Annotated in this window: 120 protein-coding genes, 2 rRNA genes, 1 other RNA gene and 1 riboswitch (1 of these 124 running past the window's edge); of the genes, 38 read left to right on the top strand and 85 right to left on the bottom strand. The window is 61.6% G+C overall.

Annotated elements, in window-relative coordinates:
* From lpdA to ampD, 5 genes are all read right to left on the bottom strand, one after another.
* Positions 1-124, bottom strand: partial view of a dihydrolipoyl dehydrogenase gene (lpdA, locus tag HB860_RS00615; protein ID WP_025328438.1) — the 5' portion only. Its footprint begins 1304 nt before the window's first position; the window shows 124 of its 1428 coding nt (coding positions 1-124); it begins with the start codon at positions 122-124; its stop codon lies off the left edge, out of view.
* A 153-nt stretch (positions 125-277) separates the two neighbouring features.
* Positions 278-2176 (bottom strand): pyruvate dehydrogenase complex dihydrolipoyllysine-residue acetyltransferase, encoded by a 1899-nt coding sequence (aceF, locus tag HB860_RS00610; protein ID WP_247625420.1) that lies wholly within the window; start codon positions 2174-2176, stop codon positions 278-280.
* Between the two features lie 165 nt (positions 2177-2341).
* The gene (aceE, locus tag HB860_RS00605) at positions 2342-5002 is read right to left on the bottom strand and encodes a pyruvate dehydrogenase (acetyl-transferring), homodimeric type (RefSeq protein ID WP_139439018.1); all 2661 of its coding nucleotides are present in this window, start codon (positions 5000-5002) and stop codon (positions 2342-2344) included.
* A gap of 68 nt (positions 5003-5070) precedes the next feature.
* Positions 5071-5835 (bottom strand): pyruvate dehydrogenase complex transcriptional repressor PdhR, encoded by a 765-nt coding sequence (gene pdhR, locus HB860_RS00600; RefSeq protein WP_005329211.1) that lies wholly within the window; start codon positions 5833-5835, stop codon positions 5071-5073.
* 275 nt (positions 5836-6110) lie between these two features.
* Positions 6111-6683 carry a 1,6-anhydro-N-acetylmuramyl-L-alanine amidase AmpD gene (ampD, locus tag HB860_RS00595; RefSeq protein ID WP_247625419.1) on the bottom strand — a complete coding sequence of 191 codons (573 nt, stop codon included), beginning with the start codon at positions 6681-6683 and terminating at the stop codon, positions 6111-6113.
* Between the two features lie 137 nt (positions 6684-6820).
* On the opposite strand from ampD, the gene HB860_RS00590 reads away from it, so the two are divergent.
* The 9 genes from HB860_RS00590 (at position 6821) to yacG (ending at position 14540) form a co-directional block, all read left to right on the top strand.
* Positions 6821-7291: a retropepsin-like aspartic protease family protein gene (locus HB860_RS00590; RefSeq protein WP_139439015.1), complete on the top strand. Its 471-nt coding sequence runs from the start codon at positions 6821-6823 to the stop codon at positions 7289-7291.
* A gap of 3 nt (positions 7292-7294) precedes the next feature.
* Positions 7295-8158, top strand: a complete 864-nt coding sequence (gene nadC, locus HB860_RS00585) for a carboxylating nicotinate-nucleotide diphosphorylase (protein WP_247625418.1) — start codon at positions 7295-7297, stop codon at positions 8156-8158.
* Positions 8159-8470: 312 nt separating this feature from the next.
* The gene (locus HB860_RS00580) at positions 8471-8908 is read left to right on the top strand and encodes a pilin (protein WP_247625417.1); all 438 of its coding nucleotides are present in this window, start codon (positions 8471-8473) and stop codon (positions 8906-8908) included.
* Complete coding sequence (tapB, locus tag HB860_RS00575; RefSeq protein WP_247625416.1) at positions 8908-10614, top strand: type IV-A pilus assembly ATPase PilB; 1707 nt, start codon at positions 8908-8910, stop codon at positions 10612-10614. The genes HB860_RS00580 and tapB overlap by 1 nt, the downstream gene beginning before the upstream one ends.
* A gap of 131 nt (positions 10615-10745) precedes the next feature.
* Positions 10746-11987 (top strand): type II secretion system F family protein, encoded by a 1242-nt coding sequence (locus HB860_RS00570; RefSeq protein ID WP_247625415.1) that lies wholly within the window; start codon positions 10746-10748, stop codon positions 11985-11987.
* A gap of 80 nt (positions 11988-12067) precedes the next feature.
* Positions 12068-12940 carry a prepilin peptidase gene (locus HB860_RS00565; RefSeq protein ID WP_247625414.1) on the top strand — a complete coding sequence of 291 codons (873 nt, stop codon included), beginning with the start codon at positions 12068-12070 and terminating at the stop codon, positions 12938-12940.
* An 18-nt stretch (positions 12941-12958) separates the two neighbouring features.
* Positions 12959-13573 (top strand): dephospho-CoA kinase, encoded by a 615-nt coding sequence (gene coaE / locus HB860_RS00560; RefSeq protein WP_247625413.1) that lies wholly within the window; start codon positions 12959-12961, stop codon positions 13571-13573.
* A 37-nt stretch (positions 13574-13610) separates the two neighbouring features.
* Positions 13611-14333 carry a cell division protein ZapD gene (zapD, locus tag HB860_RS00555; RefSeq protein ID WP_247625412.1) on the top strand — a complete coding sequence of 241 codons (723 nt, stop codon included), beginning with the start codon at positions 13611-13613 and terminating at the stop codon, positions 14331-14333.
* A gap of 12 nt (positions 14334-14345) precedes the next feature.
* Complete coding sequence (gene yacG, locus HB860_RS00550; protein ID WP_042053535.1) at positions 14346-14540, top strand: DNA gyrase inhibitor YacG; 195 nt, start codon at positions 14346-14348, stop codon at positions 14538-14540.
* A gap of 72 nt (positions 14541-14612) precedes the next feature.
* On the opposite strand, the gene mutT is transcribed toward yacG, so the two are convergent.
* From mutT to HB860_RS00455, 19 genes are all read right to left on the bottom strand, one after another.
* A complete protein-coding gene (gene mutT, locus HB860_RS00545; RefSeq protein ID WP_247625411.1) occupies positions 14613-15017 on the bottom strand; it encodes an 8-oxo-dGTP diphosphatase MutT in 405 nt (134 codons plus the stop codon).
* A gap of 155 nt (positions 15018-15172) precedes the next feature.
* Positions 15173-17893: a preprotein translocase subunit SecA gene (gene secA, locus HB860_RS00540; protein ID WP_247625410.1), complete on the bottom strand. Its 2721-nt coding sequence runs from the start codon at positions 17891-17893 to the stop codon at positions 15173-15175.
* 57 nt (positions 17894-17950) lie between these two features.
* Complete coding sequence (locus tag HB860_RS00535; RefSeq protein WP_042649032.1) at positions 17951-18856, bottom strand: M23 family metallopeptidase; 906 nt, start codon at positions 18854-18856, stop codon at positions 17951-17953.
* 140 nt (positions 18857-18996) lie between these two features.
* The gene (gene lpxC / locus HB860_RS00530; protein ID WP_042649033.1) at positions 18997-19920 is read right to left on the bottom strand and encodes a UDP-3-O-acyl-N-acetylglucosamine deacetylase; all 924 of its coding nucleotides are present in this window, start codon (positions 19918-19920) and stop codon (positions 18997-18999) included.
* A gap of 101 nt (positions 19921-20021) precedes the next feature.
* Positions 20022-21173 carry a cell division protein FtsZ gene (gene ftsZ, locus HB860_RS00525; RefSeq protein WP_005305686.1) on the bottom strand — a complete coding sequence of 384 codons (1152 nt, stop codon included), beginning with the start codon at positions 21171-21173 and terminating at the stop codon, positions 20022-20024.
* A 39-nt stretch (positions 21174-21212) separates the two neighbouring features.
* Positions 21213-22472 carry a cell division protein FtsA gene (gene ftsA / locus HB860_RS00520; protein ID WP_025328454.1) on the bottom strand — a complete coding sequence of 420 codons (1260 nt, stop codon included), beginning with the start codon at positions 22470-22472 and terminating at the stop codon, positions 21213-21215.
* On the bottom strand, positions 22453-23205 hold the full coding sequence (locus HB860_RS00515; protein WP_025328455.1) for a cell division protein FtsQ/DivIB: 753 nt from the start codon (positions 23203-23205) through the stop codon (positions 22453-22455). Before HB860_RS00515 ends, ftsA begins: the two co-directional genes overlap by 20 nt.
* 97 nt (positions 23206-23302) lie before the next feature.
* Positions 23303-24757, bottom strand: a complete 1455-nt coding sequence (gene murC, locus HB860_RS00510) for a UDP-N-acetylmuramate--L-alanine ligase (RefSeq protein WP_041204901.1) — start codon at positions 24755-24757, stop codon at positions 23303-23305.
* Positions 24758-24851: 94 nt separating this feature from the next.
* Positions 24852-25937, bottom strand: a complete 1086-nt coding sequence (gene murG, locus HB860_RS00505) for an undecaprenyldiphospho-muramoylpentapeptide beta-N-acetylglucosaminyltransferase (RefSeq protein ID WP_247625409.1) — start codon at positions 25935-25937, stop codon at positions 24852-24854.
* Positions 25934-27118, bottom strand: coding sequence for a cell division protein FtsW (ftsW, locus tag HB860_RS00500; RefSeq protein WP_205642582.1), 1185 nt, complete (start codon positions 27116-27118; stop codon positions 25934-25936). Before ftsW ends, murG begins: the two co-directional genes overlap by 4 nt.
* Complete coding sequence (murD, locus tag HB860_RS00495) at positions 27115-28398, bottom strand: UDP-N-acetylmuramoyl-L-alanine--D-glutamate ligase (protein WP_247625408.1); 1284 nt, start codon at positions 28396-28398, stop codon at positions 27115-27117. The genes ftsW and murD overlap by 4 nt, the downstream gene beginning before the upstream one ends.
* A 3-nt stretch (positions 28399-28401) precedes the next feature.
* Positions 28402-29484: a phospho-N-acetylmuramoyl-pentapeptide-transferase gene (gene mraY, locus HB860_RS00490; RefSeq protein WP_005332102.1), complete on the bottom strand. Its 1083-nt coding sequence runs from the start codon at positions 29482-29484 to the stop codon at positions 28402-28404.
* The gene (murF, locus tag HB860_RS00485) at positions 29478-30833 is read right to left on the bottom strand and encodes a UDP-N-acetylmuramoyl-tripeptide--D-alanyl-D-alanine ligase (RefSeq protein WP_247625407.1); all 1356 of its coding nucleotides are present in this window, start codon (positions 30831-30833) and stop codon (positions 29478-29480) included. The genes mraY and murF overlap by 7 nt, the downstream gene beginning before the upstream one ends.
* Positions 30830-32317: a UDP-N-acetylmuramoyl-L-alanyl-D-glutamate--2,6-diaminopimelate ligase gene (gene murE, locus HB860_RS00480; protein WP_432612662.1), complete on the bottom strand. Its 1488-nt coding sequence runs from the start codon at positions 32315-32317 to the stop codon at positions 30830-30832. The genes murF and murE overlap by 4 nt, the downstream gene beginning before the upstream one ends.
* A gap of 98 nt (positions 32318-32415) precedes the next feature.
* Complete coding sequence (locus HB860_RS00475; protein ID WP_139438990.1) at positions 32416-34182, bottom strand: penicillin-binding transpeptidase domain-containing protein; 1767 nt, start codon at positions 34180-34182, stop codon at positions 32416-32418.
* Positions 34179-34493 (bottom strand): cell division protein FtsL, encoded by a 315-nt coding sequence (gene ftsL, locus HB860_RS00470; protein WP_171273125.1) that lies wholly within the window; start codon positions 34491-34493, stop codon positions 34179-34181. The genes HB860_RS00475 and ftsL overlap by 4 nt, the downstream gene beginning before the upstream one ends.
* A gap of 3 nt (positions 34494-34496) precedes the next feature.
* Positions 34497-35435: a 16S rRNA (cytosine(1402)-N(4))-methyltransferase RsmH gene (rsmH, locus tag HB860_RS00465; RefSeq protein WP_139438986.1), complete on the bottom strand. Its 939-nt coding sequence runs from the start codon at positions 35433-35435 to the stop codon at positions 34497-34499.
* Entirely contained in the window at positions 35436-35894 is a 459-nt protein-coding gene (mraZ, locus tag HB860_RS00460) for a division/cell wall cluster transcriptional repressor MraZ (protein WP_005332092.1), read from the bottom strand. It lies immediately after the preceding gene.
* 238 nt (positions 35895-36132) lie between these two features.
* Positions 36133-36429: a hypothetical protein gene (locus HB860_RS00455; RefSeq protein ID WP_025328465.1), complete on the bottom strand. Its 297-nt coding sequence runs from the start codon at positions 36427-36429 to the stop codon at positions 36133-36135.
* Between the two features lie 255 nt (positions 36430-36684).
* Between HB860_RS00455 and HB860_RS00450 the strand changes: the two genes are divergently transcribed.
* Entirely contained in the window at positions 36685-37539 is an 855-nt protein-coding gene (locus HB860_RS00450; RefSeq protein WP_247625591.1) for a lytic transglycosylase domain-containing protein, read from the top strand.
* On the opposite strand, the gene HB860_RS00445 is transcribed toward HB860_RS00450, so the two are convergent.
* From HB860_RS00445 to lafA, 10 genes are all read right to left on the bottom strand, one after another.
* Positions 37475-37933 carry a hypothetical protein gene (locus tag HB860_RS00445; RefSeq protein ID WP_247625406.1) on the bottom strand — a complete coding sequence of 153 codons (459 nt, stop codon included), beginning with the start codon at positions 37931-37933 and terminating at the stop codon, positions 37475-37477. The two genes, HB860_RS00450 and HB860_RS00445, sit on opposite strands and share 65 nt — an antisense overlap.
* Positions 37920-38867 carry a lateral flagellar motor protein LafU gene (lafU, locus tag HB860_RS00440; protein WP_139438982.1) on the bottom strand — a complete coding sequence of 316 codons (948 nt, stop codon included), beginning with the start codon at positions 38865-38867 and terminating at the stop codon, positions 37920-37922. The genes HB860_RS00445 and lafU overlap by 14 nt, the downstream gene beginning before the upstream one ends.
* Positions 38867-39724: a lateral flagellar motor stator protein LafT gene (lafT, locus tag HB860_RS00435; protein ID WP_042653233.1), complete on the bottom strand. Its 858-nt coding sequence runs from the start codon at positions 39722-39724 to the stop codon at positions 38867-38869. The genes lafU and lafT overlap by 1 nt, the downstream gene beginning before the upstream one ends.
* A 46-nt stretch (positions 39725-39770) precedes the next feature.
* Entirely contained in the window at positions 39771-40484 is a 714-nt protein-coding gene (lafS, locus tag HB860_RS00430; protein WP_139438978.1) for a lateral flagellar system RNA polymerase sigma factor LafS, read from the bottom strand.
* A gap of 5 nt (positions 40485-40489) precedes the next feature.
* Positions 40490-40948, bottom strand: coding sequence for a lateral flagellar basal body-associated protein LafF (lafF, locus tag HB860_RS00425; protein ID WP_025328471.1), 459 nt, complete (start codon positions 40946-40948; stop codon positions 40490-40492).
* Between the two features lie 40 nt (positions 40949-40988).
* Positions 40989-42062 (bottom strand): flagellar hook-length control protein FliK, encoded by a 1074-nt coding sequence (locus HB860_RS00420; protein ID WP_247625405.1) that lies wholly within the window; start codon positions 42060-42062, stop codon positions 40989-40991.
* Positions 42053-42391 (bottom strand): LafX, encoded by a 339-nt coding sequence (locus HB860_RS00415; RefSeq protein WP_247625404.1) that lies wholly within the window; start codon positions 42389-42391, stop codon positions 42053-42055. The genes HB860_RS00420 and HB860_RS00415 overlap by 10 nt, the downstream gene beginning before the upstream one ends.
* A gap of 120 nt (positions 42392-42511) precedes the next feature.
* Entirely contained in the window at positions 42512-42904 is a 393-nt protein-coding gene (gene lafC, locus HB860_RS00410; protein WP_139438972.1) for a lateral flagellar export chaperone LafC, read from the bottom strand.
* 37 nt (positions 42905-42941) lie between these two features.
* A complete protein-coding gene (gene lafB, locus HB860_RS00405; protein ID WP_247625403.1) occupies positions 42942-44225 on the bottom strand; it encodes a flagellar filament capping protein FliD in 1284 nt (427 codons plus the stop codon).
* Between the two features lie 113 nt (positions 44226-44338).
* Entirely contained in the window at positions 44339-45145 is an 807-nt protein-coding gene (gene lafA, locus HB860_RS00400) for a lateral flagellin LafA (protein ID WP_247625402.1), read from the bottom strand.
* A 209-nt stretch (positions 45146-45354) separates the two neighbouring features.
* Here lafA and fliB point away from each other — a divergent pair, with 209 nt between their 5' ends.
* The gene (fliB, locus tag HB860_RS00395) at positions 45355-46518 is read left to right on the top strand and encodes a flagellin lysine-N-methylase (protein ID WP_247625401.1); all 1164 of its coding nucleotides are present in this window, start codon (positions 45355-45357) and stop codon (positions 46516-46518) included.
* 61 nt (positions 46519-46579) lie between these two features.
* On the opposite strand, the gene HB860_RS00390 is transcribed toward fliB, so the two are convergent.
* The 12 genes from HB860_RS00390 to lfgB form a co-directional block, all read right to left on the bottom strand.
* A complete protein-coding gene (locus HB860_RS00390) occupies positions 46580-47581 on the bottom strand; it encodes a hypothetical protein (RefSeq protein WP_247625400.1) in 1002 nt (333 codons plus the stop codon).
* Between the two features lie 19 nt (positions 47582-47600).
* Positions 47601-48500, bottom strand: coding sequence for a flagellar hook-associated protein FlgL (gene lfgL / locus HB860_RS00385; RefSeq protein WP_247625399.1), 900 nt, complete (start codon positions 48498-48500; stop codon positions 47601-47603).
* A gap of 77 nt (positions 48501-48577) precedes the next feature.
* Entirely contained in the window at positions 48578-49897 is a 1320-nt protein-coding gene (lfgK, locus tag HB860_RS00380; protein WP_247625398.1) for a flagellar hook-associated protein FlgK, read from the bottom strand.
* Positions 49897-50295, bottom strand: a complete 399-nt coding sequence (locus HB860_RS00375) for a rod-binding protein (protein WP_139438952.1) — start codon at positions 50293-50295, stop codon at positions 49897-49899. Before HB860_RS00375 ends, lfgK begins: the two co-directional genes overlap by 1 nt.
* Positions 50296-50303: 8 nt before the next feature.
* Positions 50304-51410 (bottom strand): lateral flagellar basal body P-ring FlgIL, encoded by a 1107-nt coding sequence (gene fgIL / locus HB860_RS00370; protein ID WP_139438950.1) that lies wholly within the window; start codon positions 51408-51410, stop codon positions 50304-50306.
* 8 nt (positions 51411-51418) lie between these two features.
* On the bottom strand, positions 51419-52090 hold the full coding sequence (gene flgH / locus HB860_RS00365) for a flagellar basal body L-ring protein FlgH (protein ID WP_025328484.1): 672 nt from the start codon (positions 52088-52090) through the stop codon (positions 51419-51421).
* On the bottom strand, positions 52090-52875 hold the full coding sequence (lfgG, locus tag HB860_RS00360; RefSeq protein ID WP_025328485.1) for a lateral flagellar basal-body rod protein LfgG: 786 nt from the start codon (positions 52873-52875) through the stop codon (positions 52090-52092). Before lfgG ends, flgH begins: the two co-directional genes overlap by 1 nt.
* An 89-nt stretch (positions 52876-52964) precedes the next feature.
* Positions 52965-53699: a lateral flagellar basal-body rod protein LfgF gene (gene lfgF / locus HB860_RS00355; RefSeq protein ID WP_025328486.1), complete on the bottom strand. Its 735-nt coding sequence runs from the start codon at positions 53697-53699 to the stop codon at positions 52965-52967.
* Between the two features lie 10 nt (positions 53700-53709).
* Complete coding sequence (gene flgEL / locus HB860_RS00350; protein WP_247625397.1) at positions 53710-54903, bottom strand: flagellar hook protein FlgE; 1194 nt, start codon at positions 54901-54903, stop codon at positions 53710-53712.
* An 18-nt stretch (positions 54904-54921) separates the two neighbouring features.
* Positions 54922-55605, bottom strand: coding sequence for a flagellar hook assembly protein FlgD (locus tag HB860_RS00345; protein WP_139438943.1), 684 nt, complete (start codon positions 55603-55605; stop codon positions 54922-54924).
* On the bottom strand, positions 55606-56031 hold the full coding sequence (flgCL, locus tag HB860_RS00340) for a lateral flagellar basal body rod protein FlgCL (protein ID WP_025328489.1): 426 nt from the start codon (positions 56029-56031) through the stop codon (positions 55606-55608).
* A gap of 2 nt (positions 56032-56033) precedes the next feature.
* On the bottom strand, positions 56034-56417 hold the full coding sequence (gene lfgB / locus HB860_RS00335; protein WP_247625396.1) for a flagellar basal body rod protein FlgB: 384 nt from the start codon (positions 56415-56417) through the stop codon (positions 56034-56036).
* 130 nt (positions 56418-56547) lie between these two features.
* On the opposite strand from lfgB, the gene lfgA reads away from it, so the two are divergent.
* The 3 genes from lfgA to lfgN all read left to right on the top strand — a co-directional run bounded on the left by lfgA (position 56548) and on the right by lfgN (position 58059).
* Entirely contained in the window at positions 56548-57270 is a 723-nt protein-coding gene (gene lfgA / locus HB860_RS00330; RefSeq protein ID WP_282101135.1) for a lateral flagellar basal body P-ring formation protein LfgA, read from the top strand.
* Between the two features lie 76 nt (positions 57271-57346).
* Positions 57347-57619 carry a flagellar biosynthesis anti-sigma factor FlgM gene (gene flgM, locus HB860_RS00325; RefSeq protein WP_247625394.1) on the top strand — a complete coding sequence of 91 codons (273 nt, stop codon included), beginning with the start codon at positions 57347-57349 and terminating at the stop codon, positions 57617-57619.
* The gene (lfgN, locus tag HB860_RS00320) at positions 57616-58059 is read left to right on the top strand and encodes a flagellar protein FlgN (RefSeq protein WP_247625393.1); all 444 of its coding nucleotides are present in this window, start codon (positions 57616-57618) and stop codon (positions 58057-58059) included. The genes flgM and lfgN overlap by 4 nt, the downstream gene beginning before the upstream one ends.
* Positions 58060-58063: 4 nt before the next feature.
* On the opposite strand, the gene lfiJ is transcribed toward lfgN, so the two are convergent.
* The 16 genes from lfiJ to rsmI all read right to left on the bottom strand — a co-directional run bounded on the left by lfiJ (position 58064) and on the right by rsmI (position 73193).
* Complete coding sequence (lfiJ, locus tag HB860_RS00315; protein WP_247625392.1) at positions 58064-58480, bottom strand: flagellar export protein FliJ; 417 nt, start codon at positions 58478-58480, stop codon at positions 58064-58066.
* 9 nt (positions 58481-58489) lie between these two features.
* A complete protein-coding gene (gene lfiI / locus HB860_RS00310) occupies positions 58490-59821 on the bottom strand; it encodes a flagellar protein export ATPase FliI (RefSeq protein WP_247625391.1) in 1332 nt (443 codons plus the stop codon).
* Positions 59814-60506: a FliH/SctL family protein gene (gene lfiH, locus HB860_RS00305; protein ID WP_247625390.1), complete on the bottom strand. Its 693-nt coding sequence runs from the start codon at positions 60504-60506 to the stop codon at positions 59814-59816. The genes lfiI and lfiH overlap by 8 nt, the downstream gene beginning before the upstream one ends.
* Positions 60507-60518: 12 nt before the next feature.
* Complete coding sequence (gene fliGL / locus HB860_RS00300; RefSeq protein WP_139438861.1) at positions 60519-61547, bottom strand: lateral flagellar motor switch protein FliGL; 1029 nt, start codon at positions 61545-61547, stop codon at positions 60519-60521.
* Positions 61534-63273, bottom strand: a complete 1740-nt coding sequence (fliFL, locus tag HB860_RS00295) for a lateral flagellar M-ring protein FliFL (RefSeq protein WP_432612664.1) — start codon at positions 63271-63273, stop codon at positions 61534-61536. The genes fliGL and fliFL overlap by 14 nt, the downstream gene beginning before the upstream one ends.
* 18 nt (positions 63274-63291) lie before the next feature.
* Complete coding sequence (gene lfiE, locus HB860_RS00290; protein ID WP_025328499.1) at positions 63292-63618, bottom strand: lateral flagellar hook-basal body complex protein LfiE; 327 nt, start codon at positions 63616-63618, stop codon at positions 63292-63294.
* Positions 63619-63629: 11 nt separating this feature from the next.
* The gene (lafK, locus tag HB860_RS00285; RefSeq protein WP_282101134.1) at positions 63630-64892 is read right to left on the bottom strand and encodes a lateral flagellar response regulator transcription factor LafK; all 1263 of its coding nucleotides are present in this window, start codon (positions 64890-64892) and stop codon (positions 63630-63632) included.
* Between the two features lie 252 nt (positions 64893-65144).
* Positions 65145-65232, bottom strand: a riboswitch (cyclic di-GMP riboswitch).
* A gap of 194 nt (positions 65233-65426) precedes the next feature.
* Positions 65427-67502: a lateral flagellar biosynthesis protein LfhA gene (lfhA, locus tag HB860_RS00280; protein WP_025328501.1), complete on the bottom strand. Its 2076-nt coding sequence runs from the start codon at positions 67500-67502 to the stop codon at positions 65427-65429.
* A gap of 3 nt (positions 67503-67505) precedes the next feature.
* On the bottom strand, positions 67506-68642 hold the full coding sequence (gene flhB, locus HB860_RS00275) for a flagellar biosynthesis protein FlhB (protein ID WP_247625387.1): 1137 nt from the start codon (positions 68640-68642) through the stop codon (positions 67506-67508).
* Positions 68639-69421 carry a flagellar biosynthetic protein FliR gene (gene lfiR, locus HB860_RS00270; protein WP_247625386.1) on the bottom strand — a complete coding sequence of 261 codons (783 nt, stop codon included), beginning with the start codon at positions 69419-69421 and terminating at the stop codon, positions 68639-68641. Before lfiR ends, flhB begins: the two co-directional genes overlap by 4 nt.
* The gene (gene fliQ, locus HB860_RS00265) at positions 69418-69687 is read right to left on the bottom strand and encodes a flagellar biosynthesis protein FliQ (RefSeq protein WP_025328504.1); all 270 of its coding nucleotides are present in this window, start codon (positions 69685-69687) and stop codon (positions 69418-69420) included. Before fliQ ends, lfiR begins: the two co-directional genes overlap by 4 nt.
* 1 nt (position 69688) lies before the next feature.
* Positions 69689-70423, bottom strand: coding sequence for a flagellar type III secretion system pore protein FliP (gene fliP / locus HB860_RS00260; RefSeq protein ID WP_247625385.1), 735 nt, complete (start codon positions 70421-70423; stop codon positions 69689-69691).
* Positions 70423-70800 carry a lateral flagellar motor switch protein LfiN gene (gene lfiN, locus HB860_RS00255; RefSeq protein WP_025328506.1) on the bottom strand — a complete coding sequence of 126 codons (378 nt, stop codon included), beginning with the start codon at positions 70798-70800 and terminating at the stop codon, positions 70423-70425. The genes fliP and lfiN overlap by 1 nt, the downstream gene beginning before the upstream one ends.
* A 7-nt stretch (positions 70801-70807) precedes the next feature.
* A complete protein-coding gene (lfiM, locus tag HB860_RS00250; protein WP_282101133.1) occupies positions 70808-71665 on the bottom strand; it encodes a lateral flagellar motor switch protein LfiM in 858 nt (285 codons plus the stop codon).
* Positions 71666-71911: 246 nt separating this feature from the next.
* An RNA gene (gene rnpB, locus HB860_RS00245) (RNase P RNA component class A) lies at positions 71912-72298 on the bottom strand.
* A 61-nt stretch (positions 72299-72359) separates the two neighbouring features.
* Complete coding sequence (gene rsmI / locus HB860_RS00240) at positions 72360-73193, bottom strand: 16S rRNA (cytidine(1402)-2'-O)-methyltransferase (RefSeq protein WP_139438874.1); 834 nt, start codon at positions 73191-73193, stop codon at positions 72360-72362.
* 199 nt (positions 73194-73392) lie between these two features.
* On the opposite strand from rsmI, the gene HB860_RS00235 reads away from it, so the two are divergent.
* Genes HB860_RS00235 through dolP form a run of 4 tightly spaced genes read left to right on the top strand, consistent with a single transcriptional unit; the run spans position 73393 to position 76679 of the window.
* Positions 73393-75183: a penicillin-binding protein activator gene (locus tag HB860_RS00235; protein ID WP_247625383.1), complete on the top strand. Its 1791-nt coding sequence runs from the start codon at positions 73393-73395 to the stop codon at positions 75181-75183.
* Entirely contained in the window at positions 75101-75496 is a 396-nt protein-coding gene (locus HB860_RS00230) for a YraN family protein (protein ID WP_247625382.1), read from the top strand. The genes HB860_RS00235 and HB860_RS00230 overlap by 83 nt, the downstream gene beginning before the upstream one ends.
* 9 nt (positions 75497-75505) lie before the next feature.
* Positions 75506-76096, top strand: coding sequence for a D-sedoheptulose-7-phosphate isomerase (locus HB860_RS00225; protein ID WP_005331389.1), 591 nt, complete (start codon positions 75506-75508; stop codon positions 76094-76096).
* Positions 76097-76100: 4 nt separating this feature from the next.
* The gene (gene dolP, locus HB860_RS00220) at positions 76101-76679 is read left to right on the top strand and encodes a division/outer membrane stress-associated lipid-binding lipoprotein (protein WP_106885641.1); all 579 of its coding nucleotides are present in this window, start codon (positions 76101-76103) and stop codon (positions 76677-76679) included.
* Positions 76680-76725: 46 nt separating this feature from the next.
* On the opposite strand, the gene HB860_RS00215 is transcribed toward dolP, so the two are convergent.
* The 8 genes from HB860_RS00215 to zapE all read right to left on the bottom strand — a co-directional run bounded on the left by HB860_RS00215 (position 76726) and on the right by zapE (position 82906).
* A complete protein-coding gene (locus HB860_RS00215; RefSeq protein WP_025328512.1) occupies positions 76726-77133 on the bottom strand; it encodes a ClpXP protease specificity-enhancing factor in 408 nt (135 codons plus the stop codon).
* A gap of 17 nt (positions 77134-77150) precedes the next feature.
* Entirely contained in the window at positions 77151-77780 is a 630-nt protein-coding gene (gene sspA / locus HB860_RS00210) for a stringent starvation protein SspA (RefSeq protein ID WP_025328513.1), read from the bottom strand.
* A gap of 87 nt (positions 77781-77867) precedes the next feature.
* The gene (locus tag HB860_RS00205) at positions 77868-78602 is read right to left on the bottom strand and encodes a cytochrome c1 (RefSeq protein ID WP_247625381.1); all 735 of its coding nucleotides are present in this window, start codon (positions 78600-78602) and stop codon (positions 77868-77870) included.
* Positions 78599-79816, bottom strand: a complete 1218-nt coding sequence (locus tag HB860_RS00200) for a cytochrome b (RefSeq protein ID WP_139438882.1) — start codon at positions 79814-79816, stop codon at positions 78599-78601. The genes HB860_RS00205 and HB860_RS00200 overlap by 4 nt, the downstream gene beginning before the upstream one ends.
* 2 nt (positions 79817-79818) lie before the next feature.
* Positions 79819-80409: a ubiquinol-cytochrome c reductase iron-sulfur subunit gene (petA, locus tag HB860_RS00195; protein WP_247625380.1), complete on the bottom strand. Its 591-nt coding sequence runs from the start codon at positions 80407-80409 to the stop codon at positions 79819-79821.
* A gap of 300 nt (positions 80410-80709) precedes the next feature.
* Complete coding sequence (gene rpsI / locus HB860_RS00190; RefSeq protein WP_005336286.1) at positions 80710-81102, bottom strand: 30S ribosomal protein S9; 393 nt, start codon at positions 81100-81102, stop codon at positions 80710-80712.
* Between the two features lie 14 nt (positions 81103-81116).
* Positions 81117-81545 carry a 50S ribosomal protein L13 gene (gene rplM / locus HB860_RS00185; RefSeq protein ID WP_005336289.1) on the bottom strand — a complete coding sequence of 143 codons (429 nt, stop codon included), beginning with the start codon at positions 81543-81545 and terminating at the stop codon, positions 81117-81119.
* A 266-nt stretch (positions 81546-81811) separates the two neighbouring features.
* On the bottom strand, positions 81812-82906 hold the full coding sequence (gene zapE, locus HB860_RS00180) for a cell division protein ZapE (RefSeq protein ID WP_247625379.1): 1095 nt from the start codon (positions 82904-82906) through the stop codon (positions 81812-81814).
* Positions 82907-83045: 139 nt separating this feature from the next.
* Here zapE and HB860_RS00175 point away from each other — a divergent pair, with 139 nt between their 5' ends.
* The 12 genes from HB860_RS00175 (at position 83046) to HB860_RS00120 (ending at position 93911) form a co-directional block, all read left to right on the top strand.
* Positions 83046-83426 carry a YhcB family protein gene (locus tag HB860_RS00175; RefSeq protein WP_139438885.1) on the top strand — a complete coding sequence of 127 codons (381 nt, stop codon included), beginning with the start codon at positions 83046-83048 and terminating at the stop codon, positions 83424-83426.
* Positions 83427-83507: 81 nt separating this feature from the next.
* The gene (locus tag HB860_RS00170) at positions 83508-84866 is read left to right on the top strand and encodes a Do family serine endopeptidase (RefSeq protein WP_139438887.1); all 1359 of its coding nucleotides are present in this window, start codon (positions 83508-83510) and stop codon (positions 84864-84866) included.
* Between the two features lie 89 nt (positions 84867-84955).
* Positions 84956-86077 (top strand): outer membrane-stress sensor serine endopeptidase DegS, encoded by a 1122-nt coding sequence (degS, locus tag HB860_RS00165; RefSeq protein ID WP_139438890.1) that lies wholly within the window; start codon positions 84956-84958, stop codon positions 86075-86077.
* Between the two features lie 313 nt (positions 86078-86390).
* Positions 86391-86753, top strand: coding sequence for a transcriptional regulator (locus tag HB860_RS00160; protein WP_139438892.1), 363 nt, complete (start codon positions 86391-86393; stop codon positions 86751-86753).
* The gene (locus HB860_RS00155; protein ID WP_202047355.1) at positions 86754-87119 is read left to right on the top strand and encodes an SFCGS family glycine-rich protein; all 366 of its coding nucleotides are present in this window, start codon (positions 86754-86756) and stop codon (positions 87117-87119) included.
* Entirely contained in the window at positions 87119-87415 is a 297-nt protein-coding gene (locus HB860_RS00150; RefSeq protein ID WP_139438896.1) for a DUF4312 family protein, read from the top strand. The genes HB860_RS00155 and HB860_RS00150 overlap by 1 nt, the downstream gene beginning before the upstream one ends.
* A 25-nt stretch (positions 87416-87440) precedes the next feature.
* A complete protein-coding gene (locus HB860_RS00145) occupies positions 87441-88217 on the top strand; it encodes a DUF4311 domain-containing protein (RefSeq protein ID WP_139438898.1) in 777 nt (258 codons plus the stop codon).
* 11 nt (positions 88218-88228) lie between these two features.
* A complete protein-coding gene (locus HB860_RS00140) occupies positions 88229-88879 on the top strand; it encodes a DUF4310 family protein (protein WP_025328524.1) in 651 nt (216 codons plus the stop codon).
* Positions 88880-88921: 42 nt separating this feature from the next.
* The gene (locus HB860_RS00135) at positions 88922-90061 is read left to right on the top strand and encodes an amidohydrolase/deacetylase family metallohydrolase (protein ID WP_247625378.1); all 1140 of its coding nucleotides are present in this window, start codon (positions 88922-88924) and stop codon (positions 90059-90061) included.
* Positions 90045-91160 (top strand): DgaE family pyridoxal phosphate-dependent ammonia lyase, encoded by a 1116-nt coding sequence (locus HB860_RS00130; protein WP_247625377.1) that lies wholly within the window; start codon positions 90045-90047, stop codon positions 91158-91160. The genes HB860_RS00135 and HB860_RS00130 overlap by 17 nt, the downstream gene beginning before the upstream one ends.
* Positions 91160-91900 (top strand): 2-dehydro-3-deoxy-phosphogluconate aldolase, encoded by a 741-nt coding sequence (gene dagF, locus HB860_RS00125; protein WP_247625376.1) that lies wholly within the window; start codon positions 91160-91162, stop codon positions 91898-91900. The genes HB860_RS00130 and dagF overlap by 1 nt, the downstream gene beginning before the upstream one ends.
* 106 nt (positions 91901-92006) lie before the next feature.
* The gene (locus tag HB860_RS00120) at positions 92007-93911 is read left to right on the top strand and encodes a BglG family transcription antiterminator (RefSeq protein ID WP_247625375.1); all 1905 of its coding nucleotides are present in this window, start codon (positions 92007-92009) and stop codon (positions 93909-93911) included.
* A gap of 18 nt (positions 93912-93929) precedes the next feature.
* On the opposite strand, the gene npr is transcribed toward HB860_RS00120, so the two are convergent.
* The 10 genes from npr to HB860_RS00070 form a co-directional block, all read right to left on the bottom strand.
* Entirely contained in the window at positions 93930-94202 is a 273-nt protein-coding gene (gene npr / locus HB860_RS00115) for a PTS phosphocarrier protein NPr (RefSeq protein WP_005331359.1), read from the bottom strand.
* A 20-nt stretch (positions 94203-94222) separates the two neighbouring features.
* Entirely contained in the window at positions 94223-95089 is an 867-nt protein-coding gene (rapZ, locus tag HB860_RS00110; protein ID WP_139438909.1) for an RNase adapter RapZ, read from the bottom strand.
* Between the two features lie 40 nt (positions 95090-95129).
* Positions 95130-95576 carry a PTS IIA-like nitrogen regulatory protein PtsN gene (ptsN, locus tag HB860_RS00105; protein ID WP_010675870.1) on the bottom strand — a complete coding sequence of 149 codons (447 nt, stop codon included), beginning with the start codon at positions 95574-95576 and terminating at the stop codon, positions 95130-95132.
* Between the two features lie 2 nt (positions 95577-95578).
* On the bottom strand, positions 95579-95866 hold the full coding sequence (gene hpf / locus HB860_RS00100; RefSeq protein WP_005305957.1) for a ribosome hibernation promoting factor: 288 nt from the start codon (positions 95864-95866) through the stop codon (positions 95579-95581).
* A 20-nt stretch (positions 95867-95886) separates the two neighbouring features.
* A complete protein-coding gene (locus HB860_RS00095) occupies positions 95887-97326 on the bottom strand; it encodes an RNA polymerase factor sigma-54 (protein ID WP_139438911.1) in 1440 nt (479 codons plus the stop codon).
* A gap of 65 nt (positions 97327-97391) precedes the next feature.
* Positions 97392-98117, bottom strand: a complete 726-nt coding sequence (lptB, locus tag HB860_RS00090) for an LPS export ABC transporter ATP-binding protein (protein ID WP_010675872.1) — start codon at positions 98115-98117, stop codon at positions 97392-97394.
* 12 nt (positions 98118-98129) lie between these two features.
* On the bottom strand, positions 98130-98648 hold the full coding sequence (lptA, locus tag HB860_RS00085) for a lipopolysaccharide transport periplasmic protein LptA (protein WP_025328531.1): 519 nt from the start codon (positions 98646-98648) through the stop codon (positions 98130-98132).
* Positions 98635-99195: an LPS export ABC transporter periplasmic protein LptC gene (lptC, locus tag HB860_RS00080; protein WP_139438913.1), complete on the bottom strand. Its 561-nt coding sequence runs from the start codon at positions 99193-99195 to the stop codon at positions 98635-98637. Before lptC ends, lptA begins: the two co-directional genes overlap by 14 nt.
* On the bottom strand, positions 99192-99746 hold the full coding sequence (kdsC, locus tag HB860_RS00075; protein WP_247625374.1) for a 3-deoxy-manno-octulosonate-8-phosphatase KdsC: 555 nt from the start codon (positions 99744-99746) through the stop codon (positions 99192-99194). The genes lptC and kdsC overlap by 4 nt, the downstream gene beginning before the upstream one ends.
* Entirely contained in the window at positions 99746-100741 is a 996-nt protein-coding gene (locus HB860_RS00070) for a KpsF/GutQ family sugar-phosphate isomerase (protein ID WP_139438917.1), read from the bottom strand. Before HB860_RS00070 ends, kdsC begins: the two co-directional genes overlap by 1 nt.
* 206 nt (positions 100742-100947) lie before the next feature.
* Here HB860_RS00070 and mlaF point away from each other — a divergent pair, with 206 nt between their 5' ends.
* Genes mlaF through murA form a run of 7 tightly spaced genes read left to right on the top strand, consistent with a single transcriptional unit; the run spans position 100948 to position 105472 of the window.
* Positions 100948-101748 carry a phospholipid ABC transporter ATP-binding protein MlaF gene (mlaF, locus tag HB860_RS00065; RefSeq protein ID WP_139438919.1) on the top strand — a complete coding sequence of 267 codons (801 nt, stop codon included), beginning with the start codon at positions 100948-100950 and terminating at the stop codon, positions 101746-101748.
* A complete protein-coding gene (gene mlaE / locus HB860_RS00060; RefSeq protein WP_139438920.1) occupies positions 101748-102527 on the top strand; it encodes a lipid asymmetry maintenance ABC transporter permease subunit MlaE in 780 nt (259 codons plus the stop codon). The genes mlaF and mlaE overlap by 1 nt, the downstream gene beginning before the upstream one ends.
* A 7-nt stretch (positions 102528-102534) precedes the next feature.
* On the top strand, positions 102535-103035 hold the full coding sequence (gene mlaD, locus HB860_RS00055; protein ID WP_106885624.1) for an outer membrane lipid asymmetry maintenance protein MlaD: 501 nt from the start codon (positions 102535-102537) through the stop codon (positions 103033-103035).
* A 2-nt stretch (positions 103036-103037) separates the two neighbouring features.
* On the top strand, positions 103038-103673 hold the full coding sequence (mlaC, locus tag HB860_RS00050; protein ID WP_139438925.1) for a phospholipid-binding protein MlaC: 636 nt from the start codon (positions 103038-103040) through the stop codon (positions 103671-103673).
* Positions 103670-103942: an STAS domain-containing protein gene (locus HB860_RS00045; protein ID WP_139438927.1), complete on the top strand. Its 273-nt coding sequence runs from the start codon at positions 103670-103672 to the stop codon at positions 103940-103942. Before mlaC ends, HB860_RS00045 begins: the two co-directional genes overlap by 4 nt.
* Positions 103942-104199, top strand: a complete 258-nt coding sequence (gene ibaG / locus HB860_RS00040) for a BolA family iron metabolism protein IbaG (protein ID WP_005306001.1) — start codon at positions 103942-103944, stop codon at positions 104197-104199. Before HB860_RS00045 ends, ibaG begins: the two co-directional genes overlap by 1 nt.
* A gap of 16 nt (positions 104200-104215) precedes the next feature.
* Entirely contained in the window at positions 104216-105472 is a 1257-nt protein-coding gene (gene murA, locus HB860_RS00035; protein WP_247625373.1) for a UDP-N-acetylglucosamine 1-carboxyvinyltransferase, read from the top strand.
* A gap of 80 nt (positions 105473-105552) precedes the next feature.
* Here the strand turns inward: murA and pmbA are convergent, their stop codons facing one another.
* A complete protein-coding gene (pmbA, locus tag HB860_RS00030) occupies positions 105553-106896 on the bottom strand; it encodes a metalloprotease PmbA (RefSeq protein WP_247625372.1) in 1344 nt (447 codons plus the stop codon).
* Between the two features lie 111 nt (positions 106897-107007).
* On the opposite strand from pmbA, the gene yjgA reads away from it, so the two are divergent.
* Positions 107008-107532: a ribosome biogenesis factor YjgA gene (yjgA, locus tag HB860_RS00025; protein ID WP_025328542.1), complete on the top strand. Its 525-nt coding sequence runs from the start codon at positions 107008-107010 to the stop codon at positions 107530-107532.
* A 79-nt stretch (positions 107533-107611) separates the two neighbouring features.
* Here yjgA and HB860_RS00020 read toward each other — a convergent pair whose 3' ends face one another.
* From HB860_RS00020 to HB860_RS00005, 4 genes are all read right to left on the bottom strand, one after another.
* Positions 107612-110695 carry a transglycosylase domain-containing protein gene (locus HB860_RS00020; RefSeq protein ID WP_247625371.1) on the bottom strand — a complete coding sequence of 1028 codons (3084 nt, stop codon included), beginning with the start codon at positions 110693-110695 and terminating at the stop codon, positions 107612-107614.
* A 214-nt stretch (positions 110696-110909) separates the two neighbouring features.
* Positions 110910-111227 carry a PTS system regulator TmaR gene (tmaR, locus tag HB860_RS00015; RefSeq protein ID WP_025328544.1) on the bottom strand — a complete coding sequence of 106 codons (318 nt, stop codon included), beginning with the start codon at positions 111225-111227 and terminating at the stop codon, positions 110910-110912.
* Positions 111228-111611: 384 nt separating this feature from the next.
* Positions 111612-111726 (bottom strand): 5S ribosomal RNA (rrf, locus tag HB860_RS00010).
* A 121-nt stretch (positions 111727-111847) separates the two neighbouring features.
* A 23S ribosomal RNA gene (locus HB860_RS00005) occupies positions 111848-111989 on the bottom strand; the annotation flags it as partial.

Genomic DNA, 111989 nt, shown 5'->3' with positions numbered 1-111989 from the left:
CCAGGGTGGAGTAACGCTCGACGATAACGGTATCCAGACCCAGATCGGCAGCGCGGAAAGCAGCGGAATAACCGGCAGGGCCAGCACCCAGTACTACGACCTGGGTTTTGATCTCTTTACTCATCATGACCTCTTTGTCGTTCTATATCCCCGGACAGCACAGTCTTATGCCAAAGAAGGCGGCTGCAGCCGTGAAAAAAACGGGGCAAGTTTATAATTTTGTTAATGAAATGAGAAGTGAAAAGGGCGAGCTCTGTGCTCGCCCTCTCATTTACATTTACAGAACCAGTCGACGAATGTCGGACAGCACGCCACTCAGGGTGGTGATGAAGCGAGCCCCGTCGGCGCCGTCGATGACGCGGTGGTCATAGCTCAGGGCCAGCGGCAGCATCAGGCGAGGCACGAACTCCTTGCCGTTCCACTTCGGCTTCATCTCGGACTTGGAGACGCCCAGGATGGCCACTTCCGGCGCGTTGACGATCGGGGTAAAGCTGGTACCGCCGATGCCACCCAGGCTGGAGATGGTGAAGCAACCGCCCTGCATGTCGGCAGCGGTCAGCTTGCCGGCACGAGCCTTCTTGGAGATCTCGGCCAGGTCGCGGGACAGCTCATGGATGCCCTTCTTGTTGACGTCGCGAACGACCGGCACAACCAGGCCACCCGGGGTGTCTACCGCCACACCGATGTGGATGTACTTCTTCATGATCAGCTTGCTGCCGTCTTCGGACAGGGCGCTGCAGAAGCGCGGGTGCGCTTCCAGGGCCTTGGCGGCCGCCTTCAGGATGAACACCAGCGGGGTGATCTTCACGTCCAGCTTCTGCTTCTCGGCCAGGATGTTCTGCTCTTTGCGGAACGCTTCCAGATCCGTGGTATCCGCTTCGTCGAACTGGGTGACGTGGGGGATCATGGCCCAGTTGCGGTGCAGGGCAGGACCGGAAATCTTCTGGATCCGGGTCAGTTCCAGCTCTTCGACCGGGCCGAACTTGCTGAAATCAACCTTGGGCCAGGCCACGACGCTCATGCCGTTACCAGTGCCGGTACCGGCAGCCGGGGCGGACTCTGCGCGCTTGACCGCATCCTTCACGTAGGCCTGCACGTCTTCTTTGACGATGCGGCCCTTGCGACCTGAGGCTTTCACCTTGGCCAGGTTGACGCCGAATTCACGGGCCAGACGGCGAACCGCCGGGGAGGCGTGAACATAGGCATCGTTGGCCACGAAATCGGAGGCAGCGGCAGCCGGGGCAGCAGCCTGAGCAACCGGGGCAGCAGCCTGAGCAACCGGGGCGGCGGCAACGGGGGCAGCAGCTTGCGCAACCGGGGCGGCGGCAGGGGCAGCACCAGCGACTTCGAACACCATGATCAGGGAACCGGTGGAGACTTTGTCACCCGCCTTCACCTTGATCTCCTTGACCACACCGGCGAACGGTGCGGGGACTTCCATGGAAGCCTTGTCACCTTCCACGGCGATCAGGGACTGGTCGGCTTCGACCTTGTCACCCACGGCCACCATGATCTCGGTGACTTCCACTTCGTCGCCGCCGATATCAGGTACGTTGACCTCTTTGGCTGCGGCAGCAGCCGGGGCAGCGGCCACGGGAGCGGCAGCCTGAACCGGCGCGGCAACGGCAGCAGGCGCGGCGCCAGCCACTTCGAATACCATCACCAGGGAACCGGTGGAAACCTTGGCGCCGGCGGCAACCTTGATCTCGACCACGCGGCCCGCGAACGGCGCCGGCACTTCCATGGAGGCCTTGTCACCTTCCACGGCGATGATGGACTGGTCGGCTTCAACCATGTCGCCCACGGCGACCATGATCTCGGTCACTTCGACTTCGTCGTCACCTATGTCAGGGACGTGCACGTCTTTGGCAGCGGCAGCAACAGGGGCAGCCGGTGCGGCGGCAACCGGAGCGGCTGCCTGAGCCGGAGCGGCGGCAGCAGCGCCCTCCGCTTCGAAGATCATGATCTGGGAACCGGTGGCAACCTTGTCGCCCACCTTGATCAGGATCTCTTTGACGATACCCGCGGCCGGAGCCGGGACTTCCATGGAGGCCTTGTCACCTTCCACGGCGATCAGGGACTGGTCGAGCTCGACCTTGTCACCCACGGCGACCATGATCTCGGTCACTTCCACTTCATCGGCACCGATATCCGGCACCATAATCTGTTTGGACATTGTGCTTTATCCTCTTACGCGTACGTTTATCGCGTTAACCTTGGCAAGAGCAGGTTCCGGCTCGTTGTAGCCGTCCGGACCCTGTGTGTCCTCTTACCCTTATGTCGCATTAACCTGGGCAAGGCCCTGTCCGGCACGCAAGTCCGGACAGGGCGCTCAATCCTCTTACGCGTACAGCGGGTTAACCTTGTCGGCATCGATGCCGTACTTGGCGATGGCGTCGGCCACAACCTGCTTGTCTACTTCACCACGCTTGGCCAGTTCGGTCAGGGCGGCGACAACGACGTAGAACTCGTTCACTTCGAAGTGACGACGCAGGTTGGCACGGCTGTCGGAACGGCCATAACCATCGGTACCCAGTACACGGTAGTTCTCGGTCGGCACGAAGGCACGCACCTGCTCGGCGAAGGACTTCATGTAGTCGGTCGCGGCGATGGTGGCTTCGGAACCCAGTACGGAGGTGATGTAGGGCACACGGGCGGCCGCAGTCGGGTGCAGCATGTTCCAGCGATCGGCGTCCTGACCGTCACGAGCCAGCTCGTTGAAGGAGGTCACGCTGAACACGTCGGAACCCACGCCGTACTCGCTCGCCAGGATCTGGGCGGCGGTGCGGACGTGACCCAGGATGGAGCCACAACCCAGCAGCTGTACCTTGGCCTTGGTGCCGGCCACGGATTCCAGCTTGTAGATACCCTTGCGGATGCCTTCCTCGGCGCCTTCCGGCATGGCCGGCATGGCATAGTTTTCGTTGAGGGTGGTGATGTAGTAGAAGACGTTCTCCGGCTTCTCGCCGTACATGCGACGCAGGCCGTCCTGTACGATCACCGCCACTTCATAGGCGTAGGACGGGTCATAGGAGATGCAGTTCGGGATGGTGCCGGCCAGGATGTGGCTGTGACCATCTTCGTGCTGCAGACCTTCACCGTTGAGGGTGGTACGACCGGAGGTCGCGCCCAGCAGGAAGCCACGGGCTTGCTGGTCACCGGCTGCCCACGCCATGTCGCCGATCCGCTGGAAGCCGAACATGGAGTAGTAGATGTAGAACGGGATCATCGGGCAGTCGTTGGTGCTGTAAGAGGTCGCAGCAGCCAGCCAGGAGGACATGGCGCCCAGCTCGTTGATGCCGTCTTGCAGAACCTGACCCTGCTTGTCTTCCTTGTAGTAGGAGACGATGTCACGGTCTTGCGGGGTGTACTGCTGACCGTGCGGGCTGTAGATGCCGATCTGGCGGAACAGGCCTTCCATACCGAAGGTACGGGCTTCGTCGGCCAGGATCGGCACGATGCGCTTGCCGATGGACTTGTCTTTCAGCAGCACGTTCAGGGAACGCACGAACGCCATGGTGGTGGAGATCTCGCGCGCCTGCTCGCCCAGCAGCGGGCCGAAGGCATCCAGCGCCGGGATTTCCAGCTTGGTGGTGCTCTCGCGCAGACGGGTCGGTACATAGCCCTTCAGCGCGGCACGGCGGGCGTGCAGGTACTTGTGCTCTTCGGTACCCTCTTCGATCTTCAGGTACGGCAGGTTTTCCAGCTGCTCGTCGGTGACCGGCAGGCTGAAACGATCGCGCAGGTGACGCACTGAGCCCAGATCCATCTTCTTGACCTGGTGAGCGATGTTCTTGCCTTCGGCCGCTTCGCCCATGCCATAACCCTTGATGGTCTTGGCCAGGATGACGGTCGGCTTGCCCTTGGTCGCTGCAGCCTTGGAGAAGGCGGCGAACAGTTTGCGAGGATCGTGACCACCGCGGTTCAGGGCGAAGATCTCCTCGTCGGTCATGTCTTTGACCAGGGCGGCGGTTTCCGGGTAACGGTTGAAGAACTGCTCACGGACGTAGGCGCCGTCGCGGGACTTCATGGTCTGGTAGTCGCCATCCACGGTTTCGTTCATCAGCTGGATCAGCTTGCCGGAAGTGTCTTTCTTCAGCAGCTCATCCCACTTGCGACCCCAGATGACCTTGGTGACATCCCAGCCGGCGCCTGCAAACAGGCCTTCCAGCTCGTTGATGACCTTGCCGTTGCCGACAACAGGACCGTCCAGACGCTGCAGGTTGCAGTTGACCACGAACACCAGGTTGTCGAGCTTTTCACGCACGGCAACGGTCAGGGCGCCCTTGGCTTCCGGCTCGTCCATCTCGCCGTCACCCAGGAAGGCGTAAACGGTCTGCTCGGAGCAATCCTTGATGCCACGGTCGGTCAGGTACTTCAGGAAGCGAGCCTGATAGATGGCGGCGATGGGGCCCAGACCCATGGAAACGGTCGGGAACTGCCAGAAGTCCGGCATCAGTTTCGGGTGCGGGTAGGAAGGAATGCCCTTGCCATCCACTTCCTGACGGAAGTTGTCCAGCTGCTCTTCGGTCAGACGACCTTCGGCGAAGGCACGGGCGTAGATGCCCGGGGAGATGTGACCCTGGAAGTAGACCAGATCGCCACCGTCCTTCTCGCTGCGAGCGCGGAAGAAGTGGTTGTAGCAGACTTCATAGATGGTCGCGGAAGAGGCGAAGGAAGACATGTGACCGCCGAGGTCCAGGTCTTTCTTGGAGGCACGCAGCACTATCATCATGGCATTCCAGCGGATGATGGCGCGGATGCGACGTTCCATCTCCAGGTCGCCCGGGTAAGCCGGTTCGTCGCTGGCAGGAATGGTGTTGATGTAGTCGCGATTCGCCTTTTCAGCCACGTCCACACCGCTGATGCGGGCTTTCTCGGCCAGTTGTTCAAGGATGAACTGAGCGCGTTGCGGACCCTCTTCACGCAGCAGGGATTCCAGAGAGGCAAGCCACTCCAGCGTTTCTATCGGGTCCACATCGTTCTTCAGGATATCAGACATGGCTGGTTCCTATTGTTATTGCACGGCGGTTAAGATGCGCAAGAATTCGACAATAAAGCCTTGTGGGATTAGTTTTCCTGCTGACGGATCCGACGCATGGATCGCTGGATCCGGCTGTCTTCCCTCTGCATATCCAACAAGGTGTCCTCGATAAAGGCCAGGTGCTCATGACAAGCAGCCCTGGCCCGCTCCGGAGCCCCCGACAGGATAGCCTCGATCAGGCTCGCACGATGGCGACGGATCTTGGCTACCACTCCCGGACGGCGATTCAAAATCTCGTTATTTCGTAAAATGTTCTGTTCGAGCATGGGGCCCATGGCCCGCAGCAGGTGCAGCAGCACCACGTTGTGGGACGCCTCCGCCACCGCCAGATAGAACTGGGTGACGGCGGTCGACTCGACCACCAGCGACCCCTGCTGACCCGCCTCTTCGATGGCGGACTGCGCCAGGCGGATCCGCTCGAAGTCGGCCTCAGTCCCCCGCAGCGCGGCATAGTAGGCACAGATGCCTTCCAGCGCGTGACGAAACTCCAGCAGGTCATACTGGGCTTCCGGGTGGGTACTGAGCAGCTCGAACAGGGGATCGGCGATCCCCTTGCTCAAGGCATTCTGCACATAGGTGCCGCCGCCCTGACGGCGATACAAGAGTCCCCTCGCTTCCAAGCGCTGGATGGCTTCGCGCAGGGAAGGCCGCGACACCTGAAACTGGATGGCAAGTTCCCGCTCGGGGGGCAGCTTCTGCCCCGGCTGCAAGCTGCCTTCCAGAATCATGCTTTCCAGCTCGGCGACGATGGCGTCGGCCAGCTTGGGCTGAGTTATCTTGATATAGGGCATGAGGCTACTTTGTTAAATTGGTATTACCAATTCTATGATTGGGGCGAAAATTAGCAGAGGGCTTGGAAAAAGTCCACCCAAAATATGATCTGCATCAAGAACGAAGCTTGCCACTTTAGGGGTAAAAAAGCGGAATCATGATATGGCTCATAGAAAATGGTCTGACCAATATTTATGAGCCTGCTCACAGATAACATTTGGCCAACAGCATGAAAAATGGCTCACCCAAAAGGCAAGCCATTGATTTTAAAAATACAAACTAATGTTTGGATCTTTTACTCAAAGTTGAGCATTCCACGATAGCGAAGCCATTCGAAACTGGCACCAGGATCCGTCTTGCGACCCGGCGCTATGTCGCAATGGCCGACGATGCGTGATGCCGTCACCTCGGGGTACTGACCGGATATGGCCCGACTGAGGCCTGCCAGCACCTCATACTGTGCATCGCTGTACGGCAGCTCGTCGGTTCCTTCCAGCTCGATGCCGATGGCGAAGTCGTTGCACGCCTCCCGCCCCTCCCAGCTCGATACTCCCGCATGCCAGGCTCGCGCAGTGAACGGCACATACTGCACCAGTTCGCCATCGCGGCGGATCAGGCAGTGGGCGGAGACCCGCAGCTGATGAATACCGGCAAAGTAAGGGTGAGCGTCGGGATCCAGGCGACCGAGAAACAGATCGTCGATCCAGGGGCCACCAAATTCTCCCGGCGGCAGGCTGATGCCGTGTATCACCAGCAGGGAGATGTCGTCCGGGCCGTTCCGTTCATTGTGATGGGGCGAAGGCACCCTGCGGGCCTGTTCACACCAGCCTGCGCGATCGATGGAAAAAATGGTTGTCGGTTGTGTCATCGTCTACTCGACTCAACAATGGGGAGAGGGACACCATGGACCTTGCCTGCCACCGCAAGAAACCGGAAACAAGCCTCTGAATCCATAGGTAAAGCTGTGTTAGGCTGAGCCATCACTTGCAAGGCACTGGACCCCATATGCACCCGATGGCACGCCGTCTCTGGCTGCTGGCCTGGCTCTCACTGCTGGGTCTGCTCACCCTTTACTTCTACTCCAGCGCCAAACCCAGCGTGACCGCCAGCGGCGAGCTGCTGCTCAAGGCCGATGCCAGTGGTCACTATCGTCTGGAGGGTGCCATCAACGACCAGCCGGTGCAACTGCTGCTGGACACGGGAGCCACCCGGGTGACCATACCGAGCCAGGTGGCATCACGCCTCGGCCTCGTCGCCACCGGTCGCAGCCGGGTCAATACGGCGGCAGGCCAGATCCAGGTCGAGACAGGCCGGATCGAAAGCCTGGCGATGGGCCCACTGACCCTGTACGATTTGTCCGTCTTTATCAATCCGGCTGCCGACGGGGAGGAGATCCTGGTGGGCATGAATGCCCTGGGCCGGCTGGAATTACGTCAGAAAGACAGGCAGTTGCTTCTCAGACCCTTGCAGGAATAAGGCATGTTACAACAGGACATCAGCCGCGCCGTGCGCGCCGCACTACTCGAAGACTTGGGCGATGCCCTCACCGCACTGGATCAACCGGATGCCAGCGCCGATATCACAGCCCAGTTGATCCCGGCGGATCGCATCTCGACGGCGCGCGTCATCACCCGCGAGGCCGGCGTATTCTGCGGTCAGCCCTGGGTCGACGAGGTGTTTGCCCAGCTCGGCGGCGAGGTCAAGGTGGAGTGGAAGGTACAGGATGGCGAGCGCCTCTCTCCCAATCAGGAGCTGTTCCGCCTCCATGGCCCGGCCCGGGAGCTGCTGACCGGCGAGCGCAATGCCCTGAACTTCGTCCAGACCCTCTCCGGGGTCGCCACCCTGACCGCCCGTTACGTGGCCGAACTGGAAGGGACCGAGTGTCGCCTGCTCGATACCCGCAAGACCCTGCCCGGCCTGCGCAGTGCACAGAAGTATGCCGTCACCTGCGGCGGCGGCAAAAACCACCGTATCGGTCTGTTTGATGCCTACCTCATCAAGGAGAACCACATCCTCGCCTGCGGTGGCATCGCTGAAGCAATCACCGAGGCGCGCCGCCTCAACCCGGGCAAACCGGTGGAAGTGGAGGTGGAGTCCCTGGCCGAGCTGGAGCAGGCGCTGAGCGCCCGGGCCGACATAGTGATGCTGGACAACTTCGACGTGCCCATGATGAAAGAAGCCGTTGCGGTGAACCAGGGCCGCGCCAGGCTGGAGGTCTCCGGCAACGTCACTCTGGAGACGCTGGCCGACTATGCAGCCACCGGCGTCGACTTTATCTCGGTGGGCGCCCTGACCAAGCACGTACGGGCGCTGGACCTCTCGATGCGCTTCATCGAAAGCTGAGCGAGTAGAACGAGTCCACCTGGCCCCAAAATATTACGGGGCTCGAAACTTGCAAAAGGCGCCATCGGCGCCTTTTCTATATGCAGGATCCCACGACATAAGGAGTGTGAAGATGGGCCCTCCCCAACCTTGACAAGCGTCATTGGAGACCAATTAATCCTTGATTTTGCTATCATTTTCACTAAATGACAGAAAAGTGGTTAACAAGGGCCCTGCCTCTGTTGCCAACCCGAAGCGCTCGGATAAGATGCTGGAGTGTGGATAGATTTCCACCGGCACTTTTCAGGAACCATGGAAAAAAGGAAATTTGACATGAAAAAACAGTCAGGGTTTACGCTAATCGAATTGATGATAGTCGTTGCGATCGTCGCCATTCTGGCCGCCATCGCACTGCCGGCTTACCAGAATTACACCAAAAAAGCCAAGATGACGGAGGTTGCCGCTGCGACAGGTAATTACAAATCGGCCATTGAGGTGTGCGTACAAACTAAAGGGACAAGCTGCGTTCTTGCCAACATACAAAGTGGTGCTGTAACTCAAGGGAACATCACTACTACTGTGGCTGGTGGCGGGGCGAATGCATGGACAGTCACTTCTGCACCAACAGCAAGTGCAGCTGCTGGCACGTTAGCACCACTGGTTACTACCGACACGTTTATTTTAACAAGTTCCGTTCCTTCTAATGCAGCGCCAGTAACTTGGACCGGCTCCTGCGCAGCAGCTGCTGCAGACTATTGCCCTGCACAATAATGACTTCTAGCCTCAATAGCGGCCTGGCGACCAGCCTGGCCGCCTCTTCCCTCCTCAGTGAGCCGGACTCACAGCGCTATCTGAGCCAGGCCAGGGCGCAGCGCAAGCCCTTTGTCACCTTCCTGATTGAAAACGACATCCTCGACAGCAAGGCGTTGGCGGACTTCTGCGAGCTGGAATATGGGGTACCTCTGCTGGATCTTGCCGCCTTCGACCTGGCCGAGATCCCGCAGAAGTACCTCAATCAGAAGCTTATCGAGAAACACCATGTGCTGCCCATCTACACCCAGGGCCACACCCTCTATATCGCCATGTCGGACCCGACCAATGTGTCGGCCCTGGAGGATTTCGGCTTCAGCTTCGGCCTGCACACGGAAGCCTTGCTGGTTGAGGAGAGCAAGCTCACCGCCGCCCTCGGCAAGCTGATGGACACCGAGCAGGACACCCTGGGCATGGATCACATCGACGAGGCCGAGATCTCGGAGCTCGAGGTTTCCGATGAAGGTTCGCGCCTCGACGAGAGCGTCAATACCGCCGACGACGATGCCCCCATCGTCAAATACATCCATAAAATCATGATGGATGCCATCAAGCGTGGCGCATCCGATCTGCATTTCGAACCCTATGAGACCAAGTACAGGATCCGCTTCCGGATCGACGGCATACTGCACGAAATCGCCACCCCGCCGGTCAATCTGGCGAACCGTTTTGCGGCCCGTCTCAAGGTGATGGCGAGGCTCGATATAGCCGAGCGACGCCTGCCCCAGGATGGACGGATCAAGCTGAAGGTCTCCCGCAGCAGATCCATGGACATGCGGGTCAATACCCTGCCCACCATGTGGGGTGAGAAGATTGTCATCCGCTTGCTGGACTCGTCGGCCGCCCGCCTCAACCTCGATCAGCTCGGCTTCGACGACCGCCAGAAGGCGCAATACCTGCATGCCCTCTCCAAGCCACAGGGCATGATACTGGTAACCGGACCCACGGGGTCAGGCAAGACGGTGTCGCTCTACACCGGTCTCAACATCCTCAATACCAGCGAGGTCAACATCTCCACCGCCGAGGATCCGGTGGAGATCAACCTGCCCGGCGTCAACCAGGTGCAGATCAATCCCAAGGCGGGGCTCACCTTCGCCAGCGCCCTGCGCTCCTTCCTGCGCCAGGATCCCGACATCGTCATGGTGGGAGAGATACGGGATCTGGAAACCGCCGAGATTGCCATCAAGGCCGCCCAGACCGGTCACCTGGTGCTGTCGACCCTGCACACCAACTCGGCAGCCGAGACCCTGACCCGGATGATGAACATGGGAGTGCCCGCCTTCAACATCGCCTCCTCGGTGACCCTGATCATGGCCCAGCGTCTCGCCCGCAAGCTGTGCGATCACTGCAAGGCCCCTGAGGTGGTGCCCGACGCCGAATTGCAGGAGCTGGGCTTTACCCAGCAGCAGCTGGCTGCCGGACTGCGCCTGTTCAAGCCGGTCGGCTGCAAGGAGTGCTCGGGAGGATATAGGGGCCGGGTCGGCATCTATGAAATCATGCTGATGTCGGACAACATCGCCAAGCTGATCATGCAGGGAGCAAACTCGCTGCAAATCGCCGCCATCGCCCAGAAGGAGGGCATGCGCACGCTGCGCACCTCCGGCCTGGAGAAGGCCCGCCTGGGGGTCACCAGCCTGGCCGAGATCAACAGGATCACGACCAACTGATTATAGAAAGTGTTTCAGTCATCAAGCCGGGTGAAGCCATGCAGTCACCCTGATGATGTTCTTCAAGCCAAGATGAGCCGGACAGGCAACACCCTCATCCGGCCACCGTCGCCCAATTGCAGGATGCAGTGATGGCAACATTAGCTCAAAAACGAAACGCGCCAAAAAAGGTCTTCTCCTTCCGCTGGCACGGCGTCAATCGCAAGGGACAAAAGGTTTCCGGCGAGTTGCAGGCCGACAGCATCACGACCGTCAAGGCGGAGCTGCGCAAGCAGGGCGTCAATGTCACCAGGGTCAGCAAACAGGGCCAGGGGATGTTTTCCAAGGGCGGCGCCCGGATCAAGCCGATGGACATCGCCGTCATCTCCCGTCAGATCACCACCATGCTCTCCGCCGGCGTACCGCTGGTGCAGAGCCTGCAGATCATTGCCCGCGGCCATGAGAAGGCGGCGGTGCGCGAACTGATCGGCCAGATCGCCGCCGATGTGGAGACAGGCACCCCACTGTCAGATGCGCTGCGCCGCCACCCCCGCCACTTCGATGCCCTCTACTGTGACCTGGTGGAAGCGGGGGAGCAGTCAGGCGCGCTGGAAACCATCTACGACCGGATTGCCATCTATCGCGAGAAGAGCGAGGCGCTCAAATCCAAGATCAAGAAGGCCATGTTCTATCCCGCCATGGTCATCCTGGTCGCCATCATAGTGACCTCCATACTGCTGCTGTTCGTCATTCCCCAGTTCGAGGAGATCTTCAAGAGCTTCGGGGCCGAGCTGCCCGCCTTCACCCGATTCATCATTGCCATCTCCCGCTTCATGCAGGATTGGTGGTACGCCATCTTTGGCGGCATAGCCCTGACAGTGTTTCTCTATGTGCGCGCCTGGCGCAGCTCCCAGAAGGTACGTGACAACACCGACAAGTTCATCCTCTCCATTCCGGTCGTTGGCAACATACTGCACAAGGCGGCCATGGCCCGTTTCGCCCGCACCCTCTCCACCACCTTCTCCGCCGGTATCCCCCTGGTGGATGCCCTGGTCTCCGCTGCAGGGGCCTCGGGCAACTATGTCTATCGCACGGCTACCCTGGCCATTCGCAACGAGGTCGTGGCTGGCATGCAGATCAACGTCGCCATGCGCACCGTGGATCTCTTCCCCGACATGGTGATCCAGATGGTGATGATAGGTGAAGAGTCCGGCGCCATCGATGACATGCTCTCCAAGGTCGCCGCCATCTTCGAGCAGGAGGTGGACGACATGGTCGATGGCCTCACCAGCCTGCTCGAGCCCATCATCATGGTGGTGCTGGGGGTGCTGGTCGGTGGCATGGTCGTCGCCATGTACCTCCCCATCTTCAAGCTGGGCTCTGTGATACACTGAGCCCCTTCGGCAGAGTGACCAGCGGGCATGGCTCGTTCTGGTCCTCTGCCATCCTGATTCTCAACGCAAGCGGTTGATTTATGGTGCCTCTGATCGAACTGGCCCAGGGCCTGCCCTGGCTCTATCTCTCCCTGGTTTTTCTCTTTTCCCTGATGGTTGGCAGCTTTCTGAACGTGGTGATCCATCGCCTGCCCATCATGCTGGAGCGGGAGTGGCAGGCCGAATACAGTGACTACTTCGGCAGCGAAGTGGCCGCCTCCCCCGCCGAACCCTACAACCTGATGGTGCCACGCTCCCGCTGCCCGCACTGCGATCACCCCATAGGCGCGCTGGAGAACATCCCTCTGCTGAGCTGGCTCTGGCTCAAGGGTCGCTGCCGACAATGCAAGGCGTCCATCTCGGCTCGCTATCCCCTGGTCGAGCTGCTGACCGCCCTGTTGTCGGTCGCCGTCGCGGCGACCCTGACTCCCGGTTGGGGCACCCTGGCCGCGCTCTTGCTGACCTGGGTACTGGTGGCTCTCACCTTCATCGATCTGGACAAGATGCTGCTGCCGGACCAGCTCACCCTGCCGCTGCTGTGGGGCGGTCTGCTGTTCAATCTGGCGGGCGGCTTTGTGCCGCTGGCCGATGCGGTGATCGGTGCCATGGCGGGCTATCTGGTGCTCTGGAGCCTCTACTGGGCGTTCAAGCTGCTGACCGGCAAGGAGGGGATGGGCCATGGCGACTTCAAGCTGCTGGCTGCGCTCGGTGCCTGGCTGGGCTGGCAGGCACTGCCCATAGTGTTGCTGCTCTCGTCCCTGGTCGGCGCCATCATCGGCATAGGGCTCATACTGCTGCGCAACCATCATCAGGGCAAACCCATCCCCTTTGGCCCCTACCTCGCCATCGCGGGCTGGATAGCGCTGCTGTGGGGGGATAACATCACCCGCTGGTATCTGGACATCGTTCTCTAGCAAGGGGATCACAAATCTATGTATGTGGTAGCCATCACCGGCGGTATAGGCAGCGGCAAGACGACCGTCGCCAACCAGTTTGCGGCCCTGGGGATAGAGGTGGTCGATGCCGACCTGATTGCCCGCGACGTGGTGGCGCCCGGCACCCCGGCCCTGGCCGCCATCACCAACCACTTCGGCCCCGAGATGCTGACCGGGCAGGGCCTGCTGGACAGGCGAGCCCTGCGCGAGCGGATCTTCAGCGATCCGGCGGCCAAGTCCTGGCTCAACGCCCTGCTCCATCCGATCATCCGCAGCGAGATGCTGCGCCAGTGCGCGGCAGCCAGCTCTCCCTACTGCCTGCTGGTGGTGCCCTTGCTGGTGGAAAACCGGCTCACCGAGCTGGCAGATAGGGTGCTGGTCATCGACGTGGATGAGGCGACCCAGATCGAGCGAACCTGTCGCCGGGACGGGGTCAGCCGGGAGCAGGCTCAGGCCATACTGGCATCCCAGGCGAGCCGCAGCGAGCGTCTGGCAATGGCCGATGACGTACTGGACAACCAGAGTGGCACGACTGAGACCATACGGGAGCGAATTTTAGCGCTGCACGAGACATATCTGGCATTTGCCTCTCAACAAGCCCCCCAAGTGTGAGTACACTAGGCCGGTTTATGGCTGGCCAGGATTAGGCATGATTTACGATTTTCCCCTCAACGAAAAAAGCCGGACCTATCTTCGTCTGGAGTCCCTGTTTTCCCAGATCCGCGACAATCTGGAGAGTGACCAGTCCTGGGCACACATCGCCTTCTTCAAGGGGTTGTTCGATTTGCAGGAGTTGCTGGAGCGCGGTGATCTGCGCGCCGATCTGATCAAGGATCTGGAGCGTCTCGGCCAGCGTCTGAGCCATTGGGCCAGCCTGCCGGACGTTGACCTCGAGCAGATCCAGCGGATGCAGCAGGAGAGCGCCCAGCTTTCCCGCAACCTGCTCAACTCCCCTCGCCCCGGCGCCCGTCTGAAAGAGGATCGTCTTCTCGGCTCCATCCGCCAGCGCTTCTCCATTCCCGGTGGCCTGTGCGCCTTCGATGTGCCACAACTGCATCACTGGCTGGTGACGCCGGCGGTGGCTCGCCATCAACAGATGCAGCAATGGCTCAGCGACATCAATCTGCTGATGAACGCCATCTCCCTGCTGCTGCGGCTGTGGCGTGAGTCTGGCCACTTCAGCGATCAGGTTGCCACCAACGGCTTCTTCCAGGATACCGCCGAGGGGGCCGAGCTGATCCGTATCCGTCTGACCGGATCCCAGCCCTGCTACCCGACCCTGAGCGGCCACAAGAACCGCTTCGCCCTGCGTTTTCTGCCCACCGCAGAACAGCCGATTGGCGATGTGCCTTTCCAGCTCGCCTGCTGCTAAGGAGGCATACAGATGGTCACCAAGGTCAAGTGCCCGACTTGTCAGAGCGAAGTGGAATGGGGGCCCCAGAGCCCGTTTCGTCCCTTCTGCAGCAAGCGCTGCCAGCTGATCGATCTCGGCGAATGGGCCGATGAAGAGAAGCGGATCCCGGGGGAGATCAATCCGGATCTGCTGCCGGATCCGGAAGAGGGCGACCAGTGGCTATAGGCCCTGGCGGTTTCGCCTCTGCAAAATGAAAAAGGGCCGATTGGCCCTTTTTCATTGTCTCTTGCCATCGGCTCACGCCAACGCGGCCTGCAGCCGCGTCACTATGGGACCATTGGCATCGGGGAAGTGGTAGTTGTGCAGCTCGGCCAGCGGCACCCAGCGGCACTCCTGCCCTTCCTTGCCAAAGGGTTCGCCCAGGAAGCGGGTCACCTTCCAGATATCCAGCAGCACCTGCTTGTCCGGGTAGTCGTGGTGTAGCTCCATAAAGGGGGCGCAATCCTGCACCCGGATGCCTATCTCCTCCCACAGCTCCCTGTCGAGCGCGGTGAGCAGGTCTTCCCCCGACTCCACCTTGCCCCCGGGAAACTCCCAGCGATCCCCCTGATGGCGATCGGAGGAGCGCTTGGCGATGAAGATATCGCCCCGTTCATTCTCGATGACGCCAACCGCCACCCAGATCCGCTTTTTCTGTTCCATCTTGCTACCTTTGCACTCTCTGCCTGATCGGGTCGCTCTATGACCCCAACCCCCGGTTGGGTGAGCTGCCGATGATGCCTGACATCCGATTTTGCGTCGCCATGCGACAAAAACAAGGCGGGCACCGGGCCCGCCTTGTCATGGCATTAGGTCACTCAGGTCAACTGACCGTGACAATGCTTGTACTTCTTGCCGGATCCGCAGGGGCAGGGATCGTTGCGACCGACCTTCTGCTCGTCGCGCACGAAGGTCACCGGCGCCTCGTCGGCCTGGGTCTCTTCGTCGGCCAGCTGGTTCTCGGCGGCGGCATGGGTATAGGTGCGGGGAGCCGCTTCCGCCTGCTGGCGCTGCTGTTCTTCCATCGCCTCCACGTCGCGCTCCTGGACCTGTACCCGGCTCAGGATGCTGACCACGTCGCGCTTGAGGGTTTCCAGCATCTGGGTGAAGAGATCGAAGGACTCGCGCTTGTACTCCTGCTTGGGGTTCTTCTGGGCGTAGCCGCGCAGATGGATGCCCTGGCGCAGGTGATCCATGGCCGCCAGATGCTCCTTCCACAGGCCATCCAGGGTCTGCAGCATCACCGCCTTCTCGAAGTTGCGCAATACGTCCTTGCCGACCAGCTCCTCCTTGTGGGCGTAGAGCTTGGTGGCTTCTTCCAGGATGCGCTCGCGCAGCTTCTCTTCATACAGCTTGTCGTCTTCCGCCAGCCACTGCTGCAGCGGCAGGTCCAGCGCGAAATCGGACTTCAGGCGTGCTTCCAGACCCGGCACGTCCCACATCTCTTCCAGGGACTGGGGCGGAATGTACTCGTCGATCACGCTGCCATAGACGTCGTCACGGATGACGTGGATGGTGTCGGAGATGTCGTTGGTGTCCAGCAGCTCGTTGCGCTGCTCGTAGACCACCTTGCGCTGGTCGTTCGCCACGTCATCGAATTCGAGCAGGTTTTTACGGATGTCGAAGTTGCGACCCTCCACCTTGCGCTGGGCGTTCTCGATGGCCTTGGTCACCCAGGGATGCTCGATGGCCTCGCCCTCTTCCATCCCCAGCTTCTTCATCATGCCGGTCACGCGATCGGAGGCGAAGATCCGCATCAGGGTATCTTCCATGGAGAGGTAGAAGCGGGAGGAGCCCGGGTCACCCTGACGACCGGAACGGCCGCGCAACTGGTTGTCGATACGGCGGGATTCGTGACGCTCGGTGCCGATAATGTGCAGGCCACCCGCGGCCAGCACGGCGTCGTGACGCACCTGCCAGGCCGCTTTCAGCTCGGCAATCTGCTCGCTGGTCGGGTTCTCCAGCGCGGCGATCTCGGCCTGCCAGTTGCCCCCCAGCACTATGTCGGTACCACGACCGGCCATGTTGGTGGCTATGGTGACGGCGCCGGTCTGACCGGCCTGGGCGACGATTTCCGCTTCCATGGCGTGGAACTTGGCGTTCAGCACCTTGTGCGGGATGTTCTCCTTGGTCAGGATGCCGGACAGCAGTTCGGAGTTCTCGATAGAGACGGTACCGACCAGCACCGGCTGACCACGCTCGACGCAGCCGCGGATGTCTTCGACGATGGCGGCATACTTTTCCTGGGCGGTCAGATAGACCAGATCGCCCATGTCCTTGCGCACCATCGGCTTGTTGGTCGGGATGACGACTGTATCCAGGCCATAGATCTGCTGGAATTCAAAGGCTTCGGTATCCGCAGTCCCGGTCATCCCCGCCAGCTTGTCATACAGACGGAAGTAGTTCTGGAAGGTGATGGAGGCCAGGGTCTGGTTCTCGTTCTGGATCTTGACCCCTTCCTTCGCCTCGACCGCCTGATGCAGGCCGTCGGACCAGCGACGACCCGGCATGGTACGGCCGGTGTGCTCGTCGACGATGACGATCTCGTCCTTCTGGACTATGTAGTCGACGTTGCGTTCAAACAGGGTATGGGCACGCAGACCGGCGTTGACGTGGTGCAGCAGGCTGATGTTGGTGGCGGAGAACAGGGAGTCCTCTTCCGCCAGCAGCCCCTCTTTCTTGAGCAGCTCTTCCACGAAGATCTGGCCGTTTTCGGTCAGCAGCGCCTGGCGGTTCTTCTCGTCCACGGTGTAGTGGCCGTCGCCGGTATACTCTTCCGAGTCTTCCTTGTCCTGTTTGACCAGCAGCGGGATCAGCTTGTTGATCTGGGTATACATGGCGGAGCTGTCTTCCGCCGGACCCGAAATGATAAGCGGGGTACGGGCTTCATCGATGAGCACCGAATCCACCTCATCCACCAGCGCGTAGTTGAGCGGACGCTGCACGCGCTGCTCCGGCGAGAACGCCATGTTGTCGCGCAGGTAGTCGAAACCGAATTCGTTGTTGGTACCGTAAGTGATGTCGGCGGCGTAGGCGTCGCGCTTCTGGGACGCGTCCATGCCGGGCACGTTGCAGTCGACCGTCATGCCTAGGAAGGTGAACAGCGGACGGTTCGCCTCCGCATCACGCTTGGCCAGATAGTCGTTCACCGTCACCACGTGCACACCGCGACCGGTCAGCGCGTTCAGATAGGCAGGCAGAGTCGCGGTGAGGGTCTTGCCTTCACCCGTCTTCATCTCGGCGATGCGGTTGGAGTTCAGCACCATGCCGCCGATCAGCTGCACGTCGAAGTGACGCATGCCGAACACCCGGCGGGACGCCTCGCGCACCGTGGCGAACGCTTCCGGCAGCAGCTGCTCCAGGGTCTCACCCTGCTCCAGGCGCTGACGGTACTCGGCGGTCTTCGCCTGCAGCTCGCCATCGGACAAGGCCTCGAACTGAGGTTCCATCGCATTGATCTGTTTAACAATTTTGCGCAAAGCCTTGAGCGTTCTGTCGTTCCGGCTGCCGATAATCTTGGTGAGCAGTGTGCTAATCATGTGTACCAACTGTTTTGGTTATATAAGCGTTCCGTCACTGGAACCTGAAGAAAAAACCTAACCCCGTCTGGCATTCAGAAAGCGCGCGGGGTTGACCTGACGACCATCTTTCAACACTTCGTAATGCAGATGGACCCCGGTCGCACGACCGGTACGCCCCATCAAGGCAATCTTCTGGCCCTCATCGACCAGGGTGCCCACATCCACCAACAACTTGGAGTTGTGGGCATAACGGGTCACCAGACCATTGCCATGGTCTATCTCCACCATGTTGCCAAATTCCGGGTGGCGGCCTGCCCAGCTGATGATCCCCTTGCCTGTCGCCAGGATGGGAGTGCCGGGCTTGCCACGAAAATCCACACCCTTGTGCATCTTGGCGCGACCGTTGAACGGGTCTACCCGTCCACCAAACCCGGAGGAGATCCAGACTCGCTCCTGCTTCACCGGTGAACCCGAGATGAAACCGGCATCGGTGATATGGTGATTCATGATGAAAGATTCAAGTACCGACAGCTGTTCTTCACGGCTGCTGAGCTGCTGGCTGAGGTGTTTCATGGAGGCTTGCAGCTCGCCCAGGCTCACTTCCAGCTCTTCGTCATAGGAAGGGCCACCCATGGGGGGCAGCTCCTTGAAATTGAATTCGTCGGGATCGAGGTCTGCCTTCTCGGTCAGACGCTCGCCGAGCGCATTGAGGCGGCCGAGCTGCCCCTGCATGGTGCCCACCTGGGCGGCCAGCATGGCAAGCTGTTCACGGGCTTCATCGGCCCCTTGCGTGGATTTTTGCTGTTCGGCCATGGCCAGCGCGACTTCCAGCGCCTCCATTTTCTGGTGCCAGCTCTGCCAGAGCCAACCACCACTCAGTGCCAATACAGTGAAGAGGATACCGCCGACCCATGCCAGACGTTGTTTGGGTAAGTGCAACTTGCGGCGCTGCTTACCGTTGAGGATCAGGGTAATGCTCATAGAAATCTGTCTTCTCGGTCAGGTGAGGCCAGGAGCCAGCACGGGCAATAAAACCGGGAGATAATCGGTATTAAAGGATGGAATAAACAAATGACAGGACGTCGGTGCGGAGAGATGACCGACGTCCTGTTGCACAGCTATCAGGCCAGAACCAGACCGTTATCGTAGTAAGCGATGGGCGCTTTGTCGCCCTCCGCCTCGAAGGTCACCAGTTCCCAGGCCTCCTGCTTGGCCAGCAAGGCACGCAGCAGTTTGTTGTTCAGGGCATGGCCCGTCTTGTAGGCACGGAATTCACCTATGATGCTGCGGTTGCACATATAGAGGTCACCAATGGCATCCAGCATCTTGTGCTTGACGAACTCGTCCTCGTAACGCAGACCATCTTCGTTCAGCACCCGATAGTCATCCAGTACCACGGCGTTTTCCAGGCTTCCGCCCAGGGCCAGGTTCTGGGAACGCAGGTACTCGATGTCGCGCATGAAGCCGAAGGTACGGGCACGGCTGATCTCTTTCACGAAAGAGGCACCGGAGAAGTCCAGCACGCAACGCTGGTTGCGGCCTTCAAATACCGGATGCTGGAAATCGATCTCGAGATCCATCTTGAAGCCGTTGCGATAGGGGTGGAATTCCGCCCACTTGTCGCCGTCTTCAACCCGCACGCTCTGCTTGATCCGCACGAACTGCTTGGGCGCATTCTGCTCACGTATACCCACTTCTTGCAGCAGGTAGATGAACGGGTGCGCACTGCCATCCATCACCGGGATCTCGGGGGCGTCGACCTCGACATAGAGGTTGTCGATCCCCATCCCGGCCAGGGCGGCAGAGAGGTGTTCGATGGTTGACACGCGGACACCGGCTTCGTTTACCAGAGCGGTACAAAGCACGGTATCACGCACCTGATCGGCGTTGGCTGGCAGCGCGACCACAGGATTCAGATCGGTACGCAAGTAAACGATCCCTGTGTTAACAGGCGCCGGACGGAACGTCATTGTGACTTTCCGGCCCGAATGCAGGCCCACACCGGTGGCCTGGACACTCGTTTTCAAGGTTCTTTGTCTAATCATGGGCGTATCCGCTTAACAGCTCAAATTCCTGACCAGATGGTCGTTGCCGGGCCATCTTAGCACAATCCTTAAGCAACAAACAAACCAGGGCCATACGAGGCTTAGTCAGCTTGCTTGCGCAGGAACGCAGGAATATCGAGATAATCCGGTTCGCGACGAGCCTGCGGCTCGGCGTTCACCACCTTGGCCGGGGCCTCTTCCATCACGCGAGACTGCAGGGCTTCGCTGATCAGGGGCTGACGGGCCGGGCGCTCTTGTACCATATTATTTTTTACGAGCGTGATGTCGGGCTTGCGCTCGGCACCGATACCGGTGGCCACCACGGTCACACGCAGTTCGTCGTGCATTTCCGGGTCGATTACGGTACCCACCACCACGGTGGCGTTCTCGGAGGCGAAGGCCTTGACCGCGTTACCCACGGTTTCGAACTCTTCGATGGTCATGTCCATGCCGGCGGTGATGTTGACCAGGATGCCACGGGCTCCGGCCAGATCCACGTCTTCCAGCAGCGGGCTGGAGATGGCCTTCTCGGCCGCTTCTTCGGCACGGTCATCACCGGAGGCGGAACCGGTACCCATCATGGCGGTACCCATTTCGCGCATAACGGTACGCACGTCCGCGAAGTCGACGTTGATCAGGCCCGGACGGGTGATCAGCTCGGCAATGCCCTGTACCGCACCCAGCAGTACATCGTTGGCCGCCTTGAAGGCGTCCAGCAGGGAGATGCCACGACCCAGCACCTTCAGCAACTTGTCGTTGGGGATGGTGATCAGGGAGTCGACGTTCTTGGACAGCTCCTCGATACCGTGGGCGGCGAAGCCCATCCGCTTCTTCCCTTCGAAGGAGAACGGCTTGGTCACGACGGCGACGGTCAGGATACCCATCTCGCGGGCCACTTCGGCCACGATAGGTGCGGCCCCCGTACCTGTACCACCACCCATGCCGGCGGCGATGAACACCATGTCTGAACCGGTCAGCAGCTCGCGCAGCGCTTCCCTGTCTTCCATGGCGGCATCACGGCCCACTTCCGGATTGGCTCCGGCCCCCAGACCCTTGGTGATGCCACCGCCGATCTGCAGAGTCGTGTTGGCACTGGAGTTGCGCAGTGCCTGGGCGTCGGTGTTGACGGTAATGAACTCAACACCCTCGATGTTTTGACGAACCATGTGTTCGACTGCGTTGCCGCCGCCGCCACCCACACCTATCACCTTGATGACGGCTTCGTCAGTGTGGCTATCCATAAATTCAAACATGTTGTCTCTCCGCTTTATTTGCCTGACTCAGCAAAATCTTTAGAACTCGCCACGCAACCAGTTGCTGACCCGTTTGACCAGCCCACCTACGCTTGCCTTGGCGGCATATTCCTTGCTACTGCCGGTGGATTGATTGGTACGGCCGTACTGCAGCAGCCCGACCGCGGTCGAGTACACAGGTGCCTGCACGTAATCGCTCAATCCCCGAATGTTCATGGGTTCGCCCACCCGGACCTGGCTCTGGAAGATCTGCTCTGCGCACTCCACAATGCCTTCGATCTGGGCCGCGCCACCGGTCAATACCACACCGGCCGCCAGCTGATGCTTGACCCCCTGTGCCTTCAATTCGCTCTGCACCCGTACCAGCTCGTCATTCACCATGGAGAGCAATTCCGTGTAACGGGGTTCAATCACTTCAGCCAGTGTCTGCCGTTGCAGGCTGCGCGCCGGGCGACCGCCGACACTGGGGACTTCAATATTGTCTTCCTTGCTGACCAGGCGGCCGAGGGCGCAACCGTAGCGCACCTTGATCGCTTCGGCGTCCAGCGGCGGGGTGCCGAAGGCGTAGGCGATGTCGCTGGTCACTGTGCTGCCGGCGTAGGGGATCACCTTGGTGTGGCGCAGGGCACCGCCGGTAAACAGCGACATGTCCATGGTACCGCCACCTATGTCCACCACGCAGACACCCAGCTCCTTCTCGTCTTCGGTCAGCACGGCATAGCTGGAAGCCAGGGCCGAAAAGATCAGCTGATCCACCCGCAGACCGACCTTCTCCACACATTTCTCGATGTTGCGAGCCATGTCGTTGTGGCAGGTGATCAGGTGCACCTTGGCCGCCATCCGCACACCGGAGAGACCGACCGGATTCTTGATTCCTTCCTGATAGTCGATGGCAAACTCCTGGGGCAGCACGTGCAGCACCCGCAGTTCGTCCGACAGTCGCACCGACTTGGCGGTGTGGATGACGTTGTCCACGTCCTCCTGGGTCACCTCTTCATCGGAGATGGGCACCATGCCGGTCTCGTTGCGGCAATCGATGTGCTTGCCGGACAGCCCCAGATAGACGGAGCTTATCTGGCAGTCAGCCATCATCTCGGCCTCTTCCACCGCGCGGCGCAGGGACTTGACCACGGAGTCGAGGTCATTGACCCCGCCCTTCTCCATCCCGCGAGAAGCGTGGCTGCCCATGCCGATGACATTGAGTTCGCCATCGGGCAATACTTCGCCAACCAGTACCGCCACCTTGGTCGTGCCGATATCCAGTCCGACAATCAAATTTCTATCTGCGGTGTTGGTCATTCACTTTCTCTTCGCTTTTCTTCCAGCCAACTGCCATCCCGGTGTCGTATCGAAGATCCACGTAAGCGACCCGCTCACGGGGTTCGATGACCGGAAAGGCATCGATAAACCGCTGCAGGCGAAGCGCGATATCCGAGCGCCCCACGAACAGCTGAATGTTGCCATCCAGGGTCAGTTCCCAGGCATGGCGGGGGGTCAGATTCACCCCCAACAACTTGTATCCCTTGGCCGCCAGCAGCGTCTCGTACTGATGGCTGGCTTCCAGCACCTTGGCGGCCTGATCATCGGGCCCGGACAACTGCATCAGGGGTTTCTTCACCCTGTCCGGCGCACTGAACACCTCACCCTTGGTGTTGACGAAGCGGTTGCCGTTCCAGCGTGCCGCCACCGCCTGCTCGGTGAGGTAGACCTTGATCTTGTTCGGCCACTTCTTGCGTACCGAGACCTGGGCCACCCAGGGCAGGGCGTTCAACCGCCCCTGCAATTCGTTCACGTCCAGCTCGAAGAAGTTGCGCAACTCGGCGCCATCCAGCACGGCGGCGCGCAACTCATCGGCTTTCAAATATTCGTGTTGCCCCTGCAGCAACAGCTCGCTCATGGGCAACCGACTGGCATCTGTCAGCCAGTCTTTAACATCCAGCGCAGTCTGGTAGAGCCCCCACATGACCAGGATGAAAAATGCCACCCCGGCGATGAAGCCCCCCTTGGTGCGCCCTTGTGCCCTTGCCTCCACCCGATCTATCCCCGTATAACGCGCCATGCCGGCCACTTGCAGACCGGTTCGCCATTATATAGGCCTCGGCTTGGCGGTCAAAATACTCATTGGGCCCTCAGGCACCGGATTTCATGCTATCCACGCTCAATTTCATCTCACCGAGACGGCGGGCAAGTGCCCCGACGTTACCGGCGCCCTGAGTCAGCACCAGATCCCCCTCGCCGATCAGGTCGGCCAGCACGGCCGGCACATCGTCAGGGGTTGCGACAAAGATGGGTTCCAGGGTGCCACGAGAGCGGATGGAGCGGCACAGGGCACGGCCATCGGCACCGGGAATGGGCTCTTCACCGGCGGCATACACCTCCAGCATCACCAGCACATCAACCTTGGAGAGCACGTCAGCGAAATCTTCGTAGAGATCCCGGGTCCGGCTGTAACGGTGCGGCTGGAACACCATGACCAAGCGTTTCTCGGGCCAGCCGGCGCGGGCGGCATTGATGGTGACCTTGACCTCGCTCGGGTGGTGACCGTAGTCATCCACCAGCATGGCCTTGCCACGGCCGGTCTCGAACTCGCCATATTGCTGGAAGCGGCGACCCACCCCTTCAAACTTGGCGAGCGCCTGGATGATGGCCTCGTCGCCAATGCCGTCTTCGGTCGCGACCGCGATGGCGGCGGCGGCGTTGAGCGCATTGTGGATGCCCGGCAGATTCAGGGTGACGGTCAGCTCGCCGGCATCCTTGCGACGGACCCGGAAGCGGCTGCGGTTGCTGGTCTGCACGAAGTCCAGCACCTGTACGTCGGCATCCTCGGAAAGGCCGTAGGTCAGGGTCGGACGGGCGATCTCAGGCAGCATGCCGCGGATCACGGGGTCATCCACGCACACCACCGCCAGGCCGTAGAACGGCAGGTTGTGCAAAAAGTCGATGAAGGTGGCCTTGAGCCTGGAGAAGTCGCCGCCATAGGTGTCCATGTGATCCGCTTCGATGTTGGTCACGATGGAGACCATGGGTTGCAGATGCAGGAAGGAGGCGTCGCTCTCGTCCGCCTCGGCGATCAGGTAGCGGCTGCTGCCCAGGCGGGCATTGGTGCCGGCGCTGTTGAGCAGACCGCCGATGACGAAGGTCGGATCCCGGTCGGCTTCGGCATAGATGCTCGCCACCAGGCTGGTGGTGGTGGTCTTGCCGTGGGTGCCGGCGACAGCGACCCCGTGGCGGAAGCGCATCAGCTCGGCCAGCATCTCGGCACGGCGCACCACGGGAATGCGCAGCTCGCGGGCGGCCAGCAACTCGGGGTTGTCCTGCTTGATGGCGGTGGAGACCACCACCACGCTCGCCTCGTTCACGTGCTCGGCACTGTGTCCCACGAAAATATGGGCGCCGAGGGACGCCAGCCGCTCGGTCACCGCATTGCGGGACAGATCGGAGCCGGAAATCTGGTAACCCTCGTTGGCAAGCACCTCGGCGATCCCGCCCATACCGGCGCCACCTATGCCGATGAAATGGATGCGACGCACGCGGCGCATTTCGGGGATCACAGTACGCAGTTTTGCCAGTTCAACCTTGGTCATAGCTCTCTCTTCAAGTCTGCCGTCAGCGGTGTGCGCTCGGCGGCATCAATAAATACGGGGACAAGACTGCACGGCCTGGTCTGTGCAATCTTGCTCAACATGCTTTCTCGCTCCGCCCGCTGGCGAGCCGCTTGCACTCATCGGCAACCCGCTCGGCGGCATCTATGATGGCCACGCGACGGGCGGCCTGGGCCATGTACAGCAGGGTCTCCCTGCGCCCGGCGAGCCAGGAGAGACGCGCGGCCAAGGAGGCCGGGGTCAGCTCGGACTGGGGCAGGAACTCGGCCGCCCCGCCGTCGACCAGGGTCAGGGCGTTGCGGGTCTGGTGATCGTCCACCGCATGGGGCAGCGGCACGAAGATGGCGGCCACACCGGCGGCAGCCACTTCGGAGACTGTCAGGGCCCCGGCGCGGCACACCACCAGATCGGCCCAGGCGTAGGCATCTGCCATGTCCTTGATAAACTCGCTCACCTCGGCCTCGACGCCCTGCTTGGCGTAGGCTTCAGCCACGGCATCCCGATTGCCCTTGCCGCACTGATGGCGCACCGCGATGGGCACGCCGGCGGCGGCCACCGCTGGCGGCACCTGCTCGTTGAGCACCCGGGCCCCCAAGCTGCCGCCGACGATCAGCAGCCGCAGCGGCTCGGCTCCGCTGCGCAACTGGGGATCCGGCAGGGCCACCACTTCGGGACGCACCGGGTTGCCCACCACTGCGGTGCGGGCACTGGGCGCAAAGGCGCCGGGGAAGGCCATCAGCACCCGCTTGGCAAGGCGCGCCAGCAGCTTGTTGGTCATGCCGGCCGCCGCGTTCTGCTCGTGCAGCAGCAAGGGAATACCGGACAGCCAGGCCGCCACGCCGCCCGGGCCTGAGGCGAAGCCCCCCATGCCGAGCACCACATCAGGGCGAATGTTTTTCAGCACGCGACGCGCCTGCAACACGGATTTGACGATGCGATAGGGGGCGACCAGCAGCCGCTTGATGCCGTTGCCACGCACCCCCTGGATGTCGATGAAGGAGATGGGGTAACCGTGGGCGGGCACCAGCTCGGCCTCCATCCGGTCGGCGGTGCCGAGCCAGTGAATGGTCCAGCCCTGGGCCTTGAGGCGATCGGCCACGGCCAGCCCGGGGAACACATGGCCCCCGGTACCACCCGCCATCACCAGTAACGTCTTGCTCACGAAACCTCCCGCACACGCGCCTGGGCACTGGCCTGGCGCAACTCGAAATCGATACGAATCAACATGCTCACCGCCACCATCATGATGATGAGACTGGAGCCGCCGTAGCTGACCAGCGGCAGGGTCAGCCCCTTGGTCGGCATCATGCCGCTGGCGGCGCCGACGTTGACGAAAGTCTGGAAACTGAACCAGATGCCGATGCCGATGGCCAGATAGCCTTCATACAGCCGCTCGGCCACCAGCGCCTGATGGCCGAGCTTGAGCGCCTTCACCGCCAGCGCAAAGATGAGGAAGAGCGCACCCAGCACCCCCACGTAGCCCAGCTCCTCGCCCAGGATGGCGAACACGAAGTCGGTGTGGGCCTCCGGCAGGTATTCCATCTTCTGGATGGAGTTGCCCAGCCCCTCGCCAAACCAGCTGCCACGGCCGAACGCCATCAGGGACTGGGTCAGCTGATAGCCGCTGCCGAAGGGATCGGCCCAGGGGTCGAGGAAGGAGGTGACCCGCCGCATCCGGTAGGGCTCTGCGATGATCAGGGTCACCACGGCGCTCACCCCCACCAGGATAAGACCGATGAACTGCACCATGCGGGCCCCCGCCAGGAACAGCATGCCCAGCGAGGTGACGAACATCACCACCACGGAGCCGAGGTCGGGCTGGGCCAGCAGCAGGGTGGCCACCACGAACAACACCGCCATGGGTTTCATGAAGCCGATGAAGCGTTCGCGCACCTCGCTCTGGCGGCGTACCAGGTAGCCCGCCAGATAGACGAACAGCGCCAGCTTGCCGAACTCCGCCGGCTGCAGGTTGAAGGGGCCGAGCGGCAACCAGCGCACCGAACCGTTGACGCTGCGCCCCACCAGCAACACCATGACCAGCATCAGGATGGCGAGCAGCAGCATGGGGCCGTTGTACTGCTGCCAGCGCGCCATGGGCACCTGCAGCACGAACCAGGAGATGCCGAGGGCCATCACCAGGAAGAGACCGTGCCGTTTGACGAACATGAAGGGGTCATCGCCGAGGGCAATCCCTTCGGGAATGGAGGCGGAGGCCACTATCACCAGGCCCACCGACATCAGCGCCAGCGCCAGCACCACCAGCTGCCGGTCGTAGAGACCGGCGGGACGCGCCGGCAACAACCAGCGCTGCAAGAAGCCTGCGACCACGCGAAGGGCGTTCATAGCATCATCACCAGTTCGGTAAAGCGATCGCCGCGAGCGTCGAAGGACTTGAATTGATCCAGGCTGGCGCAGGCCGGCGCCAGCAGTACCCAGTCACCGGGTCTGGCATCGGCGGCGGCCTTGGCGACGGCGTCGTCGAGGGAGGCGACCTTCTCGGTCTGCTCACCGAGGGCGAGCAGGATCTCCGCATCCTGGCCGAAGCAGTACATGTGATCGATCTGGCTGCCGAGCAACGCCTGCACAGGGCCGAAATCCTGGCCCTTGCCCTGACCACCGGCCAGCAGCAGCAAACGGCCCTTCACCGACTCGCGCACCCCGGCCACGGCGGCCAGGGTGGCCCCCACGTTGGTGGCCTTGGAGTCGTTGATCCAGCGCACCCCGTTCACCTCCCGCACGAAGCGGGCACGGTGGGGCAGGCCTTCGAAACGGCGCAGCACGGCGAGTTGCGGCTCCCGGGGAATGCCGACCGCATCGCACAGGGCCATGGCCGCCAGGGCGTTGGCCTGATTGTGGGCACCGACTATCTTCATCTCGTCCACCGCCAGCAGCGGCTCCCCGTGCAGGGTCAGCCAGTGGCGACCCGCCAGCTCGCAGCGGCCATAGCCGTTGCAATCGAGCCCGAAGCTCTGCCACACCTGACCCACATCGGGCAGGGTCTGGGGATCGTCCCGGTTCACCAGGATGTGCTGGGAGTGCTGATGGATCGCCATCTTGGCGGCGCGGTAATCCGCCATGCCCTGATAGCGATCCATATGATCTTCACTGAGGTTCAGCACCACGGAGGCGGCGGCACGCAGGCTGCAGGTAGTCTCGAGCTGGAAGCTGGAGAGCTCCAGCACGCAGAGATCCATGGGCTGCTTGAGCAGCTCCAGCGCCGGGGTGCCGATGTTGCCACCCACGCCTACCTTGAGCCCCGCCTCGGCGATCATCTCGCCGACCAGGGTGGTCACCGTGCTCTTGCCGTTGGAGCCTGTGATGGCAATGACGGGGGTCTGAGTCTCGCGCACAAACAGCTCGATGTCGCCGACGATGCGCACCCCGAACTCGGCGGCGGCTTTCAACTCGGGGGTCGCCAGGGCGATGCCGGGGCTCGCCACTATCATGTGCGCCTGCTTGAGCAGATCGGCGTCCAGCCCGTGAATCAGCTCCACCTCGGGGGGGAGTTGCTCCTTGCCCGGAGGATTGGCGCGGGTATCCATCACCAGGGGCGTGACACCACGACCGAGGAAGTAGTCCACGCAGGAGAGTCCGGTTTTGCCGAGTCCGATGATGATGACCATGGCTTACCTCACCTTCAGGGTGGCGAGGCCGAGCAGCACCAGCATGAGGGTGATGATCCAGAAGCGCACGATGACGCGCGGCTCCGGCCAGCCCTTCTTCTCATAGTGGTGATGGATGGGCGCCATGCGGAAGATGCGCACGCCGCGAAGCTTGTAGGACCCCACCTGCAGGATCACCGAGACGGTCTCCATCACGAAGACGCCCCCCATGATCACCAGCAGGAACTCCTGGCGTACCAGCACGGCTATGGTGCCGAGCGCCCCGCCGAGGGCCAGGGAACCGACGTCCCCCATGAAGACCTGGGCCGGATAGGTGTTGAACCAGAGGAAACCCAGACCCGCGCCCACGATGGCGGTACAGACGATCACCAGTTCGGAGGTGTAGGGCACATAGGGAATGTGCAGGTAGTTCGCGAAGTTCACGTTGCCGGTGGCCCAGGCGACAAAGGCGAAGCCCCCCGCCACCATCACGGTCGGCATGATGGCGAGGCCATCCAGGCCGTCGGTCAGGTTGACCGCGTTGGAGGTACCAACGATGACGAAGTAGGTCAGCACGATGAACATCAGGCCGAGCTGCGGCATCACATCCTTGAGGAAGGGCACCACCAGCTGGGTCTGGCCGTCATGGGTCGCGGTGGCATAGAGGAACACCGCCACGGCCAGGGCGACTGCCGACTGCCAGAAGTACTTCCAGCGGGCGATCAGGCCGTCGGTGTTCTTGCGCACCACCTTGAGGTAGTCGTCGGCAAAGCCGATGGCGCCGTAGGCGCCGAGCACGAACAGCACCAGCCAGACATAGGGGTTGTCGAGGCGGCTCCAGAGCAGCACAGAGATGAAGATGGCCGCAATGATCATCAGGCCCCCCATGGTCGGGGTGCCCTTCTTGCTGAGGTGAGACTCGGGGCCGTCGTTGCGGATCACCTGGCCGAATTTCAGGATCTGCAGGCGACGGATGAGGCGCGGCCCCATCCAGAGCGCCACCACCAGACCCGTGATGATCGACAGGATGGCGCGGAACGTCAGGTAGGAGAAGACGTTGAAGAAGGTGAAGTGCGGGGTGAGCAGTTCCGCCAGCCAGACTAGCATGTGGCTGACTCCTGACGGTCAACGACCATCTTGACGATATCTTCCATGCGGGAACCGCGGGCACCCTTGACCAGGATCGAGATTTCTTGATGTGTATTTATCATTTGCGCAAGCACTTCAAACAACGACGCCTTGTTATCGAAATGTCGACCCGCCGCGGCATCTGCGGTGTGACGACTCTGTTCCCCTACCGTCAGCACGGCGTCGAGGCCCTGCTCGCGGGCGTGGTGTCCGACCCGGGCGTGCTGGGCCGCGGACTCCTCACCCAACTCCTTCATGTCACCGAACACCAGCACCTTGTAGCCGCCCATGGCGGTCAGGGCATCGATGCCCGCCAGCACTGACTCCACGCTGGCGTTGTAGGTGTCATCCACCAGGGTGAGACCACCCCAGCGCTGCACGCAGAAACGGCCCTTGACCGGTGCCATCTGCTCCAGCCCCGCCTTGACAGAGGCGAGCGAAGCGCCAAGCGCCAGGGTACCGGCGGCGGCAGCCAGGGCATTGGCCACGTTGTGGCGGCCCGGAATGGCCAGGGTCAGGTTCACCTCCCCCTGGGGAGTCACCATCACGAATTCGGCGCAGCCCTGCCCGTTGAGCGCTATGTCGCGGGCATGGAAGGGCTGGCTCTGATCCTCGAGGGAGAAGGCGCACTGGATGCCCCGCTCCCGCCACTTCGGCCAGAACTCGTTGTCGGCATTGACGATGGCGGTGCCGCCCTCGCTCAGGCCCTCAAAAATCTCGCTCTTGGCGTGGAACACCCCTTCCAGGGAGCCGAAGCCTTCCAGATGGGCGGCGGCCACGTTGTTGATGATGGCGGCATCGGGTCTGGCCAATGAGGTGGTCCAGGCGATCTCCCCCGGGTGGTTGGCACCCAGCTCCATCACCGCAAACCGGTGCTGAGGTTCGAGGCGCAGCAAGGTGAGCGGCACCCCCACCTCGTTGTTGAAGTTGCCGGCGGTGGCCAGCACCTCCCCCTCACAGCGCAGGATGGCGGTCGCCATCTCCTTCACCGTGGTCTTGCCACAGCTGCCGGTGATGGCCAGCACTTTCGGATTGATGCGCTCGCGCACCAGCTTGCCGAGGCGACCCAGTCCCTTGAGGGTATCGGCCACCACCAGCTGCGGTATGGCCAGGGGCAGTTCGCGCTCCACCAGCAGGGCAGAGGCCCCTGCCTGAAGGGCCTGGTCGCAGAAATCGTGGGCGTCGAAACGCTCGCCACGCAGCGCGACGAACAGCGCCCTCTTGCCCAGGGTGCGGGTGTCGGTACTGACCGCCGTGATCTCGTGGTCGCCGCCGATCAGACGGGCATCGAGCACCTGCGCCAGCTCGGCAAGCCTGAGGGTCATCATCTGAATGACTCCATTAATGTGTGCAAGGCGGCCGCGACGGTTTCCCGATCGCTGTAGTGCCGCTTGTCGGTTCCAATGATCTGATAATCCTCGTGGCCCTTACCGGCCACCAGGATGATGTCCTGCTTGCTCGCCTGGCTCAGTGCCAGCTGGATTGCCTTGGTCCTGTCGTGCTCGATCTGCACGGCAGCAGGATCGCGAAGGCCCGCCACCATGTCCGCCATGATCTGCTCCGGCGCCTCGGTACGGGGATTGTCGTCGGTCAGGATCACGCAGTCCGCATGTTGCTCCGCCATGGCGGCCATCATGGGCCGCTTGCCGCGATCCCGGTCGCCACCACAGCCCACCAGGCACCAGAGCCGGCCTTCGCAGTGCACCCGCAGGGCCTGCAATGCCTTCTCCAGCGCATCCGGGGTATGGGCATAATCGACCACCGCCAGCGGCGCCTTGCCACCGCCGAAGCACTCCATGCGACCGGTCACGGGTTGCAGTTTCGGGGCGCTGGCCAGCAGTGCATCGAAGTCATAACCCAGTACCAGCATGGCGCCCATGGCGGCCAGCACATTGCTGACGTTGAAGCGGCCGAGCAAGGGGGCGGATAATACACCATTCCCCCAGCTGGAGTTAATGCGCGTGTCAAATCCTTGTTGGTGGAAATGGGGATCCTGCGCCGTCAACTGTCGCCCGGCATGGTTTTCAATCGGGCCATGCACGCCGAAGGCCACCGCGCCGGGGTAGGCTGTCAGCCACTGGCGCCCCAGACGGTCGTCGGCATTGATGACGGCGCAGGGCTCGTCCACCAGTTTCAGCAACTCTTCCTTGGCGGCGCCATAGGCCTCCATGGTGCCGTGATAATCCAGATGATCCCGACTCAGATTGGTGAACACAGCCGCGGAAAACGGCAGGGCTGCGACACGGTGCTGCACCAGACCGTGACTGGAGACCTCCATCGCCACCAGGCTCGCCCCCTGACCCTGTAGCGCGGCCAGATTGGCCTGCACCTGGACGGCGCTGCCGGTGGTGTTTTCCGCTTCGATCAGATTGCCAAACAGGCCATTGCCTATGGTGCCCATCACCCCGGCCTTGCCTCCCAGCAGGGTGCGCCAGTTGGCGACCAGCAGGGCCGTGGTGCTCTTGCCGTTGGTGCCCGTGATGCCCACCAGTTGCAGCTTCTGCGCCGGATGGTCATAGAAATGGCCGGCCAGTTCGGAGAGACGAGCGGGCAGATCCTTGAGCCCGAAACAGGGAATCGAGGTGGCGGGGGCCACAAATTCCCCATCCTCCTCAAACAGGACGGCGGTCGCTCCCTGAGCCACCGCCTGTTCGATGAAACGCCTGCCATCCATCTGGTGGCCCCGGATTGCCACGAAGAGAGAACCGGGCCCGACTCGCCGGCTGTCGAGCTGGATGTCGGTGAGCGCGAGCGCCGGAGCATGGATGCCGAAATGGCTCATGAGTTGATCAAGTGCGCGAGGCGGCAACATGGGAAGCCTCCGAATGGACAGGAATGCAGGCGCTCAGGGAGTGCGGCGCCATGGAAAACACCCCGACGACGGGGTAGACAGAGAAACACAGATGCCTGTCAGGTACGAGGTGCGCCATGGGCGGCCTCCGTACGGGCAAGCTTCGCCGGTACCTCGGGGGGGATGGCATCGGGACGAATGTTGAAGAGTTGCAGCACGCCCCCCATGGCCTCGGCGAACGGCGGGGTCGCCACGGCACCGCCGTAATAGGCATCGCCCTTGGGCTCGTTGATCACCACCACCATGACGAAACGGGGGTTGCTGGCCGGTGCGAAACCGGCAAACCAGGCCATGTAATCCTTGCCGTAGCCACCGGCGACGGCGACCTTGGCGGTACCACTCTTGCCGCCGACCCGATAACCCGGGATCTGCGCCTTGGGAATGGCATTGCTGACCACGTACTCCAGCGCCTGCAGCATGGCGGTGGCGTTGTTGTGGTCGATGACCTGCTCACCCTTGGGCGGCTGGGTCACCTTGATGATGGAGAGCGGCACCCGCTTGCCCTTGTTGGCCAGGGTGGCGTAGGCGGAGGCCAGTTGCAGCGGGGTGACCCGCAGGCCATAGCCGAACGACAGGGTCGCCCGCTCGATGTCGGACCAGCGGCGGCGCTGGGGCAGCATGCCGCTGCTCTCCCCCATCAGGCCACTGCCGGTATCCATCCCGAAGCCGACCATGCTGAGGGTGTTGATCATCTCCTGGGCCGGCATCCGCAGCGCGATGCGCGACATGCCGATGTTGGAGGAGTAGCGCAGTATGTCGTACAGGTTGGTCGCCTTGTGAATGCTCACGTCGCGGATCTGCTTGGCCCCGATGTACAGGGGGCCACCGGGTATGGTGTCCTTCCAGCTGGTGACGCCCGCCTGCAGGGCGCTGAGCAGGATCAGCGGCTTGACGGTCGAACCCGGCTCGTAAGTGTCCGTCACCACCCGGTTGCGCACCCGGAAGCTCTGGTACTGGCCCCGGTTGTTCGGGTTGTAGGAAGGGGTGTTGACCATGGCGAGCACCTCGCCCGTCTTGACGTCCAGCATCACCATGGAGCCGGAGGTCGCCTTGTTCTCGTCGGTGGCACGCTTGAGGGCACGGTAGGCCAGCGCCTGCACCCGCTGATCGATACTGAGCTGCAGATCGTTGGCGTGCTTGCCCTCCTTGACCAGCCCGAGCCGCTCGATGACCCGGCCCTGCCTGTCCTTGCGCACCCGCATCTCGCCCGGGGTCGCGGTCAGCCATTCGTTGTAGCTGCGCTCTATCCCCTCGATGCCGCTGCCGTCTATGTTGGTCACCCCCACCAGGTGGGCGCTGATCTCGCCGGTCGGGTAGAAACGGCGCGCTTCGGGGCGCAGGTAGATGCCCCCCAGCTTCAAACCCTTGATGTATTCCGCCACGGCAGGGGTCACCTGACGCTGCAGATAGACAAAGCGCTTGCTGGGGTTGGAGATGCGGTGCTTGAGGGTGTTGATGTCGAGCTTGAGCACGGCGGAGAGCGCCAGCCAGGCGCGCTCGTTGTGGATGGCGCCGGACTCGTGGACCGTCTTGGGATCGGCCCAGACAGCCTCGACCGGCACCGAGACCGCCAGCTGCTCGCCGTTGCGGTCGGTGATCATGCCGCGCACCGCCTGGGTGGAGGTGGTACGCAGGGAGCGCATGTCCCCCTCCTGGCGCAGCCTGTCCGGATCTATCACCTGGATCCAGGCCAGCCGCAGGATCAGGCCGGCAAACGCAATCCCGATGAAAAACACCAGAGTGCGAAAGCGCCACGGGTAGAGTGACGGAGCTTTCGCCTTGGCTTTGTCCTTTGCCGGAGCCTTGGTGGCGGCCTTGCGTGTCATGGTTGTGTAATTACCTTCTCGGTGGTCACCAGCGGGCGAGCCATCTGCAATTTATCCATGGCCAGACTCGCGACACGGGAGTGTTCGGCCAGGGTACCCTGCTCCAGCAGCAGGTGCCGCCACTCGATGTTGAGTCTGTCCTCTTCCGCCATCAGGTCATTCTGCTTGGCCGTCAACCCGCGAGTCATGTTGGTCACCAGGATCACCGCAAAGGCGGTGATCAGCACGGCCAGGGTCAGCACGACCTGCAGCTTGTGACGCCAGAGATCACCGATGATCTCCCTGGCCAGATGAATGCGTACCTCGCTCATGACTCAATCCGCCAGACGCTGGGCGACTCGCAGCACCGAGCTGCGGGATCGGGTGTTTTCGGTGACTTCATGTTCGGAAGGTTTGAGCGCCTTGCCGACCGACTTCAACTTGCGGCCACCGGCCAGCTGCGCCTCGGTCAACGGGATGCCATGGGGCACTTCCGGCCCCTTCTCGTGCTTGCGGATGAAGTGCTTGACCAGACGGTCTTCCAGGGAGTGGAAGCTGATGACGGAGAGGCGGCCATCGGTCGCCAGCGCCTGCAGGGCACCGTTCAGCGCGGTTTCGATCTCGTCCAGCTCGCTGTTGATATAGATGCGGATGGCCTGGAAGCTGCGGGTCGCCGCATGCTTGCCCTTCTCCTTGCTCGGGTTGACCCGGGCAATCATCTCCGCCAGCTGGCGGGTGCGCACATAGGGTTCGGTGACGCGGTCATGGACGATGGCGCGGGCAATCTTCTTGGCGAAACGCTCCTCGCCGAAGGTCTTCAGCACCCAGGCGATGTCATCCACGTCAGCGCGAGCCAGCCACTCGGCAGCGCTCTGGCCAGTGGTCGGGTCCATCCGCATGTCGAGGGGACCGTCTTTCATGAAGCTGAAGCCGCGCTCGGCGTCGTCGAGCTGGGGAGAAGAGACGCCCAGATCCAGCAGGAAGCCGTCGATTTTACCCAGCAGGCCGCGATCGCTCAGGTAAGTGGTGATGCCGGAGAAGGGGCCGTGCACTATCTCGAAGCGGGGATCCTGGATCTTGGCCGCCTCGGCAATGGCCTGGGGATCCCGGTCGATGGCGATCAGACGGCCGTTCGGGCCCAGATGCTGGAGAATCAGACGAGAGTGACCACCCCGGCCAAAGGTACCGTCGACGTAGATACCGTCCGGCTTGATGGCCAGCCCTTCGACGGCTTCGTGCAACAGCACTGTGATGTGTTCAGCGGCTTGGGTCATTTATAAAGAAAAATCCTGTAGTCGTGGTGAACTTGCCCAGTCGTCCTCGGGCAGGCCCAGGATGTCGTCATTGATCTGTTGTTGCCAGCGGGCTTCATCCCACAACTCAAACTTGTTGAGCTGGCCCACCAGCATGATCTTCTTGTCCAGCCCGGCGTGGCTACGCAGTGGCTGACTCAGCAGCAGACGGCCATTGCCGTCCAGTTCGCACTCGGTAGCGTGTCCGAGCAGCATGCGCTGCAGGCGGCGTTCCGCCGGATTGGTACTGGAAAGGGTCTTGAGCTTGCGTTCTATCTCTTCCCATTCACTCAGGGGGTAAAGCAGCAGACAGGGATGGGCTATGTCGATGGTGCAGACCAGCTGGCCGTCGCGCTCGGAGCGCAGCCAATCTCGATATTTGGTCGGAATCGCCAGTCGCCCTTTGCTGTCCAGGCTGATGGCGTGAGCGCCACGCAACAAATTGCAGTCCCCGAAGGTGAGTTATGGAGGCAAATTGCCCAATAAAACCACTTTGATCCACTTTTCTCCACCATGAAGTTTAAGGACGAGCAGGGGGCTTTTCAAGCAAGGATCTCGGGCATGGGGAACATATTGACGCAGCGCGGGGAGGCTACAGATTAAATGAGTTGATTTTCCACAAGTTATTCATGATTGAATTAAATTTATCCAATCATCTGGGGGCCATAAATAATCGGTTTCAGGGTGAAATGATGAAACGAAACAGTACGACGGCGCACAGAATAATGCTCACCCCCACCACCGGGTAGATGATATAGCCATCTCCTGCCCGCCGGGCACGCAGCACCACCAGCTGGCAGAGCAGCAGGTTATAGAGGATCAGAAGAAAAGTCAGCAGGAGGTTGGAACCAAATGTCAGCTCATCGGCATACATGACATAGAGCCACATCAAACCAAAATTAACGAGGATCAGATAAAGCAGAAATTTCTGAATCGCCCTGCCCGCCTTTGGGGTCTTTTTTACTCGTGTTATCATGCTTATCACGTCCTGGATACCACATGAACAGTCGACAGATATTGTCAAAAACTGTTGAGATATATCGTGTTTTTATCATTTACCCGCCAGGCAGTGCCCTTTTTTGTCAAATTGTCACTTCACCTTCTCACCACCTTGTCTCTGCTGAACAGTGCCCATGGCCATGCCTACGATAAGTATCATTGGCAGGCGGGCTTTCCTACCCCCATCGGCGGCGCGGGTGCCGAACTGGTCACTCAGCAGACCCGGTTTCTGCTGCAGCAACGCAGCCACCTGCAGACCAGGATCATCCAGTCACAACCCATGATCCGCTGGGTGGAGCAACAGGTCAGTGCACGCAAGCTCCCTGCCATGCTGGCCTTCCTTCCCCTGATCGAGAGCAGCTATCGGCTGGACGTGGTCTCCTCTGCCGGGGCCGCCGGCCCCTGGCAACTGATGCCAGATACCGCAACCCGTTTCTCCGTCCCCATGACGGCCAGCTTCGATGGCCGTTATTCCCTGCCCCTGGCAACGGAGGCCGCGCTCTCCTATCTCGGATGGTTGTATCAGTTCTTCGGGCAGGACTGGTTGTTGGCCCTGGCAGCCTATAACGCGGGAGAAGGGCGTGTGCTCAAGGCGGTTCTCAAGGCCGGGACGCGCAATCTGTGGGAGCTTCAGCTACCGACCGAGACCCGCCTCTATGTGGCACGCTTCATCGCCCTCTCCCAGTTGCTGGACAGGGCTGAGTACCATCGGTTTCTACTGCCATCCTGGCAGGAGGGAGAGAGCATTAGGGTGTGGCGACAGCCGGGTGACTGCTCCTTGCTGAGCTGGGCCAGGGCTCGCGGAGTGTCCATGAACGAGGCGAGCCGGTGGAATCCGGCCTGGCGGTTGCCCGAGGCACAGGGAGTGAGCGACTGCCCCATCGTCTATGGGCAGGGCAAGGCCCCCACGGGCAGCCGACCGCATGAGCGGCCAATGATGGCGCGCGCCGTGTCGCTGGAGAGTCTGCACGACCCCCTGCTGTTGCAGCCGGCAAGGGGGCTGGACATGGGACGAGGGGGGATCACTCTTGAACGATTGCCAGATCCACTGGGATTGGAGCAGGCGCGCCCTCTGCTGGCGCCATGAAGCAGTGACGCCAGTGGCTGAGCACGGGGGCGAGATCGACGGACTCGGGATCGGCCCAGCGCGCACCGTAGAAACTGAGGTACTGGCCTATCGCTCTGCGATGGGTGATCCGGCACTCCAGCACTATCTGCGGCGACAATGACAGGCTGACGGTATCGGGCAGCACGAAGCGGGCCGGGGCCAGAAAGCCGACGCCCCCCGGCCCTATGTCCTTGATCACCGCCCGACCTATGCGCTTGTCAAACAGCAGGCCAGAGACCATGAGCCGGGCCGCGATGCCGCAGCTCTGGGACTCCAGCGGCGTGCTGCCATCGTGCAGATACCAGCGGGGTACCTTGCGCCTGGGATCGTTGAACGGGGTCACTTCCGGCAGTTCGAGATCAGGGGTTCCCATGGGCAATGGCATCCTTGGCTTGCTGGGTGGCGGCTTGGGTTTGAGCGCTGAACAACTGCTCCAGGCTCTTCTCCGCCTGAGTCGTCATCACCAGCAGTTCGATGCGACGGTTCTGGCTGCCTCTGGGGTCGGCAGTGTTGTCCAGCATGGTGTCCGACATGGCGACCACCTGCCCCACCCGTTCGGGGGGCATGCCGCCGGCGAGCAGGACCCGTCTCGCCATCATGGCGCGATCGGAGGAGAGTTCCCAGTTGCTGTAGTTGTCACCGGCAAAGGGCGTGCTGTCGGTGTGGCCGGAGATCATGACCCGGTTCTCCACGCGCTGGAATATAGGCGCAAGCGCCATCAGCAGATGGCGGAAGTAGGGGCTGATGCGGGCGCTGCCACGGCTGTACATCTCGCGCTCGTCATCATCGCGGATCAGGATGCGAAGCCCCTGGGGCACCAGTTGCAGCTCCAGGTTGTTTCTGGCCTGCATCTGATCCGCCATGGATCCGATGAAACCGGCCAGCTGCTTCATCTGCATCTCCCCCTCGATCTTGCCCACCAGCAGGTTCTCGTACCCCCCCTGTGCGCCGTCGGTGAAGATGCTGCGATTGCGCTCCATGTGTCTGGGCATGCGCTGCCCCTCTTCCACAAACTGCGGGCTCAACTCTTCCAGCACCGAGGGATTGCCGCCGAGATCCACCGGATAGGGGCTGTTGCGGATATCGAAGGGGTTTGCCTCGCTGTCCATGATGCTGTAATCACGCAGGCGGCTGGCAACTACCTCGCGCTCCTCCTGGCTGGAGACGGCCAGGATCCAGAGCACCATGAAGAAAGCCATCATCGCCAGGGTAAAATCGGCAAAGGCTACCTTCCATGCCCCGCCCCCCTTTGGGCCACTGCTGCGCCGCTGCTGGCGCTTGATGATGATCTGCTCGTGATTGCGCATTACATGGCCCTGTTGGTCACCCAGTCTTCCAGTTCAAGGAAGCTGGGTTTCACATCGGGCTCCAGCATCTTGCGGCCGGAATCGACTGAGAGCAGCGGCGTCTTGCCGCGCAGCTGGGCGATCAGGATCGACTTGATGCACATCAGCATGCCGATGCGACGCTTGACCATCTCCTCCATGGCATTGCTGATGGGCTCCAGCAGGCAGTAGCAAAGGAAGATGCCGATGAAGGTGCCCACCAGGGCCGCGGCCACGTGCACCCCGATGTTGCTGAGAGGACCGTCGAGCTGCTGCATGGTGATGATGATCCCCATCACGGCTGCGAGGATCCCGAAACCGGGGCAGGCCTCCCCCGTCTTGTGCAAGGCGTGGGACGGCTTGAGCATGTCCTCTTCGATGGCCATGATCTCCTGCTCCAGTATGGTGTCGAGCTCATGGGGGGTGATCTTGCCCATGCCCAGCAGGCGCAGGTTGTCGATGATGAAGCCGAGCAACTGCGGATCTTCCGACACCTGGGGATACATCAGGAAGACGGAGCTCTGTTGCGGATTCTCGACGTGCTCGTCCAGCGCCTTCATCCCCTTGTTGCGGGTCTCCTCCAGCAGTTGATGCATCAGGGTCAGCAGCTCGCGGTAGATCTCCTTCTCATCCTTGTTGGACTTGAAGCAAAGCTTCACCTGACGCCACATCTCATGCATCACCTCCTTGGAGTTGCCAAGGAACATGGAGCCGGCGGCGGCCCCTATGATGATGATGAGCTCGGCGGGTTGCCACAGGGCGATGGGCCGCCCCCCGGCCATCATGAAGCCGCCAAGCACACAAATGAAAATGACACCAAGACCGATCTGTTTTTGCATGTATGCTCCCGCAGAATTCAAGAAGACTCCCCCACAGGGAGAGGCATTAATATATGGAGTCGACCAAACGCTGCTTGAGCTGAAGGACGCACTGCTTGTGCAGCTGGCACACCCGCGATTCGGTCAGACCGAGTACCAGCGCTATCTCCTTCATGTTCAGCTCCTGCTGGTAATAGAGGGAGAGCAGCAGTTGCTCCCGCTTGTCCAGGGAACCGAGCACCTTGCCGAGGGTCATGGCAAGGTCCACGTCGTCGGACTCCGAAGCCGGTGCCCTGCCGCCGTTTTCCAGCCACTCCTCCAGGCTCTGCAAGGCTTCGGCCTGGCTGGCATAGGCCAGCTGGCGCACCTCCTCCACTGAGCAGCCCAGCGCCTGCGCCAGCTCCTGCTCGGTCGGGTTGCGACCCAGCCGGTTGAACAACTCCCGCTGCACCTGGTTGTGCCCATGCACCTGCTGGCGCAACTGACGGGGACGCCAGTCGAGGCGGCGCAGCTCGTCCAGCATGGCGCCTCGGACCCGTTTGAACGCATAACTCTCGAACTGGGCATCCGGCTCGCTGCCATAACGGCGCCAGGCCTCGAGCAAGCCCATCATGCCGACCTGCTCCATGTCCTCCTGATCGAAACAGGCACTGACCTGGCTGCGCAGGTGAGTGGCCGCCCGCTTCACCAGCGGCAGATAGCGGGTCAGGATCGCCTGCTCGCCGGTACGGGGGGGCGAGGGGGTCAGTTCGCAGGGAGTGTCCCAGCCAGCGTCCATCATGTCCGTTACTGCACCAGTACCTTGGTGACCAGCACTTCATCCAGATAGGGCTTGTAGCCATACCCTTGCAGTGTCGCTACCAGCTTGCCGAGCAGAGAGGTCTGCAGGGCGGAGATGTTTTGCAGCTCCAGCTTCACCGCATCGTGGGAGCGATGGCTGAAATATTGCACCATGGCATTGCGGATCAGGGGGGTCAGCTCGTTGAGCGTCTCCAGCTGCTGGGGATTGTGGGTCACCAGCGCCAGCTCCAGCACCAGATAATGAGGTTCTGTGTCCCCCTCCAGGCTGATGACGAAGCGCTCCATCGGCTTGAACAGCGGCGTCTTGCTCAGTTCGGGCTTGGCCTCCGCCAGACCCAGCCAGACGGCAACCGTGTCTCGCTTGAGATAGGCGCCATAGGCCAGCGCCGCCAGAAGACACAGTGCCATCACCATCAACATCATCCACTTCATGACACGCCGCATAATTTGAAATCACTCTCGCTATTGCCAGATTGTAAAAATGTCACACCAGGGCATTGAGCCAATCCTGGCCAGCACCGCCCGATGCATCCTGTTCTTCCTGCCACTGTCGCCGACCCGCCAGGATCTTCTCCTGCTGCCAGCGATCGCCCCGCTCCTGCTCTCCCCCCTGACCGACGTTCACTTCGACGCCGCCGGCATGGTGAGGGGCCAGGCTCATCCGCAACCGCTCCATCGACTGGATCATGGCCTCGCGCACCGCAGGGTTGGTCACGTTGAGCTGCACGCTGAGCCGATCCCCCTCGACCCTAACCGTCAATTCGAGGCGCCCCAGCTCCGGGGGATCGAGGCGAATGTGCGCCTGCTTGATGCCCTGATTCACCTGCAGCTCGAGCTTGTCCTTCAAGACGTCCACCAGTTGCTGCCCCCACTGGGTCTGGTTGTCGCTCAGGCGGGCCGGGGCCCATTGATACTCGGCCGTCCTGGTCAGTGGCGAGGGCGCCAGAGCGGACATGCCTCTGAGATCCGAGACAAGGGACTCCCGCTCTGACGAGCCATCCGCACCAGGCAGGGGAGGCAAGCCCGCCATCGATCTGCCGTGCAGCAGCGACGACTCGGCCTGAGCGGCCGGTTGCACCAGCTGACGGGCAAACTCCCCGGTGAGCGAGGCGCTCATCTCCCGGCGCCCCGACACCAGATCCATCGGCAGGCAGCGATCCGTTTCCAGCCGCTCGTGGCGCACCAGGGCACGCAGGGCGGGCGAGACCGCAGGTGCGTCATCCTGAACGCCCCCGGCATCCGGCGCCTGGGAGGAGATGTCCGGGGTCTGACGCAGTGGCGGCAGGCGCCCCCCCTCGTCAGGGCGAACAAACACAGGCTGCATATGGGTAAAGGCGTGCAGTTGCTCCGTCACATCCTGCTCGGACAAGTCCGCTTCCTCGGCCTCGGATTCCGGGGCGGATGCTTCATCGAGCGGCAAGATGGCAGGGGCTTCCTGCTGGAACTCCAGAGGCTGATACTGCCCTCCCTGCCCCTCGGGTTGACGAGCGAGGCGCGTGAAGCCAGGGGTATCGAGATTGGGGGCCGGGTCTGAGCCGACGAAGGGGATCATGCCCATGCCTGCGCCTCGTCATAGGCTTGCAGCCCTTCCCGTCTGAGGGAGAGGGCATCCCACTCCTGCTTGCGCTGGGCGGTCTCCTGCTGGCAAAGCGCCAAGGCTTCCTGATGCCAGTGACGCACCTGCTCCCGGGCCGGTACCAGGGATTGCCACAATGCCGGTTGCTGGCGCAGCTGGTCGACGAGCCGGGCCAGGCGATGATCCGCCAGGCGCACCGCGTCCCACTGCCCGGCACGGGCCTGCTGTAATATCAGACGTCCCAGCCCCAGTAGCTGGCGCTGGCGAGTCTCGCGTTCCGTGCTGGGCGGCACGGCCCCGGTCATGGACATGATGATGGCCCCAAAATAAGACGACCTTGCCAGTAAGCAAGGAGCAGGCCAGATATGTAGTTGTGGTATTTCAATGCGTTAGCCGCAGCCCTTGGCGGATGAGGAAGGGGGACTTCCGCATCAGCGAGGATGGCGGGCCATGGCTTCCCAACCCTCTTTCAGCTCCAGCAGGATGCGACGCACCTCGGCAAAGCCAGCGACGTCGTTGCCCACGCTGATCTCGAACAACCGCTGCCCGCAATAGTCGTACAGACGGTGCAGGTTGGCCGCCAGCTCCCCCCCCTTGTCCATGTCGAGGGCGCTATCGAGCCCTCCCAGGATCTGCAGACACTTGTTGATGGACTGACCCTTGCGCTCATACTGCCTGACCAGGATGTGGCCCTCGGCCCGCGCGATCTCGTCGAGCAGGCCATCCATCAGCATCAGCACCAGCTGGTGCGGATCGGCGCTCGCCGCCTTGGCCTGGGTGGCGGCGAACTGATAGGCGTCATAGCCTTCTTGGGGTTCAAACATAAAGACTCACTTATTCAGGGAATACGGGATCACCGACTCACAACGCGCCCATGGTTTGCAGCATCTGGTTCATGGTGGTGAACTGATTGAGGTAGCGCTTATACGCGGAATCCATGCGACGATCCAGCGCCTCCATACGCTCGTTGACCCGCTTCTCGTTCGCCTCCAGACCCGTCTTGCGCCCCTTGAGCGCACCGTCCCGCTTGGTGTAGGGATCGAGTGCGTTGCTCATCCGCTTGAGCAGGCCGTCATCCCCCATCAGCGCCTTGCCAAGCAGCTCGGGATCCTTCTCCAGCGCCTTGTTGAAGTCGGTCTCGCTGAAGGAGAGCTTGCCTGCCTTGTCGGTCTTGATCCCGAGACTGCCCAGGGTCAGATCGCCGGGCAGATCCCGCACGCTGCGGGCCAGCATGCTCTTGAGACTGCGCACCCCGCTGTCGGAGGAGAGGGCCCCCGGCGCCTTGGGATCGCTGGAGGTCATCTTGGCCAGCTCATCCACCAGCTCGTTGTAGCTGTCGACGAATTTCTTGAGGGAGCCGGTCACCGCCTCCTTGTCCTGATCCACCGTCACCAGCAGCGGCGCGTCATCGACCTTCTGCGCCTTGGTCAGCTGGAAGGTCAGACCGTCCACCACGTTCTCTATCTTGTTGCTGGCGGAGGTGATGGTGAGCGGGTTGTCGCCCCCCATCCGCAGCTTGGCGTCCTGCGCCTGGGTGATGTCCGTCTTGCCGGCCACGGCCGTGCCGAGGTCATTGGCGGCATCGCCGCTGTAGCCCAGGGTGATGGCGTTCTCCACCCCGCTATCCTTGCTGGTCAGCACCATGCTGACCTTGCCGTCGGTGCGCACCAGGGTCGCCTTCACGCCCGGGTTGTCCTTGGCGTTGTTGATCTGGGAGACCAGATCCTTGGCGGTGGCACCGGCCGGCAGGGTCGCCAGATCGATGTTCATGGTCTTGCCCTTGACGGTCAGGGAGAAGACGCCGTCAGCGGGCAGCGGCGCCGTGTCGCTGCCAAGCTGCAGGCCGACCTGATGGGACTGGGCAAGCTGCTCCACGAAGAAGTTGTACTGGCCCGAGCTGGCCTTGCCATTGCTCGTCACCGTCATGATCCCCTCCTGGGACATGGTGGCCTTCTGCGCCTGCAGGCTGGTTGCCTTGTTCAGGTCCTTGAGCAGGGTCTGGAAGCTCGACAGCTTGGTGGTGAGGCTGCTGATGGCACTCTGCTGCCCCTTGACGCTGTCCAGCTGCTTCTTCAGCAGCTTGTCCATGTTCTGGCGCTCGATGGCCACCAGTTGCATCGCCGTGCTGGCCGGATCTATTTGCATCTTTATCCCCTTATTCAGTGGCATGCCTGTTGGAAAACACCGGTTCGGCCCTTTCCAACCGACAAGCGATTGTCAGACAAGGGCCGCCCCTTTCGAAGCGGCCATGCAAACCATCAACGCAGCAGGGAAGTTACCATGCCGGTCATCTGGTTGGAGTTGGACAGCACTGACATGCCAGCCTGCATCAGCATCTGGTTCTTGGTCATGTTGGTGCTCTCCTGGGCGAAGTCGGCATCCATGATGCGGCCGTTCGCCATGTCGGTGTTCTCTTTCATGTTGGAGAGGTTGTTGACGGTGTGCTCCAGGCGGTTGATGTTGGCACCAAAGGCTGAACGGGTCTCTCCCAAAGCATCCAGCAAGGTATTTGCCGTAGCTAGGTCGGTTTCAGCCAATGCGGTGATTGCACCAGTTACTTTAGTAATAGATGCAGTGACATCGACTTCGAGCGTCTCAGCTTTACTGGCACCGATCTGGAATGTCACTTTAGTAGCGAAACCTTCAGTATCCAGCAGCTTCTGGCCACCAAAGGTGGTGTTTTTGACGATGCTATCCAGCTCTGCTTTGAGAGCATCGCTTTCTGCCTTGATTGCGGTTTTATCAGCAGCGGTAGTAGTGCCGTTGGCATGCTGAGTGGCGAGATCCTTCATGCGCTGAGCAATGTTGGTCATCTCGTCCATGGCACCTTCGGCGGTCTGCATCATGGAGACGGCGTCCTGGGCGTTGCGCATTGCGACCTTCTGACCGTTGGACTGGGCCTGCAGGCGGGTGGCCATCTGCAGACCGGCGGCGTCGTCGGCGGCGGAGTTGATGCGAAGGCCGGTGCCCAGGCGCTGCATGGCGGTGCCCAGCATCTTGTTGGTGGAATTCAGCTGATTCTGAGTAGTCAGGGAGGCGTAGTTGGTATGAATGGACAAGCCCATGATGTATTCCTCGAGTTAAGCGCTGCGTTGCAGCTTGTTAGGTTGACATCAGAGATAGGCGACCCCTTTCCCGCAGAAATGTAACCCTGCTTCGTCTTTTTTTCTTTCTCCCTTCCCTGCGCCATGGGCACCGCTGCCATCGCATCGCACCGGCCCACTCGGCATGCTTATTGCCTTTAAAATGTCCTCTCTCATTACCGGACCGCGACATGGCAACCTCGCTCTACACTCCTCGTTTCGTTCAACATTTCCAGTGCATCGGCGATCGCTGTGAAGACAACTGCTGTCATAGCTGGACCATCACCATCGACAAGCAGACCTTCCGCAACTACGAGCGGCACCCGGATCCCGCGGTCAAGTCCCTGAGCAAGCTGCACATTCGCAAGGTGAAGGAGAGCAACGAACGCTGGGGGGAGATCAAGCTCGATGAGCAGGGCGCCTGCCCCTTCCTCGATGAGAATCGTCTGTGCCAGATCCACAGCAAGGCGGGGCCGGAGGCGCTGAGCCACACCTGCAAGACCTACCCCAGAGCCCAGACCCGCATCGGCAACCAGCTCAAGAAGTCCCTGATGCTCTCCTGCCCCGAGGTGTGCCGGCAGTTGCTGCTGGATCCCCTGGCGATGCAGACAGAGGTGACCGAACTCGCCCAGCCCCTGCCCTTTGCCACGCCCCCCTCCACCGCCATGGCGACCCTGCACAGCCTGAGCATCCATGTGCTGGCGGCCACCGATGTCCCCGTCGAAATACGGCTGTGGCTGATCGGCATGCTGATCCACCGGGATCCCTCGGCCCTGTCCCACGAGGCCTTCCTCGATCAGGTGGCGGCGCTGGCCGAGCGGGGGGAGCTCAATACCATGTTTGAACAGTTGCCCGCCCTGCCGCAGTTGCAGTGGTGGGGACTGAGGACCATCACCGGCCAGTTGCTGGCGTATTCACAGGGGCGCCGGGGACGGCAGACGATGCAGCGCTGCCTCGACAAGATCAATCTGGTGCTGGAGGGGGTCTATGATGAGGGCAAGCTCGCGCGCCTGCAGCAGACCTGGCACGACAAGGTTGCCCCCTTCCTGGCCGAGCGTCCCCAGATCATGAACAACTACCTGCTCTACTACGTCTATCACCACAACTTCCCGCTGCTGCAGAGCGACCGTTTCCAGGCCTATCAGCTGCTGGTGATAGATTACTTCCTGCTGCGCAACTATCTGTGTCTGCTGGCCATGGACAAGGAGCTGGAAGAGCAGGACGTCATCAACCTCTTCTACAGCTATCACACCATACGTCAGCACAACGCGAATTTTCTCAAGACCATAGAACAGGGACTGAGCGAGTCTGGCTTTGCCTCGGATCTCAGCCTCTACGCCCTGCTGAAGCCCTGAAAACAACAAACCGCCAGGGGAATCCCATGGCGGTTTCTTTTGCGGGACGGGCGTCTCGGCCCTAGGTCAGCAGTGCCACCACGTTCTGGCGCGACACATTGGCCTGGGCCAAGAGGCCTGACATGGTGCCCATGAAGCCCCCCTCCTTGAGTTGCAGGCTGAGCTTGCCTTGCAACTGTGCCAGCTCCTCCTGCGGCATCCTCTGGCTGCGCGACTTCACCCGATCGAGCTGCTTGACCATCTTCTGGCGGAACTGCTTCAACTCGCGCACCGACTGCTCGATCTCGCCGAGCAGTCGCTTGAGGCGCTGCTGCTCCTGCTTGAGCTCCCCCTTGTCGAGCCCCTCGCCGAGCTGGGTCAGCTGCCCGGCCCTTTGTTTGAACTGCACCGGAACCGGGTTGCCTGCAGGAATGCGGATGCCTTCCCCGCTCAGCAGCACGGGTTCGTCCAGCTTGCGCCTGTGCTGATCCGGCACGCTCAGCTCCAGCTTGCCCAGCTCGTTCAAACGAGCCTGGATGTGCTCCTTGCGCAGCGCCCTGTCCAGACGGGAGGCCGCCTCCGACTCGCTGGCATCGGCGGGCAGCAGCACCTCGACGGCGCTGCTGGTCTGGGGGAAGGAGAAGACCAGTCGTTCGGTACTCGACTTGGGGCTCAGCAGATCCAGGCGATCCGCGCTGTAGTGCACCCGACTGTCCGTCGTCGACGCCAGCAGGCGGGGCTTGAGTTCCGAGGTCAGAGGGGCCTTCGGCTGGGTCAGCTTCTCTTCCAGCAGCTTGAGGCGGGAGACCAGATCCCCGCTCGCCGCCTTATGCTGGCCCAGCTGTTGTTCGAGGCGCTTCAGCTCGCCCCACACCTGGCTCAGGGCCTGTTCGCCCCCCTGGGCATGGGCGATGCGCTGCTGCGCCGTACCGATCAGGGCCCAGCGATCCAGCCGGATGACATTGGGCTGGCGCTCGTTGCGGGGAGTCTGCTGGGAGCTGGCCTGGGCAGTCGAACGTCCATGCAGCCTGGGCTGGGCCGGCGTCTCGGCCACGCCGCCCGGGCGGGTTTGTTGAATCTGCATCCTGGCTCCTTAGACAGACTTAGGGCATGTAGTTGAACAGGCTCAGCCCGTTCACCTTGGCGAAGGCCTGCTGCTGCACCTGCAACGCCATCAGCACATGAGCCTGCTGGGTCACGGCCCCTGCGTAATCGAGGGACTCTATCTGATTGCTCACTTCCTTGCTATAGGTGCTCTTCTCGGCGTGCCCTTCGTCCACCTGATCCAGCAGATTGATCCGTGCCCCTATGGTGCTGACCATCTGGCTGATGTCATCTTGCAGGATCAGACTGCGATCCAGCATGGCTCTGGCCTGATCGGTCGCATCCGCGGCACCGCTGTCGAAGGCCGTCACCATGTCGTCGAGCTGCTTGAAGAAGTCCCCGTTCTGGATGAACAGCTTGTCAGCGGTGTGATTGAGCTCCACCGTGACCCCTCTGGCGATGCCGACCTCGCGCACCAGGGCATCCCCCTGATAGAGATAGTCGCCGCCCGGCCCCTTGACGATGGGGGCCTTGTCCACCTGGCTGCCGCTGAACAGGCTGGAGCCACTCTCGTTGCGGGCATTGGCCAGATCCAGCAAACCGTCCTTGATGATCGCCAGTTCGCTGGAGACGGCACGGCGATCGTCCTCGGAGAGGGAGCCGGTGGCGGCAGTCTGGGTCAGATCCCGCAGACGGCTCAGCATGTTGGTCATGGTCTCGAGCTGGATCTCCCCCTGGGAGAGCTGGCTCTTGGCGTTGGCGATGTTCTTCTGGTACTGCGCCATCGCCGCCTGCTCCTTCTTCAGTCCGAGCAGTTGCACGCTGCCCACGGGATCGTCCGAGGGCTGCAGGATCCGCTTGTTGGAGGAGATCTGGCGATCGAGGCGGGCATACTCGCCGAAGCCCTGCTGCAGGTTGTCGAGCATGCTGAGCTGGATCTGGTTGGTGCTGATGCGCATGCGTACTCCGTCAGAACATGTTCAGGATGGAATTGAAGAGTTGGATGTGATTGGTGCTGATACTCATGCCGGCCTCATCAGAACATGTTCAGGATGGAGTTGAAGAGTTGATCCGAGGTGCTGATCACCTTGGCATTGGCCTGATAGGCCTTGGTATAGGCCATGATCTTGACCCCTTCCTCATCGGTGTTGACCCCGCTGACGCTGCTGAGCTTGGTCGCCAGCTGCTTCTCCATGTTGGCATCGGCCTCCATGGTCGCCTTGGCCTGGCCGCTCTGCACCGCCATCTTGCCGAGCAGGGCACTGTAGGCCTCATACTGGCTGTCCTTGATGGTCAGCAGCTCCTGCAAGTTGCGGTTGTCACCGTTGCCGCCGCCCGCCTTGGCAAAGGCCAGGTGATCGCCGGTAAAGCCGTCGGCCACCTTGAGGGTGCCGGAAGGGTTGAGGGGGTCGTAGCTGAACAGGGGCTTGCCCGGGTCACCGTTCAAGTCGATGCCCCCCGCCTGCTTGGCGTTGAAGTCGTCCGCCAGCTTCTTCGCTATCTGGTTCAGTTCGTCGCGCAGGGGGCGCAGCACTGTGGTGCGATACTCCAGCACCCCGGCCAGGGTGCCGCCCTGCAGCTTGGGCACCTCGAAGGATTGCGGCCCGAAGCTCAGGCTCAGGGTATCGCCGGTGAGGGAGAGGGTACTGCTGCTGCCCGCCAGCACCAGGGGCTGGCCCTGGGGCAGACTCAGGGAGAAGGAGCCGTCGCTCTGGCGGTTGACCCGCACCTCCATGAAGGTCGAGAGCTCACGCACTATCTGCTCGCGGCTGTCTTCCAGGGCCGAGGTGTTGACCCCCTTGGAGGCCTGTTCGCCAATCTGGGTGTTGAGCTCGGCCACCTGTTTCAGATAGCTGTTCACCTGGGTGATGGTGCTGCCGAGCTGATCGTCGATCTGCTTCTCCTGGGTCAGCAGGCTCTCGTTCAACTGGCCGAAGCGGTTGGCCAGCGCACCGGCAGAGCTGACGATCTGGCTGCGCTGCGCCGGCGTCTCCGGGCTGTCGAGGGCGGCGCTGAGGGAGGCGAAGAAGCTGTCCAGCCCCTTGGTGATGTTCATCGATTCGCTGCCAAGCAGCTGCTCTGTGGTGTTGATGTACTGATGAAACGCATAGGAGGAGCCGGTGGAGGAGCGGCTGCGCCAGTGCTGGGACACCAGATAGTCATCGGTGATCCTGCGGACCCCGGTCACCTCGACCCCCATGCCGTTATCCAGCCGACCGAAACCGGACAGGCTGCCCATCATGGCTTCCTGGCGGCTGTAACCCAGGGTGTTGACGTTGGCGATATTCTGGGCGGTGACGTTTAACGCGATCTGCGCCGCGTTGAGTCCGCTAAAACCGATATTGAGCATCGACATCAGTCAACTTTCCTCATTTTTGCCGAATTCAGAGGCTGACTGAAGGCAGCCAGGGTCTGGGGTTCAGAAGCGACCACAGGCTCGGCATTCTTTAATGTGGGGGCCAGTTGATTGACCATCTGCTCCTTGAGCCCCATGCCGCCACGCTTGACCAGGCTCATCGCCAACTGGCTGTCGTACATGTCGCGGTAGAGCGCCTCTCCCTTGATGAGCTTGTCATCCTCATCCTGCATGGCGTCGGAGGCAGAGCGCATGTGCTTGAGCACAGTCTGCAGGAAGCTCACCTCGAACTGGCCGGCCGCCGCCTCCAGGGCCGCGCGCTGATCCGGGTTGCTCTTTATCTGCTGCAGTTCATTGAGATCCTGATAGAAGCCAGGCTCAGAGGTAATTCTGGTCATAGAGATCCTTAGATGACCACCAGCTCGCCTTCGAGGGCTCCCGCCTCGTCGAGGGCTTGCAGGATGGCCATGACATCGTCCGGGGTCGCCCCCAGGGAATTCACTGCCTTGACGATCACCTCCAGGGAGGTGCCATCGGGCCAGACAAACATGTTGTTGCGCTCCCGGTCAACCTGAACCTGAGAGTTGGGCGTGGTGGTGGTCCGGCCGTTGGAGAAGGCATTGGGCTGACTGACCGTCTGGCTCTCTCCTATGGTCACCGTCAGGCTGCCGTGGCTGACTGCGGCCTTGCGCACCTTGACCCCCTGCCCCATCACCACTGTGCCGGTGCGGCTGTTGAAGACCACCCTGGGTCGCTCCTTGCCCATGTCCACCTGGATATCCTGCAGCAGCGCCATGAAGGAGATGCGCTGGCTCTCGTCGCGGGGCGCCGCAATCTGGATGCGTCCGGCGCTGACCGCCTTGGCCACGGGGCCGAGCTGACGGTTGATCTCCCGCTCCACGTTGCGAGCCGTCTTGAAATTCGGCTGATGCAGGTTGAGGGTGACCTCGGGCTTGTCCGAGAAGTTGCTGGCCGCCTCCCGCTCTATGATGGCCCCGTTGGGAATGATGCCCGCCGTCGGCACATTGATGGTGACGGACGAGCCGGACTGGCCCTCCGCCTTGACCCCGGCCACCACCAGGTTGCCCTGGGCAACCGCATAGACCTCGCCGTCGATACCGCGCATGGGCGTCAGCAACAGGGAGCCGCCCCGCAGGCTCTTGGCATCGCCGATGGAGGTGACCGTCACGTCCACCAGCTGCCCCTTGCCCGCCAGGGCAGGCAGGGTCGCCTGCACCGAGACCGCGGCCACGTTCTTGAGCTTGGGATCTATGTCATCGGGCAGTTGCACGCCAAACTGCTTGAGCATGTTGGTCATGGACTGGCCGGTAAACTTGACCTGGCTGCGATCCCCGGTGCCGGAGAGGCCGACCACCAGGCCATAACCCACCAGCTGGTTGGTTCTCATCCCCTGCACGTCGGCGATGTCCAGCAGCGCCCGTTTGGCGGGCGCGGCCGCCCCTGCCACCCCAGACAGGGAGAGGCAGAGCAAGGCGATATACCATCTGTTCATCGAAATCCTCACAAGGGGGCGAAGGCGGAGCTGAAGAAGCGCGACAGCCAGCCCATCTGGTTGCTGTCGGCGAGGGCACCGCGCCCCGCATAGGTGATGCGGGCATCGGCGATGCGCTGGGAAGAGATGCGGTTGCTCTGATCGATGTCCTCGACCCGCACCATGCCCCCCAGACGGATGTACTCATCCCCCTGGTTGAGGCGGATCCACTTCTCCCCCCGGATCCCCAGCACCCCGTTGGGCATCACCTCGGCCACGGTGACAGTGATGGCCCCCGCCAGGGTGTTCTGCTGGCTGGAGGTGGCACCGCCATCGAAGTCCCGATCCGCCGTGACGGAGGCGCCCCAGTCGGGCCGCGACACGCCGCCGATGGAGGGAGCCGGCACATTGAGGCTGCTGTTCTTGTTCATGCTGGTGTTGGCTTTCTTGCTGGACTGGGTCCGCTCTTCCAGCATCACGGTCAGGATGTCGCCGATGCGATAGGCGCGGCGATCCTGAAACAGGGTCATCATGTAGTCGCCACGGTAGAGGCTGCCATCCTCCCCCACCCCCGACTTCGTCATCTGGGAGCGGGAGGGCGCCCACTTCTCGTCACCGGGCTCGGGAGCCTGCAGTTCATAGGTGGAGCAGCCCCCCAGCAACAGGCTGAACACGACACAACGCCACATCGCCCTCATCATCACAACGCCTGGGTCACGAACTTGAGCATCTGATCCGCGGAGGAGACCACCTTGGCATTCATCTCGTAGGCGCGCTGGGTGGTGATCATGTCCACCATCTCCTCCACCACGTTGACGTTGGAGCTCTCCAGGGTGAACTGCTTGATGGCCCCCATGGCCTCTTCCCCCGGCACCCCTTCGATGGCTTCACCGGAGGCGCCGGTCGCCCGATAGAGGTTGCCCCCCAGGGCTTCCAGACCGGCCGGGTTGGAGAAGTTGGTCAGGGTGATGCGTCCCAGCTCGACGTTCTCCTGCTGGCCCGGCAGGGTGGCACTCACAGTGCCGTCGGTGCCGATGGCGATCTTGGTGGCGTTGTCCGGGATCTGGATCTGCGGCAGCATGGGCAGGCCGTCGGAGTTGACCAGCAAGCCTTCCGCGTTGCGGTGCCACTGACCATTGCGGGTATAGGCCGTCTCCCCATCCGGACGCTCGACCCCGAAGAAGCCGGCACCGACCACCGCCATGTCCAGCTCCTGATTGGTGTTCTGGAACTGACCCGGGGTAAACACCTTCTGGGTGCCGACCACTCGCACACCGTTACCCATCTGTATGCCGATGGGGGACAGGTTCTGCTGATCCTGCTGGGCCCCTGGCTGGCGCTGCACCTGATAGAAGAGATCTTCGAACGCCACCCGATCGCGCTTGAAACCGACCGTGTTGACGTTGGCCAGGTTGTTGGAAATGCTGGCCATCTTGGCATCTTGTGCCGACAGACCCGTTTTACTCACCCAAAGCGCTGCATGCATCTTCGTCTCTCCACCGATTCATTCGGGAGCGCTGACGCGCCCCATCAACTCTTGTTCACGGTCGGCCGGGGCCACCGTCTTCAATGCCGTCAGCCCTGGCCCGAGATCAGCCGGGCGCCCTGCCTGGCCTGATCGTCCGCCGTCTTCATCAACTTGACCTGCAACTCGAAGTTGCGGGTCAGGGACATGCTGCTGATAAGCTCGTCCACCGCGTTCACGTTCGCCCCCTCGAGGAAGCCCGAGGCCAGCACCACCTGTTCGCTTATCTCCGCATCCCCGCCCTGACGCTGACGGAACAGGCCATCCGGCCCCTTGACCAGATCGGCCGGATCCGGATTGACCAGCTTGAGGCGACCCACGTCCAGCCGCGCGCCACCGCCGGGGGGGGTGATGCTGAGGGAGCCATCCTTGCCAAAGCTCAGATCCCGATAGGCAGGCAGCACCATCTCGCCGCCGTCCCCGAGCACGGGGCGGCCGTTGAGGGTCAAGAGCCCCTCCCCGTCCACCTCCAGGTTGCCGGCACGGGTGTAGGCCTCCTTGCCATCGGCGGTCTGCACAGTGATGAAGCCTTCACCTCGTACCGCCACATCCAGCTTGCGGCCGGTCTGCATCAGGGCGCCCGCCCGAAAGTCGGTCCCCGCCTGCTCCTCCCGGGCCATCACCCGGCTCTGATAGCCGTCGCCGGCCAGGGCATAGGCGGAGGCCCGCTCGAAGTCGGCCCGAAAACCGGCGGTGTTGACGTTGGCCAGGTTGTTGGCCCGGATTTGCTGGGCCATCAGGGTATGTTGCGCCCCCGACATGGCGGTATAGATAAGCTTTTCCACGCATCACGCCTTAGAAGGAGTTGAAGAGAACCTGGGTCATCTTGTCAGCCGAGCTGATGGTCTTGGCGTTGGCCTGATAGTTGCGCTGGGAGGTCATCAGGCTCACCAGTTCACCCGTCAGATCGACGTTGGATGCCTCATAGGCCCCCGCCGTCAGACCGCCCAGGGTCCCGGTGCCCGGCGCGCCCAGCACCGGCTGGCCCGAGCTGAACGACTGCTGCCAGGTGGTGTTGTTGGTCTGCAGCAGGCCGTTGGGGTTGGTGAAGTTCGCCATCACCACCTGGCCCTGGAGCAGGCTCTGGCCGTTGGTAAAGGTGGCGTAGACACCGCCGTCCGCATCCACCCGCACCCCGGTCAGATCCCCGGAGGTATAGCCGTTGGACTGGTTGCGGGTGGCGTTGAAGTCGGAGGCATACTGGCTGACCTTGGCCAGATCGGCCGTGAGGCTGATGGGCTCGGCGCCGGCGGGGGCCAGGTTCAGCACGGGAGGCGTGGTCGGTGTCTTCAGGGTACCGTTGGTATTGAACTCCATGGCCACCGGGGTACCGGTCTTGGCGCCGTTGAAGGCGTAATTGACCTGCCAGCTGTTGTCGCCCGTCTTCACGAAATACTGGGTGACGGTGTGCTCGACCCCGAGGGAGTCATAGACCTTGCTGGACTGGGAGTAGCTGAAGCTGTCGGACTTGGCGGGATCGAAGGGATGCACGGCCTGATCGATGACACTGGCATCCGCCTTGAGGTTGGCCACGAACTCCAGGCTGTCGGACGGCTTGGCTGGCAGGCTGCCGGTCTTGACCTGGATGTCCCCCACCACGCCAGACTGCAACTCACCGGCCTCGTTGGTGGTGTAGCCCTGCAGGCGGGTGCCGCTGGCGGTGGTCAGATAGTTGCTGGCATCCCGCTGGAACATGCCGGCCCGGGTGTAGGAGGTCTGGCCGTTGCCATCCTTGAGCACGAAGAAGCCGTTGCCGGAGATCGCCAGGTCCAGCCCGCGCCCGGTCCGGGTCACGTCGCCGTTGCGATCGAAGTTCTGGGAGACGTTGTTCATCTCCACGCCACCAGCCTGGCCGCCGCCGTAGATGGCGGCAAACTCGGCACGGCTGGACTTGAAGCCGGCGGTGCTGGCGTTGGCCACGTTGTTGCTGATGACACTCAATTCCTGGTTGACGGCGCGCAGGCCGCTCAGTCCGATACTAAAAGACACAGTTTCGCTCCTATCTGATTACGCCGACTTGCCGAACTGGACGGCGCTGAACAGGGGAACATCCCCCACGCCCGCCACTTGCAACATGATCTCGCCCGTGCCCGGCAGGTTGACCCGTTCAACCTCGCTGGCCACGTAATTCTTGGTAGTGGTGGCAACCCCGGCGAGGGAGGCCTTCACCTCGAAGCTGTATTCACCGGCGGGCAGGGTCGGCAGCGCATAATCCAGCGCCCCCGCCTTGCTCTCGCCCCAGCCCTTGGTCGCGACCAGGGTGCCGTGCTTGTCGTACACCTTCAGCTCGACCGTATCGGCCGCACCGGCCAGCTCCACCTGACCGCGGATGGCGCCCTCTTTCTGCTGCTCCAGGGTCTGGCTCGGCACCATCACTTCCTGGCCGACCAGGCCAGTGCTCTGCAGCACCTGCTGGGTATCCATCATGTTGATGGACTTCTGTTGCAGCACCTTGAGCCCTTCCACCCCCTCCACCATGCTGAACTGCGCCAGCTGGGTGACGTACTGGGCCCCGTCCAGCGGGTTGGTCGGATCCTGGTTCTGGATCTGGGCCACCATCATCTGCAGGAATTCGTTGCGCAGCTGCACGCCCTGACCGGCAGTCGTGTTGTTGCTGGCGATATCGGGCGTCGCCGAATACTGGCTGGCACTGCGGGCGGTATCCAGACCGCTGACCTGTGGCAGGCTCATTTATGCCCCCTGGCCGAGACGCAGCAGCCCTTGCTGCATGCTGTTGATGCGGTTGATCACCTCGACCGAGGTCTCGAATCCCCGGGAGGCGCTCATCATGTCCGCCATCTCCTCCACCGCATTGACGTTGGAGTAGTAAACGAAGCCGTCCCCATCGGCCAGGGGGTTGGTCGGCTCGAGGCGCTTCTCCACCTGGCGATCCGACTGCACTATGCCGGCGATCTGTACCTGGGCGGCGCCGAGCCCCTCGGCATCCTGCACCCGTTGGTAGAGGGTGGAGAAGACCGGCTTGATGGCTCTGAACGCGGCATCTTCGCTGCCGGCTGCGCTGTCGACGTTGGCGAGGTTGGAGGCGACGGTGTCGAGGCGGACGGTTTGCGCCCGCATGGCACTGCCGGCGATGTCATAGATGCGATTGAACGACATGATTAACGGCCCTCGATCGCCTTGGCGATCCCGGTGATTTTCATATTCAAGAAGGTGAGGCTGGTCTGAAAGTCGGTGGCATTGCTGGCAAACTTGCTCTGCTCCACGCTGAGTTCGGCGGTGTTGCCGTCCATGGAGACCTGGTAGGGAATGCGATAGAGAGGATGCTGCATGTCGGTCTCGCCCTGGTTGATAGCGCTTCCCTGCTCGCCCGCCGCGACCTGCCGGGCGACGCGACCGAGGATCGACTTGTAGTCGACATCCCGCGCCAGATAGCCTGGGGTATCCACATTGGCCAAGTTCCCTGCCAGAATACGGGCTCTGTCCGCCCGCACATCGAGGGCATAGGGGTGCACGCCAAGCGCGCTGTCAAATGAGATACTCATGCTTCATCCTTCTTGTGAACCAGTCAGACCAGTGCATCCTTTATCAAGACTCATGCCAATCGTGAAAACCCGTTATTTCCGCTGGTCGGGGCATAGACTGCGGCCAGGGGCGCTGGCAAAAGGGGAAGCGTTGTTTCCCACATGGAAGCGGGGTGGCCTGCTCGCCCTGCTGATCCTGGCTCTGCCCCTGCGGGCAGAGCCCGCACCGCTGGCGCAACGGCTGAGCGACGGACTCAAGGAAGATGCGACGCTGGCCCTGCGCGACTATCTGCAGCAACAGGGCTGGCCGGATACCCGGGCCGACTACCAGGTCTGGCTCTCCCCCGCCGTGGCCCATCTTCCCCCCTGCCAGCAGGCGGTGCGGTACCAGGCGGGCGGGCAATATCGCCAGCCCTGGGGGCGGCGGCCTTATCTGGTGGAGTGCACCGAGCCGGCCTGGCAGCTCAGGGCCCGGGTGGAGGTCACCCTGATGCTGCCGGTCTGGGTGACGGCGCAGGAGATCCAGAAAGGGCAGACCATAGGGCCGGGGGATCTGCTCGAGAAGTCCCTCGACGTCAGCCGGTTGCAGCGGGGTTTCGTCCCAAGCAATGAGTCCCTGGTGGGCAGCAAGAGCACCCGCCATCTCAGGATGGGCCAGCTGATAGGGGAACTTGACTTGCAGCTGGCCTGGGCCGTCCGGGCGGGGGAAGGGGTATTGATCAGGGCGGGCCAGCAGGGCTTTTCCGCCACCACCCGTGGCACTGCGTTGACCAATGCCGCCATTGGCGAGGGGGTCAGGGTCAGAAACCTCAGTTCGGGCAAGGAGATCCAGGCCTGGGTGATCGACAAGGGGGAAGTCGAAACCCGTTTTTAGCCAGAAGGAGGAGTTTGATTCAAGTTCGGCCGCCTACGGGTCGCCTGTCACAGATAGACCATCAGGAATTGACGTTATGAAAATCACACGCACCGACCCTATCTATGTTCAACCCCAGCAGCAGCGCAAGCCGGAGTCGGCGGCCACGGCGCAGCCACGAGGCGGCCAGGGGGATGCCCTGATCAGCAGCACGGCCCAGAGCATCAATCAGGCAAGGTCCCAGCTGGCATCCACTTCCGACGTGGACATGGAGAAGGTGAACCAGATCCGCCAGGCCATCAGCGAGGGCCGGCTCGAGCTCGACATGGATGCCCTGAGCCAGGCCATCCTGGACATGCACCGCCGATGAGCATGACCCCCAAGCTGAGGGTCAAGGAGCTGATCATCGGCATCCAGCAAGACTGCGGCCGCTACGCCGATCTGCAGCAGTTGCTGCTCAACCAGCACTCTCTGCTGGCCAGCCACGATGTCGACGGGCTGACCGGGCACAACCGGCAGCAGACCCGGCTGATGGCCGACATCCAGCAACAGGCCCAGCAACGCTGTCAGCACCTGCTGGCGCTCGGGCTCAAACCCGACGAGCAGGGCATGGCGACGCTCATCACCAAGCTGCCCTCCCCGCTGCAACAGCGCGTCGGCGAGCAATGGCAACGCCTCGAGTGGCTGTTGCAGCAGTGCCGGCGACAGAACGAACTCAACGGACGCCTGCTGGCCGGCCAGATCGAAACGATCAACACCCTGCTGGGCCAGGAGTCATCCTATGGCAGGCAGGAATGCTTCCCCGACTGAATCGTCAGCGCCCCTGCAGGGTGCGATGACGCAGGCTGGCGAGCTCGTCCAGTTGCCGCTGCTCCCCTGACTCCTGCCGCTGGCGCGCCGCCAGATCCCGCTTGTCCAGCAACAGCTCCAGCCCCTTGACCCGGCCAAACTGCTTGAGCAGTTGTCCCTCGTGGCGTGCCAGATCCAGGCTGGCCAAGGCGGACTGCTGCACCTGGTGATCCAGCAGGTGGCGCAGTTGCCCCTGCATCTGCTGCTTGTTCTGCCACAGCAGGGGGTGGAAGCTGGCCGAGCCCGGTTGCAGGGTCGCTATTACCTCCTGCAATTTGAGAGCCCGCCGCTCCTCACGCAGCGCCACCTCCCGCAACCGCTGCCGCTCCTTGCCCATGGTATCCAGGGCATCCTGTTGCAACCCGAGATAGGATTTCAGCATGGGGCGTCCTTAGGCTCTGCCAAGCACTTGCTTGAGACCGCTCACCACCTGGGTGATGGGGGTCTCTTCATGGATGCCCTGCTGCAGGAAGCTGGCGATGGCGGGATAGCGCTGCACGGCTTCGTCCATCTGGGGATCGGCGCCGGGCTGATAGCCGCCAAGGGGCAGCAGCTCGCGCACCTGCTGATAACGCCCCCACAGCTGGCGCAGGTTCACCGCCAGCCCCTGCCACTCCTGGGGCACCACCTGCGGCATGACCCGGCTCACCGAGGCGCCGATATCGATGGCCGGGTAGTGCCCCTCCTCCGCCAGCCGCCGCGTCAGCACTATGTGTCCATCGAGAATGGCTCTGGCGGCATCCACCACGGGATCCTGCTGATCATCCCCCTCCGCCAGCACTGTGTAGAAGGCGCTCAGGCTGCCGTCGGTACGGGTGCCGTTGCCCGCCCGCTCCACCAGCTGGGTCAGCATGCTGAACACCGAGGGCGGATAGCCACGGGTGGCGGGGGGCTCTCCGATCGCCAGGGCTATCTCCCGCTGGGCCTGGGCGTAGCGGGTCAGGGAGTCCATCAGCAGCAGCACGTCCTGGCCCTGCTCACGGAAATACTCGGCGATGCGGTGGCACAGCTGGGCGGCTCGCAGGCGCATCAGGGGGGATTGGTCCGCCGGGGCCGCGATCACCACGGCGCGGGCCAGCCCCTCTGTTCCCAGGCTGTGTTCGATGAACTCCCGCACCTCACGGCCCCGCTCGCCGATGAGCCCCACCACCACTATCTGGGCGCTGGTATTGCGGGTCATCATGCCGAGCAGCATGCTCTTGCCCACCCCCGAGCCGGCAAACAGCCCCAGTCGCTGGCCCTTGCCGACCGTCAGCAGGCCGTTGATGGCGCGGATGCCCACATCCAGGGGTTCGCGCACCGGGGTGCGCAGCAGGGGGTTGGGGGGGGAAGAGAACAGGGGAACCCGCTCTCCTTCCTCTGACAGCGGACGACCGTCCAGGGGATGCAGCAGACCGTCCAGCACCCGGCCGAGCAAGTGCTCGCCGACCACTATGGTCTCCTCCCCGTCGATGGGCAGCACCCGGGCACCGGCATAGAGGCCGCTCATGGGTTGCAGGGGCATCAGATAGGATATGTCGCGGTTGAAGCCGACCACCTCGGCCAGCAGGGCGTCACCCGTTGCCGTTTCCACCCGGCAGCGCTGCCCCATCACCAACTGGCAGCCCACCACTTCCAGGGTCAGCCCGGTGACGCGCACCAGGCGGCCATAACGACGAAAGCCCGGGATCTCGTCCAGGCTGTCCAGCGCCGAGGTCAGCGCCTGCTGCAATGCCTCATGCATCCCGAGGCAGTTCCAGGGTCTGGTTGAGCTGCTCGATGCAACGACCGAGCCGCTCCCCCGTGTTGATCTCTATCACCGCGGCCCGGGTCTCGATCCGGGCGTCACCGACCCCCAGGGCCCCATCCACCTGCAGTGGCCACTTCTCGCAGCGGGTCACCCCCTGCTCGGCCAGCCGCTGTCTGTCCCCCTCATTGAGGTAGATCACCAGATCTTCCGACTCGCTCGGCAGGGTCGCCATGGCCTGTTCGACCTGCTGGAGCACCTGTTGCGGGTTGAGGGTGAACTCGGCCTGGATCACCCGCTTGGCCACCTGGGCGACCAGCTGGGCGATCAACGCCTTCTGCTCCAGCATCCGGGCCCGGGTCAGGGACTCCCACTGCAATTGCAGCTTGGCAAAGGGGACCATGGCCTGATCGAACGAGGCTCGTCCCTCGGCCAGCCCCTGGGCCAGGCCACGCACCTGTCCCTGTTGCAGGCCCTTGGCCTCCCCCTCAATCAGGCCGCTGGTCAGCCCCTGCTGGTAGCCGGCCTGATACCCTTCGGCCTGCCCCTGCTCCAGCCCCTGCTGATAGCCGTATTCGAACTCTTCCTGCTGGCTCCTGGCCTCTTCCCCGCTCTGTCCCAGTGCCGGGAAACGGTAGAGACGGGTGGCACCGGCCGCCAGTCTGCGAACATGCTGACTCATGCCTGTCTCCTGTTAGCTGACGGTGGCTTCTTCGAACAGCTGGAACTCGATCTCGCCCTGCTCCACCAGTTCCCGCACCAGTTGCATCACCTCTTCTCTGGCCTGCTCCACCTTGCGCAGGGAGACGCTGCCCTGATCCTGGATCTGGGCTTCCAGTGCCTGCGCCATCCGCTTCGGCATGGCCCCCAGCACCACCTTGCGAAAACCGGCGTCGGTATTCTTCAGGGCCAGCGCCAGCAGCTCCGCCGGCAGCTCCTGCACCAGACGCTGCAGGGTGTCGTCGCTCTGGCGACGCAGGGCCATGAAGTCGAACATGTTCTTCTCGATCTCGAGGGCCATGTCTCCGTCGTGTTCCCGCAACAGGGAGAGCATCTGCTCCTTGTCTCCCTGATAGCGGTTGAGGATGTCGGCCACCTGGCGCACCCCGTTCACCTTGGCGCCGGACTGGTCGGCCACATAGGCGAGACAGCGATCCAGGGTCAGCCTCAACTCGGCCAGCACATGCTCGCTGACCGAGCTGAGGCTGGCGACCCGCACCAGCAGATCGTCATGAACCGACCCCGGCAGGGCATCGAGCACCGCCGAGGCGGTCTGGGGCGGCAGGAAGGCGAGCAGCACGGCCTGCATCTGGGGGTGTTCGTTGCGAAAGAAGCGGGCCAAGACATCCGCGGGCACCCATTGCAGGCGCTGGATGTCCTGGCTCATCGCATCCCCGTAGAGGCTGTCGAGCAGGCTGCGGGAGAGGCGCTGACCCAGCGCCAGATCCAGGGTCTGCTCCAGGTACTCACGAGATGCGCTGCCGATGCCGCTCTGCTCGCGATACTGGTTGAAGAACTGCTGCAGGGTCCACTTTGCCTCTATCGAGCTCACGCCGGAGAGGCCCGCCATCTTGGAGATGAGGCGCTGCACCTCGTCCCGCGACAGCTTCTGCATGACCTTGGCGGCCGCCTCTGTGCCCATGCTCAGCAGCAGGATGGCGGCCTTCTCGAGGTTGTCGATGTCGATGTCGACCGCGCTCTGGTTCAGATTACCGTTGTTCATTGCCACTCACCCATTGTCTGACCACTTCCGCCACCCGGGCAGTGTCTTTATCCACCAGCAGTTGCAGGTGCTTGAGCTGTACCTCCAGCTCGGAGCCAGGCTCCGGCAGCGCCTCCAGATCCAGCGAGGAGAACTGGGGCTCCAGCTTGTATTCCGCCTGCTGCAGATTCTTGCCAACCGCGGTGCCATCAGCCTCGTCATCCCCGTCACGACGCATGGAGAGGCCTATGGTCGGTTCCTGCTCTTCATCCTGCTCCTGTTCCGGCTCGGCATCAGGATATTGCTGGGTGCGCACCAGGTGCTTCACCAGGGGGCGAATGCCGAAGAACACCAGGGTCAGCCCCAGCAGACCACCCACCAGGTAGCGCAGGGAGTCTTGCCAGTAAGGGGTCTCCAGCCAGCTCGACTCAGGTGGCGTCACCGGCACGGCGCCGGTGAAGTCGAACACCTGCAGGCTGATCTGATCGCCGCGCACGCCGTCAAAGCCGACGGAGCGCTCCACCATCTGGCGGATCTGCTCCAGCTGCTCGGCGCTCCAGCCCCCCTTGGGGCTGCTCTGCTGATTGAGCAAGATGGATACGTTCATCCGCTCCAGCCGTCCCTGCTGATAGCGGGTATGCACTATGGTGCGGCTGTTCTCGTACTGCTTGCTGACCTCCTGCCGTTCGGTACGAGTGTCGTTCTTGGCTGGCTCCGGCGTCGCCGCATTTCCCTCGGCAGCCGCTTCTGTCTGGGGCGCAGTCTCGGGAGGACGGTTGGACAGGGCCCCCGGGATGCCGAGCGCCAGGGCATCTATGGTCTTGTCGGACTTGTTGGACTCCTTGGTCACCACACCATTGGGATCCAGCTGCTGCTGGGTCTCTTCCACCGCGTTGAAGTTGACGTCAGCGGCGATCTGGACCCGGAAGTTGCCGGTGCCCAGCATGGGATGGAGCATGTCGCTGGCACGCTGGCGGATGTACTGCTCAAGCTTGCGCACGTACTCCATCTGCTGGACGCTCTGCTTGCCGAATCCCGCCTTGTCGCCGAGCTCGGCACTCAGCAATTGGCCCGCCTGATCCACTATGGTCACGGCACCGGGCTTCATGCCCGAGATGCTGCCTGCCACCAGGTTGGCGATGGCCTCGACCTGACCCGGCTCCATGGACTGGCCGGGTTGCAGATCCAGCATCACGGAGGCGCTGGGTTTCTCTTCGTCACGGCCGACAAACAGGGTCCGCTTGGGGATGGCCAGATGCACCCGGGCACTGCGCACCGCATCCAGCGAGATGATGGTTCTGGCCAGCTCCCCTTCCAGGGCATGGCGGTAGCGCGCCCCTTCCATGAACTCGCTGGTGCCAAGACCGGTGACTGTGTCCAGCCCCTCGAGGCCGGCCGGCATGGCCGCCCTGACCCCGCGCGCCGCCAGCGCCATGCGCACGTGGGCGAGCTGGCTCTCCGGCACCAGGATCTGGCCCGAGCTTTTTTCCAGCCGGAAAGGCACCTGCTCCTTCTCCAGCATCTCCATGATGTTGGCGGTGTCGTAGAGCTCCTGCTTGCCGTAGAGGGGCACATAGTTCTTGCTGGAGGTCCAGAGGATCACCACTATGGTGCCCGCCACTATGGCGGCAAGCAGCGCTATGGTCAGGATGGATTTGTTGTCCCGGGACAGGGTGCGCCAGTTGCGCATCCCTTCCTGTACCCGGGCGATCAGGGAGCCCGACGCCCCCGGCGAGGATGATACCAATTCAGTCATGACCTACCCTCAGAGCGGCATGCGCATGATGTCATCGAAGCCTGTCATCAGTTTGTTGCGCACCTGCATCAGGGCGGAAAAACTGAGACCTGCCTTCTGGCTGGCCACCATGGCCCCCACCAGATCGTCGCTCTGACCCGCGTCGACGGCGGTCATCAGTCTGGACGCGACATTCTGCTGTTCGTTGACCCGGCCGACGACGTCACGCATGGCGTCGCTGAACGAGACAGCCGAGGCGTCGTTAGGCTCGATGGAAGGGGTGTGACTGGCGACGCGCTGCATTTCCTGCATCTGCTGCAGGAGCGTCACCTGTGATGACATGATCTCAATCTTCACTCGGTTATCCCTTAGTTTTGAATCTGCTGCTCGACATCGATGCCCTGCTCGCGCATGGCAGCCAGCTTGTATCTAAGTGCCCGGGTCGTCATCCCAAGGGCTTCGGCCGTACGAGTCCGGTGACCACGAAAACGGCGCAACGTCTCCAGGACGAATTGAAATTCGGCATGCCGTTTGGTCTCGCTGAGCCCCTCCGGGGCCGCAAGCGTCTGCGGTAACAGGTTGTCGGCTTCGACGGCATAATGGGGCAGCATCAAATCGACCGCCTGAATATGCAATCCGCGAGCCATAATTAGTGCCCGCTGGATCACGTTGTCCAGTTCGCGCACATTGCCCGGCCAGTCATAGGAGAGCAGCTGCTTGCAGGCGCTCTCGCTGAGGCGATACCCCTGCTGGGCGGCGTAGCGCTCGATGAAGTACTCCGCCAGCGGCAGTATGTCGTCCGGCCGCTCCCGCAGGGCGGGCCAGCTCATGGGCAGCACATCGAGCCGGTAGAAGAGGTCCTCGCGAAACTCCCCCTGCAACACCAACTCCCTGAGGTCTCTGTTGCTGGCGGCGATGATCCGCACATCCAGCGCAATCACCTGATGGCTGCCCAGCCGCTCGACCTCTTTCTCCTGCAGCACCCGCAGCAGCTTGGCCTGCAATGCCAGCGGCAGTTCGGAGATCTCGTCGAGCAACAGGGTGCCCCCCTGGGCCAGCTCGAACTTGCCCTGCTGGCTGGCGGTCGCGCCGGTAAAGGCCCCCTTGCTGTGTCCGAACAGGATGGATTCGAGCATGGCTTCGGGGATGGCAGCACAGTTGATGGCCACGAAGGGCTTGCCCGCCCGGCTGGACATCTCGTGGATGTAGCGGGCCAGCCGCTCCTTGCCCGTCCCCGACTCGCCGCCGATGAGGATGGTGGCCGAGGTCTTGGCAGCCCGCCTGGCGAGCTGCAAGACCTGCAGGCTCAGGGGCGAGGTGGCGATCAGGTTGGGAATGGCCTGACGCAGGCGCAGGGCTCCCCTCACCACATCGAGGATCTGGCGCTGGCTGAAAGGCTTGATGATGTAGTCGATGGCGCCGGCCCGCATGGCCTCCGCCGCCAGATAGGCCTGGTGCTCATTGACCAGGATGACGCAGTCGGTACCCGCCAGCTCCTGCACCATTGAGGGTCCGGCCTCGGTCATGACCGCCATGTCGAGCAGCACGAGATCCGCTGAATGGTGAGAGAGAAATTGTTTGGCCAGCGGGACAGAATTCAGGCAAGAAACGCGATAGCCTGCCTTCAACAATATTCCCTCAACATCGTCTCCATTTGATAACGAAGAGGAAACTAATAATAAATGAGCATGAGATTCAATACCGACGGGTATTGAATTTTCCTTGATAGATAAATCAGAAAACATATTAACCCGAACCTGTGATTGCACATGAATCAATCAACAGAACTGACGCTCAAAAAATAAAAACGCACCAGGACGGGGCAGCACTTCTTATTGAGCACTTACCCTATATCGGTATGAAAACAAGGCTGGAATCATGGCCTTGGTAACCCCGCTATCATTAGCATCAATGCTGTTAGACCGGAGGCTTTGCGTCCTGACTTTTCAGTTCAGTTTGCCTTTATCATGCGACGACCCGTATTAGGATGGCATGGCTTGGTTGTCCTTAAGCCATGTGACACATCTGACTGTTTCTATTTTATTTTTTCACTGTCAGTCTGTGTCGCGTCAAAAGCCGTCACATCATAACGGCTTTATATGACAATTCAAGCAGATGTGCGGAATAGTCTCTTCCTGCCGGCATATGGGCGTGGCAATTCCACTTCAGCCCAGGGTGCCAATTACCTCGACCCGCAAATCTTCCGGGATCTCGTTATAAGAGAGCACTTTGAGACCCTTTGAAAAGGATCGGGCATAGCGGGCGATCAACGGCCTGAGCTGGGGCATGACCACCAGCACGGGCGCATACCCCTGCTGCTGCAACTGCTCCTTCACCAGCGGCATGTTCTGCTGCAACTGCGCCAGCAATTGCGGGTCGACCGGGAAGCTGTCCAGCTGGATTTTTCCCTGCTGCTGGGACTGGTTCATTGCCGTCAGCAGAGTCTGCTCCAGCCGATCATCCAGGGTGAAGGCCGCCAGTATGTCGCGGGATCCGATCGCCTGCCTGACGATCTGGCGCTTTAGGGCGCAGCGCACGTCCGAGGCCAGCAGCACAGGGTCCTTGGTCAGCTCGCTCGCATCCAGCAAGGTGGTGGCTATGGTGCGGATATCGGTGAGGCTGATCTGCTCCTTGAGCAACTGACGGAAGACCCGCAGTTGCTGCATCTGGGTCAGGGCCAGATTGAGCTCTTCCGCCAGGCGGGGCGACTGGGTGGCCAGATACTGGCCCAGCTTGCCCACCTCGTCATGGCCGAAGAGCCCATCGAGCTGCTCCCTGAGCAGCTTGCTGGCATGGGTGGCGATGACGGTGGCGGAGTCCACCACGGAGTAACCCAGGTTGAGCGCCTTGGCCTTGTTGTCCGGCGAGATCCAGACCGCGTTCATGCCATAGGCCGGATCCTGGGTCAGCTCGCCGTCCAGGGCCCCATAGGTCTCCCCGCTGCTGATGGCCATCAGCCGCTGGCAATCCACATTCCCCGTGGCCAGGGCGATGCCCGACAGCTTGATGCGATACTGGTCCGGTTGCAGTTGCAGGTTGTCCCGTACCCGGATCTCGGGCAGCAGGAAGCCATACTGCTCGGACAGGGTCTTGCGAATGCCGCGCACCCGGGCGAGCAGCTCGGCCCCCTTGTTTGCCTCGGCCAGCGGCACCAGCCGATAGCCCAGCTCGATGGCGACTGCATCCACCGGCGGCAGATCCTGCCAGTCCAGCCCCTGCGGCTCCGGCTGCACCATCTGCCTCGTCAGCTCCTCGGCCGCATCCAGGGCAGGGTCCTTTGCCCGGCGCTGGCTGACGCTCCAGCCGGTCCAGGCCAGCACGGCGGCAAAGCTGAGGAAGGCCAGCATGGGCATGCCGGGCACCAGGCCCAGGATCAGCATGATGGTCGCCGCCGTATAGATGACCCGGGGGGAAGCCAGGATCTGCTGGCCGACCTGATCCGACATCTCTCCCTCGTCACTCACGCGAGTGACTATGATGGCCGCCGCGGTGGACATCAGCAGTGAGGGGATCTGGGCGACCAGACCATCACCTATGGTAAGCAGGGCATAGATGCGGAAGGCATCGGAAACCGGCAGCGAGTGCTGGAAGATACCTATGGCGAGACCACCCACCAGGTTGATGATCAGCACCAGCAGGCCGGCGATGGCATCGCCACGGACAAACTTGGAGGCCCCATCCATGGCGCCGTAGAAGTCCGCTTCCCTGGCGATCTCTTCCCGCCTTGCACGGGCCTGGTGCTGATCCAGGGTCCCGGCGTTGAGATCGGCATCTATGGCCATCTGCTTGCCCGGCATGGCATCCAGGGTGAAGCGGGCGGAGACTTCGGAGATCCGCTCCCCCCCCTTGGTGATCACCACGAAGTTGATGATCATCAGGATCACGAACACCACCAGACCCACCACGTAGTTGCCACCGATCACCACTTCCCCGAAGGCCTGGATGACCTTGCCGGCGGCCTCGTTGCCCTCATGACCATGGAGCAGCACCACCCGGGTGGAGGCGACGTTGAGGGACAACCGCATCAGGGTGGCCACCAGCAGCACGGTCGGGAACACGGAGAAATCGAGGGGGCGGCGGGCCGAGACAGAGACCAGCAGCACCAGCACCGCCAGCACTATGTTGAAGGTGAACAGGGCATCCAGCAGCCAACCGGGCAGAGGCAGTATCATCATCGCCAGGATGGCCAGCAGCATCATGGGGATAGCTGTATAGGATTGGGTCAATACACGCCAGTTCACAACTTACCTCTCAGGTTGACGTAACTCGGGCGGCACATGCAGAGGGGCAAGGGGATTGGGTTTTCTGCCCTTGCCTGCCTCATAGGCCCGTAACTGCAATACGTGGTTCAATACATAGGCGACCGCTGTGTAGAGGCCTGCCGGCACTTCCTGATCCACCCGGGTGGAGTAGTAGATGGCCCGGGTCAGCTCCGGCAGGCTCATCACCATCTTGTCGTGCTGCCTGGCGACATCGCGGATCCGCTCCGCCATGCCGTCTATGCCCTTGGCAATCACATAGGGGGCGTTGGCCCGCGCGGGATCATACTTGATGGCGACCGCGTAATGGGTCGGGTTCACTATGATCACGTCTGCCTGGGGCACCCGCTGTTCGATGCGCGCCCTGGCCAGCATGCCCTGCACCTGGCGGATCCTGGCCTTGATCTCGGGGCGCCCCTCGCTGTTCTTGTGCTCGTCCTTGACCTCCTGCTTGGTCATCTTCAACTGCTTGTTCAAAGACCAGCGCTGATAGGGGACATCCAGCACGGCGATCAGCATCTGCACGCTGCCTAGCAAGATAAATGCCTGAGAGAGGATGCGCAGCGCCTGTTCCATGGCTGCCTGGGGCGGCATGCGGTTCATCATCATCAGCAGGGGCCACTGGTGCTGGAGCATCAGGGCCAGGGTGCCGCCGATCAGCACCACCTTGAGAAGGGATTTCAGCAGCTCCATCAGGCTGTGGGTCGAGAACATCCGCTTGAGCCCCTTGAGCGGGTTGAGCTTCTCCCCGCTTGGCATCAGCTTCTTCCAGACCAGCACCATGCCACCCGGCACTATGCTGAGCAGGACCAGCAACAGGGCGAGCAGGCCGAACAGCGGCAGCAGGACCCACAACATGCCGATCAGCGCATCTGCGGTCCACTGGATCATCATCTGCGGATCCCGCGCCCCCTGCCAGTTGAAGCGCTGGGGTTGCTTCATCAGCTCGGCAAAGAAAAGGCCGAAGCTCGGTACCATCCACTGCATGGCCAGCCCGCCTATCAGCAGCAGGCCGGCGGAACTCAGCTCCTTGGAACGCGCTATCTGCCCCTCTTCCCGCGCCTTGCGCCGTTTCTGGGTGGAGGCCTCTTCGGTTTTGTCCTGGGCGCTGCTCTGACTCATGCCGGCGTCAATGCCCTGAGCTGGGCCAGCACATGGGCGACCAGATCCAGATACCGGGCCGGGACGCCGCTGATGGAGATGGCCATGGTGAGCAACCCCAGCAGCAACGTCATGGGGAAGCCCAGGGAGAAAATGTTCAGGGAGGGGGCCGTGCGATTGAGCACCCCGAAGGTGAGGTTGACCATCAGCATGGCCACTACGGCAGGCAGGGTCAGGATCAGGGCCGCCCCTATGCTCCAGCCGAACAGGCCGATGACCCCCTTCAGGTCCAGCGCGTAGAGGGAGGCGCCCGGTGGCCAGCTGCGCAGGCTCTGCACCAGCACCTCCAGGGTCACCAGATGACCGTTCAGGCCGAGGAACAGCAGCGAGCAGAAGATCAGCATGATCTGGCTGACGATGGGCGCCGTGTCCCCGTTGGAGGGATCATTCATCACCGCCATCGCCAGACCCATCTGCATGGAGAGGATCTGGCCCGCCATGGTCATCACCATGAACAGCATCTGGATGCAGAGCCCGAACAGCAGGCCGAACAGCAGCTGCTCCAGAGTCAGCACCATCATGCCGACGCTGAAGGGATCCAGTGCCGGCATGCCTTTGAGCATGGGGGCAATCAGCAGGCTGATGACGAAGGCCAGAAAGATGCGAACCTGGGCCGGGATGCGACCATCACCAAACACCGGCATCACCCAGAAGGCTGCCGCGATACGAATGAAGGGCCACCACCACTGTCCCAGCCAGGCGGTCAGCTCGGCCGCACTGAGCGACAGCAGGGAGTTCATCCGATGAGCCCGGGGATCTTCTGGAACAGGTCGGAAAACAGGGTGGTGATCTGCGACAGCAGCCAGTTGCCCGTGAAGATCAGCGTCAACAGGGTCACGATGAAACGGGGCAGGAAGCTGAGGGTCTGCTCCTGGATCTGAGTCGCGGCCTGGAAGATGCTGACCACCAGACCGACGATGAGCCCCGGCACGATCAGCACCGAGACCATGATGACCACCAGATTCACGGCCCCACCCACCAGGGCCACACTCTGCTCGGGGGTCACGTCAGCCTCCCCCGCCGAAACTCGCGGCCAGGGTACCGACCGTCATGGACCAGCCATCCACCAGCACGAACACCATCAGCTTGAATGGCAGCGAGATGATGAGGGGCGAAAGCATCATCATCCCCATCGCCATCAGCACGCTGGCGACCACCAGGTCGATGACCAGGAAGGGAATGAACAGCATGAAACCTATCTGGAAGGCGGTGTTCAGCTCGCTCAATACGAAGGCGGGCAGCAGCACGCCGAAGGGCACCTCGCTCTTGGCGAGGGTGGTGGGCTCGCCGGAGATGCGCAGCATCTGCTCCAGATCCGGCTCCCGGGTCTGGGCCAGCATGAACTGCCGCAGGGGTTTCTCCGCCCGGGCCAGCCCCTCGGACAGGGTAATCTCGTTCTGGTCATAGGGCACGAAGGCGTGCTGGTACATCTCGGTCCAGACAGGTCTCATGATCACCAGGGTCAGGATCAGGCTGATGCCGATCAGCACCCGGTTGGGGGGGCTCTGCTGCAACCCCATGGCCTGACGCAGAATGGCCAGCACTATGATGATCCGGGTGAAGCTGGTCATCATCAGCAGCAGGGTCGGCAACAGACCCAGCAGGGTCATGAAGAAGAGGATCTGCAGCTTGATGCTGTAATCCTCGCCCCCGGTATCGCTGGGGGAGACAGAGAACAGCGTCATGTCCGCGCCCCAGCTCGGCAGCGCGAACAGCAGCAGGGCAACCAGCAGGTAACGCATCAGTCGTTCATGCCACCCAGCAGCTTGGTGTCGACCACGTCGACCAGGCGCAGGCCGTACTTGCCATTCACCACCACCACCTCGCCCCTGGCCAGCAGGCGGCCGTTGACCCGCACATCCAGCGGTTCGCCCGCCAGCTTGTCCAGCTCGATGACGGCCCCCTCTTCCACCTTCATCAGTTCCCCCAGCGCGACTTCGGTACTGGCCACTTCCAGCGTCACCTTGACCGGGATCTGATGGAAAAAGGAGAGATCCCGCTGCTTGCTGCTACTGGTGGGCGCCATGTAGTCGGCCGCACTCGGCATGCTGATATCATCACCAAACAGCTGATCCAGGCCATCCAGATCCAGCGGGTCATTCATGTTGTGCTCGTTCACGATTCGACTACTCCTCTACCACAGTCGCAACCTGATACACCAGGCTGCCTTTATGTTCAGCAATGCGTCCATTAAAACAGGGGCGGTTGCCGATCAGGGCCGGCACCACCTCGGGCAAATCCAGGGAGAGCACATCCCCCACCTTGAGGCATTCCAGATCCGCCAGTGTCATGGACATCTGCCCCATGACCACCCGCAGTTGCACCGGCACCTGGATCAGGGCCTGCTCCAGTTGCGCCTTCTGCACGGGATGACCGGCGCCTATGCTGAGGGCCTCCTCGGGAGGCGCCAGCCAGAACTGCCAGTCATGGGTGCTGCCACCGGCCAGCATGCGGGCCTCTGTCACCCAGAGCCTGGTTGCCGGCACTGCATCCCGGGTGATCAGGGTCAGCTGCCAGGCGAGGTCTCCCTGACCGAGGCAGGCAGACCAGATGTCGATCTGGTACTGGCATAGCCGCAGCAGCAATCGCTGCTCGGTATCGGTCAATCCCCTGCCATGGGCGGTCGCGGCCCCCTTGTGTTGCAGGGAGCCACCAAAGAACAACACGGCAAGCCGATAGATGACGGTGGGAGAGATGGAGAAATAGGCGACACGCTGGGCATCCAGCGGGGTACGCGCCTCGACCCAGATCAGGGTATCGTCGCGATCCTGGGGCAGGGCGGAGGAAAAATCCTGATAAGCCAGCTCGCAATCCGCCGCATTGAACAACTGGGCCATGCAGCCCGATGCCTGCTGCGAAAAAGAGCCTAGCTGGGCATTGAGCTGCTTGAGCCGCGCCTGATTGGCACGCTCGACGCCCAGCAGATCATAATGGGGAAGGGTTTTGCCCCGCTGCGCACAGAGCAACCGGGAAGGTGTGAGCATTACGCCGCTTGATGACATTACAAATCCACCTTTGCCATTTTCATCTCGCCCTACTGCCATTTAGAGACACTCATCAGGCCAGCCGCGTGATCGATACCAATAGTCCAGCCGACATAGAGCGACCGAAACGGGCGAGAACTTTATTACAAAACCCCAAAAGGCGCCACGCGGCCGGATGACCAGCCGAAAATAAAAATCCCGGCACCAGAGGTGCCGGGATTTTAAGGTAATCACTTACCAGAAATAGGTCGGAGTCGGCCTGTAAGCCGGGTTCTGTACCGGGTTGCCCCGGGTAGCAATCATTCCTCTAGGCCAGCAATCGCTCACTGGCTCAAGCAACCTACCCGCCCCCAACGCGGGCCGCGCCAATAGGGGCCTATTTGGTCTTGCTTCGGGTGGAGTTTACCGTGCCACGAACTGTTGCCAGTCGCGCGGTGCGCTCTTACCGCACCCTTTCACCCTTACCTGATCCCTTGCGGGCCATCGGCGGTTTGCTCTCTGTTGCACTGGTCGTAGGCTCGCGCCTCCCAGGCGTTACCTGGCACCCTGCCCTATGAAGCCCGGACTTTCCTCCCCTCCGCCCGTCTGTCCCGAGGGACACAACGACGAAGCAGCGATTGCCCAGCCGACTCCGAGGCGCGGATTATAGCCTCGTGACACAGTGGGGTAAACCGGCAATTCCCCTTTACGGCAATTAATAGTGCTCGAGGCCGTACTTGTAGAGGGCATTCTTCTTCACGCCGTGGATCTCGGCGGTGAGGGCGGCCGCTTTTTTCAGCGGCAGCTCCGCCACCAGTAGCCCCAAAGTGCGGATAGCCTCGGCAGGCAGCTCTTCATCCACCTTGCTGGCACCGGCGACCACCAGCACGATCTCGCCACGGCAGCGATTATCGTCTTCCCCAAGCCAGGTCAGCATCTCGGAGGCAGGCAGACCGTGGATGGATTCGAAGGTCTTGGTCAGCTCGCGGCACACCACCACCTGGCGTTCACCAAGAATGCGAGCGATGGCTTCCACCGTATCCTGCACCCGCCGCGGCGACTCGTAGAACACCAGGGAGCGGGTGTCTTCGATGACGGCCTGCAGCCGATCGTCGCGGCCCTTGGCTTTCGCCGGCAGAAATCCTTCGAAGGAAAAACGATCTGTGGGCAGACCGGCGGCAGAGAGTGCCGTGATGGCGGCGCAGGGGCCCGGCAGCGGCACCACCTTGACCCCGGCCTCGCGACAGCGGGTGACCAGGTGATAGCCGGGGTCGCTGATGAGCGGGGTGCCCGCATCCGAGACCAGGGCGACGCTCTTGCCCTCCTTGATCCGGCCGATCAGCACATCCGCCTTCTGCTGTTCGTTGTGATCGTGCAGGGCGAAGGTCGGCACCGAGATCTGGTAGTGGCTGAGCAGGATGCCGGAGTGCCGGGTATCTTCGGCGGCCACCAGATCGACGCTGCGTAAAATGTCCAATGCACGCTGGGTGATATCCGCCAGATTACCGATGGGAGTGGGGACTATATACAGGGTTGGGGTGTCACTCATGGGATCTCCGAGTGTCCCGACAATTGTGTCGCCATATTGGCCCGTTTACACTATGGAGAACTTCAACACTGGTCGGGGAATGAACTTGAACCGGGTTACAAAGCAGCTAAGTGTATCACGACTCTTCGGCATCATACTCGCGGCAGTACTGCTCGCCGCCTGTGCGTCGGAGCCCAACCCATCTTCCGCGGAGCCCGGCATGCCGTCGGCGTTCTCGGATCTGACCAAGAATGCCCAGTGGTATCTGGAGCAGGTGGATCCCGCCAAACCGGCTGAAGCCTTCACCTGGCAGGTGATGGCGGCGCGCAGCTATCTGGCGCTCGGCCAGGCCAAACCGGCCGCAGCCCTGTATCAACAGTTGCAGAAGCAGGCTGGCAACCCGGTGCAGCAGGCACAACTGCAACTGCTGCAGGCGCACCTCCTGCTGGCCCAGGGCAATGCCAATCAGGCCCTGATCCTGCTGGAAGGCAAGCCGGAAGTGGCCCTCGATGCCGATACCCAGAAGGATTGGTATCGCCAGCGGGTGGTGCTGCAACTGGACATCAACAACAAGTTTGGTGCGGCCAAGTCGCTGATCCTGCTGGAGCCCTACCTGGCCAAGAATGAGCTGGCCACCAACCACCAGCAGATCTGGTCCCTGCTCAAAAGCATGACCCCCTCCACCCTGCAGGCGCTGGAAGAGGCACCGGCTCCCGACGTGACCACAGGCTGGCTGCGACTGGCGGCACTGGTGAACGAGTTCGGCGCCCAGCCGAGTCAGCTCGCCCGCCAGCTGGCTGGCTGGAAGCAGAGCTTCCCGAACCATCCGGCCCAGACTGACATGCCGGCTGGCCTCGGGGATCTCGCCACCACGGACACAGGTGCACTGCAGCAGGTCGCCGTCTTCCTGCCTCTCTCCGGCAACCTGGAGGCGCAAGGCGCCGCCATCCGCAACGGCATGCTGATGTCCTACAAGGAGAATCAGGGGCAATTCACCCTGAACTTCTATGACACTCAGGGCAAGGCGATGGGGGACCTCTACAAGCAGGCGATCCAGGAGGGGGCCAACATGATCATAGGCCCGCTGCTCAAAGACCAGGTCGAGGAGCTGCTCAAGGCCAGCCCGACAGTGCCGGTGCTGGCGCTCAACGAGCTAGACAAGCCGATCATCAACGACAACACCTTCTACTTCTCCCTCTCTGCCGCCGCCGATGCGAGCCAGGCCGCCCAGTACCTCTATGGTCAGGGTTACCGCAAGCCGCTGCTGATCGCGGCGCAAGGTCGGATTGGCTACAGCAGCATCAAGGCGTTCGAGCAGGCCTGGGCTGGCGTCAGCCAGGAGAAGCCCGTGGTCGCCACCTTCGGGGCGCGCAACGAGGTGCAGGGCATGGTCAAGAATGCCTTGAGCGGTCGTTCCACCGCCCGGGCCGGGGAGATAGTGCAGCTCTCTGATGCGGCGCCGCGCAGCATAGATGCCGTCTATGTGGTGGCCAACAGCCTGGAGACCAGGATGATCAAGCCCTATGTGGACATCTCGGTCAATCCCATGGGCAGCCTGCCCATCTACAGCAGCTCGCGAGGCTATGACAGCGGGGCGACCGAGGTGGCTTCCGAACTCAACGGCATGCACATCTCCGACATGCCGCTGCTGCTGGGAGGCTATGAGCAACAACGGGAGCAGATAGCCCTGCTCTGGCCACAGACCCAGGGTGACCTGCTGCGCCTGTTTGCCCTCGGCTACGACGCGGTCAGCCTGGCCGGCAACCTGCCGCAGATGCGCAAGCTCAATGCCATGCAGCAACCGGGCATGAGCGGCCAGCTGAGCGTGGATCCCCAGGGCAACATAGTGCGCATGCTGGACTGGGCCACCTACCAGAATGGCAAGCTGGTCAGCGACAGCGCCGTGCCCCAGCTGGAGGAGACCACCCATGAAGAGGCTACTGGCACAACTGCACCAGCAGTGGTTGAACCTGTTGCCGTCGGCAGCGACGAGCAAGGGACAGCACTTTGAGCAAGTAGCGGAACGCTGGTTGCAGGCCCGCGGCCTGCAACCCGTGACCCGCAACTACCGCTGCCGTGGCGGTGAAATAGATCTGATCATGCGCCAGGGGGATACCCTGGTGTTTGTCGAGGTCAGATATCGCGCTCGGGCCAGCCATGGCGGAGCCGCCAGCTCGGTCACCCGGCGCAAGCAGCACAAGATCGTGCTGGCCGCGCGCCACTATTTCAAGCAACATGCCATCAACGAGGCCAGCCAGGCCTGCCGATTCGATGTGATCGCGTTCGAGGGCGACCAGCCAGACTGGATCCAGAACGCATTTTAAGAGGACCCCATGACTGATCCCATCAAAGAGAATTACACCGAAAGCATCCAGACCAAGATAGCCGCCGCCGAGGCGCTGCCGGACGCCATCCACACCGCGGCCCAGATGCTGACCATCTGCCTGCTCAATGGCCACAAGGTCATGGCATGCGGCAATGGCCCCTCCTCGGCCCTGGCACAGCTGTTCATCTCCGAACTGGTCAACTGCTACGAGACGCCACGCCCCTCCCTTCCCGGCCTGGCTCTGACCCCCGACATGGCCACCATCAGCGCCATCGCCACCGATCACGGCTTCGAAGAGGTCTATGCCAAGCAGATCAGGGCTCTGGGCCAGCCCGGCGACATCCTGGTGGTGCTCACCACCACGGGCAACAGCCGCAGCCTGATCAAGGCTGCCGAGGCGGCACTCTCCCGCGACATGACCATCATAGTGCTCGGGGGGGGCGACGGTGGCGAGATAGCCGGTCTGCTCGGGCCCAACGACGTGGAGATCCGCGTGCCATCCGCCCGCCGCCCTCGCATTCTGGAAGTGAATCTGTTGACCCTGCACTGCCTCTGTGATCTCATCGACCAGACACTTTTCCCGCAACAGGAAGATTGAAACCATGAAGAAGCCTATTCTCGCACTCGCCCTGCTGACCGGCGCCCTGCTGCTGCAAGGTTGTGCCGCCGTGGTAGTCGGTGGCGCAGCCGGTACCGCCAAGGCGACCGGGGATCGTCGCACCCTGGGTGCCCAGTGGGACGATCAGACCATAGAGCTGAAAGCGGCCAATCTGCTGGCCGACAACAAGTCGCTGAGCGCCTCCAGCAAGATCAGCGTCTACAGCAACAACGGCCGCGTCTTGCTGGTCGGTCAGACACCGTCTGACGCCTACAAGCAGGAAGCGGGCAAGATTGTGGGCCGGATCGAAGGGGTTCGTCATGTCTACAATGAGCTGCGTCTCGGCAAGCCGGTGAGCATTGGGGTACGCAGCAACGATACCTGGATCACCTCCAAGGTACGGGCCGACATGCTGGGCACCAAGAACTTCGACAGCACCAAGGTCAAGGTGGTCACCGAGAACAGCGAGGTGTTTCTCATCGGCCTGGTGACCCGTCAGGAAGGGGATCAGGCAGTGGAGATCGCCCGCCACGTCAGCGGGGTCAAGCAGGTGATCAAGGCCTTTGAATTTGCCCAGAACTAAGTGGGTGATAATGAGATAAAAAAACGCAGCCAGTCGGCTGCGTTTTTTATTTGATGACTTTCAGGGTCGGACGACCCGTCGGGCGCGGTGGCTCCGGCTCGGGTTCTACCGGCGCCTCGGCCTGCTCCAGCCAGAGATCGTAGCCCGGCTCAGGCGGGAACAGGGTTCCCACACCGTTTTCCCTGGCATGAATGGCCAATATGGCCGCCATGGGAATATAGACCTGCTGTGACACGCCGCCGAAGCGGGCGCTGAAGCTGACGGCATCATTATCCATGTGGAACTGGCCCACGGCCCGAGGCGCTATGTTCAGGACAATCTGCCCATCCTGCACAAACTGCATCGGCACCATCACATGGGGGATATTGGCATTGACCACCAGATGCGGGGTCAAGTCGTTATCCAGCAACCAGTCAAAAAACGCCCGCAACAGATAGGGGCGACTGGGTGTCATGGTCGGTTCCATACTACTCATACGCTGGCACGGATCTCGCGTTCAGCCTCGGTCAGGGAGGCCTGGAAGGATTCACGTTCGAACAGGCGGACCATGTAAGCTTTCAGCTCTTTGGCACCACGACCGGTGAAGTCGATGCCCAGGCTCGGCAGGCGCCACAGCAGCGGAGCCATGTAGCAGTCAACCAGACCGAACTCTTCGCTCATGAAGTAAGGCATCTCGCCAAAGATAGGGGCGATGGCCAGCAAGTTGTCACGCAGCTCGGCACGGGCGGCTTCGGTATCGGTGCCCGCCATGATCTTGTCGGCCAGGGAGTACCAGTCCAGCTCGATGCGATGCATCATCAGACGGCTGTTACCGCGAGCCACCGGATAGACAGGCATCAGGGGCGGGTGCGGGAAGCGCTCGTCCAGATACTCCATGATGATGCGCGAGGTGTACAACGCCAGCTCGCGATCCACCAGGGTCGGCACAGTGTTGTACGGGTTCAGCTCGGCCAGCTCGTCCGGCAGGTTGCTCGGGTCAACCTGGCAGATATCCACGCTAACACCCTTCTCCGCCAGGACAATGCGCACCTGATGGCTGAACATATCGTTGGCACCGGAAAACAGCGTCATTACCGAACGCTTATTGGCAGCTACAGCCATTGAACCCTCCCGTCATTAAAAAGCAGAAACGGCAATGAAGCATCTTGATCTTCATTGCCGTGCGTCATATTACTCCGATCTGGTCGCTTAGTGAACGTCGCGCCAGAATTCCTTCTTCAACAGCACAGTGAAGATGAAGAAGATTGCGATGAAACCGAGCACCCAGAAGCCCATGCGTTCGCGCTCCTGCTGCACCGGCTCAGCCGAGTAGACCAAGAAGTTTACCAGATCCAGTGTCGTCTGATCATATTCTTCGTTGTTCATTTCACCATTGCCGTCGGATTTGATGCTGACGACTTGCTGCACCGGCTGTCCATCGACCTCGTGAGTTCCGAATTCGGCACGGGGTGTCCCCTGCAGCGGTTCCAGCACATGGGGCATGCCCACGGACGGGAAGACCGCATTGTTCACCCCGAACGGACGGGTTTCGTCCACATAGAAGGCACGCAGATAGGTGTAAATCCAGTCGGCGCCCCGCACCCTGGCCACCAGGGTCAGGTCCGGTGGCGGTGCCCCGAACCAGCGCGCCGCATCCTTCTCGGACATGGCGCTCTTCATCAGATCGCCAATCTTGGCACCGGTGAAGACCAGGTTCTCCCTCATCAGCTCTTCCGGAATGCCGATGTCGGCAGCCACCCGGTTATAACGCTGGTATTGGGTGGAGTGACAGCCGGCACAGTAGTTCATGAAGGTCGCAGCCCCCCGTTGCAGGGATGCCTTGTCACTCAGGTCGTACTCTGCCTTGTCGAGGGGGAAGCCACTGCCTGCCGCAAGTACAAGGCTGGGCAGCAGGGTCAGCACTGCAAAAATTATTCTTTTCATTTGAATGTCACCCTCTCCGGCAGCGGCTTGGTGCTCTCATTCTTGCTGTAGAAGAACAACAGGACGAAGAATCCGAAATACCCCAGTGAACAGATCTGTGCGAGCAGGGTCAGCGTCGGCGTCGATGGCAGGACACCCAGCACACCCAGGATGACGAAGCAGACCACAAACTGGGCGATATTCAGCTTGTGCAGGGTGCTGCGGTAGCGCACCGAACGCACCTTGCAACGATCCAGCCAGGGCAGCAGGAAGAGCACGACTATGGAGAGCCCCATCATGATGACCCCCAGCAGCTTGTCCGGCACAGCGCGCAAGATGGCGTAGAAGGGAGTGAAGTACCAGACCGGGGCTATGTGCTCCGGGGTCTTCAGCCCGTTCGCCACCTCAAAGTTCGGCTTCTCGAGGAAGTAGCCCCACATGTCGGGTTTGAAGAAGATGATGGCGCAGAACAGGAACAGGAAGCCCGCCACACCAATCATGTCCTTGACGGTGAAGTAAGGGTGGAACGCCACCGCATCCAGCGGCCAGCCTTTCTCATCCTTGTGCTTCTTGATGTCGATCCCATCCGGGTTGTTGGAGCCGACTTCGTGCAGCGCCAGGATGTGCATGGCCACCAGCATCACCAGCACCAGCGGCAAGGCGATGACGTGCAGCGCGAAGAAGCGGTTCAGGGTAGCCCCAGAGATGACGTAGTCACCCCGGATCCACAGGGTCAGATCGTCGCCTATGACCGGAATGGCGCCAAACAGCGAGATGATGACCTGGGCCCCCCAGAACGACATCTGTCCCCAGGGCAGCAGGTAACCCATGAAGGCTTCGGCCATCAGCACCAGGAAGATCAGCATGCCGAAGATCCACAGCAGCTCGCGCGGCTTCTGATAGGAGCCGTAGATCATGCCGCGAAACATGTGCAGATAGACCACAACGAAGAAGGCGGAGGCGCCGGTGGAGTGCATGTAGCGCAGCAGCCAGCCGTAGTCCACGTCCCGCATTATGTATTCCACGGAGGCAAAGGCACCCTCCGCCGACGGGTTGTAGTTCATGGTGAGCCAGATGCCGGTGATGATCTGGTTGACCAGCACCAACATGGCAAGGGAACCGAAGAAGTACCAGAAGTTCAGGTTCTTGGGAGCCGGATACTTGGCCATGTGGTCGTTGTACATGGCCGTGAGCGGGAAACGATCGTCAATCCAGCCCATGAGTTTGGCAAACATGGTCAGGCCTCCTTGCCATCGGCACCGACCAGAATGGTGGTGTCGCTAAGAAATTGGTATGGCGGAATGACCAGGTTCAGCGGTGCGGGCACGCCCTGGAACACTCGACCGGCCATGTCGAACTTGGAACCATGGCATGGGCAGAAGAAGCCGGAGGTCACCCCTTGCACCTGCTCGCCGAAGCTGTCCGGCAGGTAGGAGGGGGAGCAGCCCAGATGGGTACAGATACCGACCGCCACGAAGATCTCCGGCTTGATGGATCTGTAGCCGTTGTGGGCATAGTCCGGCTGCTGTGGCTCATCGGAGGCGGGATCGCGCAGCTTGTCATCGTGCATGGCCAGGGCATCCAGGGTCTGCTTGGTGCGCTTCACCACCCAGACCGGCTTGCCACGCCACTCGACGCGGATCAGCTGACCCGGCTCCAACTTGCTGATATCCACCTCTACCGGTGCCCCGGCCGCTTTGGCTTTGGCACTCGGATTCCATGACTTTATAAACGGCACTGCGGTAAAAGCAGCTCCTACTCCGCCAACGGCAACCGTTGACCAGGTAAGAAATCTGCGGCGACCGGTATCAACTGGCGCATTGCTCATCCAAAAACTCTCCCATGTGGACTCCGCTCATTCTTATAGTGTCCCCGTTTCCTATCTCCTCTCCCTCTGACAACTGCGGCGGAAGCGGAGTGGCAATTGACACAGAAAGACCATGGAAATTTTAAAGAAAAGATAACAATTTGACAAGAAAGAGAAGCGATGGGCAAAAACAATAAATACACAAATTTTTGTCTTTTGTGACGTATGGTTAGCATTGGCGTAGGTAATATTACCAATAAAAAAAGCCTGGCACATGGCCAGGCTTTTTTGACACTCGTGAGAGTGCGTACCAAAAGCGAATTAACGCTTGGAGTACTGCGGACGCTTACGCGCTTTGTGCAGACCGACTTTCTTACGCTCAACCTTACGGGCATCGCGAGTAACAAAGCCTGCTTTACGCAGTTCGGAACGCAGGGTCTCGTCGTACTGCATCAGAGCACGAGTGATACCGTGGCGGATCGCACCAGCTTGACCGGAGATGCCACCACCGTTAACGGTGATGTACAGATCCAGTTTCTCGGTCATCTCAACCAGTTCCAGCGGCTGACGAACTACCATGCGGGCAGTCGGACGGCCGAAGTATTGCTCCAGGGAGCGCTGGTTGATTACGATTTTACCGCTACCCGCTTTGATAAAGACGCGAGCAGTGGAGCTTTTGCGACGGCCGGTACCGTAGTATTGATTTTCTGCCATGTTGCCAGTTCCCGTTAGATATCCAGTACTTGAGGTTGCTGAGCAGCATGAGCGTGCTCTGCGCCTGCGTAAACTTTCAGCTTACGGAACATGGCACGGCCCAGCGGACCCTTCGGCAGCATGCCCTTGACGGCAGCTTCGATTACCATTTCCGGCTTGCGCTGAATCAGCTTGTCAAAGCTGATGGACTTGATACCACCCGGGAAACCGGAGTGAGCGTGGTACATTTTGTCGGTAAATTTCTTACCGGTTACGTGTACCTTCTCAGCGTTTACAACGATGATGTAATCACCGGTGTCAACGTGCGGAGTGTATTCAGCTTTGTGCTTACCACGCAGACGAGCAGCGATCTCGGTTGCGATACGACCCAGAGTTTTACCTTCTGCGTCCACAATGTACCAGTCACGTTTTACGGTTTCTGGCTTGGCAACGAAAGTTTTCATTAAGTTAAACCCAATTACCTGTTACAGACCCAATTGCTTATGGGGGCTCTCCCACAAACAACAAACGATGGCCTACCTGTACCCCTTCGAATACAAGTAAAGCTTAAAGTGTTGCTGTCTTATCGACAGCTGTAACGTGGGCCGGGCGATTATAAGTGAAGTTGCCTTAAATATCACCTGCTAATTTCACTGCCATGAAGCTAGCAAATGTCGCCCGGCCCTACCTGCCGCAGATGCCCATCCGACTGGCAGGCGCGGTATTGTGACTAAGGAAGGTGCACTCTGGCAAGGTATTCGTGCGATTGCATTTCCTGGAGCCGTGAAAGACAGCGCTTGAATTCGAAATTCAGCAGACCATCGCCGTAGAGCGCGGTCATGGGCACCGCCGCCGACAGAATGAGTTTGACGTGCCGCTCATAGAACTCGTCCACCATGGCGATGAAACGGCGGGCCGCATCGTCCGTGCCTGTGCCCATGGGCTGCACATTGGCCAGCAGGACGGTGTGAAACTCCCGGGCCAGCTCTATGTAGTCCCCCTGGGATCGCGGGGTGCAGCAGAGCTGCTCGAACTCCATATAAAGTACCCCTTCCCCCATGCCCAGCGCGCTCAGCTGGCGATGGTTGATCTCCAGGGTCGTGGCCGTGATCTGCCCCAGCCCGGTCAGTTGTCCAAAGTAGCGGTCCAGGTTCGATTTTGCCTGCTGATCCAGCGGGAAGTGGTAGATTTCCGCCTGCTCCAGAGTGCGCAATCGGTAATCGACGCCACCATCCACATTGAGCACCTCGCAGTGGCGCTCGATCAATTCGATGGCAGGCAGGAAGCGGGCTCGCTGCAGCCCATTGCGATAGAGATCCTTGGGTGGGATGTTGGAAGTGGCCACCAGCACCACCCCATGACCGAACAGCTCCTGGAACAATGTACCCAGCAGCATGGCATCCGTGATGTCGGAGACGAAAAACTCGTCAAAGCAGATGATGTCTGTCTCGCTGGCGAGCTTGCTGGCGATCAGCTTGAGCGGATCGGCCTGACCGGTCAGCCCCTTGAGTTCATCGTGCACCCGATGCATGAAGCGGTGGAAGTGGACGCGCAGTTTGCGCTCCCCCGGCAGGCTGTCGAAAAAAGTATCCATCAGCCAGGTCTTGCCTCTGCCCACTCCGCCCCACATATAGAGACCCAGGATGGGCTCGCGGGTTTTCGGCTTTTGCAGCCAGCCCAGCAGGCCACGGGATCTGGTCGGAGTCGGGCTGGCGCACAAATCCTGATAGAGTCGCTCCAGGCGGGTCACGGCCATCGCCTGGGCCGGGTCGGCCAAAAAGCCGGGACGCTGCAAATCCTGCTGGTATTTTTGCTGCGGGGTCATCCTGTAAACCGCCTCCAAGTCCCTGAATGAGGGACAAAATGGTATCACGCTCTCGGGGTGCACGGTATAGTGCCAACGAGGCATCGCGGTCAATCCGGCCGCCTCAAACTCATCGATTTAGCTGTAACAAGGAGCTTCTATGACTCTGTTAAACGGGATCCTGCTGGCGGTAGCCGCCCTGATCATCGGCGTGTTGATCGGCCGTTTCACTGTCCGCAGCCGGGATGCCGGGCGCCTGGAACAGGAGCTGAAAAAGGCTCACAAGGAGCTGGAAAGCTACCAGGGCCAGATCACCACCCACTTCGCCGACAGCGCCGCCCTGATGGAGCAGTTGGCCGATCAATACCAGACCCTCTATCGCCACATGGCCGAGCAGAGCAAGTTCCTCGCCAAGGCGCAGGAGCCCTTGTTCCGCGAACCTCAGGTGGAAGAAGCAAACGCTGACTCCGCCAATGAGGAGCCGGGTCAGCCGCCTCGTGACTACGCCGGTGCGTCCGGCCTGCTCAAGCAGCCCGGTTAGCCTCTGGTGGAACTAATTACGCCTTATCGTGGTCAGACCTTGACGATTGCACTGCAACTTTTTCTGGGAGCTGTTTCTCATATGCGTAAATCTCTTTCTGTATTCAGTGTGTTAGCCCTCAGTGTCGGTATCGCCCTGTCAGCCGCGCCGGCACAAGCCGCCCTGCCCCTGATGGGCAACAGCCAGGAGATGCCGAGCCTGGCCCCCGTGCTCGAGCAGGTGACCCCTGCCGTGGTCAATATCTCCGTCTCTGGCAAGAAGATCACCCGCCAGCGCCTGCCGGAACAATTCCGCTTCTTCTTCGGCCCCAACATGCCCGATGAGCAGGTGAGCGAGCAGCCCTTCCAGGCGCTCGGTTCCGGCGTCATCATTGATGCCAAGAAGGGCTACGTGATCACCAACGCCCACGTGGTCCACGAGGCGGACGAGATCAAGGTCAACCTGAAAGACGGTCGCGAATACGCGGCCAAGAAGATAGGTGAAGACAAGCAGTCCGACATCGCCCTGCTGCAAATCAAGGCGGAGGACCTGGTGCAGATCAAGTTCGCCGACTCGGACGAGCTGCGGGTCGGTGACTATGCCCTGGCCATCGGCAACCCCTTCGGCCTGGGTCAGACCGTCACCTCGGGTATCGTCAGCGCCCTGGGTCGCAGCGGCCTCAATATCGAGAACCTGGAGAACTTCATCCAGACCGATGCGGCCATCAACTCGGGCAACTCGGGTGGTGCCCTGCTCAACCTGCGTGGGGAGCTGATCGGCATCAACACCGCCATCCTGGGCCCGAACGGCGGCAACATCGGTATCGGCTTCGCCATTCCCTCCAACATGGTGCGCGACCTGTCCGAGCAGATCGTGAAATACGGTGAAGTGCGCCGTGGCCAGTTGGGGATCACCGGCACAGAGCTAACCACGGATATCGCCAAATCCTTCGGCTACAACAAGAAGGATGGTGCCTTCGTCAACCAGGTCATGCCTGACTCCGCCGCCGCCAAGGCGGGCATCAAGGCCGGCGATATCATCATCAGCATAGATGGCAAGCCCATCCGCTCGTTCGGTGAACTGCGTGCCAAGATCGCCACCATGGGCGCCGACAAGCAGGTTGCACTCGGCCTCATCCGTGATGGCAAGGAGCAGACCGTCAAGGTCACCCTGAAGAAGGCCGATGACAGCGAGATCCTCGCCAGCGCCCTGCACCCGGCACTGGAAGGGGCCAAGCTCAGCACCACCACGGATCCGGTGACCGGCGTGGCTGTGGCCGACATAGATCCGCGCTCCCCTGCCGCCGCCGCCGGCCTGCAGAAGGGCGACATCATCATCGGGGTCAACCGTCTGCGCATCAACTCCATGGATGAGCTGACCAAGGCCTTGAAGAACAAGCCGGAAGTCCTGGCGCTGAACATACAGCGCGGCGACTCCTCGCTCTATTTGGTGATCCGTTAAGTCCCTCACACCCGCGGCAACCGCCGCGGGTGATTTTTATCCACCGATAATGTTATTCTCTGCGCGCAGCATGTACGGACGAGAATGACATGAAAATCCCACCTTTGATCAGTTACTTGGGCAAGTCTGTCGGCTTTGGCCTCACCGTGGCTGCGCTCCTGTTGCTGCTGTTTCCCAGTTTTCGGGGCGGCGCCCCCCTGCCGGGTCTCATCACCAATGCCCGCGAACTGAGTTTCTCCTATGCCGCCCACCGCGCCGGCCCTGCCGTCGTCAACATTTACACCCGCAGTTTCGCCGGCAATCGCGGCGAGAAGGTGGAGCTGAGGCCACAGGGGCTGGGCTCAGGGGTCATCATGAACCAGCGCGGCCATGTACTGACCAACTACCACGTCATCGCCGATGCGGACCAGATCATAGTCGCGCTGCAGGATGGCCGGGTATTCAGCGCCGAGCTGGTCGGTACCGACAAGCTGACCGATCTCGCCGTGCTCTACATAGAGTCGGACAACCTGCCGGTGATCCCGCAGGATCCCGAGCGCCTGCCCGACGTAGGCGACGTGGTCCTCGCCATCGGCAACCCCTACAACGTCGGCCAGACCATCACCCAGGGCATCATCAGTGCCACCGGCCGCATCGGTCTCTCCAGCATGGGGCCGGACAGCAACGGCCGGCAGGATCTGCTGCAGACAGATGCCGCCATCAACGAGGGCAACTCGGGGGGCGCCCTGGTCAATGGCCGTGGCGACCTGGTGGGCATCAACACCGCCGCCTACCACCTCAACGGCAATCAGGAGAGCTACGGCATCAGCTTCGCCATCCCCTACAAGCTGGCCAAGCGGATCATGGACGAGCTGATCGCCAATGGCCGGGTCATTCGCGGCTACCTCGGCATCTCCAGCGTCGAGATCAACCCCATAGTCGCGCGCATGATGAATCTCGGGGATCTGCAGGGTCTGGTGGTGGAGAGCCTGGATCCCGATGGGCCCGCCACCAAGGCCGGCCTCAGGCGCGGGGATGTGCTGCTCAAGATCAACGGCGAGGCCATCAGCGGCGTGCGTCCCGTGATGGACAAGATCGTCGAGAGCCGCCCCGGCACCAAGCTGCGCATCTCGGTGATCCGCAATGGCAAGCCCCTGGATGTCGACGTCATCATAGAGGAAGACGTACGCTACCAGAATCTGCCCACCAGCAGCGCATCACCCGCCAGCTGACGGCAAGGGAGTCAATAGAGGGGCCATCAGGGCCCCTTTTTTGTGCCTCCCCCTCAGGCCCCTTTCCCTGACGTGAGATGACTCACAGTTTCCACCGGCGCCCGACCAGGCGGCTGTGGGGTGAAACTGTGGTCCCGCTCACACAGCGCCGAGGCTAATCCCTACTTATTCCGCCTTGTTGCCACAAATTCGGCCTCTTTCGGGACTTCTTGCCCGGGATTTCCATTTCGAATCGGAAAAACAGTGCCTCCTCCCGCCCTCTTTCCCGCCTTAAGGTGTTCCCATCCTTTCTGCCAGCCTTGGAGAGCAGACCTTGACTACCGACACTCATGACACCGCCCTGACCCCGAACAGCCCGGCGTTGCTGCGCAAGACAGATCTCATTCTGGCGCGCATCCACAGCCTGCTAGCGGATCAGGGCATCATCCCCAACGAGGTGCAGAAGCAAATGCTCGCCTCCCACGTCAAGGCCATGGTGTGGCGCTCCCACAGCGGTGAAGCCCTGCCCGAGGTCGACCTCGGCCTGTTCGAGGAGATCTCCCCCCTCTCCCTGCGCCTCGCCGAACAGGTGGTCGGCTGGCTGGACAGGCTGGCCTATGAAGAGGCCCACCTCTTGTCCGTCCATTTCGAAGTTGCCAAAGAAAATGAACTCAGCTCAGTCAAAGGAGAAATCTAAATGTCAGCCATCAAACTCGTGATTGGAGATCGTCTCGGCAAGGGTCAGAAAGTGGGAGCTGGGGCCGAAGCCGCCGGCGCCAGCGTGACCATCATCCCCGGCATGGCCGCCGACATGAAGCTCGGTGATGTGATGAACAAGGAGCAGGCGGATCTCGGCATCTCCTTCTGCGGCAGCGGCGGCGCAGGCGCCATCACGGCCCAGACCAAGTACGGCTACAAGTGCCGCTACGGCATGCGCTCCGTCGAGGAGGGGGTGACCGCCATCAACGAAGGCTGCGTGGTACTGGGCTTCGGCTTCATGGACAAGGAAGAGCTGGGCCAGAAGCTGGTCGAGGCCTTCGCCAAGAAACACGGACGCGCCTGATGAAAGAGGACTTCACCACCCAGGTCATGGTCAACGGCAAGGGGGCCACTCGCCAGCAGGCGTTTGCCGCCGCCCTCGGTCAGGTGCAATCCAGCCTGCTCAAGGACAACCCCAGGGTGATGCTGCGCATCGAGCCACTCGAGGTCAGGGTCATCAAGGCCGAGGAGTCGGTGCGGGTGGAGAAGTTCCTGTTCTTCTTCCTGCCGCGCCAGCGCCGCGAGTTCAGGGTCCAGCTGGAGATCAGGGTCAAGGTCAGCAGCCTGGATGTCGACAAGGTGGATTTCACCAGGGCGTAACCCCACAACCAAAAGGACATGTTGGATGTTTCTAATCATTTTGATGAAGTCACTCATCATCGGCGGCCTGGTGGGCGTCGGCGTGGGAGCCGGTGCGGCGCGGATGTTCCACGCCCCGACCGTACAGGGCATGGGTGCCTTCCGCACCCTGGGTGAGCTCAACTCCTGCGAAGGGGATCCCGCCTCCCACTTCTCGTTCGGTCTTGGCTTCTTCTTCAACGCCTGGGCCTCCACGGTCGCGGCGGGCGCCTTCACCCAGGACGTGGATCACCGCATCATCCCGCACTGGGCCACGGCGGCACTGCTGTTCAAGAACCGGGATCTCGCCACTACCTTGCACGACCCGAAGAAGATGGCCATCGCCGGCGGCATCATAGGTGCCATCGTCGTCGCCTTCCTCAACAGCACGGCGGCGGCCGTACCCGAGGCCCTGCAGGTCACTGCGGTCAAGGTGCTGGTGCCGGCGGCAAACCTGCTGGTCAACACCGTCATGCCGGTGATCTTCTGGCTGGCCGCCATAGAGGCGGGCAAGAAGTCCGGCTTCTGGGCCACCATCTTCGGCGGTCTGGCGCAGCTCATCATGGGCAACGCCGTCCCCGGCCTGGTGCTTGGCATCCTGATCGGCAAGGGAGTGGAAGAGAGCGGCTGGAACCACGTCACTCGCGTGATGATGAGCGCCATAGTGCTGCTGTTCGTGCTGAGCGGTTTCTTCCGCGGCTTCGACATGAAACTGATTGAGTCCTTCCACCTGGGCATTCCCCTGTGGCTGGAAAACGTCCATCACCTGCTTGGCAGTAAATAAGGGACCACCACATGGATGAGAAACTGAGAAACAACTTCTGGTACGCCGACTGGTCCTTCCCCATCTTCGTCGGCCTGCTGTCGGCCGGGGTCTTTGCCGGGACCCACATGTTCTACCTGTACGGGGTCGGCGCCTTCAACGAGGTGGCCTTCGTCGCCATGCTGAAAGCCGGGATGGACACAGGCGCCTACGGCGCGGTCGCGGCCTTCGGTGCCAGCTTCCTGTTTGCCCGCATCATAGAGGGCTCCCTGGTGGGGATCCTGGATATCGGCGGCGCCATCCAAACCGGCGTCGGCCTGGGGGTGCCCGCCCTGCTGCTGGGTGCCGGCATCGTCTACCCGGTGGAGAACTTCGGCGCCTCCCTGGTCACCGGCATGGCCATAGGGCTGGCCATCGGCTACGTGATCATCCTGGCGCGCAAGTTCACCATCAACCAGAGCAACTCCACCTATGGGGCGGACGTGATGATGGGGGCTGGCAACAGCTCGGGCCGCTTCCTCGGCCCCCTGATCATCCTCTCCGCCATGGGGGCCTCCATCCCCATAGGGCTGGGTTCCCTGGCGGGGGCGCTGCTGTTCTACATCTGGGAGAAGCCCATCACAGGCGGCGCTATCCTGGGTGCCATGCTGCTCGGTACCTTCTTCCCGGTTGCACTTGCATAACCATCCGCCGCCCTGCGGGGCGGCGCTCCAGAGGCCATCAGCATGTACGACATCATCATCAGAGCGGGACGCCAGGGAGATGGCCAGCTCATCGACATCGCCATCCAGGACGGCAAGATAGCAGCGCTAGGCGCGCTGCCAGAGACCGCCGAGGCGAAGCAAACCCTCACTCTGGCCGGGCAGGTTCATGTGAGCGCAGGCTGGATTGACGGCCACACCCACTGCTACCCCGCCTCCCCCATCTATCAGGATGAGCCGGACAAGGTGGGCGTCGAGTCCGGTGTCACCACCGTCATCGATGCGGGCAGCACGGGAGCCGACGATGTGGACGACTTCCAGCGCCTCGCCGCTGGCTGCAAGACCCGGGTCCACGCCCTGCTCAACATCTCCCGCATCGGCCTGCTGCGCCAGAACGAGCTGGCCGACAGCCGGGACCTCGATATGGATCTCGCCTCGGCGGCCATTCGCCGCCACCCCTCCTTCATCGTCGGCATCAAGGCCCGGATGAGCGGCAGCGTGGTGGGCGGGAACGGCCTGCAGCCCCTGCGCATGGCCAAGCAGATCCAGCGGGACAACGGCCAGCTGCCGCTCATGGTGCATGTGGGCAACACGCCGCCGGATCTCGACGAGATAGTCGCCCTGCTGGGAGATGGCGATCTGCTGACCCACTGCTTCAACGGCAAGCCCAACCGCATCCTGACCCCGGCGGGCGAACTGCGCCTGGCGGTGCGCGAGGCGATGAAGCGGGGGCTCTTGCTCGACATCGGCCACGGTGGCGCCAGCTTCAGCTTCGAGGTGGCGGAGGCCGCCATCCGGCAAGGGATACTGCCTCACACCATCAGCTCGGATATCTACTGCAAGAACCGCATCAAGGGCCCCGTCTACAGCCTGGCCCACGTGATGTCGAAGTTTCTCGCCATCGGCATGACCCTGGAGCAGGTGCTTGCCTGCGTCACCCACCAGGCCGCCGATGCCCTGCGCCTGCCCGGCAAGGGCCGGCTCGAGGTGGGCGCCGATGCCGATCTGACCCTGTTCGAGGTGAGCAGCGGCCCCACTCTCTTTACCGATACCGAAGCCGGTGCCCGCAGCGGCGACCGGCAACTGCACCCCCTCGCCGCCCTGGTCGGCGGTGACCTGGTTCTCACTCAATATGGACAATCCCACCATGCCTTCCGTGTATGAGAAATATCGGCTCAAACCCGTGATCAACGCCTCCGGGCGCATGACCATCCTCGGCGTCTCCACCCCTGAGCAGGAGGTGGTCGACGCGGTCAACTTCGGCCTGGGCCACTACTTCGAGGTCAAGGATCTGGTCAACAAGACAGGTGCCTACCTGGCCAATCTGCTCGGTGTGGAAGACGCCGTCGTGGTCTCCTGCGCCAGTGCCGGCATCGCCCAGTCGGTGGCCGCCATCATAGTGCGCGGCGATCCCTACCGGCTGGAGCAGTTGCATGCCCATGCCCATGCCGTGCCAAGCGAAATCGTGCTGCCCAAGGGTCACAACGTGAACTTCGGCGCGCCGGTCGGCACCATGGTCAATCTGGGGGGCGGCAAGGTGGTGGAAGCAGGCTATGCCAACGAGTGCTCCCCCGCCCAGCTGGCCGCCGCCATCAACCCCGATACCGCCGCCATCCTCTACATCAAGTCCCACCACTGCGTGCAGAAGAGCATTCTGTCGGTGGCCGAGGCGGCCGAGGTGGCTAGGGCCCACGGGCTCCCGCTCATCGTCGATGCGGCGGCGGAAGAGGATCTGCGCCTCTATTACAGCCAGGGTGCCGATCTGGTCATCTACAGCGGTGCCAAGGCCATCGAAGGGCCCACCAGCGGCCTGGTGCTCGGCAAGCGTCAGTATGTGGAGTGGGTCAAGCAGCAGGCCAACGGCATCGGCCGCGCCATGAAGGTGGGCAAGGAGGGGATCCTCGGCCTGACCCACGCCATAGAGCGCTACCTGGAGAAAGAGCAGGAGAGCGGCGCCGCCATGGCCGCCAAGATGGCGTCCTTCATCGAGCGCCTCAACCAGCTGCCCGGCGTCACCGCCCGGGTGGTGTGGGACAGCGCCGGGCGAGACATAGCCCGCACCGACATCGCCTTCGACCACGCTCAGATCGGCATGACCACGGTGCAACTGGTGGCCCGCCTGCAGCAGGGCAATCCGGCCATCTACTGCCGCGGCTACAAGGCCAACGAGGGGCACATCGAGATCGACGTGCGCAGCGTCAGCCCGGCCCAGCTCGACCAGATCCATGCCGCCATTGCCCACCTCGTTCAGGAGAATCGCTGATGTCCCTTGTTCCCAACTACTACCGTGATCGCGTCTGCCTCAATGTGCTGGCAGGGTCCAGACAGAATGCCGTCGACATCTATGAGGCGGCCGAGGGGCACGTGCTGGTCGGCGTGCTCTCGAAAAACTATCCGGATGTGCCCTCCGCCGTCGCCGACATGGGGGAGTACGCCAGGCTTATCGACAACGCCCTCTCCATCGGGCTTGGCGCTGGGGATCCCCGCCAGTCCGCCATGGTGGCCGAGCTGGCTCGCCAGCTGCAGCCCCAGCACGTCAACCAGGTGTTCACCGGAGTGGGCCCCAGCCGGGCACTGCTGGGCCAGCCTCACACCCTGGTCAACGGCCTTGTCTCTCCCACCGGCACGCCGGGGATGGTGAAGATCTCCACCGGCCCCCTGAGTAGCCAGCAGCCGGACGGGATTGTACCCATCGACACCGCCATCGCCCTGCTCAAGGACATGGGCGGCAGCTCGGTCAAGTTCTTCCCCATGGGAGGCCTGGCCTGCCGCGACGAGTATCGGGCGGTGGCCGAGGCCTGTGCCCGTCACGGCTTCTGGCTGGAGCCCACCGGCGGCATCGATCTCGACAACTTCGAGGAGATAGTGCGCATCGCGCTGGAGACCGGGGTCGAGAAGGTGATCCCCCACGTCTACAGCTCCATCATCGACAGCGAGAGCGGCCAGACCCGCCCCGAGGACGTGCGCACCCTGCTCGCCACTGTGAAGACGCTGCTGGCATAACGACACCCGCAGGCACCGGTCCGATCACTGGCCGGTGTCTGGCTTGTTGATGACCCCCTTGTTAACATCGACCCTTTATTTCGCAACAGGAGTCTTGCCTCACCCCATGATCAAGCTGCCCCACCCCAGGCTCCATCAACTGCTGACCCAGCTCCATGCCGAGCCGCTGCCTCAGGAGGAGCTGGCCCGTCGCCTCAATGTCTCCACCCGCACAGTGCGCACCGACGTGGCGACCCTCAACGAACTGATCGCCACCCAGGGCGCCCACCTGATCCACCAGCGCGGTACCGGCTATCAGCTCAAGATTTACAATCAGGGGCTGTTTGATGCGCTGCTGGCAGCACAGGAGCAGGAGAGCAGCCTGCCGCGCACCAGTCGCGAGCGGGTGCTGCATCTACAGATCCTGCTGCTGACGGCGGAGCAGGGGATCAAGCTCGATGAGCTGGCGGATACCTGGTATCTGAGCCGGGCGGCCCTGCAGGGAGACATGGCACAGGTGAGGGAGCGGCTCGCCCACTTCGGGCTCACCATAGAGAGCAAGCCACGGCTGGGCATGCGCATCCAGGGGAGCGAGACGGCGATCCGTGCCTGCCTGACCCAGCTGCTGTGCCAGGAGCTGCTGAACAACCAGCCGCTGCAGAGCCTGCTGCCCACCCTCTGCCCCAGCAAGACCCTGGAAGTGGTGGGCAACCATATTCACGATCAGCTCGGCCGCCATCAGTTGCGCCTCGCCGACGAGAGCCTGCAACAGCTCGCCATCTATTGTGCCGTCGCCCTGCTGCGTCAGGCGGCGGGCCACGAACTGCGCGAGTTTGCCAGCGACGACATCACCCAGACCCTGGCCGCGGTGGCCCGCGACATCTATGGCGAGCTACCGACCCTGACTCCGCCTGGGGAGGAGGAGATCGCCTGCCTCGCCATCCAGATCCAGGCCCGCCTCACTGCCGATACTCCCCAGCTCAGCCCGGCCATGGCTGCCGAGAGCGAGCAACTGGTGGAACACTTGTTGACCTACATCCACCAGCACTACCCCTATGATCTGCGCGCCGACCCGCAGTTGCGGGCCGACCTGCAGACCCACATCAGCGCCATGCTGCTGCGGGTCAAATACCAGATAGGCAGCCACAACCCGCTGGCGGACCACATCAAGCAGTACTATCCCCTCGCCTACGACATCACGCTGGCCGCCATCTCGGAGTGGATAAGGCAGACCCCCTACCGGCTGACCCATCACGAGATCGGCTATCTGGTGATCCATATCGGGGTCGGCCTGGAGCGCCACCATGACATCGGCTACACCCGTCGTCCCCAGGCCATGCTCCTGTGCGATGCGGGCAACGCCACCTTCCGGGTACTGGAGGCGCGCATCCGGCGGGAGTACCCCCAGCTGCAGCTGACTAGCCTGGAGTCGGTACGGGATTACGAGGGACTGGCGCACATCGAGCAGGACTTTGTCATCAGCACCGTCAAGGTGAGCGAGAAGAACGCCCCCGTGGTGCAGGTCGCCCCCTTCCCGACCCAATACCAGCTGGAGCAGCTCGGCAAGCTGGTGCTGATCGACCGCACCCGCCCCTACCTGCTGGACAAGTACTTCGATGCCGACCACTTCATGGTGGTCACAGAGCCGCTCAGCCAGGCGCAGCTGTTTGGCCGCATCTGTGACCAGCTGGAGTCCGAGCAGCTGGTAGAGCCGGGCTTCAGGGGGTCGTTGCACGAGCGGGAGCGCATCGTCTCCACCATGCTGGGAGAGGGCATAGCCCTGCCCCACTCCCTCGGCCTGCTGGCCCGCCGCACCCTGGTCTATACAGTGCTGGCCCCTCAGGGGATCGACTGGGGCAATGGCGAGACCGCCACCCTCGTCTTCGTGCTCGCCATCAGCAAGGCGGACTACGAGGAGGCGATGGGGCTCTACGACCTGTTCCTGGCGCTGATGAACGAAAAAGCCAGCAGGAATCTGCTGGCTTGTCGGGACTTTTACGACTTCAAGGCGCTGGCGCGCGCCGGCTCATGACGGCGGAGGAGGGGTCGCTCACTCCTCGTTGAAACCCGAGGTGAACAGCGCCACCACGGCGGCCAGGGCCTCCACCTCTTCCGGGCCTTCCACCTGCACCTCCACCTGCTTGCCCTGGGCGGAGTCCAGCATCAGCAGGCCGATCACGCTGTCCGCATCGGCCTCGATGCCGTCCTCGTTGCGCAGCAGTACATGGGCATCGAACCCCTGCACCAGCTCGAACAGCATCATGGCCGGTCTGGCATGGATTCCCAGCTTGTTTTTGACTTCTACCGAGGCGGAAACTGTCATCTGAACATCCTGTGGGTCTGTCAGGCTTGGGTGGAGCGCTTGTCCAGCGTGCGGTGACGGATCTGCACGTTCTTGCCAAGCAGTCGGAAGGTGCTGGCCAGCCGCTCGGCGATGAACACCGAACGATGCTGTCCGCCGGTACAACCTATGCCGACGGTCACATAGCTGCGATTGTTGCGCTCCAGGTGGGGCAACCAGGTCACCAGCATGTTCTCTATCTGCTGGATGAACAGCATCACGTCCGCCTGGGCCGAGAGGTAGTTGGCCACGGGCTCATCCTGACCGGTAAACGGCTTGAGCTCCGGGATCCAGTGGGGGTTGGGCAGGAAACGGGCATCGAACACGAAGTCCGCATCCTTGGGGATGCCGTATTTGAAGCCGAACGACTCGAACACCAGCACCAGCTCGTTCTCTTTCTTGCCGAGCACCCGGGTCTTGATGAGCTCGCTGAGGTCATGAATGCTGAGGTTGGTGGTATCGATGCGCAGATCGGCGGTCGAGGAGAGGGGCGCCAGCAGGTGGGTCTCTTCCCGGATCGCCTCATCCAGCGACAGCTGCTTGCGGGACAGGGGGTGCAGCCGGCGGCTCTCGCCATAGCGCTTGAGCAGGGTCCCGTTGTCTGCATCGAAGAAGAAGCTGGAAAACTCCACCCGCCCTTCGTTGCGCACCTGGGTCAGCAGGTTGTCCAGCTTGTCTGGCTGGGTCGGCAGGTTGCGCACGTCTATGCTGACCGCCAGCTTGTCATACTGGCTCTCCACCGAGACGATCAGCTGGGGCAGCAGGTTGACCGGCAGGTTATCCACGCAGTAGTAACCCAGATCCTCCAGCACCCTCAGGGCTACCGTCTTGCCGGAGCCCGAACGACCGCTTACCACTATTAACTGCATCTTGTCCCCTCACGCCAACGTGGCGGTGTCAGACCCGGCATCAGGCCGAGGTCATGATCTGATAGAGTTCTTCGTCGCTGGTCGCCTGGCGCAACTGGCGGCAGACGGCCTTGTCACCCAGCTTGGATGCCATCAGGGAAAGGGTCTTGAGATGCTGCTTGCACTCGCTTTCCGGCACCAGCAATGCAAAGAGCAGGTCAACCGGTTGATTGTCGATAGAATCGAAAGGGATGGGTTCGGAGAAGGTCATCAGCACGGCGGTCGGCGCAAAGGCGTCGTCGATCCGGCCATGGGGAATGGCGATACCGGCACCGATCCCGGTACTGCCCATCTTTTCCCGCGCCAGCAGGCTTTCGAACAGCACCTGGCGGGAGGCGCCGAGGCGCTCTGCGGCCAGCTCACTGATGATCTCGAGGGCGCGTTTCTTGCTGGTACAAGGGACCGCACTCTTGGTGCAGTCCCGACTCAGTATGTGTTCAAGTTGCATAGTTATTTTTGATTTAACTTATCTTTGTGCTTGATGATCTGCCGATCCAGTTTATCCAGCAGGGTATCAATCGCCGCATACATGTCGGCATGCTGCGAATTGGCGAACACCTCTCCCCCGCTGACGTGCAGCTTGGCTTCGGCGATCTGGTTCAGTTTTTCGACGCTCAACACCACATGTACGTTGTTGATATGGTCAAAGTGACGCTCGAGTTTGGCAAATTTGTTATTCACATAATCACGCAGAGCTTCGGTAATCTCGACATGGTGTCCGGTCAGGTTAATTTGCATAACGTCTTCCTTTTGTTTGCCTAAACCAGGCGTTTGCGCTGATTGGATGGCGGGATCAACAAGGATTCACGGTACTTTGCGATCGTGCGTCTCGCCACCATAATACCCTGTTCGGCCAGCAAATCCGCGATCTTGCTATCACTAAGCGGTTTGGCCGGGTTTTCGGCCGTCACCAGCTTCTTGATCAGGGCGCGAATTGCGGTCGATGAGCACTCTCCTCCTCCCTCCGTGTTGACATGACTGGAGAAAAAAAACTTCAGTTCAAAGATGCCACGGGGCGTATGCATGTACTTCTGGGTCGTCACCCGTGAAATCGTCGACTCGTGCATCTCCACCGCCTCGGCGATGTCGTTGAGTACCATGGGCTTCATGGCCTCTTCACCGTATTCGAAGAAGCCCTGCTGCTGCTCGACGATGCAGCTGGCCACCTTGAGCAGGGTGTCGTTGCGACTCTCCAGACTCTTGATGAACCACTTGGCCTCCTGCAAATGGGAGCGAATGAACTGGGTATCCGTGCTGCTGCGGGCATTGCGTGCCATGGCCGCATAGGCCTCGTTGACACGGATGCGCGGCGCCGAATCCGGGTTGAGCTCAACCACCCACTTCGTCCCTTTCTTGACCACGGAGACGTCCGGGATCACGTATTGCGACTCGCTCTGGATGATGCCATTGCCGGGTCTGGGCTCCAGTTGCTGGATGAGATCCAGCACCTCCTTGAGATCGCTCTCCTTGAGCCGGGTCTTGCGCGCTAGGGTGCGGTAGTCGCGGTTGCCGAGCAGGTCCATGTGCTCGCGGATCACCTCCCTTGCCTCATTGAGCCAGGGCAGATCCGGCGAGTACTGACCAAGCTGGATCAGCAGACACTCCTGCACCGAGCGCGCGGCTATGCCGACCGGATCGAAATGCTGCACCCGCTTGAGCACGGCTTCCACTTCATCCAGTTCAACTTCTACCTCTTCACTGCTGACTGCAGCCTGAATATCTTCGAGAGAGGCGGTCAGGTAGCCGGACTCGTCGATGGCGTCGATGATGGCGAGGGCGATGGCGGCATCCAGATCGCTGAACGGCGTCAGTCGCATCTGCCACAGCAGATAGTCCTGCAGGTTCTCGGTGGTTTCCCCCTGATAGACGCTGTCTTCCCCGTCATGGATGGGGCCGGCGCTCTGGGCAGTCCCGGCGGAGTAGACCTCATCCCAGGTGGTGTCCACCGGCAGTTCATCCGGCATGCTGTCCTGCGCCATGGCGTCGCTGGAGTCGAGTTGACTGGCGTCCTGGGGCTCTATCGGGCTGGTTTCCTGCGCCTCATTCTCCTCCTGCTCCAGCAAGGGGTTATTATCGAGCGCTTGCTGAATTTCCTGCTGGAGTTCCAGGGTGGAGAGCTGGAGCAGACGAATCGCTTGTTGTAATTGTGGCGTCATGGTCAGGGACTGACCGAGACGCAACTGTAATGTCGGCTTCATCTACGTCGGGATATCCTTATGTTCAGCGAGGCAGTCACCTAACAAAAATGAGGGGTGCCCCCTTACTATAGACTGAATTGATCGCCCAAATAGACGCGCTTGACCTGCTCATCGGCGAGGATGTCGGCCGGAGCGCCCTCGGCAATCATCTTGCCGTGGCTGACGATGTAGGCCTTCTCGCACACATCCAGCGTCTCTCTGACGTTGTGGTCCGTGATCAGTACGCCCAGCCCTCTTTCCTTCAGATGCTGGATGATCTTCTTGATGTCTATGACCGAAATGGGATCAACACCTGCAAAGGGTTCATCCAACAGGATGAATCGCGGCTCTGCCGCCAGCGCCCGGGCAATCTCGACCCGGCGTCGCTCCCCGCCAGACAGGCTCTGACCCAGGCTGTCGCGAATATGGGTGATGTTGAACTCTTCCAGCAACTGCTCGACCTTATCCTCACGCTCCTCGCGGCTCAACCCCTTGCGGGTCTGCATGACCCCCATCAGGTTGTCGAACACCGACAGGCGCCGGAAGATGGAGGCCTCCTGGGGCAGGTAGCCGATGCCATTGCGGGCGCGGATATGCATGGGCTGCAGGCTGATGTCCTGCTCGTCGATGGTGATGAGACCCGCATCCCGCTGCACCAGGCCCACGATCATGTAGAAGGAGGTGGTCTTGCCGGCACCATTCGGGCCGAGCAGCCCCACTATCTGGCCGGTGCCCACTTCCAGGCTCACGTCGCTGACCACCATGCGGCGCTTGTAGCTCTTCTGCAAACCCGTTGCTTTTAACACTGCCATGGCTTCTGTTTCCTACTTCTTCTGATCGGCGGGTTTGTCGAAGTTTTCTACCTGATCCGGCAGGAACACCGTTTTGACGCGCTGGGTGGGCCCCTTGCTCTCGGCGATCATCTTCTGTTTGACGATGTCGTAGCGGATGAGGTCGCCGGTGACCTGGCTGTCTTCCTGCTTGAGCTGACCGTTGCCCGTGATGGTGACCAGGCGGTTCTTCAGCTCGTAGCGAATGCTGTTGCCGTGGGCATTGACCGGCTTGCCATTGTCCAGGATCTGGAAGAAGGTGGCGGGATTGCCATAGGCGGTCATCACCTCTGCGCCCTTGTCGCCGGAGCGGATCACCACCACCTTGTCGGCCTTAATCTTGATGGTGCCCTGGGTGATGATCACGTCTTCGCTGAAGGTGATGCGGTTGTCCTGCATCTCGGCCACTTGCTTGACCGCATCCACATAGACCTTCTCGGCAAAGTCGGACTCTTTGGCGCTCACTGTACTGCACAGCAGCAGGGCCGCGAGGGCCAGATTAACGTTTTTCATTGAAATAAGTGGCATGGCCTTTATCCAGTAATTCGAAATATTTACGATCCAGATGGCCCTTCAGGCCAACGCCCTCGGTCTGGAATTCCTGACCCACTATGCTGATGTGCTGGTTGCTTCTCACGTCCTGGGTCACCAGATCCAGCTCCAGATAGGGGGTGTCCAGCGTGGAGATGAAAGACGCCGGCAGCAGGCCGTCCAGATGGACCTTGTCACGCAGGATCACGTTGTCATCTGTGTTGAGCACCCCGGTTTCGGCCGTGACCTTCCACTCGGCCTCCCCCTGCTCATCGAACATGTAGACCACCGGTTTGTCGAAGGTGGCCTGCTCGAGGATCTGGTAATACTCCGCATATTCGGACTCCAACCGCTCGGTCCGCTTGCCCTGCTCGTTGAAGCGGGTGGTGACCAGGTTCTTGGCGGTGAAGTCCGGTTGATAGTTCTCTACCTTGGCAGCCGGTTCGGGCGCCAGCTCGATCTCGCCGAGCTGCCAGGCGGCCAGCGCCGCCAGAAACAGCAGGCCGAACAGAAACGTCTGCTTGTTCATACCGAAGCCTCGGGTTGGTAGTCGCCCAGGCCCTGCGCCTGCAGGATGAGATCGCACACCTCGCGCACCGCGCCCACTCCGCCCCCGAGGCGGGTCACCAGATCGGCACGAGCCAGCACCAGCGGGTGGGCATCCGCCACCGCAATGCCGAGGCCGCAGGCCTGCATCACCGGCAGATCTATGGTGTCGTCCCCCATATAGGCGGCCTGCTCCGGTGTCAGGCCCAGCTTGGTCAGCAGCGCCTCGAAGTGGGGCAGCTTCTGATCCGCCCCCTGCACCAGGTGCCGCACCCCCAGGCCCCTCATCCGATCGCTGACGATACGGGAGTTGCGCCCTGTGATGATGGCGATCTCGATGCCGGCGTTGAGCAGGGCACGCATGCCAGCACCGTCGCGGGTGCAGAAGGTTTTCAGCTCTTCCCCCTGGTTGCCCATATAGATGAAGCCATTGGAGAGCACCCCATCCACGTCACACACCAGCAGGCGGATCTGCGCCGCCTTCTCGTACTGGCTGCGCGTCACCGGACCATAGAGGGTCGGTACGTCTTGCATCAAATCACCCCGGCTCTCAGCAGGTCGTGCATGTTGAAGGCGCCAAGTGGTCGCCGTTCCTCATCCACCACCAGCAATCCGTTAATCTTTCTGGTTTCCATCAGTTTGACGGCCTCGGCCGCCATCATCTCAGGCCCTACGGTAACACAGTTGGCCGTCATTACGCGGCTGATCGGGGTGTGGTGAATGTCCACCTGCAGATCCAGGATCCGGCGCAGGTCACCGTCGGTGAACAGACCGGCCAGCAGCCCCTGCCCATCCACCACAGCCGTCATGCCGAGCCCCTTGCGGCTCACTTCCAGCAGCGCCTGGCTGATGGTGGCATCTATCCCCACCCGGGGCAACAGCTCGCCACTGTGCATCAGATCGCCGACCCGCAGCAGCAGCCGCTTGCCCAGCGATCCGCCCGGGTGCGAGAGCGCGAAGTCATCGGCGGTGAAACCGCGAGCTTCCAGCAGGGCCACGGCCAGGGCGTCCCCCATCACCAGGGTCGCCGTGGTGCTTGAGGTCGGGGCCAGACCCAGCGGGCAGGCCTCTTTCTCCACCTTGATGCACAGGTGCACATTGGCCTCTTTCGCCATGGTGGAAGCCGGGTTGCCTGTCATGCAGATGAGCGGAATGCCGCGGCGCTTGAGCACCGGCAGCAGGGCCAGGATCTCGTCACTCTCGCCTGAGTTGGAGATGGCGATGATGAGGTCCCCGGCGGAGATCATCCCCAGATCCCCGTGGCTGGCTTCGCCAGGGTGGAGGAAGAAGGCGGGCGTCCCGGTGCTGGCCAGGGTAGCGGCAATCTTGTTGCCGACATGGCCCGACTTGCCCATGCCGGTGACCACTATCTTGCCGGCGCAGCGCAGCACCATCTCGCAGGCGCGCTCGAAGGTTTCGTCGAGGTACTGGTAGAGTCCATCGATGGCTTGTTTTTCTATGTCCAGCACCGCACGGGCACTGCGACGGAAATCGAACAATTCAGACACTTTTTCAGGCTTTACAGACATAAAGGCACAGCTCCGGGCCGAAATTTGCTGCGGGATTATAAAAAAGTCTGCCGAGATAAGCGAATCGGATGCGGGACGCTCTGCCGCTGATGCAAGTTGTTACATAAAACTGTCGCGTATTTGGGGGGCAAAGCCGCTCAATAGTTGTTCCTTGCTGTTGCTTAGACCTAGACTAGCCCATAAAATTCGCTCTTCATTTATACCGGATGGACAATTGTTTGAACGATGACCTGATCACCATCTCCGACCTGACCTTCAGTCACGGAGATAGGTTGCTGTACGACAGGATCAACCTGACCATTCCCCGTGGCAAGGTCACCGCCGTCATGGGCCCCAGCGGCATCGGCAAGACCACCTTGCTGCGCCTGATCGGTGGCCAGCTCAAGCCTGAGTCCGGTCATATTCTGTTTGACGGGGAAGATATCCCCACCCTCTCCCGCGGCCGCCTGTATGAGGTGCGCAAGCGGATGAGCATGCTGTTTCAGAGCGGCGCCCTGTTCACCGGCATGACGGTGTTCGACAACGTGGCCTTCCCGCTGCGGGAACACTCGGGTCTGCCGGAAGAGCTGATCCACACCATCGTCATGATGAAGCTGCAGGCGGTGGGTCTGCGTGGTGCCGCCCGCCTGATGCCCTCCGAGCTCTCCGGCGGCATGGCCCGTCGTGCTGCCCTGGCCAGATCCATCGCGCTGGATCCGGATCTCATCATGTATGACGAGCCCTTCGTCGGCCAGGATCCCATCACCATGGCGGTGCTGGTCAAGCTCATCAAGGAACTCAACGATGCCCTCGGCATCACCTCCGTCATCGTCACCCACGATGTGAAGGAGGTGCTGAGCATCGCCGACTACGCCTACATCATCGCCAACCGCAGGGTGGTGGCGCAGGGCACGCCGGAGCAACTGCGCGAGGAGCACAATCCCGAGGTCGAGCAGTTCCTCAAGGGATTGCCCGATGGTCCTGTTCCGTTTCATTTTCCGGCAGGCGATCTGCTACAGGATCTGTGATGTTGATAAGTCAGATAAGCAAGCTGGGGCGGAGCGGGGTGCGGTTCATCAGCGCCGTCGGCCGCGCCACCATCATGCTGTTTCACGCGCTGGCGGGCAAACCCGAGCCCCGCAAGCACTTCCCCCTGCTGGTACAGCAGCTCTATGTAGTGGGAGTACAATCGGTCGCCATCATACTGGTGTCCGGCCTCTTCATCGGCATGGTGCTCTCCTTGCAGGGTTACAACGTACTGAAGGACTTCGGCGCCGAGCAGAGTCTGGGGCCCCTGGTCTCCCTCTCCCTGCTGCGGGAGCTGGGCCCCGTGGTTACCGCCCTGCTGTTTGCCGGTCGTGCGGGTTCGGCTCTCACCGCCGAGATCGGCCTGATGAAGGCCACCGAGCAGCTCTCCAGCCTGGAGATGATGGCGGTGGATCCCCTGCGCCGGGTAGTGGCGCCCCGCTTCTGGGCTGGGGCCATCAGCATGCCGCTGCTGGCCTTCATGTTCAGCCTGATCGGCATCTTCGGCGGCAAACTGGTCGGGGTCGACTGGCTGGGGGTGGATGAGGGCAGCTTCTGGTCTGCCATGCAGGCCTCCGTCGACTGGCAGGACGACATCATGCAAGGGGCCATCAAGAGTGTGATATTCGCCCTGGTGGTGACCTGGATCGCGCTCTTCAATGGCTATGATGCCAAGCCGACCTCGGCCGGGATCAGTCAGGCGACGACCCGTACCGTGGTCCACTCATCCCTGGCCGTGCTCGGTCTGGATTTTATACTCACCGCAGTCATGTTTGGATAAGGGAAAGATGAAGTTCAGCAAAGTAGAATTCCTGGTCGGTGCCTTCATGCTGGCTGGCATCGCAGCCATTCTGGCGTTGGCACTGCAAGTGGCGGGATTGAGTTTCAAACCGGAAGGAGAAACCTATACCCTGCGCGCCCATTTCGATAATATCGGCGGCCTGAAAGTACGCTCGCCGGTCAAGGTCGGCGGCGTCGTCGTCGGTCGAGTCAGTGACATCACGCTGGATGCCAAGAGCCAGGTGCCCATCGTCTCCCTGCAGATGCAGAAGAGTGCCGGTGAGTTCTCCGAAACCAGCACCCTCTCCATCCTGACCTCGGGTCTGCTGGGCGAGCAGTATGTCGGCCTGGCTCCGGGTTTCACCGATGAAGAGATGGGCACCAGCATGCTCAAGGATGGCGACATGATAGAAGACACCAAGTCCGCCATCGTGCTGGAAGACCTGATTGGCAAGTTCCTGTACAGCCAGTCTTCCCCGGCCACCGATACGCCAGCAACCAAGGAGTAACCATGTTCAAGAAGATCGCCCTGCTGCTGGGTCTGATGACCAGCATGCTGTTTTCCGTCTCCGCCCTGGCGGCGGTCAATGCCTCCGATCCCTATGCCCTGGTGGATCAGGCTGCCCAGCAGACCTTCGCCCGCCTGAAGGCGGACAAGTCCCAGGTCAAGAGCAACCCGGATCACCTGAGGGTGATCATCCGCGAAGAGCTGCTGCCCTATGTGGACAACCGCTTCGCCGCCTACAAGGTGCTCGGCAACCAGATCAAGGAGACCACCCCGGCCCAGCGTGATGCCTTCGTCCAGGTGTTCACCGAGTACATGGTGAGCTCCTACGCCGATGCCCTGGCCCATTTCGACAAGCAGACCGTCAAGGTCCAGCCTGGCAAGGCGCCCGGTGACAGCAACATCACCGCCGTCAACGTCAGCGTGAAAGAGGCCGGCAAGCCGGACATCTTCCTCGAGTTCAAGCTGCGCAAGAACAACAAGACCGGTGAATGGAAGGCCTTCGACATGGTTGCCGAGGGGATCAGCCTGCTCTCTGCCAAGCAGAGCGAGCTGGGTGGCCTCATTCGCCAGAACGGCATAGATGCGGTGATCGCCCAGTTGCGCGAGCATAATGCCAAGCCGCTGGTGCTCAAGTCATGACACTCCAGGGGGAGCTGCAGGCGCCGCAGGTCAACGCCCTGTGGCAACGGCGATCCGAGTGGTGGCAAGATGACGCGCTCGATATGAGCGGGGTCACCACCCTGGATTCCGCCGGCCTGGCCCTGCTGGTCAAGTGGGCCAAAGCCACCCTGACACGGGGAGGCACGCCGCAACTGGTGGGCGCCTCCACTGATTTCTATACCCTGGCCAACCTTTACGGGGTGGCCAGTCTGTTTCAACCCACCCCGCCCAACACCGAGGACGCATAATGCAAGTCTCTGAAATTGAAGCGATACTCCTTGAGGCTTTGCCATTGTCCGAAGTCCATGTCAAAGGCGACGGCAGTCACTATCAGGTGATTGCGGTCGGCGACATGTTTGACGGCATGAGCCGGGTCAAGAAGCAGCAGGCCATCTATGCCCCGCTGATGGACAAGATCGCCAGCAACGCCATCCACGCCCTCTCCATCAAGGCCTTTACCGATGCCGAATGGAAGCGCGAACGTAAATTTCTACTGCCCTCCTGATTTGGTATCTAAGTAAATGGACAAATTCAAGATCACCGGCCCCTGCACCCTCTCCGGTGAAGTGACCATCTCCGGCGCCAAAAACGCCGCCCTGCCGATCCTGTTCGCCACCCTGCTGTGCGACGAGGAGATCCAGCTCTCGAATGTGCCGCGTCTCAAAGACGTGGGTACCACCCTCAAGCTGCTGGAGATGCTGGGTGCCAGCACCAAGGTCAACGGCAACGTGACCGTGCTGACCGGCGCCGTGAACAACCACGTCGCCCCCTACGAGCTGGTGAAGACCATGCGCGCCTCCATACTGGCGCTGGGCCCGCTGGCCGCCCGTTTTGGCGCGGCTGACGTCTCCCTGCCCGGCGGCTGCGCCATCGGTGCCCGTCCGGTCAACCTGCATGTCCACGGCCTCGAGCTGATGGGCGCCAAGATCGCCATCGAAGATGGCTACATCAAGGCCCGTGTCGACGGTCGCCTCAAGGGTGCCCACATCCTGATGGACATGATCTCCGTCACCGGCACCGAGAACCTGATGATGGCCGCTACCCTGGCCGACGGTCGCACCGTGATCGAGAACGCCGCCCGCGAGCCGGAAGTGGTCGATCTCGCCAACTTCCTCAACGCCCTGGGCGCCAGGATCCTGGGTGCGGGTACCGACACCCTGACCATCGACGGGGTCGAGCGTCTGCACGGCGGCAGCTACAGCGTCCAGCCGGATCGCATCGAGACCGGTACCTTCCTGGTGGGCGCCGCCGTCACCGGTGGCAAGATCACCTGCCGCAAGACGGACCCTTCCCTGCTGGAAGCCGTACTGGTCAAGCTGGAAGAGGCCGGTGCGCTCATCGAGAAGGGGGAAGACTGGATCTCCCTCGACATGACGGGCCGTACCCTCAAGCCGGTCACCATCAAGACCGCCCCCTACCCGGCCTTCCCGACCGACATGCAGGCACAGTTCACCGTGCTGAACGCGGTGGCCAAGGGTACCGGCATGGTCACCGAGACCATCTTCGAGAACCGCTTCATGCACGTGCCCGAGCTGGTACGTATGGGCGCGGACATCGAACTGCAAGGCAACGTGGCCATCTGCCGCGACACCGAGCAACTCAAGGGTGCCCAGGTGATGGCAACCGATCTGCGCGCCTCCGCCAGCCTGGTCCTCGCCGGCTTCGTGGCCGAAGGCACCACCATGGTCGAGCGCATCTATCACATCGACCGTGGCTATGAAGACATCGAGCACAAGCTGCAGGGTCTGGGCGGCTGCATAGAGCGCATCAAGGAGTGATCGTCACTCCCTGCCGATGAGCAATAAAAAGGCCCCCTCGCCAGGCGAGGGGGCCTTTTCCATTTCCGTGGTCTGGCGATTCAGTGCCCCGCCAGCTTCATCTGCTCGACCAGCACAGAGCCCGTCTTGAGGCTGGATCGCTCGTCCTCGTCGTTCCCCACCGCCACCAGGGTGCTGAACATGTCGGCCAGGTTGCCGGCTATGGTGATCTCCTCAACCGGATAGAGGATCTCGCCATTCTCCACCCAGAAACCGGCGGCGCCGCGGGAGTAGTCACCATTGACGATGTTGACCCCCTGCCCCATCAGCTCGGTCACCAACAGGCCTGTGCCCATCTCCTTGAGCATGCCCTGGAAGTCCTGGCCGGTATTGGAGACCTGCCAGTTATGGATGCCACCGGCGTGGCCCGTGGTGGTCAGCCCCAGCTTGCGGGCCGAGTAGGAGGTGAGCAGCCAGCTCATCAGCTCGCCATTGCGCACTATGTCCATGTCGCGGGTACGCACCCCTTCGCCGTCGAAGGGGGTACTGGCGAGCCCCCCCAGCAGGTGGGGAAACTCCTGGATGCTGAGCCACTCGGGCAGGATCTGCTTGCCCAGCTTGTCCAGCAGGAAGCTCGACTTGCGATAGAGGTTGCCGCCGCTGATGGCCATCACCAGATGACCCCACAGGCCCGCGGCGGTGTCGGGATGAAACAGCACGGGGGCGTGGCGGGTGCTGATCTTGCGGGCCCCCAGACGGGAGACGGTGCGCTCCACCGCCTCGTCGGCGATGCGCTGCGGGGTCCAGAGGCCGGAGAGGGCGCGGCTGGAGGAGTAGCCATAGTCCCGCTGCATGTCGCCATCCTGCTCGCCGATCAGCACGCAGCTCAGGGAGTTGCGCGACGCCGCGTAGCCTTTGACGAAGCCATGGCTGTTGCCATAGACCTTGACCCCCAGATGGCTTGAAAAGCTGGCGCCATCGGAGTGCTTGATGCGGGCATCGCGCCCCAGGGCCAACCGCTCGCACTCGATGGCCAGCTCGATGCCACGCTGGGGATCCAGTTCGATGGAGTGACAGAGTTGCAGATCCGGGGCATCCCAGGCCAGCAGTTCGGCATCCGCCAGGCCGGCATACTCATCGGGGGAGGTGTGGCGGGCAATCTCCATGGCCGCTTCGACGGCGGCGCGAATGGCAGGCTTGCCGAGATCCGTGGTCGAGGAGGATCCCTTGCAGCCATTGCGATAGACGGCGATGCCGAGCGCTCCATCCTTGTTGAACTCGATGCTTTCCAGCTCACAGCCCCGGGTATTCACCGACAGCCCTGTCTGCTTGCTGATGGAAACTTCCGCAAGCCCGGCGCCCAGCCCTCTGGCTATCTCCAGGGCCTCGGCGACCACCGCCTCGAGATGGGCTTGATCCTGGCGAATTTGATCTTGCTGGTCCATAACTCACATCTGTATGAAGGAAGGAAAGGGGCTAAGCATATCAGACCCCTGCGCCCAGCGGGAGAAGCTGGTAACATATCCCCCAACGCGAATGACAGGAATCAGAGACCGATGAGTCAGTATCAAGACGACAACGAATTGGACGATTGGGGTCCCAGCAAGAGCCAGCTCAAGCGCGACGCCGAGGCACTGCAGAAACTGGGAGCCGAGATAGTCTCCCTGAGCCACAGCGAGCTGGAACGGATCCCGCTGGATGAAGAGCTGGCCGAAGCCGTCGAGCTGGGCCGCAAGCTCAAGCCCAAGAAGGACGAGTCCTTCCGCCGCCACCTGCAGTTCATCGGCCGCCTGATGCGCAGCCGGGATATAGAGCAGATCGAGGAAGCCCTCTCCATCATCAAGATGCGTCACTCCACCGTGAATGCCCGCCTGCACCGGCTGGAGCAGTGGCGTGAGCGCCTGATCACCGAGGGTGACAGCGCCCTCAACGAGCTGATGTCCCAGTTCCACGAGCTGGATCGCCAGAAGCTGCGCCAGCTGATCCGCACCGCCAACAAGGAGCGGGAGCTGAACAAGCCGCCGGTGGCCTATCGCGAGATGTACCAGTACCTGCGCGGCGAGATAGAAGATCTGCTGTGAGTCACAATGTCGGCGCGGGACACCTGCCGCCGACAGAAACAAAAACGGGGCCAAACTGGCCCCGTTTTTTTATGCGCCGTCAGCTGCCCGGCAAGCACTGGGTGTGTGTGCCCGGTTGCAGATAGGGTACCAGCAAGGGCGCCATCCCCTTGAGGACCTGTACCGGCAGTGCCGAGGTGAAGCGGAACTTGTCGGACTGGCTGCCGGGCACATAGGCCGTCAGGGTACCGAAGTGATCATCCCCTATGTAAAAGACAAAGGTCGCGGTCCGGTTGCGCGCCAGCGAGCTGGTGACATTGCCGTAGCGGCCGACCGTCTCGATCCTGTTGTCCCCCGTCCCCGTCTTGCCCCCCAACGACAGCACAGTGCCATCCTGCAAGGCAAAGGCACCGGCGATGCGCCGCGCCGTACCGCCTTCCACCACCTTGGAGAGGGCATTGCGCAGAGCATTGGCCACCTCGACCGGCATCACCCGAACACCCTGGGTGTTGGCCGGCTCGAACGCGGTGGCGAAGGGGGTGTCCTTGGCGAAGGAGAGATGCTCGATCCGCAGGGTCGGTGCCCGCATGCCGCCGTTCTGGATGATCCCCATCAACTCGGCCAAAGCGGCGGGTCTGTCTCCCGAGCTGCCAAGAGCGGTCGCCAGGGAGGGAACCAGGTGATCAAACGGATAGCCCAGGCGTGCCCAGCGCTGATGGATGTCGAGGAAGGCCTCGACCTCCAGCATGGTGCGGATCCGGCTATCCCGGGCGCTGCGATGGCGGGTCTTGAACAGCCAGCTGTAGACCTCCTGACGCTCATCCCGGCTGGCCGCGACCGCATCGGCGAAGGTGGCCTTGTCAAACTCCCTGAGATAGGAGAGCAGCCACAGCTCCAGCGGGTGGACGCGGGCGATATAGCCCTGATCCGGCAGTGAATACTTGCCAGGACCATAGCTGGTGTAGAGCTGCTCGACTCGCTTGTCGCTCAGCTTGTCCCGCGGCAGGCGCTTCGCCAGGAAGGCGGCAAAGTCGGCCTGTGACGCTTCCGGCATCAGGTAGCGATGCACGGCCGCGAGGCGCACTGCGCTGGGCTTGAGGCCGTCGAGGAAAGTATCGAGCTGCTCATCCGTGGTCTTGCCGCGATATTTGCGCCAGAAGCGCAGCAGATAGGTCTGGCCCTCCTTGTCGGCAAACTTGGCCAGATACTCGGTACGACGGGGATCCTTGTCATCCTTGAGCAACTGGGCGCGGTTGCCTTCCTTGTAGAGGCTGTAGCGCACTATGTCCCGCATCAGCCGCACGAAGGGCAGGTTGATGGATTCGCGCAAGGCGTCGCGGATAGGCGGAATTCGGCCATTGTCTTCCTTGCGGAAGTTGTTGAAGGTGTGCATGCCGCCGCCGGTGAAGAAGCCCTCATAGGGGCTGGCGGAGTATTTGCGATCCAGCGCCGCCTCCAGCATCACGGGCAGGCTCTTGTCCTTGGCACTCATCAGGTAGGCGATGGCCCAACGGCTGATGTTGTCCTGATCGGAGACCTCTATCTTGCGCAGGCTCTCGGCCGGCATGTTCCCGTAGCTGTCATGCAGCTCGGTCACTATCTCCAGATAGGTGGTCAACACCCGCAGCTTGGCGGTCGAGCCCAGCTCCAGCTTGCTGCCCTCATTGATGTCGAACGGCTGATCCGTGTTGTCGGTCTGCACCCGCACCTTGACCCCTTCCGGCGTCTTCTCGAACAGGGTGAAGCTGTATTTCACGTCCCCCGTCTTCTCCGGCGAGAGCAGGCGCTCACCAAACAGTCCCACCTGGGCGGCGAATGTGGGGTCCGCCAACTGCTGCAGATAACGGGAGACGTCATTTTGCAGTGGCATGTTGAGGGTCGTATCCGCCGTCAGATCCATGCGGTCCAGATCATAGAGCTGAACCCCGAGCTGGCGACTGAGGCGGGTGCGCGCGACCTGCAACCCCTTGTTGTTATTGACCCGGGTGATCGCCGGCGCCTGCAGGAAGTCGCGGAACGCAAGCTTGGCCTTGAGTGCCGACTCCATCAAGGGCGGCGTGATCATGCCCTCCTGCACGAACAGACGCAGGTAGCTGTCCGTCAGGGTCGACAGCGCCTCCCGCCCCTGGGCCAGATAGTAGGAGGGGCGACGGTGGGCAATCATCAGGGAGACCACCTGGCGCAGCGCCAGCCCCTGCTCGGCCAGGGTGGCGTCCTGATTGCGCGCGGGATCCAGCAGGCGATTCACCTCGTCCACATCGGCACCGAACCAGACCCAGAGACCATCCCCCAGGCCGTGCACCTCGCCATAACCAGGAGCCGCCGAGAGCGGCACCGAGTTGAGATAGGCCCAGGCCACCAGTTTGCGGGCTTCCAGGGTCTCTGGCCCCAATCGATAGGCCCGCACGCTGGCCGAGGCCATCTGGCGGATCTTCTCGGTGGGGGACAGGGTCAGACCATCAGGGGAGTGACGATACTTCTCCACCTGGGTCGCCAGCGTACTGCCCCCGGCGGATTGATCCTGCATGTCCAGCGCCTTGCCCACCTGGGACAGCGCCGCCTTGGCGAAACGGGGCCAGTCTACCGCCGGGTTGGCCAGCGGCTGCTCATTGCTCAGCAGCTCCCGGTTCTCGATAAACAGCAGCGACTGTATGACCAGAGGGGGAATGGAGTTGAAATCAGGGTAGTAGTGGGTCGGGTACTTGTATTGATAGAAAGGCTCGGCACGGCAGTCGTGCAGCGTCAGCCCCGCCTGCACCTTCTCGGTATAGGGGACGAAGAAACCATGGCTGGCGTAGTTGTAAAGCGCATCGGAAAAACGCACCTGCTCGCTCACCTGATAGCCGCGCTGGATGAGGCGCTCCTGGATCATCGGCATCAGCACATAACCGAGCCGCTTGTCGAAGGGGCCATCTTCCGGGAAGGTGATCTGCTTGCTGGGACCGGGTTCCAGCTCATACGTCAGCTTGGCGGCATAACGGGAGATCTCCTGCGACTGCAATCGGGAGGTCTTCATTTCATAACCGACCAGGGCGATCACGGCAGCCAGGCAGAGCAAAAAGATGAAACAGAACAACCAGCGCCACCAGGGGCGACGCTTGCGCTGATATTGCCCGTCCGCATGCGGTACGGATGAATCCTGAGATGCCACTTTGTTCGAATCCGTCTGTTTTGATGCGCCCATATAAGCCCCACCATGGTTGCGCAATTTATTGTCTTTCAATCAAGCTTAGTCGTTTCAAGTCAAGGGCTTGAAAACTATTGACCGCTTTGCAGCGATGTTAACAGGGCGATTGTAAAAATGGGAGCCGATTGTTGCAGTGCGGCAAGAGATCCGAGCTGCCGAATGGAAATGAAACACCGGCTGGAAGCCGGTGTTCTGGAATGGCGGTGTGAGCTTACTTGCTGGTACTCATGCCCTTGAGCTTGGTGCTCAGCTCCTTGCGCTCCTTGGAAAGCTCGGCATTCTTGATGATGTGATCATCAACACGCTCTTCGTAATCGGTGCGCATGTTGGCGATGATGGCCTGCACCTCGTCGATGCTCATGCCGGGCTTGATATAGTCGCTCAGGTTGTCGAGCAGCAGCACCCGCTTCTGGTTGTCACGGATCTTCTTCTCGTTGTCCGCGATTTCACGCTTGAGCTTGTTCTGACGACGGGACATACGCACATATTCCAACACATCGCTGAAAGTAGACTTGTTTACTTGTTCCATATCGGTACCACTGACTGAAGGTGAATGAAAACGGGTGGGGTGCTCTCATACCAGATGGAGAAGCAAAGGCATGGTATGGGCAAACCCGGAATGCCCTTTACTCTACCGAGTTATGATGCAGATACAACCCCAATTGCAGGCCCGACGCCGGCTTTCGGCAGGATAGCGACGCGTGAGGAATCAAATGGAAAACTGGTGAGAGTGCAGAGCCAGGCGCGGCGGCAGACGAAGCCTTCGGTGCCGGAGCTCATGAGCACCAACAACTGACGAAACGGGTGAACGCAAGGAACAAGCAGACGCGAACTCGGCAGGCAATGGCTGGTTTTGGGGAAACGTCAGGCAATAAAAAACCCCGCTCAGTGAGCGGGGTTTCTTGTATTGGGTGCCTGGCAGTGTCCTACTCTCGCATGGCGAATGCCACACTACCATCGGCGCTACCGCGTTTCACTTCTGAGTTCGGCATGGGATCAGGTGGTTCCACGGCGCTATGGCCGCCAGGCAAATTCTTCAATCTCGGAAAGCTGACGTGAGTAATGATGTTGCGCTTGGCTTGTCACTATCACTGAATTTGAGTAGTTCATGCACTTGCTACAAGGCCCAGAACACTTCTTGGGTGTTGTATGGTTAAGCCTCACGGGTAATTAGTACGGGTTAGCTCAATGCATCGCTGCACTTACACACCCCGCCTATCAACGTTGTGGTCTCCAACGGCCCTTTAGGACCCTCAAGGGGTCAGGGATGACTCATCTCAGGGCTCGCTTC

This window comes from Aeromonas genomosp. paramedia (assembly GCF_023093515.1).
Classification (GTDB): domain Bacteria; phylum Pseudomonadota; class Gammaproteobacteria; order Enterobacterales; family Aeromonadaceae; genus Aeromonas.
Note: the sequence above shows the minus strand (reverse complement) of the source record. Positions and strands in the feature narration are given on the sequence as shown.

Bases quoted from the DNA above. Each gene is read 5' to 3' on its own strand.
- aceF (WP_247625420.1), bottom strand. From the start codon at position 2,176: ATGTCCAAACAGATTATGGTGCCGGATATCGGTGCCGATGAAGTGGAA.
- aceE (WP_139439018.1), bottom strand. From the start codon at position 5,002: ATGTCTGATATCCTGAAGAACGATGTGGACCCGATAGAAACGCTGGAG.
- pdhR (WP_005329211.1), bottom strand. From the start codon at position 5,835: ATGCCCTATATCAAGATAACTCAGCCCAAGCTGGCCGACGCCATCGTC.
- ampD (WP_247625419.1), bottom strand. From the start codon at position 6,683: ATGACACAACCGACAACCATTTTTTCCATCGATCGCGCAGGCTGGTGT.
- HB860_RS00590 (WP_139439015.1), top strand. From the start codon at position 6,821: ATGCACCCGATGGCACGCCGTCTCTGGCTGCTGGCCTGGCTCTCACTG.
- nadC (WP_247625418.1), top strand. From the start codon at position 7,295: ATGTTACAACAGGACATCAGCCGCGCCGTGCGCGCCGCACTACTCGAA.
- HB860_RS00580 (WP_247625417.1), top strand. From the start codon at position 8,471: ATGAAAAAACAGTCAGGGTTTACGCTAATCGAATTGATGATAGTCGTT.
- tapB (WP_247625416.1), top strand. From the start codon at position 8,908: ATGACTTCTAGCCTCAATAGCGGCCTGGCGACCAGCCTGGCCGCCTCT.
- HB860_RS00570 (WP_247625415.1), top strand. From the start codon at position 10,746: ATGGCAACATTAGCTCAAAAACGAAACGCGCCAAAAAAGGTCTTCTCC.
- HB860_RS00565 (WP_247625414.1), top strand. From the start codon at position 12,068: ATGGTGCCTCTGATCGAACTGGCCCAGGGCCTGCCCTGGCTCTATCTC.
- coaE (WP_247625413.1), top strand. From the start codon at position 12,959: ATGTATGTGGTAGCCATCACCGGCGGTATAGGCAGCGGCAAGACGACC.
- zapD (WP_247625412.1), top strand. From the start codon at position 13,611: ATGATTTACGATTTTCCCCTCAACGAAAAAAGCCGGACCTATCTTCGT.
- yacG (WP_042053535.1), top strand. From the start codon at position 14,346: ATGGTCACCAAGGTCAAGTGCCCGACTTGTCAGAGCGAAGTGGAATGG.
- mutT (WP_247625411.1), bottom strand. From the start codon at position 15,017: ATGGAACAGAAAAAGCGGATCTGGGTGGCGGTTGGCGTCATCGAGAAT.
- secA (WP_247625410.1), bottom strand. From the start codon at position 17,893: ATGATTAGCACACTGCTCACCAAGATTATCGGCAGCCGGAACGACAGA.
- HB860_RS00535 (WP_042649032.1), bottom strand. From the start codon at position 18,856: ATGAGCATTACCCTGATCCTCAACGGTAAGCAGCGCCGCAAGTTGCAC.
- lpxC (WP_042649033.1), bottom strand. From the start codon at position 19,920: ATGATTAGACAAAGAACCTTGAAAACGAGTGTCCAGGCCACCGGTGTG.
- ftsZ (WP_005305686.1), bottom strand. From the start codon at position 21,173: ATGTTTGAATTTATGGATAGCCACACTGACGAAGCCGTCATCAAGGTG.
- ftsA (WP_025328454.1), bottom strand. From the start codon at position 22,472: ATGACCAACACCGCAGATAGAAATTTGATTGTCGGACTGGATATCGGC.
- murC (WP_041204901.1), bottom strand. From the start codon at position 24,757: ATGACCAAGGTTGAACTGGCAAAACTGCGTACTGTGATCCCCGAAATG.
- ftsW (WP_205642582.1), bottom strand. From the start codon at position 27,118: ATGAACGCCCTTCGCGTGGTCGCAGGCTTCTTGCAGCGCTGGTTGTTG.
- murD (WP_247625408.1), bottom strand. From the start codon at position 28,398: ATGGTCATCATCATCGGACTCGGCAAAACCGGACTCTCCTGCGTGGAC.
- mraY (WP_005332102.1), bottom strand. From the start codon at position 29,484: ATGCTAGTCTGGCTGGCGGAACTGCTCACCCCGCACTTCACCTTCTTC.
- murF (WP_247625407.1), bottom strand. From the start codon at position 30,833: ATGATGACCCTCAGGCTTGCCGAGCTGGCGCAGGTGCTCGATGCCCGT.
- murE (WP_432612662.1), bottom strand. From the start codon at position 32,317: ATGTTGCCGCCTCGCGCACTTGATCAACTCATGAGCCATTTCGGCATC.
- HB860_RS00475 (WP_139438990.1), bottom strand. From the start codon at position 34,182: ATGACACGCAAGGCCGCCACCAAGGCTCCGGCAAAGGACAAAGCCAAG.
- ftsL (WP_171273125.1), bottom strand. From the start codon at position 34,493: ATGAGCGAGGTACGCATTCATCTGGCCAGGGAGATCATCGGTGATCTC.
- rsmH (WP_139438986.1), bottom strand. From the start codon at position 35,435: ATGACCCAAGCCGCTGAACACATCACAGTGCTGTTGCACGAAGCCGTC.
- HB860_RS00455 (WP_025328465.1), bottom strand. From the start codon at position 36,429: ATGATAACACGAGTAAAAAAGACCCCAAAGGCGGGCAGGGCGATTCAG.
- HB860_RS00445 (WP_247625406.1), bottom strand. From the start codon at position 37,933: ATGGGAACCCCTGATCTCGAACTGCCGGAAGTGACCCCGTTCAACGAT.
- lafU (WP_139438982.1), bottom strand. From the start codon at position 38,867: ATGCGCAATCACGAGCAGATCATCATCAAGCGCCAGCAGCGGCGCAGC.
- lafT (WP_042653233.1), bottom strand. From the start codon at position 39,724: ATGCAAAAACAGATCGGTCTTGGTGTCATTTTCATTTGTGTGCTTGGC.
- lafS (WP_139438978.1), bottom strand. From the start codon at position 40,484: ATGATGGACGCTGGCTGGGACACTCCCTGCGAACTGACCCCCTCGCCC.
- lafF (WP_025328471.1), bottom strand. From the start codon at position 40,948: ATGCGGCGTGTCATGAAGTGGATGATGTTGATGGTGATGGCACTGTGT.
- HB860_RS00420 (WP_247625405.1), bottom strand. From the start codon at position 42,062: ATGGGCATGATCCCCTTCGTCGGCTCAGACCCGGCCCCCAATCTCGAT.
- HB860_RS00415 (WP_247625404.1), bottom strand. From the start codon at position 42,391: ATGTCCATGACCGGGGCCGTGCCGCCCAGCACGGAACGCGAGACTCGC.
- lafC (WP_139438972.1), bottom strand. From the start codon at position 42,904: ATGTTTGAACCCCAAGAAGGCTATGACGCCTATCAGTTCGCCGCCACC.
- lafB (WP_247625403.1), bottom strand. From the start codon at position 44,225: ATGCAAATAGATCCGGCCAGCACGGCGATGCAACTGGTGGCCATCGAG.
- lafA (WP_247625402.1), bottom strand. From the start codon at position 45,145: ATGGGCTTGTCCATTCATACCAACTACGCCTCCCTGACTACTCAGAAT.
- fliB (WP_247625401.1), top strand. From the start codon at position 45,355: ATGGCAACCTCGCTCTACACTCCTCGTTTCGTTCAACATTTCCAGTGC.
- HB860_RS00390 (WP_247625400.1), bottom strand. From the start codon at position 47,581: ATGCAGATTCAACAAACCCGCCCGGGCGGCGTGGCCGAGACGCCGGCC.
- lfgL (WP_247625399.1), bottom strand. From the start codon at position 48,500: ATGCGCATCAGCACCAACCAGATCCAGCTCAGCATGCTCGACAACCTG.
- lfgK (WP_247625398.1), bottom strand. From the start codon at position 49,897: ATGTCGATGCTCAATATCGGTTTTAGCGGACTCAACGCGGCGCAGATC.
- HB860_RS00375 (WP_139438952.1), bottom strand. From the start codon at position 50,295: ATGACCAGAATTACCTCTGAGCCTGGCTTCTATCAGGATCTCAATGAA.
- fgIL (WP_139438950.1), bottom strand. From the start codon at position 51,410: ATGAACAGATGGTATATCGCCTTGCTCTGCCTCTCCCTGTCTGGGGTG.
- flgH (WP_025328484.1), bottom strand. From the start codon at position 52,090: ATGATGAGGGCGATGTGGCGTTGTGTCGTGTTCAGCCTGTTGCTGGGG.
- lfgG (WP_025328485.1), bottom strand. From the start codon at position 52,875: ATGCATGCAGCGCTTTGGGTGAGTAAAACGGGTCTGTCGGCACAAGAT.
- HB860_RS00345 (WP_139438943.1), bottom strand. From the start codon at position 55,605: ATGAGCCTGCCACAGGTCAGCGGTCTGGATACCGCCCGCAGTGCCAGC.
- flgCL (WP_025328489.1), bottom strand. From the start codon at position 56,031: ATGTCGTTCAATCGCATCTATGACATCGCCGGCAGTGCCATGCGGGCG.
- lfgB (WP_247625396.1), bottom strand. From the start codon at position 56,417: ATGAGTATCTCATTTGACAGCGCGCTTGGCGTGCACCCCTATGCCCTC.
- flgM (WP_247625394.1), top strand. From the start codon at position 57,347: ATGAAAATCACACGCACCGACCCTATCTATGTTCAACCCCAGCAGCAG.
- lfgN (WP_247625393.1), top strand. From the start codon at position 57,616: ATGAGCATGACCCCCAAGCTGAGGGTCAAGGAGCTGATCATCGGCATC.
- lfiJ (WP_247625392.1), bottom strand. From the start codon at position 58,480: ATGCTGAAATCCTATCTCGGGTTGCAACAGGATGCCCTGGATACCATG.
- lfiI (WP_247625391.1), bottom strand. From the start codon at position 59,821: ATGCATGAGGCATTGCAGCAGGCGCTGACCTCGGCGCTGGACAGCCTG.
- lfiH (WP_247625390.1), bottom strand. From the start codon at position 60,506: ATGAGTCAGCATGTTCGCAGACTGGCGGCCGGTGCCACCCGTCTCTAC.
- fliGL (WP_139438861.1), bottom strand. From the start codon at position 61,547: ATGAACAACGGTAATCTGAACCAGAGCGCGGTCGACATCGACATCGAC.
- flhB (WP_247625387.1), bottom strand. From the start codon at position 68,642: ATGAGTCAGAGCAGCGCCCAGGACAAAACCGAAGAGGCCTCCACCCAG.
- lfiR (WP_247625386.1), bottom strand. From the start codon at position 69,421: ATGAACTCCCTGCTGTCGCTCAGTGCGGCCGAGCTGACCGCCTGGCTG.
- fliP (WP_247625385.1), bottom strand. From the start codon at position 70,423: ATGCGTTACCTGCTGGTTGCCCTGCTGCTGTTCGCGCTGCCGAGCTGG.
- lfiM (WP_282101133.1), bottom strand. From the start codon at position 71,665: ATGCTCACACCTTCCCGGTTGCTCTGTGCGCAGCGGGGCAAAACCCTT.
- rsmI (WP_139438874.1), bottom strand. From the start codon at position 73,193: ATGAGTGACACCCCAACCCTGTATATAGTCCCCACTCCCATCGGTAAT.
- HB860_RS00235 (WP_247625383.1), top strand. From the start codon at position 73,393: ATGCCGTCGGCGTTCTCGGATCTGACCAAGAATGCCCAGTGGTATCTG.
- HB860_RS00230 (WP_247625382.1), top strand. From the start codon at position 75,101: ATGAAGAGGCTACTGGCACAACTGCACCAGCAGTGGTTGAACCTGTTG.
- HB860_RS00225 (WP_005331389.1), top strand. From the start codon at position 75,506: ATGACTGATCCCATCAAAGAGAATTACACCGAAAGCATCCAGACCAAG.
- dolP (WP_106885641.1), top strand. From the start codon at position 76,101: ATGAAGAAGCCTATTCTCGCACTCGCCCTGCTGACCGGCGCCCTGCTG.
- HB860_RS00215 (WP_025328512.1), bottom strand. From the start codon at position 77,133: ATGACACCCAGTCGCCCCTATCTGTTGCGGGCGTTTTTTGACTGGTTG.
- sspA (WP_025328513.1), bottom strand. From the start codon at position 77,780: ATGGCTGTAGCTGCCAATAAGCGTTCGGTAATGACGCTGTTTTCCGGT.
- HB860_RS00205 (WP_247625381.1), bottom strand. From the start codon at position 78,602: ATGAAAAGAATAATTTTTGCAGTGCTGACCCTGCTGCCCAGCCTTGTA.
- HB860_RS00200 (WP_139438882.1), bottom strand. From the start codon at position 79,816: ATGTTTGCCAAACTCATGGGCTGGATTGACGATCGTTTCCCGCTCACG.
- petA (WP_247625380.1), bottom strand. From the start codon at position 80,409: ATGAGCAATGCGCCAGTTGATACCGGTCGCCGCAGATTTCTTACCTGG.
- rpsI (WP_005336286.1), bottom strand. From the start codon at position 81,102: ATGGCAGAAAATCAATACTACGGTACCGGCCGTCGCAAAAGCTCCACT.
- rplM (WP_005336289.1), bottom strand. From the start codon at position 81,545: ATGAAAACTTTCGTTGCCAAGCCAGAAACCGTAAAACGTGACTGGTAC.
- zapE (WP_247625379.1), bottom strand. From the start codon at position 82,906: ATGACCCCGCAGCAAAAATACCAGCAGGATTTGCAGCGTCCCGGCTTT.
- HB860_RS00175 (WP_139438885.1), top strand. From the start codon at position 83,046: ATGACTCTGTTAAACGGGATCCTGCTGGCGGTAGCCGCCCTGATCATC.
- HB860_RS00170 (WP_139438887.1), top strand. From the start codon at position 83,508: ATGCGTAAATCTCTTTCTGTATTCAGTGTGTTAGCCCTCAGTGTCGGT.
- degS (WP_139438890.1), top strand. From the start codon at position 84,956: ATGAAAATCCCACCTTTGATCAGTTACTTGGGCAAGTCTGTCGGCTTT.
- HB860_RS00155 (WP_202047355.1), top strand. From the start codon at position 86,754: ATGTCAGCCATCAAACTCGTGATTGGAGATCGTCTCGGCAAGGGTCAG.
- HB860_RS00150 (WP_139438896.1), top strand. From the start codon at position 87,119: ATGAAAGAGGACTTCACCACCCAGGTCATGGTCAACGGCAAGGGGGCC.
- HB860_RS00145 (WP_139438898.1), top strand. From the start codon at position 87,441: ATGTTTCTAATCATTTTGATGAAGTCACTCATCATCGGCGGCCTGGTG.
- HB860_RS00140 (WP_025328524.1), top strand. From the start codon at position 88,229: ATGGATGAGAAACTGAGAAACAACTTCTGGTACGCCGACTGGTCCTTC.
- HB860_RS00135 (WP_247625378.1), top strand. From the start codon at position 88,922: ATGTACGACATCATCATCAGAGCGGGACGCCAGGGAGATGGCCAGCTC.
- HB860_RS00130 (WP_247625377.1), top strand. From the start codon at position 90,045: ATGCCTTCCGTGTATGAGAAATATCGGCTCAAACCCGTGATCAACGCC.
- dagF (WP_247625376.1), top strand. From the start codon at position 91,160: ATGTCCCTTGTTCCCAACTACTACCGTGATCGCGTCTGCCTCAATGTG.
- HB860_RS00120 (WP_247625375.1), top strand. From the start codon at position 92,007: ATGATCAAGCTGCCCCACCCCAGGCTCCATCAACTGCTGACCCAGCTC.
- npr (WP_005331359.1), bottom strand. From the start codon at position 94,202: ATGACAGTTTCCGCCTCGGTAGAAGTCAAAAACAAGCTGGGAATCCAT.
- rapZ (WP_139438909.1), bottom strand. From the start codon at position 95,089: ATGCAGTTAATAGTGGTAAGCGGTCGTTCGGGCTCCGGCAAGACGGTA.
- ptsN (WP_010675870.1), bottom strand. From the start codon at position 95,576: ATGCAACTTGAACACATACTGAGTCGGGACTGCACCAAGAGTGCGGTC.
- hpf (WP_005305957.1), bottom strand. From the start codon at position 95,866: ATGCAAATTAACCTGACCGGACACCATGTCGAGATTACCGAAGCTCTG.
- HB860_RS00095 (WP_139438911.1), bottom strand. From the start codon at position 97,326: ATGAAGCCGACATTACAGTTGCGTCTCGGTCAGTCCCTGACCATGACG.
- lptB (WP_010675872.1), bottom strand. From the start codon at position 98,117: ATGGCAGTGTTAAAAGCAACGGGTTTGCAGAAGAGCTACAAGCGCCGC.
- lptA (WP_025328531.1), bottom strand. From the start codon at position 98,648: ATGAAAAACGTTAATCTGGCCCTCGCGGCCCTGCTGCTGTGCAGTACA.
- lptC (WP_139438913.1), bottom strand. From the start codon at position 99,195: ATGAACAAGCAGACGTTTCTGTTCGGCCTGCTGTTTCTGGCGGCGCTG.
- kdsC (WP_247625374.1), bottom strand. From the start codon at position 99,746: ATGCAAGACGTACCGACCCTCTATGGTCCGGTGACGCGCAGCCAGTAC.
- HB860_RS00070 (WP_139438917.1), bottom strand. From the start codon at position 100,741: ATGTCTGTAAAGCCTGAAAAAGTGTCTGAATTGTTCGATTTCCGTCGC.
- mlaF (WP_139438919.1), top strand. From the start codon at position 100,948: ATGGACAATTGTTTGAACGATGACCTGATCACCATCTCCGACCTGACC.
- mlaE (WP_139438920.1), top strand. From the start codon at position 101,748: ATGTTGATAAGTCAGATAAGCAAGCTGGGGCGGAGCGGGGTGCGGTTC.
- mlaD (WP_106885624.1), top strand. From the start codon at position 102,535: ATGAAGTTCAGCAAAGTAGAATTCCTGGTCGGTGCCTTCATGCTGGCT.
- mlaC (WP_139438925.1), top strand. From the start codon at position 103,038: ATGTTCAAGAAGATCGCCCTGCTGCTGGGTCTGATGACCAGCATGCTG.
- HB860_RS00045 (WP_139438927.1), top strand. From the start codon at position 103,670: ATGACACTCCAGGGGGAGCTGCAGGCGCCGCAGGTCAACGCCCTGTGG.
- ibaG (WP_005306001.1), top strand. From the start codon at position 103,942: ATGCAAGTCTCTGAAATTGAAGCGATACTCCTTGAGGCTTTGCCATTG.
- murA (WP_247625373.1), top strand. From the start codon at position 104,216: ATGGACAAATTCAAGATCACCGGCCCCTGCACCCTCTCCGGTGAAGTG.
- pmbA (WP_247625372.1), bottom strand. From the start codon at position 106,896: ATGGACCAGCAAGATCAAATTCGCCAGGATCAAGCCCATCTCGAGGCG.
- yjgA (WP_025328542.1), top strand. From the start codon at position 107,008: ATGAGTCAGTATCAAGACGACAACGAATTGGACGATTGGGGTCCCAGC.
- HB860_RS00020 (WP_247625371.1), bottom strand. From the start codon at position 110,695: ATGGGCGCATCAAAACAGACGGATTCGAACAAAGTGGCATCTCAGGAT.
- tmaR (WP_025328544.1), bottom strand. From the start codon at position 111,227: ATGGAACAAGTAAACAAGTCTACTTTCAGCGATGTGTTGGAATATGTG.